Below are 115,343 nucleotides of genomic sequence, written 5' to 3'. Positions count from 1 at the left end.
CTGATGAGAAAGGGTCGCGACGGTTTCGTCGGCTCCGGCGATACGGCGTTCACGGATCCCGGTGCGTTCCACGATCCATTCGTCACTGGTTTCAACCATCTGTTCAAGATCGGCGTTGGTACGAACCGAACTCGGCAGATAACTGCCAGTACCCAGAATTTTGCTATGCATAGAGTTTTATAAATCCCTGTCGGAAAAGACAGATTCAAGGCGATCTGCAATTTGCAATGGAAGTTGATGTCTGGCTTCTTGTGCAGCCAGCAGAATCGCATGACACAGAGCGCGGCGCTCGGCCCGCCCATGGCTTTTTACCACAATGCCGCGCAATCCTAACAGACTCGCGCCATTATACTGGTCGGGGTTCAGGTAAGAGAAACGCCGTTTGAACATAAATCCGGCGAGTCGACCAAGAAAACTGCGTTTTTTGCGCGGATATCCGGCCAGTTCGGCCATCATCCGCACCACCCCCTCCGCGGTCTTGAGCGCCACGTTGCCCACGAAACCGTCGCAGACGATCACGTCGCACTCGCCGCTGAAGATCCTGTCACCCTCGATAAAACCGACAAAATTCAGGGCGGAGCATTGGCGCAGCAACTCGGCGCTGTGGCGCACCAGGTCGTTGCCCTTGATCTCCTCCTCCCCCACGTTGAGCAGTGCCACTCTGGGTGAAGGTATCCCCTCGACCTTCTCTGCAACCACGGCGCCCATCACGGCAAATTGCAGCAAGGTGTCGGCATCACAGCTCACGTTCGCACCCAGATCCAGCATCACGGTCCGTTTTCCACCCAATGTGGGCAGCGCCTTGATAAGGGCTGGCCGGTCAACACCGGGCAAGGATTTGAGCACGCACTTGGCCATGGCCATCAAGGCACCGGTGTTGCCTGCACTGACACAGGCATCGGCAGCGCCGCTCTTGACCAGATCCAGGGTCACGCGCATGGAGGAGTCTTTCAGGGTACGCAGCGCCACGATAGGCTTTTCGCCCATGCCCACGACCTGGGAGGCATGCACGAGACGAACGCGAGGGTGGTTGAGCAGGCCATGTTGCTGCAGAAGAGGGGCGGTCTGGTGTTGATCACCGACCAGAACAAGTTTTAGCTGGGGTAGAAGAGACAGTGCCTGCACGGCGGCAGGCACTGTTTCCGAGGGGCCGATATCTCCCCCCATTATGTCTAGCGCGACAGTTTGCGTAGACAAAGGCAATCCTTAAGCGATTACCTTTTTACCGCGGTAGAAACCATCGGCAGTCACGTGGTGACGACGATGAATTTCGCCACTGGTCTGATCAACAGTCAGGGCAGCGGTGGTCAGCGCATCGTGGGAACGACGCATGCCACGCTTGGCGCGGGTTTTACGGTTCTGTTGTACGGCCATGGTAGGCTAACTCCTAAAATTCACTTACGTTTGAGCGCTTCAAGAACTGCAAAGGGATTCGGCCGCTCATCAGCAGGTTCGATTTCACCCCAGGTCATCTCCATGTTTCCTCTGGGACACACATCCACCGGATGCATGGCTACCTGAGGCAACGAGAGGATGAGTTCATCCTCCAGGATTTGATGAAGATCTATCTCGCCGTTTTCGTCCAACTCAATGGGCTCATAAGCTTCCGGCAGTTCTTCCTCGTTTGTTCTTTCGAACAGCGGAGTGTAAATAAAACTAGCTTCACAAAGGTGTTCAAATGTCTCACCACAACGCTGGCAAACCAGGTCGACCTTGGCATGGGCAGTGCCTTTCATAACGGTCAACTTCTGGACATCTTTGCCAAAGTGCAGTGTGACATCCACATCACTTCGCAAGCCTTCGGTTGATTCCTCCAGCCTGGGCATCTGCGACTTTTCCACTATCCCGACATAATCGAGTAGCTTCAAGGCATTACGGACTGGATCAACCTTAACGGGCAACTTCACCTTTTGCATAGGGCGCGAATATTATAGGTCCAACAAGGGATAGTCAAAGGAAAAAGTCCTTACCGCCGATGATTTTACCTTCACAGGCCCCTGCAAGAGGAACTTGTGCTCATCGGTGGCCGATTATGCCATATCGTGCAGGATCTGGCACAGGATCCTGTTCCCCTCCCCTGTCTGTCCACCGGATGTGCTCCTTGGTGTCTCATCAGGTGGCAGAACAGCGCGGGTCGCTCCCCAGCAGGCCTGGTGTCGCAGCCACTCTGGGCTCGGCTTCCATAAGTCGGCGTATGGCTTTGAAACTGCCCACGGCAGCCTTGATGGCAATGGGATTGACCAGCCAGCCCGGCAAGTTGTTGCCCGGATTGGTATAGGTTTCGAGCCGAACGAGTGTGCTGCCATCCCGTTGGGGTAGCGCCTCCCACCGTCCGGCGCTTTCCTGGATCCGGAACAGCCCTGCATGCAATGGCAGGGCATTCGGCTCTGCCCACACCTCGAGAGTCAGGCTGCAATCAATGCGTCGACTCAGATGGGAGCGGGTGATGAGCTCCCTGTCTTGCACCGGCCAGGGAGATGCCAGGCGGGTATAGACCAGATCATCGTCGGGACCCGATCTGGCCAGCACCCTGACTTCACGGCTCTGTGGCAACCACTCTTCATGGCGCGCAGTGTTGCGCAGCACCGTGATCAGCGCGCCAGGATCGGCATTCACGCGCATCTCCAGACGTAAGGCCTGAAAAGAGGTCGGAGGATGTGGCTGGGTCCAGAGCATCACCCCCTCATCCCCCTGGCGAAGTTGCCATGTCCCTGCCCAGCTGGCGAAGGACATCAGTGCCATGACCAAGGCCGCATATCGTGTCATCACGCGCAATTCCGATCGCTTGTGTTTGTGCTGTGGTTCCATCAGCATGCATGCTTCCCGCTAATTAGGCGAGTTCCGCTGTAGACATCTCCTGTTTGCGTGGCCCCATCTGCACAGATAGAATCAACCAATTGATTTATAAATGGATATCATCAAAACATGCAGCCTTCCTTGATCCTCGCGTCCACCTCGTCCTACCGCAAGACCTTGCTGGAAAAACTCGGTCAGCCATTTCACTGTGCTGCGCCTCAAGTCGATGAGACGGCGCGACACGGGGAGACCGCGGAAGCCCTGGTCAGCAGATTGGCGTTTGCCAAGGCGAATGCCGTTGCCGCTGACCGTGATCAAGGATTGATCATCGGTTCAGATCAGGTGTGCGTCTGTGACGGGCAGATCCTCGGCAAGCCCGGCACGGTGGAGAAGGCGGTCGAGCAGTTGCTGCAGGCCCAAGGCAAGCGCGTCATCTTTTACACCGGGCTCTGTGTGATCAATGCTGCAAATGGCCATGCCGAGCAGCTCGTCGAGCCTTTCACCGTGCATTTTCGTTCGCTCGATGAAGCCGCCATCCGTCGCTATGTGGAGGCCGAACGTCCTCTGGATTGTGCCGGCAGCTTCAAGTGCGAGGGAATGGGCATCGTCTTGTTCAAGGCACTGGAGGGGCGTGATCCCAACGCCCTTGTCGGTCTTCCCCTGATAGGCTTGGTTGATCTCCTGGGTCGCCACGGCCTGGCTCTCCCATAACAAGAACTCTGCCATGAAAAACGGGAGCCAAGGCTCCCGTTTTTCATGGTTGTCAGCGTGGCAGCTTGGCGAGGAACGCCTCAAGCTCCGGTGACAATGGCGCTTCCACCTGCATCTCCCGGTCGTCCACCGGATGAGTAAAGGTGAGCTTCCAGGCGTGCAGGAACAAACGCTTTAGCCCCTGCCCTCGCATCTTTTCATCAAACCCGGCCTCACCATATTTGTCATCGCAGGCGATGGGATGGCCGGCGTGCTGGGTGTGGACACGGATCTGGTGGGTGCGGCCAGTGATGGGGCTGCACTCGACCAGGGTGGCCTCGGCAAACTGACGGGCAATCCGGAACCGGGTCTCGGAGGGCTTGCCATCGCTGCTGACCCGCACCACCCGCTCGCCGGATTGCAGGTCATTTTTGCGCAGCGGCGCATTGACCACCTTGACGTGGGGTTGCCACTGGCCACGCACCAACGCCAGGTACTGCTTGCGCATGGTCTTGACCCGCAGCTGCTCGTGCAGGCTGCGCAGAGCACTGCGCTTCTTGGCAACCAGCAGCACGCCGGAGGTGTCGCGATCCAGCCGGTGCACCAGTTCGAGGAAACGGGCTTCGGGGCGCAGGGCACGAAGCCCTTCGATGACACCAAAACTGAGGCCGCTGCCGCCGTGCACTGCCATGCCGGACGGCTTGTTGAGCACTATCATGGCGTCGTCTTCAAACAGGATCTGGCTCTCCAGACGCTGGATGCTGCCGAGATTGGCAGAAGGCAACTCATTCTTCTCGGCCACACGCACGGGGGGCACCCGCACCTCGTCACCGGCACAAAGCTTGTATTCCGGTTTGATGCGCTTCTTGTTGACCCGCACCTCCCCTTTTCGAAGGATGCGATAAATCAGGCTCTTGGGGACGCCCTTTAACTGAGTCTTGAGAAAATTGTCGATGCGCTGCCCGTCATGCTCAGCTTCGATGGTGAGCAGCTGCACTTGTTGATGTATCTGTGTCATGGCGCGGATTTTAACACCGCCGACAGCCCTTGGCTCCATGCTTTGTTAAAAAATGGCGTCTTGCTATAAAAGTGGTTTAAATGGGATAATAAACAAGGTTTTGTCATTGTGTTCAAGCCTTGTACTAAGTGGCCAAAATGTATGCCACCCAATCCCGAAACACCGTGTATACAAGAACATGACGGTTCCCGGGTGCGAGGTACAACGCATGGAGAACACAAACAAAGCCGACGTAAATTGTCTCCACATCGGTATCCTTAATTCACGCCCTCTCGAGAAGGCTGAACCAGAGTGCCCTTAGTTTGCGCCTCATGCATACCCCAACCGGGAGGTTGCCCCAGCATGCTGAAGACCCGAGGCCGGCGCCGGCAGGACCCAGTGGAGGAATCAAAATGACAAAATAATGAGAACTCAATGAAAAGAATGCTAATCAACGCGACTCAGGAAGAGGAGTTGCGCGTAGCGCTGGTTGACGGACAACAGCTCTACGATTTGGATATTGAAAGTCCGGGACACGAGCAGAAAAAAGCGAACATTTACAAGGGCAAAATCACCCGAGTAGAACCCAGTCTCGAAGCTGCTTTTGTTGACTATGGCGCCGAACGCCACGGTTTCCTGCCGTTAAAGGAAATCGCCCGCAATTACTTCCCCTCCGGTTACTCCTATCAGGGTCGTCCCAACATCAAAGAAGTGGTCCGCGAAGGCCAGGAAGTGATTGTCCAGATCGACAAGGAAGAGCGTGGTACCAAGGGTGCAGCCCTCACCACCTTCATCAGTCTGGCTGGCAGCTACCTGGTGCTGATGCCGAACAACCCCCGTGCCGGCGGCATCTCCCGTCGCATCGAGGGTGACGAGCGGACCGAGCTGAAGGAAGCCCTGAGCGGACTGACCGTACCGGACGGCATGGGCCTCATCGTGCGCACCGCCGGTGTGGGCAAGTCCCCGGAAGAGCTGGAGTGGGATCTGAACGTTCTGCTCAATCACTGGGACTCCATCCACAAGGCGTCACAACAACGTTCCGCTCCGGTGCTCATTCACCAGGAGAGCAACGTCATCGTGCGCGCCATCCGTGACTATCTGCGTCGCGATGTGGGCGAGATCCTGATCGACAACCCGGTCATCTTCGAGCGCGCCAAGTCGCATATCGAGCTGGTCCGCCCCGATTTCCTCAATCGCGTGAAGCTCTACAAGGGTGATGTCGCCCTGTTCAACCACTTCCAGATCGAGAGCCAGATCGAATCGGCCTTCCAGCGCGAAGTGCGCCTGCCCTCCGGCGGCAGCATCGTCATCGATCCGACCGAAGCACTGACCTCCATCGATATCAACTCCTCCCGCGCCACCAAGGGCGGCGATATCGAAGAGACCGCCCTGCAGACCAACCTGGAAGCGGCCGATGAGATCGCTCGCCAGCTGCGCCTGCGTGATCTGGGTGGCCTGATTGTCATCGACTTCATCGACATGACCCCGGTTCGCCATCAGCGCGAAGTGGAAAACCGTCTGCGTGAAGCGGTGCATCAGGATCGTGCCCGTATCCAGCTGGGCCGTATCTCCCGTTTCGGTCTGCTGGAGATGTCTCGCCAGCGTCTGCGTCCCTCCCTCAACGAGTCCAGCAGCCATATCTGCCCCCGTTGCCAGGGTCAGGGGGTCATCCGTGACAACGAATCCCTCGCCCTGTCCATCCTGCGTCTCATCGAAGAAGAGGCCATGAAGGACAACACCGAGCAGGTGCATGCCCAGGTGCCGGTCGATGTGGCCGCCTATCTGCTCAACGAGAAGCGTACCTCCATCGCCAATCTGGAACAGCGCAATGATGTGCGTGTCTACATCATTCCGAACCTGCATCTGGAAACCCCGCACTACGAAGTGACCCGCATCCGTCAGAACGAGATCCCAGAAGCGGCCAGCTACGAGCTCAAAACCGAGATTGCCAAGCCGGTCTACCAGCCGCGCCAAGCTCAGGTAGTCGAGCGTGAACAACCGCTGCTGCAAGGGTTTGCCCCGGCTCCCCAGCCGGTTGCGCCCACCGCCCCGGCTCCTGTTGCGGCTCCCGCTCCGGTTGCAGAACAAGTCGGCTTCTTTGGCAAGCTGGCCAAGGCTTTCTCCGGCCTGTTCGGTGCCTCCTCCGATGCGGCTCCGGCCGAGGTGAAGGCGCCTGCCGACAAACCGGCCGCTCAGCGCGAAGCTCGCAAGGATGACGGGCACCGTCACCAGCGCGATGAATCCCGCAGCCGTGGTCAACGTGGCCGTCGTGACGACAACCGCGGCAGTCGCAATGCCGAGGCCGGCGAGAAGCGTGAAGGCGCAGCCAGCCGCGAGAGCAGTGATCGCAATCGTCGCCCGCGCAAAGAGCGTGAGCCTCGTCAAGAGCGGGAACCGCGTCAGGAACGGGAACCCCGTGGTGACGTGCGCACCGAACAGCGCATGGAGCGTGAGCCTCGCGAACCCCGCCAGGAGCGCGAACCTCGTGCCCCGCGTCCTGCTCGTGAACCTCGCGCCCCCCGCGAACCCCGTGCCGAGGTGATCGTCGAGGCGGTTGATACCGTTGATACTGCGGTCGCCAGCGCTGAACCGCGTCAGGAGAAAGAGCAGAAAGTTGCTGAGCGCCGTGAACGTCGCCAACTGCGCAAGCAGATCCGTGTCGATGTCGCCGCGACCGACACCCCTGCCCTGCCGAGTGACGAGCACGTCGTCACCGATGTCGCCGACGTGCAAGCCGCCGCTGAGCAGCAAGAAGAGCAAGGCGAAGGTCAGCGTCGCTCCCGCCGTACTCCGCGCAATCAGCGTATCGAAGGGCAACGTCGCAAGCGCATCAACGAAGAGGCTCGTGGCCAGCGTGAAGACGAAGCACAAGGTGAAGTGCAGCTGACTGCCGCCGCCCAGGCCGATGCGGCTCAGGTGAAGGTGGATGAACCGGCTGTGCCTGTCATCACCATTCCGAGCGCAGAAGCGGTTGCAGCAGCCCTGCAGGCCTCCGCCGCACTGACCGAACACGTGGTGGCTGAAGCCGTTGCTGAGGAAGCGGCAGAGCAAGCACTGGCAGCCCAGGCTGTGGACGCGCCCTCCACTGACGAAGTTGAGCAGGTTGCGCAAGCAGACGCTGAACCCGTCGCCGAAGTGGCAGTTGTCGAACCCGAGATGGTCGAACCTATCGTCGACACCGCCTCTCATGACGAACCTGTAGCCGTGATCGACGCTGTCGAGCAGACCCAGCAAGTGGAGGCCATCCCAGAAGAGGTTGCACCGGTTGCTGAAGCGGCACCTGTCGTGATCGCTGAGGAGACGGCCACCGCCGAGGCGAAGGTCGTCGAGATGCCGGCTGCCGTGGTGCAAACCGAGCCAGCAACCAGCCCCGAAATGAAGGTCAGCAAGGGTGCCGGTGTATTGGCCCGTGCCCGCAAGGCTTATGCCCCCATGGCAACGCCGGCTGCGGCTCCTGCCCCGACACCCCGTGAACCCGTGGAGTACGCTCCCCTGGTACGCAGCGAAGTCGTGACCTCCGGTCGCCACGGTGGCAGCACCGCTGCCAGCAACGTGGCAACCAGCCCGGCCGGTCGCCCCTGAGCAGACTCGTTAGTCTGAATAAAGAGCCACACATTGTGTGGCTCTTTTTTTATCTCTTTTTTTGGGCTGACATCGCCTTGCTCTCCCCCCTGCCCGTTCTTCGATATCCGCCGCTTTCCCGATGTTCAGCGACCACACACAGTCCAAGCAAGACGTAAATAACACACCAGACAGGGGATTCATCTCTGTCAAAGCATCACGACATGCTCTGCTTTGTCGATAGTTGACGGCATATATGCCATTGGCAAACAGTCTGGCAGCGTTCCCCTTTGGTAGCACAGTCGGTGTGTTCAGTGGTGGCTGAGACAGCCTAGGTTGAACGGGAATGCCAGACATAGGGCAACCTGTGGCGCTCTTCACTCTCATCATTTCTGGTGAGGAACATAGGCACGTTGCACACCCTCCCTTCTGCTTTACGTGCAAGCATCGGCTTGTAACAAGGCATCACACAGACAGGTCCCCTCAATGTGCACAACGAGTGGCTCAGGGATGTAGAGAAGCCAAAGAGGTGATAGATAATGTAATTCAACTTCTTGTCTGATGGCATACAACTATCACTTATTGAACTATTGCCGTATGACGTGACATTCACCGGGCAACAAAAAAGGGCCCGAAGGCCCTTGTTTCATTTCCAATGACTGTCGCGCTTACCCGCCAAAGAGATGGTTGTTCAGCAGGAAGAGACCGCCGGAGAGCAGCATGGTGAGCGGCAATGTCAGCACCCAAGCCAGCAGAATGGTCTTGATGGTCTGGCTCTGCAGGCCGGACTTGTTGGCCACCATGGTCCCCGCCACCGCGGAGGAGAGAATGTGGGTAGTGGACACCGGCATCCCGGTTAGACTCGCAATCCCGATGGACGCGGCGGCCGTGATCTGGGCTGCAATGCCCTGGCTGTAGGTCATGCCGGAGGAACCGATCTTCTCCCCTACCGTGTAGACGATACGACGCCAGCCCACCATGGTGCCGCAACCGAGCGCCAGGGCGATGGACACGATGACCCAGGTCGGCGCATATTCGGCCGTTGCGGTCAGATCCTTGCGCCATTTGGCGAGATCGGTCAGCTCCTTGGCCGGCAGTGGCAACTTGGAGACCTTGCGGGCAGTGTCGTCGATGCACAGCAGCAAGCGACGCACCTCGCGGCGATCCACCAGGTTCATCTCCTCGTAGGTGCGCACCTGGCCCAGACGCTTGTCGAGGGTAGCCATGGCCTGCAGGGCCTCCCCTGCCGCACAGTGACTCATCAGCTCTTCCTGGGCTTTGGCAGGCACACTGAAGTTCACCAGATGGGAAACCTGTTCCTGGTTACGCTGGTAGATCTCCATGATGCGCTGGTTGGCATCCTGGGTTCTGTCCAGATCATAGGAGCGGCTGTTCATGTCCAGCGCAAAATAGGCAGGCGCCATGCAGATCAGCACCAGCATCACCAGACCGATGCCTTTCTGACCATCGTTGGAGCCGTGCACGAAGCTCACCCCCATTGCGGAACAAATCAGAGTGACACGGGCCCAGAACGGTGGATGCTTCTTGCCGTCCACCAGCAGGCGCTCTTCCGGGGTCTTGTGGATCTTGCTGCCAAGCCATACGCGCTTCATGGCGAACAGCAGCAGGGCGGCAATGATGAAGCCCACGGTGGGAGAGATGATGAGAGAGAGCATGATGTCGATGGCTTTGCCGACGTTGATACCCTCTTTCAGGGGTTGATGGCTGATCAGGGCATAGGCGCCGCCTACCCCCAGGATGGAACCGATCAGGGTGTGGGAGCTGGATGCCGGAATACCGAAGTACCAGGTTCCCAGGTTCCAGACGATGGCCGAGAACAGCAGGGAGAACACCATGATCAGACCCTGGGTAGAGTCCATACCAAGCAGCAGATCGATGGGCAGCAGGTGAACGATGGCATAGGCCACCCCCAACCCACCCAGCATGACACCGGCGAAATTGAACAGACCGGAAGCCACCACCGCCATATGAGCCGGCATCGCCTTGGTATAGATAACCGTTGCTACCGCGTTGGCGGTATCGTGAAAGCCGTTGATGAATTCATAGGCCAGCACAAAAAAAACGGCCAATACCAAACCGATTGACCACCACAAACCCAAACCACTAAACATTTCAAACATAAAAACGAACCTGTTTATGAGTTGCGGCGGATTATGCCAGAAGGCTCGATGCGCCATACCCGTTGTTGAAATATTTCAGCAAAAAAAAAAAAGGGCATTCCGTCAGAAAATGTCTTAGGGCCTGTAGGAACGGGGCTTGTCGAGGATTAATTTAAGTCCATTCCATTGCTGTGGATAGGCGCCAATCAAAGCCTAAGCATCGCTCGATGTCCCGAAAAAGGCCGCTTTTCAACCCGCTCGGCACGTCCGTTTCCTTTTGTCAGATATAAAAGAGGGTGCCCTGGCACCCTCCTCCATAGACAAGCCGCACGGTGCGCAGATCAATCCTGGTTGATCCGGCTGGCCACAGCCCCTTGCTGGCTCTTGTATTTGGCATTTTCCCGTTTGTTGTACGGGCGAGCCGCGGTACCTGACAGCATCTCGAAGTTCAGGGCACCGATCTTCATCTTGGGACGCAGGGCCAGAGGCAACTTGCCGCCGTTGTAAAACTCCAGCACGATGCGACCGGACCAGCCCGGATCGATGCGGTGGGCGGTGACGTGCACCATGAGGCCCAGGCGCGCCAGGGAGGAGCGACCATCCAGCCAGCCGACGATATCGGCGGGCAAGGTAACCGATTCATAGGTCACCGCCAGCGCCAGCTGACCCGGGTGCAGATAGAAGGCTTCACCGTCCGGCACGTGGATCTCCTCGCTCATCACCCGCTCGATGGCATCGGCCATCTCGGCACTGGTACCGCCAAGGTCGATATAAGGCGCGGTATGATCGCGAAACACCCGAAACTCGTTGCCCAGCAGCACATCGACGCTGACGCCGCTGATCCGCTCAACACCGGGCCGCGGCTCGATGACGATCTTGCCTTCATCCAGGTGCCGTTCGATATCGGTATCACAAAGACGCATTCTGCGACTCTCCTGACAAAAGATTCATTAAAAAAAGCCGGGCATCACCCGGCTTGTTTTCTCTCAACCAATCAACATATGGCGGATACGCGCCTTGAGCATGTCGATGGCGATGCGGTTCTTGCCGCCACGGGGCACGATCACGTCGGCATACTGCTTGGACGGGTCGATGAACTGCATGAACATGGGACGCACAGTCTTCTGATACTGCTTGAGTACGGAGTCCATGGTACGACCGCGCTCCTGCACATCGCGCACCAGACGGCGCAGCAAACAGATGTCGAGCGGGGTATCCATGAAGATGGAGGCGTCCATCAGTTCGCGCAGGCGGCTGTCGGTCAACAGCAGTATCCCTTCGAGGATGATGACACGGCGCGGTGCAAAGGTAGTGACCTCGGTCATGCGCGTGTGCTCGGTATAGGAGTACTGGGGGATGTTGACCGCCTCCCCTTGCGTCAGCTGGGTCAGATGCTGCACCAGCAGATCGTGATCCAGGGCATTGGGGTGGTCATAGTTGGTCTTGACCCGCTCTTCCATGGTCAGGTGGGTCTGATCACGGTAGTAGCAATCCTCGGTGATCACACCAATCTGACCCGCTCCCAGCTCGGCCACCAGCTCTTCATAGATGGTTTGGGCGATAAGACTCTTGCCGGACGCGGATGCACCAGCAATACCGATGATCACGCAGGAATGTTGAGTATCAGACATTGAAAATACCTAAAGAGAAGAGCACTGGGGATTGTTTAAACCGATCCATTATATGAAAAAGGGGTGGCCATGCCCACCCCAAATCCGTCCCCCTTGGCCGAACGCCGATTATTCGTCCAGCGCCACCGTGTAGAGCGGGGTCGCAATCGGTTTTGCGCTGAAATAGAGCTCGGCCCCTACCCGGCGAGCCAGTTTCAGGTAAGTCTGTGACAGCTCGCCATCCGGCGCACCGAACACGGTGGGGCAGCCGTCATCCATGTGCTGGCGAATGTCAATATGCAGCGGCAACTGACCAAGCAGCGCCACGTGATACTGCTCCGCCATCTTCTGGCCACCGCCGGTACCGAACAACGGCTCGTGATGCCCGCAGGCGCTGCAGACGTGGTAACTCATGTTCTCGACGATGCCAAGCACAGGCACATTGACCTTGTTGAACATGGCAATCCCCTTGCGGGCATCTGCCAGCGCCACATCCTGGGGCGTCGTAACGATCACCGCCGCCGTGGTGGGCACCTGCTGGGCCAGCGTCAGCTGGATATCGCCGGTGCCCGGGGGCATGTCCACCACCAGGTAGTCCACCTCGCCCCAGCGGGTCTCGTGCAGGATCTGCCCGAGTGCCTTGCTCGCCATGGGACCGCGCCAGATGGTGGCATCCTGCTCAGCCACCAGATAACCGATGCTGTTGCTCTTGATGCCGCAGGCCATCACCGGCTCCATCAACTTGCCATCAAAGCTGACAGGGCGCTCCTTGAGGGTCCCCGTCATGGTCGGGATGGAGGGGCCATAGATGTCCGCATCCAGCAGGGCGACCCGCGCCCCCTCTTTTTGCAGCGCCAGCGCCAGGTTGACCGCGGTAGTGGACTTGCCCACCCCTCCCTTGCCGGAGGCAACCACCAGGATATTGCGGATCCCCTGCACCGCCGCCAGTTGCTGCGCGCGGGGCATGCTGGCCACGTCTATCTCCCCCGTCCAGTCGATGCGGGTCGCGCCGGTTGCGCTGCGCAGCCGGGCATCGAACTCCTCTTTGATCTGTTCAAACAGGGACTGGCCGGCAAAGGGCAGCACCAGCGTGATGGCCAGGGTCTGTTCGTGCCGCTCGACGGTACGCACAAAACCGGCCGCGACCAGATCCTTGCCCCATCCTGCCGGCTTAAATTCGGCCAGGATCTGTTTTACTGAATCAATCACCATTAACTCCCCATTATGTTGTCGTTATGCTGAGGTGAACGGTTACCGCACATAAATCAGTGGCTTGCCGACGTCATCGTGATGCCGCCAGTCAGGGCACCGGGGGCCACAACCCTAGGCAGGCCGCCCCCAATTCGGGTAACATGCACGGCACTGTATCATCCCAACAGGCACATAAAGAACGTATTATGGCAACTGATCCTCGTAGAATGCTGGTAACCTGCGCCCTCCCCTATGCCAACGGCTCCATCCATCTCGGCCACATGCTGGAACACATCCAGGCCGATATCTGGGTTCGTTATCAGCGAATGCGTGGCCATCAGGTGCATTTCGTCTGTGCCGACGATGCCCACGGTACGCCCATCATGCTCAAGGCTCAGCAGATGGGGATCTCGCCGGAAGAGATGATTGCCGCCGTCTCCCAGGAGCACCAGGGGGATTTTGCCGGTTTCAACATCAGCTTCGACAACTACCACTCCACCCACAGCGACGAGAACCGCGAGCTGGCGGGCGTGATCTATGGCCGCCTCAAAGAGTCCGGCAAAATCAAGATCCGCACCATCTCCCAACTGTTCGATCCGGAAAAATCCATGTTCCTGCCGGATCGCTTCGTCAAGGGCACCTGTCCCAAGTGCAAGTCCCCCGATCAGTACGGTGACAACTGCGACGCTTGCGGCGCCACCTACAGCCCGACCGAGCTGATTGATCCGAAATCCGCCGTCTCCGGTGCGACCCCGGTGATGAAGGACTCAGAACACTACTTCTTCGACCTGCCCCAGTTCGAAGCCTGGCTCTCCGACTGGGTACGCGGCTCCGGCGCCATCCAGGAAGAGATGGCCAACAAGATGCAAGAGTGGTTCGAAAGCGGCCTGCAGCAGTGGGACATCACCCGTGACGCACCCTACTTCGGCTTCGAAATTCCCGGCGCCCCCGGCAAGTACTTCTATGTCTGGCTGGACGCCCCCATCGGCTACATGGCGTCGTTCAAGAACCTGTGCAACAAGCGCGGCGACATCGACTTCGACAGCTACTGGAAAGCGGACTCCGACGCCGAGCTCTATCACTTCATCGGCAAGGACATCGCCTACTTCCACTGCCTGTTCTGGCCGGCCATGCTGGAAGGCGCGAACTTCCGCAAGCCGACCAAGGTCAACGTGCACGGCTATGTGACCGTCAACGGCGCCAAGATGTCCAAGTCCAAGGGCACCTTCATCAAGGCGTCCACCTATCTCAAGCACCTGGATCCGGAGTGCCTGCGTTACTACTACGCCGCCAAGCTCAACAGCCGCATCGACGATCTGGACTTGAACCTCGAAGACTTCGTCTCCCGCGTCAACGCCGACGTGGTCAACAAGCTGGTCAACCTGGCCTCTCGCAACGCCGGCTTTATCGCCAAGCGTTTTGACGGCAAGCTGGCCGCCACCTGCGCCGAGCCCGTACTCTACGCCGAGTTTGCCAACGCCAGCGCCAGCATCGCCGAAGCCTATGAAGCGCGCGAATTCAGCCGCGCCATCCGCGAGATCATGGCCCTGGCCGACAAGGCCAACCGCTATGTGGACGACAAGGCTCCCTGGGTCATCGCCAAGCAGGAAGGGGCGGATGCCGAACTGCAAGCCGTCTGCTCCGTCGGCATCAACCTGTTCCGCGTGCTGATGGCCTACTTGAAGCCCGTCATGCCGCAACTGGCCGAGCGCGCCGAAGCCTTCCTTGGCGAGACCCTGACCTGGGACGGCATCGCCGCCCCTCTGGTCGACCACGGCGTCGCCCCCTTCAAGGCACTCTTCTCCCGCATCGAGTCCGCCAAGGTGGATGCCATGGTGGAAGCGTCCAAGGAAGATCTCGCCAAGGAGCAGAGCAAGAAGCCGGCAGGCCCCCTGGTGGACGATCCCATCAGCGAGACCATCACCTACGACGACTTTGCCAAGATTGACCTGCGGGTGGCGCTGATCAAGAAAGCCGAAGCGGTGCCGGAAGCCGAGAAGCTGCTGAAGTTGCAGCTGGATATCGGCGGCGAAACCCGTCAGGTCTTTGCCGGTATCAAGTCCGCCTACAACCCGGAAGATCTGGAAGGCAAGCTGACCGTGATGGTGGCCAACCTGGCCCCGCGCAAGATGCGCTTTGGCATGTCCGAAGGTATGGTGCTGGCGGCAGGTCCGGGCGGCAAGGATCTCTGGATCCTCGAGCCCCAGGAAGGTGCCCAGCCGGGCATGCGCGTGAAGTAATACGCCCCTTCCCGGACAGTCCCAATGAAAAGAGAGGCCAATGGCCTCTCTTTTTTTATCTTGTGGGGTGCTTACTGCCCGCTCTGCAGCAATGCCATGCGAAGGCCGACCAGCTCCGCCTGATGGCAATCCAGTTGCAGTAGTTGGCAGCGTATCTCTGTTTTCAGGGCTCGCCGTTGCTGGCCCCGCCCCGTTTCGCCCCCAAGGCGTCTGAGCCATTGGCGCCTGTCCTGCAATTGCCCAAGCCGCTCCTGCCAGCTCACCAGCATGGACAACCAGGCCGGATCCCCTCCCCCCTGTGCCGTCAGCAGCTCCATCCCGTAGCGCGCCTGTTTCAGCACCAGACGCAGCCGGTGCCAGCACCGAAGTTTCGCCCTGATGCCCACAGGAAGGGAGGTGGTCTTCGCCAGTGCATCCGACAGTGACAGCGCCAGATGCAGCTGAAACAGCGGCAAGAGATCGACACCGACGGGTATCTCTTCCAGTCGGGCCAGCCAACGGGCCAGCGGGCCGGTCAACAGGGGGACCCGTGGCAAGCGGTTCTGCCGAAGCGAGCCACCATGATGCTGCGCATAGACCTGGGCATCGCGCAGGGCGGAGAGCGTGCCGACGGCACGGGTCAATCGCCGCTCCAGCTCGGGCTCATGAATGAGGGGTCGCCACAGGGCGAGCAGCGCCAGCAGGCGGCGGGCCGCTATCCGGTAGGCATGCACCTCTTCCATCCCCTTGTGCTGGCGCAGTGCCAGGGTCGCCCCCCGATATTGCCCAACGAGCCGGTTGGCCTGCGCAATCCCGCTCTCCCCCATGAACCCTCCCGGCTAGTTGGTATGAAAACCGGTTCCGGTGGGTGGCAACGCCTGGGTGCACTCCATTCGGGTGACGGTGGCGGTTCGGGGCCCGTGCTCAAGCCAGCCCAGCATCATCTGTACCTTCTGTTCGGGACCGGCAATCAGGATCTCCACCGAGCCATCTTCCAGGTTGTAGGCATGCCCCCGCAGCCCCAGTTGCAGCGCCCGCTCCCGGGTGAAGTAGCGAAACCCCACCCCCTGAACCTGACCCCACACCCGCACGACAAACGATTGCTCTCCCATTTATCACACCTTTCCCTTAAGTAATTTTTCCCCGGGGCGATAATGAGCGCGACACTCTCTTCCCCTTGCAGGACGCAATACCATTATGAAAGAAGTAAAGTTTCGGTGGGTTGACCGTTATCTCATTCACCTCACGATCAGCGAGAAATTTCTCATCACCTTCTGGTGCCCCCTTGTGTTCATCGCCTTCCTCACCTGGTATCTGCTGGCCGACAGCCATGATCAGGCGATGCAGCTCAGAGTGGATCAGCTAAAAGGGCGGGTCGAGACCACGGCCCAGCTGGTGAGCCAGCAGCCGACCCTTACCCTGCCCGCGGATCTCGTGCTGACGCCTGGCGCCGCCACCGGCCTTAGCCAGCAGGGAGACATCTATCGCTATGGTGCCAGCGCAGGTCAGGCGGGCGTCGTCTCCGGCACCCTGGATACGAGTCACTACGCCCTCTGGGATGGCCAGGGCACTACCCTGACCATCATCGCGGTGCTGGCCGCCCTGCTGGCCCTCATCACCCACTATCTGATGACCTTTGTCTCGGGGGCCCTCTACTCCACCAACAAGGCGTTGCAGACGGTGGCGAACGGCGATCTCACCTTCCGGCTCAACTTCTTCCCGGTACGGGACGAGTTTTCCATTCTGGCGGGCAGCATCGACACCTTCACCGACCGCCAGCACAAGATAGTGCAACTGGTGGAAGAGTCCGCCGATGCCCTTACCCTGGCCGCAGACGAATTTCGCGAGCATGCCAGCGACGGCGAGCAGCTTGCCCGCGCCCAGCGACAGCACATGGACTCCCTGGCCGCCGCCATGGAGCAGATGTCCGCCGCCATCCGGGAAGTGGCCCGCAACGCCAACGACACCCTGCTGCAAACCCGCCAGTCCAGCGACGAGGCGACTCACGGGGCACAGCGGGTGGCACGTACCATTACCGCCATCCGCACCCTGGCGGACGAGATTGGCAATGCCTCGGGCGCGGTCGAGCGGCTGACTCACAACGCCAATCGCATCAACGAAGTGGTCAACGTCATCAACGCCATCTCCCAGCAAACCAACCTGCTGGCCCTCAACGCCGCCATCGAGGCCGCCCGGGCCGGAGAGCAGGGACGCGGCTTTGCGGTGGTGGCCGACGAGGTGCGCACCCTCGCCAGCCGCACCCAGCAGGCCACGGTGGAGATCCAGCAGATGATCGAGGAGCTCCAAGCAGGGACCGGGGCGCTGAACGACATCATGGAGAAGACGGTGGGGCGCGCGGCCGACAGCCAGCAGCTCATCACCGAAGTGGGCATGGACATCGAGCGGCTCAGCAACCACAGCGATGCGGTGCTGGAGATGAGCACCCAGATCGCCACCTCCAGCGAAGAGCAGAGTTCGGTGGCAGAGGAGATCACCCGCAACCTCGACAAGGTGCGCCACGAGGCAAGCCGGGTGGAGGAGTCCGCCAGCGCGGCGGTCGCCGGCACCACCGGCCTCAAGGGAACCGCCAATGAACTCGGTCAGGCGCTCACCGGCCTGCGGATCTGACCCCCTCCGGCAGGCCATCGTCCAGATGGCCTGCCATGTCTGGGCCAGGCGCTGGGGACGCGCGAAACAGCCCGTTCGACCCTGACCGCGTGAGGATGCACGGATCCCGGTAGACGCGGCTTGCGTGCCTACCCTCACAGCCCCTACTATATGCCCCCTTCTTTTCTACCATCGGCAACTACCCATGAGCGCTTCCATCTATCTCGTCAAAGGCCGCGAAAAATCCCTGCTGCGTCGCCACCCCTGGATCTTCTCCAAGGGCATTGAGCGGGTGCAGGGCAACCCCGTTGACGGCGATACCGTCGAGATCTTCACCCATGACGGCAAATGGCTCGCCCGTGGCGCCTGGTCCGGCAGCTCACAGATCCGTGCCCGGGTCTGGACCTTCGACAAGGATGAGAGCGTCGATCTCGACTTCTTCATCCGTCGCCTCAAATATGCGCAGGAGTCCCGTGACGGGCTCATCAAGCGTCAGGGCCTCACCGGCTATCGCCTCTGCGCCGCCGAATCCGACGGTCTGCCGGGCCTCACCATCGACCGCTACGCCGACTTCCTGGTGTGCCAGATCCTCTCCGCCGGTGCCGAGTTCCAGCGCGAGCTGATCACGCAAGCCCTGCGTACCCTCTACCCCGAGTGCAGCATCTATGAGCGCTCCGACGTGGCCGTGCGCAAGAAGGAAGGGCTGAAGGAGCGCACCGGCGTCATCCATGGCGAGACCCCGACCGACCCCGTGGTGATCGAGGAGAATGGCGGCGTCAAGATCCTGGTCGATATTCGTAACGGTCACAAGACGGGTTTCTATCTGGATCAGCGGGACAACCGCCTTGCCGCAGCGAAATACACTGAAGGCAAGCGGGTGCTCAACTGCTTCTGCTACACCGGCGGTTTCGGGGTCTATGCCCTCCAGGGCGGTGCCAAGGAGGTAGTCAACGTCGATCTCTCCCAGAATGCGCTGGACATCGCCCGCCAGAACGCCGAACTGAACGGTCTCGATACCAGCAACACCCAGTTCGTGCGTCACGACGTCTTCAAGCTCTTGCGCGAATATCGCGAAAAGGGCGAGAAGTTCGATGTCATCGTGCTGGATCCGCCCAAGTTTGCCGAGAGCAAGGCCCAGCTGCTGGGCGCCTGCCGCGGCTACAAGGACATCAACATGCTGGCGTTCCAGCTGCTGGCGCCGGGTGGCGTGCTCTTGACCTACTCCTGCTCCGGCCTGATGGAGCAGAGCCTGTTCCAGAAAATCGTCGCCGATGCGGCCCTCGATGCCGGTCGCGATGCCCAGATCCTGGAGCTGCTTTCCCAGGCCTCTGATCACCCCATCGGCACCGCCTATCCGGAAGGCTTCTACCTCAAGGGGCTGGTGGTGCGCGCCCGCTAAGCAGAGCAGACCAGCGCTGCCCCCCTTGTCCCCGGTTCCAGATCCGGGCCAGGACTGGGTTCTGCTAGTCATCAAAAAGCCCGCGATCGTAGCGGGCTTTTTTTATGCGGCCGCCAAAGAGACAACCTCCCCCCGACTTTGCCACCAACAGCGATTGCTGCCCCCATCCCTCCTCTTCGACTGACGACTGCCATCCTCAATCAAGAGTTGCCGCATCGTTAACCCGATTCTCATCTCTCTTTCACTACACAACCCACCAGCAGAAACATGCCCGGCATTTGCTTTATGCAAAAGCATGAAATATTACGCATCAACATTAAAAAATCCTCGGGGAAATATCAGCCATAAACGCATACCCACTCATTTGAATGAATATTGCTGTTTTCCCCTGCAATGGATCACGCCATGCCCCTGTCCGCCTCGCACATTGCCTGGGGCGACAATACTCGCCCACCACAAGTCATCCCGCTCAATCACGCGCTGGCGCGCCCAGCGGGAAGTAGTGACGAAATGGCCTCGCCTCCTCCACCACCCGCACGATGGAGGGATGATTGAGCAGACGGGCGCGATAGGCACGCAGGTGGCCATAGCCAGCCGGGATCTCGTGGGCCCAGTCGGCGTAGAAGAGCGAGGGGACGGCGGCGCAATCGGCCAGGGTGAAGTCTGCGCCGGCAATCCAGTGACGTCCTTCTAGTCGCTGATCAAGCCAGGGGTAGATCTGATTGAGCATCTCACGGGCCTCCGCTACACCATAGCGGTCGCGATCAGCGGCCGGGCGCAGCGCATCCAGCACCACTTTTTGCATCGGCGTCATCACATAGTTGTCGAAGACGCGATCCAGCATATGCACCTCCAGACCCGCATCGCCGGGCGGGATCAGGCTGACGGGACCCGGATGGTGCGCCTGCAGATGGGCGACGATGGTGCTGCTCTCGAGGATGCAGCGACCATCATCCAGCAACACCGGGAAGCGCTTGAGTGGCCAGAGGGCGGCAAGTTCGGCGCTGGCCGCTGGCTCTTCGAGATTCCGGTATTCGAACGGGGTGGCATTCTCGTAGAGAGCGATCAGCACTTTCTGGCTGTAGGATGAGAACGGATGGACATAGAGTTTCATGGGGATGTTCCTGACGCTCAGAGGGATGACTTCCCTAGTCTAGATCCCCTCTCTATTTTCGATGCGTCCCTATCCCATGCTGGTTTTGGGATGATAAACGCCCATTCATGACGGCAATCACACTCGTATGACTCTCTTTTAGGTAGGGTGATCCCGCCTGTGGCCGCCAAGCCGGGGCAGCCGACTCATCAGGGTTGATGAGCGGCACCACAACAAAAATTGATGTCAGGCCAAGCTGAACATCATCAAGGATCCCGTCATGAATCAATCATTGCCGCTGTTGACGCCGCTGCGGGGCATCGCTGCCCTGATGGTGGTGCTGTTCCACGCCCGCTTGCTGCTCTTCCCCCAGTGGATGGAGTCGATCGCCGGCCACACCCAACTCATCGAGAACGGCTACCTCTGGGTCGATCTCTTCTTTATCTTGAGCGGGCTGGTGCTGGCCCATGTCTACGGGGAGGCTTTCCCCCATTGGTTATGGCCGCTTCCTCTGGCTGCGGCTCACCCGGGTGTATCCCCTCTACCTGGTGACCCTGCTGCTGCTGGTGGGCTGGGAGCTCTACAAGGCCCACCACGGGATTGGCTTCTACGCCGGCCCCCTGTTCAAGATGTGGGAGTGGGAAGGAATGCCTCCGTTCGGCTCACCCTTTACCCCGGCCGAGGCGCTGCCAAGCGCCTTCCTGCTGCTGCAGGTGGTGACCGATCACGGATTGACCTGGAACTTCGCCGCCTGGTCGCTCAGCGTGGAGTGGATTAGCTATCTGCTGTTTCCGCTGCTCATTCCGCTCGCCGTCACCCGCAGCCGCTGGAGCAACCTCGCCCCCTTGCTGGCCTTGACGGTGCTGGCCTATATCGTGCACAGCCGGGGGACCCTGGATGTCACCAGCGGCGCGCTGGCCATCGGGCGCGGGGTGAGTGAATTCGTGCTCGGCCTCTGGCTGCTGCCCAAGGTGAAGGCTGCCCGCCAGTGGCCCATGATGCAGCAAGATCTGCCGCTGCTGCTCGCCTTTCTGCTCCCCTTCGCACTGATGCAGTTCACCATGACGCCGTTGTTGACCCTGCAACTGATCAGCGCCTACGTGTTGCTGATCTGGATTGCTGCTGCCCAGGGTGATCGCCAGAGCCCGCTGCTGCGCCTCCTGGACAACCGCTTCACCAACTGGCTGGGGGATCTCTCCTACTCCATCTACCTGCTCCACGCCCTGGTGTTGCTCACCGGCTGCGAGCTTGTCCACTCTCTGGCGCCGGGACTCACCGCGTGGTGGTACGCCCAGACCAACCCCTTGCTGGGGGTGCTGGCCACCCTGTTGATGCTCGCCGTGCTGATCGGGCTCTCGGCGCTGAGCTACACCCTGCTGGAGCGGCCGCTGCAACGGCGACTGCGCCGGCTAGGCAAGGCTCCCCAACCAGTGATGGAGCAAGCTGGCTAGTTTCCGTCGCCACATGCTGCCCCGATGCAAGACAGACACGCCGTCGGGGCGGCTCAAAGTGGGACTAGCCTGAGCAAGGCGAAGAGTACGGCTCTTTTTGAACCCGACAATCCCCTGCGCTTTGTGTGAATTCCAGTTCGAATCAAGAGGGCCGTCTGTGGCATAATGGCCCGTCCTGTGGTCCTCGGCGGGGCTTCGCCGGCGCATCCTTGCCCTCCTCCCGTCCTGCCAGGCAGCCTGACATCACTGTGTTCACAGGCCGCCAGGGCCACCCTATTTTTGCGCGCACATTTGACGGCGCCGCAGCAGTTATTGGCACACACAAGTCTGCCCACACAAGGGGAAAGCATGTCTTCCATTCGTCTGACCCAATACAGCCACGGCGCTGGCTGCGGTTGCAAAATCTCCCCCAAGGTGCTCGACACCATCTTGAAGAGCCAGATCCCGGGCTTTGACGACCCCACCCTGGTGGTCGGCAACAGCAGCAAAGATGACGCCGCCGTGGTCGACATCGGCAACGGCCAGGGCATCGTCTCCACCACCGACTTCTTCATGCCCATCGTCGACGATCCCTTCACCTTCGGTCGCATCGCCGCCACCAACGCCATCAGCGACATCTACGCCATGGGCGGCAAACCCATCGTCGCCATCGCCATCCTCGGCTGGCCCGTCAACATACTCGCACCTGAAGTGGCCCAGCAGGTGATCGACGGGGGTCGCCAGGTGTGTCACGAGGCGGGCATTTCTCTGGCAGGCGGTCATAGCATCGACGCCCCCGAGCCCATCTTCGGCCTCGCGGTGACCGGTATCGTGCCACTCGACGCCATCAAGCAGAATGACACCGCCCAGGTGGGCGACACCCTCTATCTGACCAAGCCCCTTGGCATCGGCATCCTCACCACAGCCCAGAAGAAGGGCAAGCTCAAGCCCGAGCATGAGCAACTGGCCCCGGATGCCATGTGCACCCTCAACAAGATTGGTCAGCAGTTTGCGGCCCTGCCCGGCGTGCACGCCATGACCGACGTGACCGGTTTTGGGCTGGCAGGCCACCTGCTGGAGATGTGCGAAGGTTCCGGCGTCAGTGCCCGTCTGGACTTCAAGGCGCTGCCGCTGCTGGACGAGGTGGATTACTACCTGAGTGAGGGCTGCGTACCGGGCGGTACCCTGCGCAACTTCGACTCCTATGGTGACAAGCTGGGCGCCATGGATGATCGCACCCGCAACATCCTGTGCGACCCGCAGACCAGCGGCGGCCTGCTGGTAGCCGTCGGTAAAGAAAGTGAAGCCGAGCTCCTTGCCATTGCCGCACAGGCAGGGCTGACCCTCTCTCCCATCGGCCAGTTGCAGGCCCGCACCGGCAACCAGTTCATCGAGGTTGTCCAATGAGTGCCCTGCCACTGGCCACGGATTACGCCCGGATCTTTTTGGATGAGGTTCCACTCATCGATCTGCGTGCCCCCGTCGAGTTCAAGGAAGGGGCCTTTCCCACCGCCGTCAGCCTGCCGCTGATGACTGACGAGGAGCGCGCCCGGGTCGGTACCTGTTACAAGCAGGAGGGACAGGCCGCAGCCATCACCCTGGGCCATCAACTGGTAGGTGGCGCGGTGCGCGCCGCGCGCATGGAAGGCTGGCTGGCCAGGTTGCGCCAGCAACCCGACGCCCTGCTCTACTGTTTTCGCGGTGGCCTGCGCTCGCAAACCGTACAACAGTGGCTGGCCGAGGCCGGCGTCACCCGCCCCCGGGTCGCGGGCGGCTACAAGGCGCTGCGCCACTTTCTCATCGACACCCAGGCGAAGGCCAGTGCAGAGTGCGACTGGACCGTGCTGACCGGCATGACCGGCTCCGGCAAGACCCACATGCTGGCGCACATCACCCAGGCGGTGGATCTGGAAGGGCACGCCCGTCACAGGGGGTCGTCGTTTGGCCAACTGCCGGGTGGGCAACCCGGCAACATCGACTTCGAAAATCGGCTTGCCATCGAGCTGCTTCAGCGTCGCAACCGGGGAGAGTCACAGTTTGTCCTGGAAGACGAGAGCCGTCTCATCGGTCGCTGCGCCCTGCCACTCAACCTCTATGAGGCCATGTGCCGGGCTCCTCTGGTGGTGGTGGAGGTGCCGCAGGAGGCACGGGCCGAGCAGATCCGCACCGATTACGTGCAGGATCTCTGGCTGCGCTATCTGGAGTTCCATGGGCCAGATGCAGGCTGGCCCCTCTTTGCCGGCTACCTCACCGACGCCATGGCCAGGCTCAAGCGCCGACTCGGTGACAAGGATTATCGCGAACTCGATGGGCTGTTGCAGGCCGCCCTCAGGGAACAGGCCCAGAGCGGGGACACCCGCGCCCATCTGGTCTGGATCAGACTGCTGCTGACTCGCTACTATGACCCCATGTACCGCTATCAGCTGGACAACAAGCGCGAGCGGATCCTGTTTCGTGGTGACAAGGAGGCCTGCCTCGCCTTCTTCGCCGAACGTTCCCCCCTTCAGACCCCTCAGGAGAGTCCCACATGTTGAAGTTCGAGGTGATCCCGGTCACCCAGTTCGCCCAGAATTGTTCGCTTATCTGGTGTGACGAGACCCGCCAGGCTGCCCTCGTCGATCCCGGCGGCGAGGCGGACAAGCTGCTGGCCGCCATAGCCAAACGGGGGCTGACCCTGACCCATATTCTGCTAACCCACGGCCATCTGGATCACGTGGGCGCTGCCGCCGAGCTGCGCGAGAGAACCGGTATCGCCATTACCGGCCCCCACAAGGAGGATGCCTTCTGGCTCGATATCCTGCCCCAGCAGAGCCAGATGTTCGGCTTTGCCCATACTCCGGCCTTTACACCGGATAGCTGGCTCGAACAGGGTGACAAGGTACAGGTTGGCAAATGCGAGCTGGAGGTCTATTTCTGCCCGGGCCACACTCCGGGCCACATCGTGCTGCTCTGCCAGGCAGAACGCCTCGCCTGGGTGGGGGATGTGCTCTTTGCCGGCAGCATAGGCCGCACCGATTTCCCGCGCGGGGATCACGGGACGCTGATCAAATCGATCACCGAGACCCTGCTGCCGCTCGGGGATGAGATCGTCTTTATTCCGGGCCATGGCCCGAGCTCCACCTTTGGTCACGAACGGGCCAGCAATCCCTATCTGACCCAGCCCATCTGGTAATCCCCCCGCTCCTCGCGGGCATCCCATTGCGCCTTGAGGCGCAAGATCTCCGGCATGATCTCGAGAAAACGGGAGAGCAGCCGGGGATCGAAGTGCTGGCCGGAGCCATCGCGCATGGTAGCCAGCACCCGGTCCAGGGGCCAGGGCTCCTTGTAGGGACGACGCACGCTCAGGGCGTCAAAGACGTCGGCGATGGCCACGATCCGCGACGCCTCGGGGATCCCCTCGCCGGTCTCGCCGGCGGGATAGCCGGAGCCGTCCCATTTCTCGTGGTGGTGCAGGGCAATCTCCGCCGCCATGCGAAAAATGGGGGCATCGGATCGCCTCAAGATCTCGTAACCGATGCGCGGGTGACTTCGCATGATGACCCACTCCTCCTCGGTGAGGGGGCCGGGCTTCTTGAGGATGTGATCGGGGATACCAATCTTGCCCATGTCGTGCATGGGGGCCGCCAGCTCCAGCAGATCCGACTGCTCCGGGCTCCAGCCAGCCGCATCAGCCAGGGCCCGGGCGTATGCGGCCATGCGCCAGATATGCACCCCGGTGTCGGTGTCGTTGTAGTGGCCCGCCTCGCTCAGCATGACGATGGCAGTGCGATAGCTGCACTCGAGCTGCTCGAGGCGCACCAGGGAGAGATGATTGCGCACCCGGGCACGCACCGTGCTCGGACAGACCGGCTTGTAGATATAATCCACTCCGCCCGCCTCGAACCCCTGGCTCTCGCTGTCTGCGTTGTCGCTCGCGGTGATAAAGAGCACCGGGATCCCGGCATGAGCCGGATCGGCCTTGAGCCGACGGCACACCTCGTAACCATCCATGTCGGGCATGCGCACGTCCAGCAGGATAAGTGCCGGCTCGTGACGCCCCACGGCGGCCAACCCCTCCTCTCCCCCTTTGGCAAAGAAGAGGTTGTACTCCTCCTTGAGGATTTGCCGCAGCAACCCGAGGTTGCTCGGCTCGTCGTCGATGATCAGCACGCGCGGTCGACTCATGGCGCAGGTTCCTCCCGATCCTCCAGATATTCCTCCAGCTTGCGGGTGGCGAACGGGATATCGAACAGCTCCAGGGCTGCACTTATTTCGCTCACCAGCTCGCAAGGCAAGTGACTCCTTGCCTGGCTCAGCGCCGGCTCAATCAGATCCAGATCCTCGCTCACCAGGGCCTGATGCAGGGCGTGCAGGCAGACCTCCCGCGCTTCCCCTTGGGCCAGCGGGGAGCTGACTGCGCCCGGCTCGCGCCCGGCATAGGTATCAATGGAGTGTTGCGCCCGCTCCAGGGCCTCGAGGAAGGGCGCGATAAGCTGGCTGGTGTCGCCACCCTGCTCGATGGCCTCGTTCAACTCGGCACTGATACGCGCCACATCGGTGAGCGACAGGCTGCCCGCCACCCCCTTGAGCTTGTGGGTCAGGCTCGCGGCCGCATCGGTCTCATGCTGGGCGATGTAACCCGGCAACACGGTACCGACCGTCATGTAGTCATCGCGAAAACGCCGCAGGTATTTAAGATAGACCGAGGCTTCACCCCAGTTGCGCAGTCCGGTATCGATATCGATGCCGGCCACCGGCTCGTGGGGGAGTAGTTCGTCGTTCACGGTGAGCGGCAGGACAACGTCCGGCAGATAACGCAGCAAGGTCGCGATGAGCTGCTCCACATCGAGCGGCTTGGCGATGAAGTCGTTCATGCCAGAGGCCAATGCCGCCTCCCGCTGATCCTTGAATACCCCTGCGGTGAGAGCCAGCACGGGAGTCTCCTCCCGCCCCGGCAGCAGGCGCAGGCGACGGGTCGCCTCGTAGCCATCCATCACCGGCATCTGCACATCCATGAGCACCAGATCGATGCGCCGGGCCGGATCTGCCAGGCAGGCCAGGGCTCGCTCCCCGTCGATGGCGGTGATCACCTCGGCCCCCTCCCGTTGCAGCAAGCGGGTCGCCACCTCCAGGTTGATGTCGCTGTCATCCACCAGCAGTATGTGCACGCCCGGCAGGCGCAGACGGCGCTGGCCACTCTCAAGGGGCTCCACATGCTCGCGCTTCTCGTGGATGAGACGCGCCACCGCATTGTAAAGACTGGATCCGGTGACCGGTTTGTGCAGTACCAGATCCACCTGATCCGAGCCGGGGCGGTGCATCAGTTCATCCTGGGAATAGGCGGTCGCCATGATGATGATGGGTGAACGCTCCTGCTGCTCGAAGGCGCGGCGAATGGCCAGGCAGGTCTCGAGCCCGTCCATGCCCGGCATGATCCAGTCGAGCAGGATCACGTCGAAACGCTCCCCCTGGCGCAGCAGATGATGCAGCGCCTGCTCACCGGACTCCACCACCCGCGACTGCCATCCGAGGGAACCCACCGTCATCGACAGGGCGTCGCGGGTCACCTGATTGTCGTCGGCGATGAGCAGCGAGATGTGCTGCAGACGCTCGTTCAAGGCCTCGGGCCGCTCTACCTGCTCCAGCCGGACGCGGAACCAGAATTCGCTCCCCTTGCCAAGCTCGCTGGTGACGCCGATGTCCCCACCCATCAGGTTCACCAGGCGGCGACTGATGGTCAGACCAAGCCCGGTCCCCCCGAAGCGGCGGCTGGTGGAGGAGTCTGCCTGGGAGAAGGCATTGAAAATGTTGGCCTGCTGCTCGGGGGGAATGCCGATCCCGGTGTCGCGCACCCGAAACAGCAAGGTGGCCATGCCGTCTTGCTCTGATTCCAGCACGACCTTGACCTCCACCTCGCCGCGTTCGGTAAACTTGATGGCATTGCCGGTCAGGTTGAGCAACACCTGCTCGAGGCGCAGGGCGTCCCCAATCAGATGGGAAACCGGCTCGGGGGCACTGCTCACCACCAGTTCGAGGTGCTTCTGGCCAACGCAGGTGGACATGATGGCCGCCACGTGATCGAGCACCTCTTCGAGACTGAATGGCACCCGCTCAAGCTCGAGCCGACCCGACTCAATCTTGGAGAAATCAAGGATGTCGTTGATGATCCCGAGCAGCGCCTGCCCGGCCTGGTGGATTTTGCGCACCAGGGCATGCTGACTATCGTCGAGCCCTCCCTGTTCGAGCAGGTAGGTCAGCCCCATGATGGCGTTCATGGGGGTGCGGATCTCGTGGCTCATATTGGCGATGAAATCACCTTTGACCTGTGCCAACCTGGCCGCTTCCTGCTGGGCCAGTTGCTCCTTGTGCCTGCTGCGCACCAGTGCAGCCACACCGGTACCAAACAACAGCAGCAGCACGGCGCTGGCGGCCAATATGATCCCCCAGATGTGGGTGCGAATGGCCTGCAGCTCGCTGTGCGGCACCAGGGACGCGGCTTTCCAGATCAGCTGATCATGATTCTGTGCCGGGTACAGGGTGGTCCAGCTCCAGAGCCCGTCGGCAGACTCCATCTGGCCGTTTGATGCGTCCCAGAACGCCTGCCAGGCCTGGGGGGAAGTGTGCTTCAGGGTGAGATCCGGGCGCTCGAGCATGAAGCCCCACTCCCGGGATGGGTCCGGGCTGCGCAGCCAGTATCCATCCTGGTTGAACAGCATGGTGTGATCGGCTGCCTTGCCGCTGCTGTCGGCAAACTCCTTGAGCATACGGGCGGCCTGGACGTTGATAAGCAGCAAACCAAGATCACGCCCCCCAAGGCGCAGACGCTTGGCAATGCGGATCATGGGGTTGAAGGGGCGATCGATCACCCCGTGTTCAACGTTGAGATCGAGCGGCGAGACGTAGACCCGCTCCCAGGGCAGCGCCATGGCATCACGAAAGTAGTAACGATCCCCCTTGTTCTGCAACTGGTCGTCCGCCACCCGCCACAGACGCGGGCCCTGACGATCGATGCGCACTAGCTCCATGCCATCCGGGGCAAGCCAACGCACCTGGGCATAGTCGGGATTGCGGTTCATCAGGATGGTGAACTGGACGGCCAGGGTCTCACGGTCATTGCGAGCCGCCGCTTCGAGCAGGATGGGTTCTTCCGACATGCTGCGCACATGGCGCAGTGGCACCGCCAGCTCGCCGTCAAGGCGGCCGCTGGCGAGCGCCAGGAAGGTGCTTTCATCGCTGCGAACGCGATAGAGCTCGCGCTCGATCAGTGCATTGCCCAGCAGATAACCACCTGCCAGGACCAGCAGCAGAATAGGTGAAAACAGCAGGATATATGTCCGTACGATTCCTTTCATAACGGTCAACATCGCCCCGAAAAATGGACTTGTCCGAGTACCTTTTGGACATCAGAGCACCACAACACGTGTCCTGCTGTCAATCATGCCTACAAGTAAAGACCAATAGTGCTGTTTGAGTATTTTATTTTCCCGGAAAAAATGCTGTAAAAACAAAGAGGCCACCCGATTGGGTGGCCTCTTCACAGGAAAGTTCGTTGTCGATTAGACGCGAACGAAATCCAGGTGAACCAGCTTGTAGCGAACCGGGTGACGCTGGATAGCCTTCACGTTCACTTTGACTTCTTCACCGTTGATGACCAGGGTCAGCTCGGAGGAGTAGAACTCCGGCTTCTCTTGGGCCAGGATCAGCTTTTTGTGGTCCAGGGTAACGGACACGGCTTCTTTGCCTGCACCGTAAACGATGGCAGGAACCAGGTCAGCATGACGCAGGCGGCGGCTCGCACCTTTCCCCAGGTCAGAACGGACTTCAGCTTGGAATACGAAAGACATAGTGATTATCTCTTTTAAGATGAATGTATGGTGTTGACTGCGACCGGTCAACACCTCGCAAAACGAGCGCGAATACTAGCACGGGCCCGGAGGGGATACAAGGAAAGAACCCGCGTCACTCCTCTTTGGCCAAGAGGCACTCCACCACGCCTCTCGCCATCCCCTAGCGCCCCTGCTCCAGACGGGCAAACTGCTGCTGTCGCTGGGCCGGGCTCAGGGCATCGAATTGCGCCAGGGTCTGCGCTGTGGGGCAATAGAGGCGCAGCCCGGCCTGCACCCGGATCCCTTTGACCATCCTGTCACGATTTTCCTGTACCAGCGCCAGCAGGTAGCTGTAAGTATCCGAACCGCCGGCCTCCTTTGACTGAAGCTGGCTTGCGATACGCCACAGGGTCTCTCCCGCCGCCACCTGGTGACAAACCCGCGATGCCTCCCCTGCCGCCGTGGCGGAAAGAGTCAAGGTCGCCTGCTCAGGGGCAGAATATGCGGTGGCCATGGGCTGTGCATCTCCCTGTCTTGCCAAGGCCTGGGTGGGGACCTGCCCCCCAAGCCGTGCGAGCAAGGGCTCCCCCAGGGGCATCCGCGCCTTCCTCTCCCGGGGCAGGGAGAACTCGGCGACAAAGGCGACAGCGCCCGGGACTTCGAACGAGGGGGCCGAGGAGGCGGCTTGCTGTACTGATTGGTGGGGCGCCATGCCATAGGCCATCTCATCAATGCGCTTTAGCCTGGCCAGGTACGCCTTGGAGAGCTGGGCCTCCCCTTCGAACAGATCGAAGGGGGGCACCAGCCGGGCAGGAAAGAGGATCTGCCAGCGGCCGTTCTTCTTTCTCTGTTCAAGAGGGGGAAACTGATTGCCCCGCCAGGCCGCAAAAATGGGCGGCACGGGGCGCTGCACCGGATAGTACTCCGGGTTGAGCTGCACCCAGGTTTGTTCCGCAATGGGTTGATACCCGCTGATGTTGACCAGTGCCACCCCCAACCAGATCCCCAGCATATGACGGCCTCCCTTCCCTTTGGCGTCCCGTTGCTTTCACACTATGGCTCAGAAAACAGATAGATAGCAGCTTAGCACTGGGCAATGGCGCTCTGCACCCGTTTATCCGAGATGGGGTATGGCGTCCCCAGTTGCTGGGCGAAGAAGGAGACTCGCAGCTCCTCGATCATCCAGCGAATATTGGCCACCTCGGTGGGAATAAGCTGGGATTTGGGGATCTTGGCGAGCAGCGCCTTGTACTCCGACTCCACGCTGTGCACCTTGAGCATGTAGACCCTATCCCGGTTAGGATCGATGGCGAGCTTCTCGAGACGACGCTCGATGGCCCGCAGGTAGCGCAGCAAGTCAGGCAGCCGCTGCCAGCCGGTCTCGGTGACAAAGCCCTTGTGGATGAGGTTGCCGAGCTGCTGCTGGATGTCGGACATGGCAAAGGCGGTGTCGAGCTGCATCTTGCCCTTGAGCCGTTTCTTGATCTCATGGGAGAGGGTCAGCACGGCTTCCACCTGCTTGGCCACCTCCACCACCGCATCGTTGAGCTCGGCGCGGACATACTCCTTGAGCGCCTCAAAGCCGGCTTCGTCCCACGCCATGCCGCCGTGCTGCTCGATGAGCTTGTCGCAGCCGCAGGCGATGCAGTCGTCAATCAACTCGGCCACCTTGCCAAAGGGGTTGAAATAGAGGCCCAGCTTGGCCTTGTTGGGCAGCTTCTCCTGCAGATACTTGATGGGGGACGGCACGTTGAGCAGCACCAGCCGGCGCTGGCCCGCCCACATCAGCTGCTGTTGCACCACCGGACTCTCCACCAGCTGGATGGCCACCGAATCCTTCTGATCCACCAGGGCCGGATAGGCTTTCACCTCGAAGCCGCCGCGCTTCTGGCTGTACTCCTGGGGCAACTCGCCAAAGCTCCAGAGGGTGAGGCCGGACTGCTCGATGTCGTCGTCCGCCACCTGGGACAGGGTTTCCTGCACCTTGCCACGCAGGGACTCTTTCAATGCCTCCAGGTCCTTGCCTTCCGCCACCTTCTTGTGCTTGTCGTCCACCACCCGGAAGGTGAGTTTCAGGTGATCGGGCACCGCAGCCCAGTCCCAGGATTCGCGGGGTACGGTCACGCCGGTCATGCGGCGCAGTTGGCGCTCCATCTCGTCCAAGAGCGGCCCCTGTTCGGGATTGATGCTGGCAAGCAGCGCATCGGCGTAGTTGGGGGCCGGCACGAAGTTCTTGCGCATCGGCTTGGGCATCGACTTGATGAGGGCCACCAAGAGCTCGTGACGCAGCCCCGGGATCAGCCACTCGAACCCTTTCACTTCCACCTGATTCAGGAGCGGCAGCGGAATATGCAGGGTCACGCCGTCCGCCGCCTCCCCCGGCTCGAACTGGTAGGTCAACTTGAGCTTGAGACGCCCCTGCTGCCAGAAGTTGGGGTAGTCGAGATCGCTGATGTGGGCGGCATCCCCCTTCATCAACATCTCTTTTTCGAAGTTGAGCAGCTCGGGATCCTGCTTTTGCGCCTCCTTCCACCACTTGTCGAAGTGGCGGCTTGATATCACCTCCTCCGGCAAGCGAGCATCGTAGAAGCGGAACAAGTCCTCGTCATCCACTAGGATGTCGCGACGCCGCGACTTGTGCTCCAGCACCTCTACCTCGGCCAGGAGCTTGCGGTTATCGCTGAAGAAACGGTGGCGGGTCTCGAAATCCCCCTCCACCAGCGCACGGCGGATGAAGAGCTCGCGGCACAGCGCCGGATCGATGCGGCTGAAGTTGATGGTGCGCTCGTTGACCAGAGTCAGGCCATAAAGCGTCACCTTCTCCTTGGCCATCACGGCACCATTTTTCTTCGACCAGTGGGGGTCGCTGTGGTGCAGCTTGATGAGGTGCCCCGCCAGCGGCTCCACCCACTCGGGTTCAATCTTGGCGTTGATGCGGGCATAGAGGCGCGAGGTCTCCACCAGCTCGGCGGCCATCACCCACTTGGGCGGCTTCTTGAACAGACCGGAGGCCGGGAACAGGTGGAAACGGCCGTTGCGGGCCCCGAGGAATTCGGGCTTCTCCAGATCCTTGTTGCCGATATGGCTCAAGAGGCCGGTCAGCAGGGCGCAGTGCACCGTCTTGAAATCCGCCGGCTCCTGGTTGGCTTTAAAACCCAGCTCTTTGACCGTCTGGCGCAGTTGGAAGTGAATGTCCTGCCACTCGCGCACCCGCAGGTAGGAGAGAAACTCCTTCTGGCACATGCGGCGAAACGGGTTGCTGCCAAGGGCATCCTGCTGTTCTTTCAGGTAATTCCACAAATTGACGAAGGCGAGGAAGTCGGAATCCTTGTCTTCAAAACGTCTGTGCTGCTCGTCGGCGGCCTGCTTCTTCTCCATGGGCCGCTCGCGGGGATCCTGAATGCTGAGGGCGGCGGTGATCACCATCACCTCGCTCAAACAGCCGGTCTGCGCTGCGCTGATCACCATCTTGGCCAGACGCGGATCAAGGGGGATGCGCGAGAGCTGGCGACCGATCTCTGTCAGCTGCAGTTTGGCTTCGCGATCGCCGGTGGCGGGCAGCTCGCGCACCGCCTCCAGCTCTTTCAAGAGGGTCAGACCGTCCTTGATATGGCGCGACTCAGGCGGCTCGACGAACGGGAAAGCCTCCATATTGCCAAGGCCGAGCGCCAGCATCTGCAGGATGACCGAGGCCAGATTGGTGCGCAGGATCTCGGGGTCGGTAAAGGCGGGGCGGCTATTGAAATCCTCTTCAGAGTAGAGACGGATACAGATACCATCCGCCACCCGACCGCAACGCCCTTTACGCTGGTTGGCGCTGGCCTGGGAGACCGGCTCGATGGGCAGGCGCTGCACCTTGGTGCGCCAGGAGTAGCGGCTGATGCGGGCGGTGCCCGGATCGATGACGTAGCGAATGCCCGGCACCGTCAGCGAGGTCTCCGCCACGTTGGTGGCCAGCACGATGCGCCGCCCGGCATGTTGCTGGAACACCTTGTTCTGCTCGGCATTGGAGAGGCGGGCGTAGAGCGGCAGTACCTCGGTATCGCGCAGGTTGAGCTTGCGCAGAGCATCGGCGGTATCGCGGATCTCCCGCTCGCCGTTCATGAAGATGAGGATGTCACCCAGCCCCTCGCGGGCCAGCTCTTCCACCGCATCGAAGATCCCCTGCAGTTCGTCGCGCTCCTCCAGCCCTTCGCTTTTATCACTGACGAGCGGGCGATAGCGCACCTCCACCGGGTAGGTGCGGCCAGAGACCTCGATCACCGGCGCCTTGTTGAAATGGCGGGAGAAACGTTGCGGGTCAATGGTGGCCGAGGTGATGATCACCTTGAGATCCGGGCGCTTGGGCAACAGTTGCTTGAGATAGCCCAGAATGAAGTCGATGTTGAGGCTGCGCTCGTGGGCCTCATCGATGATGATGGTGTCGTACTGGGTGAGCATCCGGTCGTTCTGGATCTCGGCTAGCAGGATACCGTCGGTCATCAGCTTGATGTGGGTCTGCTCGCTCACCTGATCGGTAAAGCGCACCTTGTAGCCCACGTAGTGGCCAAGCTCGGACTCCATCTCCTCGGCAATACGGGCCGCCACGGTACGGGCCGCCAGACGGCGTGGCTGGGTGTGGCCGATAAAGCCCTTCACCCCACGCCCGAGCGCCAGACAGATCTTGGGGATCTGGGTGGTTTTGCCCGAACCGGTTTCCCCGGCGATGATCACCACCTGATGTTCACTGATCGCTTTGGCGATCTCCGCCTGCTTCTGACTGACCGGCAGGTTCTCCGGATAGGTGACCCTGGGCACGCCCGCCAGGCGGGACTGGTAGCGCGATTCGGCCAGCGCCAGATCGGCGGCGATGGTCTCGAGCACGGCAGCCTGCTTGGCTTCCGACAGCTTCTTGACCCCGTGCAGTCGACTGGAGAGACGGCGGGCGTCGAGATTCATGCAGGCGGTAAGACGGCGGCGCAGCGCCTCGATAGAGAGAGACAAGGTACGAATTCCTTAAAAGAGTGCCCATCAAGGGCCATATCGATAGCTGGGGGAGATCCTAAAGAGCGAGGCTGGGCGGTGCAAGCCTTAAAGCGCCGCGCCAGCACATCAAGCCGGTGGTGTCATGACCGCCACGGATGGAAAGAGCAGGCCGGGGCCTGCTCTTTGAAAACAACCAGACAACACCGCTCAGACTCTGGCCTGATGCACGAAACAGGTGCCAAGCTGGGCGTGGATGGCCTGCATCACATTGTGGCGGTTGATGACCCCGAGCAGGCGCCCCTCCTCCACCACAGGATAGATCTTGGGCTTTTGACCCATCATCATCTCCGCCAGATCCAGGATGCTGGTGTCGGGGCCGACTGCCAGCACCTCCTTGCGCATCACATCCCTGACCTGGGCCACCTGTTCACAGTGGTAGGCCTCCTTGAGCATGACGGCAATGCAATCCTGCTCGGAGACCCAGCCAATCAGATGTCCCTGGCTGTCCACTACGGGGCCGCCCAACTGATGACTGTTGAGAAATTTTTCCACCGCCGCCTGTACCATCATCTCTGCGCTGAAGGTGATGGGCTTGGTCTGCATGTAGTCCTTTGCCTTGAGTGATTCCATGACGCTTTCCCCCAACGAGCCTCCCGAGGGGAGGCAAGAGCCGGGCACTATGTCCGGCTCACTCCAAGCATAGTCCGCATGGATCAGGAGATGGATTGCAGCAAGAGCAAGAGCTCGTTCTGGCTGTGGCAGTCGGTCTTCTTGAACACCCCTTTCAGGGTGGAGCGCACGGTTTCCACCTTGACACCGCGCAGCTCCGCAATGTCGTTGCTGCTGTAACCCTTGCTCATCAGCACCAGCAACTCCTTCTCGCCGATGGTGAGGGGATAGAGGCTGGCCAGCGCTTCGATGTCGGGGTTGAAGGCGTGCTCGGGGTCACGCAGCACCACTTCCACATAGCGTTCAAAGCGGCTGAGTCCGTTCATCAGGGTGCATTGGACCAGCAGCGGGCGCAGGTTAGGCTGACGAGGAATGGACATATAGGCGCTGGCGCCGGGCAGCAAATAGGCAAAGCCATTGAGGATCTCCTTGAGCTGGCGTTGCTGCTCCTTATTCTGCAAAGAGAAAATGCCATTGATGGCCCGCAATTCCACATTTTCATCGGCGATACGGTTGAAGGCCACATTGGAATAATGAATATGCCCCTTGTCGTCTATGATGGCGCTGGGCTTATTATGGTTTTTCACCAGCTGTTGCAACTGATAGTTCTGGGTTTCCAGGGCCAGCAGGTTCCAATAATGGTGGCTCCAGGCCGCCAGTCCGGAATAGATTTCCGAGAGCGAGGTGAGGTCGCGACTGCTGAAATCATCTTGCGCTGCACCACGGTAACTGCACAGGCTGCTCAGCCCACGCCCTTTGACCTGGCAGACGCCGCCGGCGGCGAATTGGGCGCCGAAACTTGCCAGCAGGCCCACCGAGCTTGAAATGCTGTTGGCGCTGACGATCCCCTTGCACCCTTTATCCAGATAATGGTTGAACCACACATCCTGGCGATGATGTTGCAGGTAAAACTGCTGCTGTGCCTCGGTCAGACCGCTGGAAAAAAGCTTTATTCCGTCGCTCTTGTCATCATCCCGCAATAAAAACAGGGATGAACTGCAGGAAACGTCGGCGCGAAATTGGTCCACGACGAGCTTAATGTCAGAATCATTAATACCGCACTCGTATAACTGGCTGATATAGGGCGATATCCTTTCTTTCTCTAATGCCTTCACACCCGAACTCCTAATTCTTATTTTTATTGAAGAGGCATCTTACTCTGCAATGGGATAGCCGAAAAGTAGTCAAATGAACAAAGGGTTTATGATTTATTCATAAATAGTCATGAATATAGGCCCATGAATGAATATGACCAGAAAGGGTAAATAGCCGCTCATGTTTTTCCTGGCGCTGGTCGCTTTCCTCCCTGTTTTGCCTCTTGATGCCTCACCACCCACTCGCCATCCCGGCCCCTCTTCCCCCCAAGATCACGCTTTTCAACCTTGGGGTCATCTGCATCCACACCGATTCACATGTTGCATTTTGGTGACTTTGGTGTTTCCATTTTGAGCGCTGGACGATATTGTATATACAAATCATCCCCTCAACGGAATTGAACCATGCGGATCACAAGGAGAGAAAATGGAACCTGAACACACGCTCACTGCACCGGCAGGATCAGGGGCCGGCATCAAGCTGCTGCTGGCCAGTCTGCTTGGCATCGCCATCTTTTTTGTTCCCTTCGAGCTTGGCGGGCGCAGCACCATAGTGGTGGATCACCTGGCCGGCTTTCTGATTGCCCAGCGCCCCCTTGCCCTGACCCTCATTCTCTTGCTCATCGCCTATGGCGCCATCACCCCCTTGCTGGATGGCCGCTGGCGCGCCCGTCCCATCGACAGGGTACTGAGCCTGTTCAAGCTGCTCGGGCTGGCCCTGGCCATTTTGTATGTCACAGACTGGGGCCCTGCCTGGTTGATGACCCCGGATCGCCTCCCCTTCCTGTTCGATAAACTGGCCATGTCTGTGGGTCTCATCGTGCCTATCGGCGCCATGGCCCTGACCTTCCTGCTCGGTTTCGGCCTGCTGGAATTCATCGGGGTGCTGATGCAACCCGTGATGCGCCCCTTGTGGCGCACGCCGGGTCACTCCGCCATCGATGCCGTCGCCTCTTTCGTCGGCAGCTACTCGGTGGGCCTGCTCATCACCAACCGGGTCTTCCTCGCGGGCAAGTACACGGTGCGAGAAGCCGTCATCATCGCCACCGGCTTCTCCACCGTCTCGGCCGCCTTCATGATCATCGTGGCCAAGACCCTCAACCTGATGGGACACTGGAACTTCTACTTCTGGTCCACCCTGGTGATCACTTTCGTCATCACCGCCATCCTGGCGCGCGTTCCTCCCATCAGCCGCCTGGCTCACCATGGGGAGACCGACGAGCCGCTACCGACTGGCATGAGCCGCTGGCAGGCGGCCCTCACCTGCGGCCTGACCCAGTCCCACCAGGCAGATCCCCTGCTGCGGCAATTGAAGGACAACCTCAGGGACGGTCTTCACATGGCCGCTGCCGTGGTGCCCACCATACTGTCCGTCGGTCTGCTGGGCCTGCTGCTGGCAAAGCACACTCCCCTGTTCGATCTGCTGGGCTGGCTGCTCTGGCCACTGACCTGGCTGCTGGATCTCGGCGAACCGCTCGCCACCGCCAAGGCCCTCTCTGCCGGTCTGGCCGAGATGTTCCTGCCCGCCATCCTGCTCAAGGATGCCGACCTGCTGGTGCGCTATGTCGCGGCCGTGGTTTCGGTCAGCTCGGTGCTCTTCTTCTCTGCCTCCATCCCCTGCATTCTGGCCACCCGGATCCCGGTGAGCGTGGGACAGCTGGTGGTGATCTGGCTGCTGCGCACCCTGCTTGGCATCCTGCTGGCTGCCTTGTGCGGCAGGCTGGCGCTGGCCCTCGGCTGGCTCGGTTGACCAGGGCTCATAAAAAAACAAAGCGCCATCAGGCGCTTTGTTTTTATCGGGATTGTCTCAGGGGGCGATGACGGCGAACCGGCCGCTGTTGAAATCATCTATCGCCTGATGGATCTCTGCCTCGCTGTTCATGACAAAGGGCCCATAACCCACGATGGGTTCATCGATGGGCTCGCCACTCAGCAGCAACAAGCTGGCCTCGCCCTCCGCCTCCAGCATGAACTCCTCCCCGTTGGGATCGAGCAGCACCAGTTGTGCTTCGCCCGCGCGCTCCTGACCGTTGATCAAGAGAGAGCCCTTGAGCACCACCAAGGCGCTGTTCCATCCCGCTACCGCCGGCAGCACCACGCTGGCCCCACCCTTGAGCCGCAGATCCCAGATGTTCATGGGCGAGAAGGTACGGGCTGGCCCCTTTACCTCGCCTTGTTGCAACCCGGCATCGTTCCCGGCGATGATGCGCACCCGCACATCGCCCTCCTTGAGGCTCAGTTGCGGGATGCTGTCGCTGGTGATGCCCTGATAACCGGGCGTCGACATCTTGTGTTTGGCGGGCAGGTTGACCCACAGCTGCACCATGTCGAGGGTGCCACCACGACGGGTGAATCCCTGGGAGTGGAATTCGTCGTGCATGATGCCGGCCGCGGCCGTCATCCACTGCACGTCTCCCGGACCGATGGTCCCCCCCTGGCCGGTCGAGTCGCGATGGGCGACCTCCCCTTCATAGACGATGGTGACCGTCTCAAAACCACGGTGCGGGTGTTCCCCCACGCCCCTGGCATGATCGGCGGGCTCGAAATGTGCCGGGCCAGCCCTGTCCAGCAGCAGGAAGGGGCTCAAGGCGCGGCCATGGGTCTGATACGAGAACAGCGAGCGAACCGGGAATCCGTCGCCGACCCAGTGTTGTCGAGGGGCGCTGTAAATACCGATGACTCTTTTCATGATGCTCTCCTGGGTGATCGTCACGGGATGTGCCGTTGCTCGCATTGTGAGTCTGGAACGCTGCACCCGGTAGACGTAAAATTTGCCATCAGCGTCCTATTTTGTGAACGATAAACCCATGCAACAGGATCTCAACGACCTCTATTTCTATGTCCAGGTGGTGGATCACAGGGGCTTTGCCCAGGCCGGCAGGGCCCTCGGCATGCCCAAATCGCGGCTCAGCCGCCGCATCGCCATGCTGGAGGAGCGACTCGGAGTGCGCCTTATCCAGCGTTCCACCCGCAGCTTCACCGTCACCGAACTCGGGCAGGCTTATTACACCCGTTGCCGGGCCATGCTGGTAGAAGCCGATGCGGCGCAGGATCTCATCGCCGCGACCCAGAGCGAGCCTTGCGGTCTGGTTCGCATCGCCTGCCCCATCGATCTGCTGCACGCCCACGTAGGGAGGATGCTGGTCTCCTTCGCCCTGGCCCATCCCAGCGTCAAGGTGCAGCTCGTCGGGGTCAACCGGGCGGTGGATTTGGTCGCGGAGGGGTTGGACATGGCGCTCAGGGTGCGACCACTGCCCCTGGAGGACAGCGATCTCGCCATGCGGGTGCTGGGTTATGCGACCCAGTGTCTGGTGGCAAGTCCGGCCCTTGTCGCGTCACTCGGCATGCCCCGGGCCCCCGCAGATCTGCTGTCATGGCCGAGCCTCGGTCATGGCACCAGCCTGGAAGGCCATCACTGGACCCTGCTGGGCCCCGATGGGGCCCGAGTCAAACAGCACCACAGCCCCCGCTTTGCCACCACCGACATGCAGACATTGCGTCAGGGGGCGATCGACGGGCTCGGGGTCGTGCAACTGCCCACCATGATGATGAATGAGCCCCTGGCCGATGGCCGGCTGGTGCGTCTGCTCCCCGACTGGGCACCGCGCCAGGAGGTGATCCACGCGGTCTTCCCCTCACGCCGCGGTCTGCTGCCTGCCATCCGCGCCCTCATCGATCATCTGGTCGAGGGCTTCTCCCCCCTGGGGCAGGCAAGTAAATCGCCCCTACTTTCCTAGACACCTCAAGAGCCTCAAACTGAGGTCAATCAGGAGGTATTATGAGCAAGCAGCAACGTTACACGGAAGAATTCAAACTGGCAGCCGTCAAGCAGGTGGCTGAGCGCAATTACCCAGTAGCAGAGGTCGCTGAACGACTTGGTATTTCCAGCCACAGTCTTTATGTCTGGATCAAACGCTACAACCAACCCGAAGCGCAGCAACAGCATGACTTCAGCCAGCAAGCCGAAATTCGGCGCCTCAAGGCTGAACTGCGTCGCGTCACCGATGAGCGAGATATCTTAAAAAAGGCTATGTCCCAATTACGTGTTGCATCGGGTGCCCTAGCGCCTCATGCAAACACATCTTGGTATTTACCTCCCTGCCGTAACGTTCCAGCATCCTGCGCCAGCCCAGATAATTCCTCAGGTAGTGGGTTGCGACTCCATGGAATCGTTCCATCCACTCCTTCAACCGCCGGTGATATCCGTTCACATGCTGGATGTGGTATGCCCCAATGACTCGCTCACCTCGACGGTTGTACACCACCTGATGTGTTATGCCCCGCGCTTGGCTGAAACTGGCATACACCCCTGCACCATCACTGCAGAGCACTGCATCGGGCGCGATGAGTGGCTGCAACACCGCTTTCACCGTCTGCGCATCCAGCCTTTCCAGCTGAAAGTCGGCTTGATGGCCCGCCCTGTCCTGCACCACCATCACCGGGATGTAATCCCGCCCGGTCCCCCGGGTACGCCCTTTCCCGCCACGATGTCTTGCCGGACGAGGCAACCCTCGCTGCCCCTTGAACGATTCGAGGAAGAAGGTTTCATCCACTTCCACAATGCCTTCTTCCCGTGTTGCCTGGTGGTTTGCAATCGCCTTCAGGAAGCGGTGACGCCACAAGAAGGCGGTGTTCTTGCAAACACCGCAGCGGACGGCGGCCTGGCGGACAGTGAGCCCGTCGATGAGAGCCTGGGCGTAGTCCTCCCAATGCTCAGCCTTACGTAATCTGGCCAAAGGCGTCTTGGTGAGGAGGGAGCTGGTTCGCCGACACTGCTTACAACGGTAACGACGCAGCCCACGGCTCCAGCCCCAGGGGGCCAGCTGGGTGGCATCCGCCTGGCAGTGGGGACAGCCGCAGCATGTGGGTAACTGGGCATGGAGGGACGTAATCGGGTGTGGAGCGACGAGCTCATGCTGAGCGACACGGCGCTGACGCAGAGTAAGTAATGGAAAGAGGGACAACAGGTGTTGGAAGGCTAGCGTATCCATGATGAAGGTCCTCGCGGTGATGACCTACTTCCAGATTAGCCTTCCAACACATAATTGGGACAGCGCCTTAAAAAAGGCCGCCGCGTACTTTGCCAAGCTGTCAGGGTAAGGTACGCCTTCATTCGGGAGCACGCGTCCGCACATCCCATCCGCAGACTGTGTCGGATGATGAATGTCCACCCGAGCGGTTATTACGCCTGGCAGCACCAGCCTTTATCTGCCCGAGCCCTGGAAGACCAACGCCTTCTTGGCCAGATCAAGCAATGTTGGCTAGAAAGCGGGGGCATCTATGGTTATCGCAAGATCCGGGATGACCTGCGAGAGATGGGCGAGACCTGTGGGAAACACCGGGTGGCGCGATTAATGCGTCATGAAGGTTTACGTTCACAAACCGGTTATCGCCGCCGTCCCGGTCATTATGGTGGCCGGCCAACGGTGGTTGCACCGAACCATCTTGAACGCCAGTTCGATGTGACTGAGCCAAATAAGGTCTGGATAACAGACATCACTTATATCCGGACCCATGAAGGTTGGCTCTATCTGGCCGCGGTATTGGATTTGTTCTCACGACAAGTCATTGGTTGGTCAATGGGGCCACGTATCGACCGAGAGCTGGCCATCAGCGCGTTACTGATGGCGGTGTGGCGACGGCGACCGGAGCAGGAAGTGCTGGTTCATTCGGACCAAGGGAGCCAGTTTAGCAGCTATGACTGGCAGGATTTTTTGCGGGATCATCGGCTCAAGGCCAACATGAGCAGACGTGGCAATATAAACCGGGCGCTTAAAAACAGGGCATAGTACTGACCCGCACTTTCCCTTCTCCCATCGACAAGCTGTTCGACCGGGGTTGGATTATCTTCACTGATGCCGGCGACCTGCTGTGTCGAGCCCAGCATCGAGCAGACGCTGCAGCAGTGGGGCGTAGAGCTGCCCCTGAACGTCGCCCCCCTTTGACCCCAAGCAAGCCCGATACCTCGCCTATCACCGTGACGAGATTTTCAGGGCTGAGCTGGTTCTCTCCGCTTAAAGCTTCCCACCCAGGAGCAGGAGATAACATCCTGCTCCGGGACATATGACCAATCACGTCCCATGCCATTTGGTCATTGGTCATTGGTCATTGGTCATTGGTCATAAGCAAGTCACATTACTCTGCCACAGCATCTTAGATCAGAGAAAAACCTATAGCTTGATTGACTGAGTCCTTTACTACATCAAGCGCAGCATTTATTGCGGCCTCAACAGCTAAGGAAGGTGCGAACAAGTCCCTGATATGAGATCATGTTTGTCATCTGGAGCCATGGAACAGGGTTCATCATGAGTCATCAACTTACCTTCGCCGACAGTGAATTCAGCAGTAAGCGCCGTCAGACCAGAAAAGAGATTTTCTTGTCCCGCATGGAGCAGATTCTGCCATGGCAAAACATGGTGGAAGTCATCGAGCCGTTTTACCCCAAGGCTGGTAATGGCCGGCGACCTTATCCGCTGGAAACCATGCTACGCATTCACTGCATGCAGCATTGGTACAACCTGAGCGATGGCGCGATGGAAGATGCTCTGTACGAAATCGCCTCCATGCGTCTGTTTGCCCGGTTATCCCTGGATAGCGCCTTGCCGGACCGCACCACCATCATGAATTTCCGCCACCTGCTGGAGCAGCATCAACTGGCCCGCCAATTGTTCAAGACCATCAATCGCTGGCTGGCCGAAGCAGGCGTCATGATGACTCAAGGCACCTTGGTCGATGCCACCATCATTGAGGCTCCCAGCTCGACCAAGAACAAAGAGCAGCAACGCGATCCGGAGATGCATCAGACCAAGAAAGGCAATCAGTGGCACTTTGGCATGAAGGCCCACATTGGTGTCGATGCCAAGAGTGGCCTGACCCACAGCCTAGTCACCACCGCGGCCAACGAGCATGACCTCAATCAGCTGGGTAATCTGCTGCATGGAGAGGAGCAATTTGTCTCAGCCGATGCCGGCTACCAAGGGGCGCCACAGCGCGAGGAGCTGGCCGAGGTGGATGTGGACTGGCTGATCGCCGAGCGCCCCGGCAAGGTAAGAACCTTGAAACAGCATCCACGCAAGAACAAAACGGCCATCAACATCGAATACATGAAAGCCAGCATCCGGGCCAAGGTGGAGCACCCATTTCGCATCATCAAGCGACAGTTCGGCTTCGTGAAAGCCAGATACAAGGGGTTGCTGAAAAACGATAACCAACTGGCGATGTTATTCACGCTGGCCAACCTGTTTCGGGCGGACCAAATGATACGTCAGTGGGAGAGATCTCACTAAAAACTGGGGATAACGCCTTAAATGGCGAAGAAACGGTCTAAATAGGCTGATTCAAGGCATTTACGGGAGAAAAAATCGGCTCAAACATGAAGAAATGAAATGACTGAGTCAGCCGAGAAGAATTTCCCCGCTTATTCGCACCTTCCCTAAGAAAAGCGCAGCTGACACATCGAGAACCGTATCAGCTGCGCCACAGCTACGCCTCATTACTCCTGATGGCGGGAGCACACCCAGCCTATCTGGCCAAGCAACTTGGACACAAAGACTGGGGGATGATCCGTACCATCTATGCCCAGTGGGTCAGCAACGACAACCCGGATTACCGGAAAGAGTTGGCGGAGAAACTGGGGCAAGATGACCCATATACGACCCACAGGCAAAGCAACAAAGCATAAACTCTTGAATTAAAAGGGATAAAACCCTTAGAAAGGCATCTTGAAGCCCGGGGGCAGTTGCATGCCGCCGGTCAGCTCGCCCATCTTGGCCTTGTTCTGCTCTTCCACGCGGCGCACGGCGTCATTGACGGCGGCGGCGACCAGATCTTCCAGCATCTCCTTGTCATCTTCCATCAGGCTGGGATCGATCTCGATACGACGCACGCTGTGGCTGCCGGCCATGGTCACCTTGACCATGCCTGCGCCCGCCTCGCCGACCACTTCCATCTGGGCCAGCTGCTCTTGCATCTTCTGCATGCGCTCTTGCATCTGTTGGGCCTGTTTCATCAGGTTACCCATTCCACCTTTACCAAACATAGATCGTCTCTCGTCTTGAAATCCGGCATCCAGCGCCGGGCTGTGGGTTCATCTGCCCTAAGTGGGGGCAGCCAAAGGTCTTTTCAACCGGGGACAAACCCCGGCACGGTTTTTTCACCGCAATTCAGCGACTCAGGGGTTCGATGCTCTCGGGATGGAGCACGGCGCCGAAACGCTGCTGCAAGAATTGTACGTTGGGATCCGCCGCCAGATCCCGGCTCACCTGTTCACGCACCCCGAGATAGAGACGATGCTCTATCTCGAGCGGCGTCTCCCGCGCGGGATCCGAGCCCAGGGTCACATCGATGTGAACCGGGCCGCCCAGCTCGGGACCGATGATCTCGGCCAGATCGGCGCGGGCCTTGTCGCTCACCAGATGGCGCTGCTCGGGTTTGAGCAGCAGGGAGACCCGATTGCCTTCCCGGGTCATCACCGCGTTGATGGCCAGTTGACGCAGCCGACCACCCACCCCGGTGCGGGCGATGAGTTCGGCCCAGGCGTCCCCGCAATTGACCAACAAGGACGAGGGGATCAGACGGGCGACCTCCCCCTCCTCCTCGGGCTGGGCGTCGCTCTCCAGGGCATCCCAGTCGATGGTCTCCATCAATGCAATGGCGGGCTGAGGCTCGCTGGCGGCCACTGGAGGCGCGGCAGGCACCATAGCGACAATCGCAGGTGCCGCCGCATCCGCGCTGCCGACGTCAGCACCCAGATCCCAGGGCGGCAGATCTTCCTGCGAAGGAGGAGCCATGGTGGCGGGAGCTGGCTGGGCGGAAGTCACTGCCCGCGTGGGCAACGGGGCACTGGCAAACCCCTCGTCAAACCCCTGATTCAGATACTCTTCGTAGTCACTGGCCCCCTCTTCATAGGCATCCAGAGGGGGCAGGTCGTCATACCCCGTTTGCATGGCAGAACCCTGCCCCGGCATCTCGGGCCGCGCCGCTGGTTGCACCTCGGCCTGGGGCGAAGTCGCGACGGCAGGCATCGCAGGGGCCGGTTTGGTCGCGGCCACGGGTTTGACGGGGGTGACCCGGGGGGGCGCGCCGTTTGCACTCTGCTCGCCACGCAGGCGGCTTCGCAGCAGATTGCGCTTGCCAAGCAGGCTCTGCATGCTGGAGGTCGAAGAGATGGTGACGTCTTCCCCTTGAACCTCAACCTGCTGCGTCTGCCCGGCGTCATCCGCCGCCAACGGCGCAGAGGCTGGCTCTGCTGCAGGCGGACTGGCGGGCACCACGGCCTCGTAGCCCATCCGTTCGGCCTCACGCAGCAGCTCATCCTGCTCGGCAAAGAGCGGATCCAGCACTGCGCCCTCCTCCGCCTTGGGTGCGGGGGCGACGTGCTCGGCCGCAAGGACCGATGCTGGCGCGGCGGGAGCCTGTGGTGCTGCGCTGGCAGCCGGGGCCGGCTCAGCCCCCTGGGGCTTTCCCGGCAGGAGCGACGCACTTTCCCTCGCAGCCGCCATCACGCCGGAGTGCCCTGTCATGAGAGGTTGGGCCGCCAGGTTGGCGGGATGGACCACCTCGCGCCGGGGAGAGAAGGCCAGCATCCGCAGACAGGTCATCTCCAGTGCGGTGCGCCCGTCAGGGGCCCAGGGCAGATCCTTGCGCCCCCCCAGCACGATTTGATAGCAGAGCTGCACCTCTTCCGGGCTCATGGCTCCGGCGAGCTGCAGCAAGGCATCGGCATCCGCCCCCTGCTCCTGCACGCTCGCAGGCAGCAGTTGCGCCATGGCCACCCGGTGGAGCAAGGCTTCCAGCTCGGCGTGAAGCTGGTCGAAATCCGGCCCCAGGGTCGCAATCTCGGTGATCTTGGCCATGGTGGCGGGTGCATCCTGGCGCAGCACTGCCTCCAGCAACTGGTGCAGGTGGTGATGATCGAGGGTCCCCAGCATGGTGAGCACGCTCTCCAGGCGCACGCTACCGTTGCCGTGGGCCAACGCCTGATCGGTGAGGCTCAGGGCATCGCGCATGCTGCCGTCGGCCGCCTTGGCCAGGGCCAGCAGGGCGCGAGGCTCGAAGGGTTGGCCCTCCTGGTCCAGCACCCATTCGAGCTGCCTGGCAATCTGGGTCTGATCCAGACTCTTGAGATGAAACTGCAGGCAGCGCGAGAGGATGGTGATGGGGAGCTTCTGCGGATCCGTGGTGGCCAGCAGGAATTTCACATAAGGGGGCGGCTCTTCCAGGGTTTTGAGCAGCGCATTGAAGCTGTGGCGCGACAGCATGTGCACTTCATCGATGAGGTACACCTTGAAACGACCACGGGCCGGACGGTACTGCACGTTGTCGAGCAGTTCGCGGGTGTCTTCCACCTTGGTGCGGGACGCCGCATCGATTTCCAGCAGATCGACGAAATTGCCCTGATCGATCTCGCGGCAGGTATCGCACACACCGCATGGATGGCTGCTTATCCCCTGCTCGCAGTTGAGGCTCTTGGCCAGGATGCGGGCGATGGTGGTCTTGCCCACCCCGCGGGTCCCGCTCAGCAGATAGGCGTGATGAAGCCGCCCCTGATCCAGGGCATTGGTCAGGGCCGTCAGCACATGTTGCTGGCCGACCACTTGTTCAAACGTATGGGGGCGCCATTTGCGCGCCAAAACCTGATAGCTCATAGATCTCGATGCTGGGAAACGAGGCATTGAGGCTGGATGCTAACACAAATGGAGGGCTGGCTGTATGGGGGATGCGCCGCCTTGGGAGGGATCGCTTGAATTTCAAACCGGTGCCCGTTCAGGCACCGGTTTGCGGCAGAAAGCAGGGTGACGAGGCCTGCCGCGCGAAGGGGCGATTTACGCCCCCGCGAGTTCCACCAGAGAGACCACCTTGACGCCGGCGGCGGTCAGGCGGGCATCACCGCCCAGGGACGGCAGGGAGATGATGAAGGCGGCATCCGCTACCTCACCGCCGGCGCGGCGGATGAGCTTGACGGTGGCATCGACGGTGCCGCCGGTGGCCAGCAGATCGTCCACCACCAGCACCTTGTCACCGGGCACGATGGCATCGGTGTGCAGTTGCAGGGTGTCGGTGCCGTACTCCAGGGCGTAGGACTCCTCGATGACGGCGCGGGGCAGCTTGCCCGGCTTGCGCACCGGCACGAACCCCAGCCCCATGGCGTAGGCAACCGGGGCGCCGAAGATGAAGCCACGGGCCTCGGTGCCGACAATCTTGGTGATGCCTTGATCACGGTAATGATCGGCCAGCAGATCGATGGTGGCCTTGAAGGCCTCGGCATTCTCGATCAGGCTGGTGATGTCGCGAAACAGAATGCCCGGCTTCGGATAGTCGGGAATGGTCTTGATGCTCGCTTCGATAAACTTCAGGGTTTCCGGATTCATTATTTGACCGCTTATTTTTTGAGCCCTGCCATGGCGGCGCACGGGGTCTCCGCCTGGGGGCAATAAAAAGGCCCGTCACGCAAAAATGACGAGCCGACTCCATAGCATTATTGCCGCGATAGCTTAGGGATTTCACTTCTTCATTGCAACCGGCTCCAGCACCGGCAGACGCATCAACCAGGTGAGCAGGATCACCATTATGACAACCAGCAGCCACCTCACCCAGGGCAACGGCACCACCAGCAGCGATACCGAGAACGAGATCAGGATGAAGATGATGGCGCGGCGTCTGGCGTGACGGCGAATGCCGCGATACTGCTGCCAGTCGAGGATGGGGGGGCCAAACCAGGGATGCGCCAGCAACCAGCCATGAAAGCGGGGGGAGGAGCGCGCAAACAGCGCCGCCGCCAGCAACATGAAGGGGGTGGTCGGCAGCAGGGGCAGGACTATCCCGACTATCCCGGTGGCGAAGGCAAGCCAGCCCAGGGCCATCAGACACCAGCGTTTCATGGGTACTCCTCTGCATGTATCTCTGCCTTTAGCCTAACAGAGTTGGCCCGGAAGCTGACAGCCTGGCCCAGTCGGCGGCCGTCGATGGGGGCCATCGAGTGGGCAGACGGCTGACAATCCCGGCCATTGCCACTACAATCTGCGCTCTTTTTTCTCCCCTTGTCTTCGGAAGCAGCTATGCGCGTTATTTTGGCCCCCATGCAGGGGGTGCTGGATCACCTGATGCGGGAGGTCCTCACCTCCGTCAATGATTACGACCTCTGCGTCAGTGAATTCATCCGGGTGGTCGATCAACTGCTGCCCGCCAAGGTCTTCCATCGCCTCTGCCCCGAGCTGAAACAGGATGGCAAGACCCGTGCAGGGACCCCGGTACGGGTGCAACTGCTGGGGCAACATCCGGAGTGGCTGGCAGAAAATGCCATCCGGGCCATCGAGCTCGGCTCTCCCGGGGTCGATCTCAACTTCGGCTGCCCTGCCCCCACGGTCAACAAGAGCAAGGGGGGCGCCGTGCTGCTCAAGGAACCCGAGACCGTCTATCGCATCGTCAAGGCGGTGCGGGAGGCCGTGCCTGCCCACCTGCCGGTGAGCGCCAAGATCCGCCTGGGATACGATGACAAGGATCTCTATCTGGACAACGCCCAGGCCGTCTATCAGGGGGGCGCCAACGAGCTGGCGGTGCATGCCCGCACCAAGCGCGAAGGCTACAAGGCGCCGGCACACTGGGAGTACGTGGACGCCATCCGCCGCGCCCTGCCCATCCCCGTCACCGCCAACGGCGAGATCTGGAACCATGCCGATGCCCTGACCTGTGCCCGGGTGTCCGGTTGCGATGCCCTCATGGTTGGCCGGGGCGCCATCTCCCTCCCCAACCTGGCCAACGTGATGAAGACGGGGTGTGCCCACATGAGCTGGGCCGAGGTACTGCAACTGATGGTGACCTACACCGAGCAGGATCTGGCGAGCGACAAGGCCGACTACTACCCGAGTCGCATCAAACAGTGGTTCTCCTACATAGTGCGGGAATACCCCCAGGCCGACGAGCTGTTTCGTCGCATCCGCACCATCAAGACCGCAGAGGAGATCCGCTCCGCCCTTGAGCGCGAGTGCGCCTCACAGGCCTAGACTTGGCCGCCGCCCCGCGGCGCCCTATGATGAAGGCTCATTGACAGGAGGTCAGGATGCAGGGAGTACCGGTCAACTTTACCCATCAGCACGACAGGGCCGATTTTCGCGCCCTGCCGGGGCAGCCTGCGACCGAGCTCTATCGCGCCCACATCCAGCACCACATCTTCGATCCCCATAGTCACGAGGGGTTTGGCCTCGGTGTCATCGAGTGCGGTGCCGAGCGCTTTCGCTATCGCGGCAGCCAGCTCCTGGCCGGTCCCGGCAGCCTGGTGCTGATGAACCCCGATGAGCTGCACACGGGCGAGTCAGCCTGCGAGCAAGGGTGGCGCTATCGCATGCTCTACCTGCCCGCCGATCGGCTCGAGGCCATCAGCGGCGAGCGCGACTGGCATTTCACCGATGCCGTGCGAAGCGATCCGCGCACTGCCCCCGTCCTGCAGGCGGCCCTGGATGCCCTCTGGCACTGTGACAGCGAGCTCGCCGCCGACGGCCTGCTGCTAAGGGTGTGCGAGACCCTGCGCCCCCATGCCCGGGCCCTGGCGGCCCCGCGCGAAGCGGCCCACCCTCTGGGCCGCGCCATCGACTATATGCAGGCCTATTTCGCCCGCCCCATGACCCTGGCCGAGCTGGCCGGCTCGGTGAACCTCAGCCCCTACCACTTCCAGCGCAGCTTCAAGGCCCGCTTTCACGTCACCCCCCAGCAGATGTTGATGGCCATCCGCCTGCAGCGCGCCAAGGGGTGGCTGGCCTCCGGCCTGCCCGCTGCCGAGGTGGCCGCCGCCTGTGGTCTGGCCGATCAGTCCCACCTCAACCGTGCCTTCCTGCGCCGCTATGGCACCACCCCGGTCCGCTACCAGAAACAGGTGCAGGCTGGCCGCTAAAGCGCAATCTGGTTCAATACGCCCCCCTTCCCCCCTGCTAGGCTGGCCTCCTTCTTCTTTACCGGATATGAAACATGTTGATCGGAGTCCTGTTTGCCCTGCTGGCCGGCCTGATGTGGGGGCTCATCTTCGTCGCCCCCCTCTTGGTGGACGGCTACCCCCCCGCCCTGCTCGCGAGCGGCCGCTACCTCGCCTTCGGCCTCATCGTACTGCCGCTCGCCTGGCAGGCACGCAAACACCTGGCGGCCCTCTCGGCCAGCGACTGGCGAGAGGCCCTCGCCCTCACTCTGGTGGGGAACCTCCTCTACTACTTCTGCCTGTCGGGGGCCATCTTGCGCATCGGCTCGCCCCTGGCGGCCATGTTTATCGGCACCCTGCCGGTGGTGACGGCCCTGGCCGCCAACCGCCTCTATGGCGCACGGGACGGTCGCCTCTCCCGCACCCGGCTCTACCCGTCCCTGGTGCTGATGGGGGCCGGCCTCTGTCTGGTCAACAGCGCCGAGCTGATCTGGCACACCGAGGCGCGCACCGAACAACTGATCGGTATAGCCCTGGCGGTAGGCGCCGTGCTGTGCTGGACCTGGTATCCCCTGCGCAACGCCCGCTGGCTGCGCGAGCACCCGGGCCGCAGTCCGGCCGTCTGGGCCACCGCCCAGGGGCTGGTGACCCTGCCGGTGGCGCTCATTGCCTATCTCGGCAGCCTCGGCCATCTTGCCCTGAGCGCACCGGACTTTCCCCTGCCCTTCGGGCCGACGCCCCTGCGCTTCGTGCTGCTGATGGGGGCGGTGGGGCTCTTCTGCTCCTGGCTCGGCACCCTGTGCTGGAACGAGGCGAGCCAGCGCCTGCCGACCGTGCTGGTCGGGCCGCTCATCGTGTTCGAGACTCTTGCGGGACTCTTATACGCCTTTATGCTGCGCGGGATCATGCCCCCCATGAGTACCCTGGTAGGTGTCGTCTGTCTGGTAGCGGGAGTGCTCTATGTCATCACCGGCAAGCCGCAGCACCTGCCGGAAAAACCCGTCAAAGCACGGTTAACTTGACTCATGTCATCTTGATAAACCGCGGGTTTCCCTATACTGGCCGAGTTTTATCACTCGTTTTTGGGGGCTGCTGTGTGTGAAGTGACGCAAGCCCGGTTGGCCGAATGGCATCAGCGCCTTCTGACCGACTGGGCGCAAACAAGAGAGGAGCTGATCCGTCAGCTCAAGGCCTGTCGACAAGATGACTGGGCACAGAAGGTGGAGCGCTGCGAGCGAGATCAACTGGTTGATCTGACCAGCCGTCTCGATCTGCCCGGGGTGGAACACAGCGTGGCACGCCTCAAGCGGCTCGACGCGGCGCTCTGCCAGATGGATCTGGGGCTCTATGGCTTCTGCTCCGATTGTGAGGAGCCGCTACTCCCTGAACAGCTGGAACAGGATCCGACCCTGCAACGCTGCCCGCGCTGTGAGGCCCGCTACCGCAAGGGATTCCACGCTCACGAACTCTGATGGGGGCACCCTTTGTGCCCGCCATTTTCCTCCTCCACCCCTTCTCGCTTCCCATCATGACCAACCCCCTGGTGCGACGATCCCGGCAACCCCTGGGGGCAGCCGCACAGGCATGAAAAAGGGGAGTCATGGACTCCCCTTCTCGTACTGCGTACTCGTCACTGGGCCAGCAGGTAGCCTACCAGCTCATGACGCCACCCTTGTAGCAACATGGGCTTGTCCGCCCTGGCCCGCTCCTCGGCACTCATGCGCCAGCTCCAGGTGAAGTACTGGTGGATGATCTTCTTGCTCGCCACCAGCTCCGGCGGAATGTTGCTGGCCTTGGCCTTCTCCTCCACTATGGCCTTGATGCGCTTGAGCTCGGCCTTGTACTGGGGGAAGTCCACCAGACGGCGGATGGGATCGGGCCAGCTAGCAGGGTCGCTCTGCTGGGCGGCGGCGACGATGTCCAGCATCCGCTTGCCGTGGATCTTGATCTCGATGGGCGAGAGGCCCAGCTCGTTGAGATCCCGAAGGGAAGCGGGACGACGCTCCGCCACCTTGAACAGGTGCAGCTCTTTCACCACGAAGTTGAGGGCGAGATCCCGGCGTACCGCTTCCTGCTGGCGCCAGGCGGCCAGCTCGCGCAGGATGGCCAGCTCGCGGCGACCCAGTTGCCAGGCGTTGACTATCTCGAGGTAGGCCTGACGGGGATCGCTGCCCTGGGTCTTGCGGGCGGAGTGGTTCTGGCACTCCTGTTCGAACCAGGGGAACTTGCCGCTCTCGCGCAGTCTGGCCATCACCTTCTCGTAGAGGGGCATGAGGTAGAAGACATCCGCCGCGGCATATTCCAGCTGACGAGGGGTAAGGGGGCGCGCCAGCCAGTCGGTACGGGCCTGATCCTTCTCAAGCTCGACCCCGAGGAATTCGTTGACCAGGGCGCCAAACCCCACCGACACGCCATGGCCCAGGAAGGCTGCCGCCAGCTGGGTATCGTGCATCTGGTTGGGCAGGTGACCCGCCTGATGCTGGATGAGTTCCAGATCCTCACCGGAGGCGTGCAGGATGGCAATCTGTCCGGCCCGACCGAGACGCTGCCACAAACCGGAGAGATCCAGGGTCAGGGGATCGAGCAGGGCAAGCTGCTTGCCATCGTAGATCTGGAACAGACCGAGCTGGGGATAGTAGGTACGGGTGCGAACGAATTCGGTATCGATGGCCAGGGGAACGTCGGCCAGAGAAGCGAGATACTGATCCAGTTCGGCTTGCTGTGAAATGAGTTGATATTGCATCGTTGCCTGCACGTTGGTCGGATCCAGAAAGAAAAAACCGTGGATGTCCCACGGTTTTGCATAACGACAGCGCTGGACTGCAAAGCAGTGCATGCCGGTTACTGCTTGGCAATCTCCTCGTCGCGCAGCACGCGGCGCAGGATCTTGCCCACGTTGGTCTTGGGAAGTTCGTCGCGAAATTCTACCAGTTTCGGCACCTTATAGGCAGTCAGATGTTTGCGGCAGTGGGCAATTATCTCCTCTTCCGCCAGCTTTGCATCTTTCTTGACCACGAAGATCTTCACCTGCTCGCCGGACACCGGGTTGGGTACGCCGACGGCGGCCACCTCCAGCACCTTGGGATGCAGGGCCACCACGTCTTCTATCTCGTTCGGGTAGACGTTGAAGCCGGAGACCAGGATCATGTCCTTCTTGCGATCGACGATCTTGAAGAAACCCTGCTCGTCGCATACCGCGATGTCGCCGGTGCAGAGCCAGCCATCCTGCATCACCTCGGCGGTCGCCTCCGGGCGCTGCCAGTAGCCGGTCATCACCTGAGGACCGCGCACCTGCATCTCGCCGGGGGCACCCCGTTCGGTGACCTGGTTCCCCTCGTCATCCACCAGACGGATCTCGGTGGAGCAGACCGGCAGACCGATGGAGCCGTTGTAATCCACCAGATCATAGGGGCAGACGCTCACCAGGGGCGAGCACTCAGTCAGGCCATAGCCCTCCAGCAGCGGGGTGCCAGTCAGCCCCTTCCACTGCTCGGCCACCGCCCGTTGCACCGCCATGCCGCCACCGATGGTGAGCTTGAGCTTGGCAAAATCCATGCCCTTGAACTCGTCGTTGTTGACCAGGGCGTTGAACAGGGTGTTCACCCCGGTGATGCAGGTGAAAGGATACTTCTTGATCTCTTTGACAAAACCCGGGATGTCGCGGGGGTTGCTGATGAGCAGGTTGTAGCCCCCCAGACGCATGAACAGCAGGCAGTTCACCGTCAGGGCGAAGACGTGATAGAGCGGCAGCGCCGTGACCACAAACTCCTTGCCGCGCTCCAGCACGGGGCCATAGACACCGAGGCACTGCTCGACGTTGGCGATCATGTTGCGATGAGTCAGCATGGCCCCCTTGGAGAGGCCGGTGGTCCCGCCGGTGTATTGCAGGAAGGCGATGTCCTGGTTGCTGATCTCGGGTTTGATGTACTGCAGGTAGCGCCCCTTGGCGAGGGCCTGGCGCATGGTGCTGGCATGGGGCAGGTTGTACTTGGGCACCAGCTTCTTGACGTATTTGACCACGAAGTTGACCAGGGTCCCCTTGGCCAGCCCCAGGTTGTCCCCCATCCGGGTCAGGATCACGTGCTTGACCGGGGTGTCATACACCACTTTTTCCAGGGTGTGGGCGAAGTTGGAAACGATGACGATGGCCTTGGCGCCGGAGTCTTTCAACTGATGCTCCAGCTCGCGCGGGGTATAGAGGGGGTTGACGTTCACCACCGTCATGCCGGCCCGCAGGATGCCGAATACCGCGATGGGGTATTGCAGCAGGTTAGGCATCATCACGGCCACCCTGTCCCCCTTGCCGAGCTTCAGCTCGTTTTGCAGGTAGGCGGCGAAGGCTCGGGACTGCTCCTCCAACCGGCGGTAGGTAATGGTCTGCCCCATGTTGACGAAGGCGGGCTGATCGGCGAACTGGTTCACCGACTCTTCAAACATCTCGACCAGAGAGCCGTATTGGTCTGGATTGATCTCGGCGGGCACCCCTTCTGGATAACGCTTCAGCCAGACTCTTTCCACGAACTTCTCCTGCATAACTCGCACCTGTGCGCTCACTGTGTTGCCTCCGTCCCTGTCACATCCATTTCAATCAATTGTTTTAAGTTCATGCTCTAATGCCGCACATATTTACATAAGGCAACATCAATTAACAGTGAATTAACAACGGGAAATGTGAGGGAGAAAGCAAACCTGACATGATTCAAAGCCGCCGATCCTACCGGATTTGAGCGAAGTTTTCGATATAAACGGCGGTTTCTGATGAATTTTCCATATGAAAATGATGGCCTCCTGCCACTGTCACCCGTTCAATGTGGCCAAAGGCCGCCTCCCGCAACTGCCACTGTGCCAGGAACCCGGGGAAGCCCTGCTCTCCCCGGATAAAGAGCACCGGACAGACGATGGCCCGGATCAGGGCCTGGGCCTGCCCCTCGCTCATGCGCAGGGGCGAGAGATCGCGAAGACGGGGATCACTGCGCCAATACCAGCGCCCTGTCCGCGCCTCCAGTTGTCGCTCGCAGATAAGGCGTGCCGCACTCGGGGGGATGTCTGCCACCTTGCAGCGGGCAGCCACCGCCTCCTCGAGGGTGGCAAATCCACTGGTTGCACGCTCACGGGTACGAGTGCGGTTGAGGATGGCGCGGCGCAGCTGCCCCGGTACCTCCTCGTCGGGCTGGCTCAAGGGGCCGAGCCCCTCCAGCAGAATGAGCCGCTCGATTTGTTCGGGAAAAACGCCGGCATAGGCAGAGGCAATCAGCGCCCCCAGGGAGTGACCAAGCAGGATGAAACGCTGCCAGCCCGCGGCCTGGGTGATCTGGTAGAGATCATCCAGCCAGTCCACGAAGACATAGGGAGTCGACTTGTGATCGGAGTGACCATGGCCCGGCAGATCGACGCAGACCAGATGAAACGCTCCCAGCCAGGGGGCCAGAGGCAAAAAGCTGGCACCGTTGTCGAGCCAGCCATGGAGGGCCACCAGCAGCGGTCTGCCCTCCTGACCATTGTCCAGCAGGGCGATGTGCCGCCCGTCCGCCAGGCGCAGCCTGCGCTCCTGCAATGTCGCCGTCATCCGGGCTCCTCAGCGGCGCAGGGGCCGTCTGGGCCAGAAGGGATCATAGAAAGGATCGTAAAAGTAGGGATCCATGTAGCGGATCTCCACCTCCTTCACCGGTGGCCACAGCTTGCTCCCCGTCACCTTGAGTACCGAGAAGCGATACTTGTGCTCGCCAATCTGGCTGTCCACCGGCTTGTCGAGGGTGCCGAGCACCGTCAGGCTGCGACCCTTGGCATAGAGGGTCGGGTCGACAAACCCCTGCATGATGGCGAGAAAACGACCGGGGCTCTGCTCGGTCTGCTCCGGCACCCCATTGGACTTGAGGGGCAGATAGACCACCTCGATGACACTCTGATCCGCCTTGTTGTGGACCGCCGAGATGACACCGCTCCAGCGGGCCGGCTTGCCTTCCATCCCCTGCAGAGCGGGTTGATAGGCCACCAGCTGATCCGCAGGCTCATAGGCAAGCTCTTTGGGCACCGTGCTGCAACCGCCCAGCAGCAGCCCCACCAATCCCAGCATGATCACGGATTTTCTCATTCGTCTCTCCTTCATCGTCCGACAAAGCAGCCCGGGGCAGCCGCTGCCGTTTATTCGCGACCCGGCAGTTTCTTCCAGGTCACCTTGTCACGCAGATAGACAGGGGTGGCTTGCTCAACCGGCACCGCCTCACCCGCAAACCAGGCCTGGCGTGCCAGAGGCAGCATGTCGGCGGCCGCCGGGAAACGCACCTGGCTTGGCATCAGCACATCTGCCAGGCCGCCCAGAGTCTCGCCATAGGTTTCAAAACCGGTGCCAACGCAGCTCACCGCGCCAGTCAGCTTGTCACGGGCCTGCACCAGTGCGGCTGGCTCGCTCACCACCTCCTCGCCCACCAGCGTCATCACTCCGTCCACCAGGGCGTAGTGGCCGAAATAGACCTCGTCCATGCGCGCATCGATGGCGGCAAGCACCTGCTCGGCCCCTTCCAGCTTATGGGCCCCCTGGGCCATGGCCGCCAGGGTGGAGACACCGATCATCGGCACGCCGGCACCAAAGGCGAGCCCCTGGGCCACGCTGATCCCGATCCGTACCCCGGTGAAGGAGCCAGGCCCACGACCGAAGGCGATGGCGTCGAGCTCATCCAACGATAGACCGGCTTCATCCAACAGAGCCTGAACCATGGGCAGGATCTTGCGGGTATGGTCACGGGGCGCCTCTTCCCAGCGGGAAAAGAGGGTATCGCCCACCAAGAGGGCTGCGGAGCAGGCTTCGGTGGCGGTATCCACGGCCAGGATCTTCAACTCATCCATTCTTTTTATTCTCTTCACATCAGTCAGTTAAATCGTCAGCATGGCCAAGGCCTGCCGTCATGCATGGCCGGGTGCAATCAGCCCCGGCGCGGCGGACTCACTCCCGTGGTCCGAAAAAATCTCCCAGGGTCGCCAGCTCCCGGGTCCGTGGAATGGCAGGCAGGCTCTTGATGAAGCTGGCGCCATAGGGCTTGTTGACCACCCGGGGATCACAAATAACCAGTACGCCGTGATCACTGCGATCACGGATGAGCCGCCCCACCCCCTGCTTGAGGGCAATCACCGCCTTGGGCAACTGCAGCTCGGCAAAGGGATCTCCCCCCTTGAGCTTGCAATCCTCCACCCGTGCCTTGAGCTGGGGATCGTCCGGGCTCGCAAAGGGCAGCTTGTCGATGATAACACAGGACAATGCCGCCCCCCGCACGTCTATCCCCTCCCAGAAACTGCTAGTGGCCACCAGCACGGCCCGACCGTTTTCCACGAAGGTCTTGAGGAGCCGCTGCTTGTTGTCTTCCCCTTGCAGCAGGACGGTGCGGCCGATTTCCCGGCGTAGCACCTCAGCCACCTGGCGCATCACCTGATGGCTGGTGCAGAGGAAAAAACATCCCCCCGGCGTCTTGTTGATGAGGGGGATCATCAGGGTCGCCAGCTGCTCCCCGCGCCCGAAGGCATTGGGCTCTGGCAGGAAACGGGGTACGCACAGGCGCGCCTGCTCAGCGTAATCGAACGGACTGTCGAGAATGAGTTCGGCGCTGCCGGCCAGCCCCATCTCGGCGACGAAGTGGGCGAAGCGATTGTCCACCGTCAAGGTGGCCGAGGTGAAGACCCAGGCCACCTCGGGGCGCTGCACCTCGGCACCGAAGCGCTCGGCGACCGACAGCGGCGTCAGATTGAGGGTAAAGTGCAGACGCGAACAGTCATACCAGTACGAGAAACCGGTCTGGTTGATCGCCAGCACCTCCCCAAGGCGGGTGCGCAGCTCGCTGATGCGCTCGAAACAGTGATCCAGCTGCTCCCCTCGCCCGAGCGCCAGTTTCAGCACTTCATAACAGAGCCCGATGGCATCGTTGAGGCGGGCCAGCGCCTGGGCCCAGAGGGATTGTCTCAGCAGATCCCGGGTGTTGCCGCGCCCCCCCTCCACGCCGAAGGCAAGGCGCAGATCCTGACTGGCAATGGCAAGCCTGTCCGCCGCCTTGCCAAGCTGGGCCATGTCATGAGCCTCTGCCCGGTAGGCGAGCTGGATATCCTGCGCCAAATCCTGGATGGTGCGGCTGCCCACGGACTTGCCGAAGTAGTGGCTGGCGATCTCGGGCAGCTGGTGCGCCTCGTCGAATACATAGACCTGCGCCTCGGGCACCAGCTCGCCAAAGCCGGTGTCTTTGACCGCCATGTCAGCGAAAAAGAGGTGGTGGTTGATCACCACCACCTGGGCGTCCATGGCACGGCGCCGGGCGATGACCAGGTGACAATCATCGTAATAGGGGCAGTCGCGACCCAGGCAGTTGTCGTTGGTGCTGGTGACGTGGGCAAGGATCTCGGCGTTCTCCTGTAGCCCCGGGATATCCCCCACATCGCCGTTGTCGGTGGCAGTCGACCAGGATTTGACCTTCACGAGATCGCTCAGGATCTCGGGCTTTTGCAGATGGGATTCACTCAACAGCCGGTTCATCCGCTCGATGCAGAGGTAATTGCTGCGCCCCTTGAGCAGTGCCACCGGCGGGGTGTAGTGAAGCGCCCCCGTGATGGTGGGCAGATCCCGATAGAAGAGCTGCTCTTGCAGGTTCTTGGACCCGGTGCTGATCACCACCCGCTTGCCGGATTCCAGCGCAGGCACCAGATAGGCATAGGTTTTGCCAGTGCCCGTTCCAGCCTCCACCAGCAAGCGGCCACCTTGCTTGATGGCGCGCGACACCGCCTCGGCCATCTCCAGTTGCGGGGCACGGGCCTTGAAGCCGTCGATATGGCGGGCCAGGGGGCCGTCTGGCTTGAACAGGGTCTGGATGATGGTCAAAGGCATGTCCCGCTGCAAAAGCGGGCATTATGCCAAAAGCGCGGAAAAAGCGGGACTGATAATGCGTTCAGACGAAGAGATCAATCCGGTGGTCCGGATCCGGTTTGTGATCATCATCCTGCACCGCTGGTTGATCAGGCTTTGGCGGCTGCTCTCTCTGCTGGTGATGCTGGCCACCGCCGCCATTGTCGGTGCCTATCTTGCGCAGCTGATGTTTCTGGCTGATCTGGGTCACCTCCCGCTTGATGTCATCCGGGCTCGGTGTCGAGGGTGCGCGGGGCAGGATGGGAAATAACAGGTCCTGGCTGGGCATGATGTCGCCTCCTTTGGCATCTCATTGTCTAGTTATCGACCAGAAAACCGTTTTCTCAACTTTAATCGTCCTGATCACATTTTTCGGTTGCATTTTCTGTCAAGGCAGGTAGTTTAAATCGGGCGTCAACAACGGCATCTGATTTGTAAAGGATTGATTACATCATGAAGTTCACCACCCTGAAGACTCATCATCACCATCATCATCCCGAATAGTCTTTCAGGAGGTTGACTGCTGGAAGACACTTAACTGGTGACTTCCAAAAGGACCGCAAGATTCATGAACCCTCGGAAGCACATACTTCCGAGGGTTTTTTCGTTTTTGACTAGAAGGAAATCGAGCAATGGAAACACAACGTCTGCGCATCGCCATGCAAAAATCCGGTCGTCTGAGCCAGGATTCCCAGGCCCTCTTCAAGAGCTGCGGCCTCAAGATCAACCTGCGGGAACAGCGCCTCATCGCCCATGTCGAGAACATGCCCATCGACATTCTGCGAGTGCGTGATGACGACATCCCGGGTCTGGTGATGGAAGGGGTGGTCGATCTTGGCATCATCGGCGAGAACGTTCTCGAAGAGGTGCAGCTCATCCGCGCAGCCCAGGGGCAGCCCTTTGCGGTGAAGACCCTCAAGCAGCTCGACTTCGGCGGCTGCCGCCTCTCTCTGGCGGTGCCGGACGATGTCAACTACACAGGACCCGAGAGCCTGGCCGGCAAACGCATCGCCACCTCCTACCCCGGTCTGCTCAAGCGCTTCTTCGACGAGAAGGGCCTGGGCTTCAAGAGCGTGATGCTGGGCGGATCGGTGGAAGTGGCCCCCCGCGCGGGTCTGGCCGATGCCATCTGCGATCTGGTCTCCACCGGCGCAACCCTGGAAGCCAACGGCCTGAAAGAGGTCGAGGTGATCTACCGCTCCAAGGCCGTCCTGGTGCAGGCTCCCAACCCCCTGAACGATGCCAAGCAGAAACTCATCGACAAGCTGCTGCCCCGCATCCAGGGGATGCAACAGGCGCGCGAAAGCAAATACATCATGCTGCACGCCCCCAAAGAAAAGCTCGATGCCATCACCGATCTGCTGCCGGGGGCGGAGCGTCCCACCATCATGCAGCTCGCCGGTGACACCAACCAGGTGGCCCTGCACGTCGTCTCCAGCGAAACCCTGTTCTGGGAGACCATGGAACAGCTCAAGGCCCTGGGTGCCAGCTCCATCCTGGTGCTGCCCATTGAAAAGATGATGGAATAAGCCGAGATGATGGAATAAGGAAGACACATCATGCAGACCCTGATCTGGAAGACCCTCTCCCCCGCCCGGCAAGCCGAGGTCCTGACCCGGCCCGCCCTTGGCGACGAAGCCGACATCGGTACTGTGGTGCGAGACATCATTGCCGCGGTACGCAGCCGGGGCGATGAGGCCCTGCGCGAGCTGAGCCAGCGTTTCGAACGCGCGCCCCGGGAACAGCTTCGGGTGAGCGACGCGGAAGTGGATGCCGCCTGCGCTCGACTCGGTGATGACATCAAGGGTGCCATCGAGGCCGCCATCGCCAATATCCGTACCTTCCACGCCGCCCAGGTGCAGCCCGTCGTCCGAGTCGAGACCCAGCCCGGGGTGCTGTGCGAGCTGCGCACCCAACCCATCAGCCGGGTCGGTCTCTATGTCCCGGGAGGCAGTGCGCCGCTCCCCTCCACCGTGATGATGCTGGCCATTCCGGCCGCCATAGCCGGTTGTCGTGAAGTGGTGCTCTGCACCCCGTCTCCGGCGAGCGACGAGATCCTGTTTGCCGCCCGCGCCTGTGGCGTTCGCCAGGTGTTCGCCATCGGCGGCGCTCAGGCCATCGCGGCCATGGCCTATGGCACGCAGACCATCCCCAAGGTGGACAAGATCTTCGGCCCGGGCAACGCCTATGTGACCGAAGCCAAGGGCCAGGTTTCCCGTGACTGGCGGGGCGCCGCCATCGACATGCCAGCCGGCCCCTCCGAGGTGCTGGTGATCGCAGACGAGAGCGCCAACCCGGCCTTCGTGGCATCGGATCTGCTCTCCCAGGCCGAGCACGGCCCCGACAGCCAGGTGGTGCTGGTGACCACCTCCGCTTCCCTGGCCGATGCCATCGGCAGCGAGCTCCAGGCGCAGCTCGCCGACCTCAGCCGCCGCGACATCGCCGAGCAAGCCCTGAAGGCAAGCCTGGTGATCCTCTGCGACAACCTGGAGGAGGCCTGCGCCATCTCCAACGCCTATGCCCCGGAACACCTCATCGTGCAGACCCGGGCACCCCGGGATCTGCTGGACAAGCTCGAGAACGCGGGCTCCATCTTCCTCGGGGCATGGACACCGGAGTCGGTCGGTGATTACGCCAGCGGCACCAACCACACCCTGCCCACCTACGGCTATGCCCGCACCTGCTCGAGCCTGGGGCTTGCCGACTATCAGCGCCGCTACACGGTTCAAGAGCTCACTGCAGACGGCATTCGCGGCCTTGGCCCCATCGTCCAGCGCATCGCCCAGGCCGAGGGACTCGATGCCCACAAGCATGCCGTCACCCTCAGGTTGAACGCCCTGGCCGCCGAGCCCCAACAAACAGCACAGCAGAAGGATTTGTCATGAGCATCGTCAATCTGGCCCGTCGCGTCGTGCGGGCTCTCACTCCCTACCAGTCCGCGCGCCGCATCGGCGGCCAGGGCCACGTCTGGCTCAATGCCAACGAGGCCCCCCTGGCCTATCCCTTCACCGTCGAGGGGAGCCGCCTCAACCGCTATCCCGAGTGCCAGCCGGCCGAGGTGGTGAACGGCTATGCCGCCTACGCCGGGATCAATCCGGATCAGGTGCTGGTGAGCCGTGGTGCCGACGAGGCCATCGAGCTGCTGATCCGCACCTTCTGCGAGGCAGGGGAAGATCAGATCCTCATCTGCCCCCCCACCTACGGCATGTACGCCATCAGCGCCGAGACCTGTGGCGTGGGGATTGTCGAGCAGCCATTGACCGCCAGCCGTCAGCCGGACTGGCCCGCCATCGCCGATCGCCTCTCTGACGTGAAGCTGGTGTTCCTCTGCTCCCCCAACAATCCCACCGGGGATCTGGTGGGCCGCAAGGGACTCGTCGCCCTGCTGGAGAAGGCCCGGGACCGCGCCATCATCGTCGTGGACGAGGCCTACATCGAGTTCTGCCCGGAGGCCTCCGTGGTGGACCTGCTCGCCCAATACCCGAACCTGGTGGTGACCCGTACCCTCTCCAAGGCCTTCGCCCTGGCGGGGATCCGCTGCGGCTTTACTTTGGGGGATCCCGAGGTGATTGCCATGCTGGCCAAGGTGATCGCGCCTTACCCCATTCCCGACCCCATCGCCCAGATTGCCGCCCAGGCGCTCTCTCCCATGGGGCTGGAATTGATGCAGGAGCGGGTGCTGGAACTCAACAAGCAAAAGGCGCTCATCAAGGCGGAGCTGCTTCGTCTGTCCTGCGTCAAGGAAGTGTTCGAGGACAAGGGCAACTTCGTGCTGGTGCGCTTCAAAGATGGCGCCGCCGTGTTCGCCGCCATGAAGGCCGCCGGCATCATCTTGCGTGATTTCTCCAGCAAGCCTGGCCTTGACAACAGCATCCGCATCACCATCGGCTATCAGGGCGAAATGGACGCCGTGCTCGCCGTGCTGCGTGACCTGCCCCCACCCTCTCTGTAAGACAAGCAAGGATGTAGCGATGAAAACCCCGTTTTTGTTTATCGACCGTGACGGCACCCTGATCGAGGAGCCGGTCACCGACAAGCAGGTGGACAGCCTTGCGAAGCTGCGCTTCGAGCCCATGGTGATACCTGTGCTGCGTGAGCTCCAGGCCGCCGGCTACGTGCTGGTGATGGTGACCAACCAGGATGGGCTCGGCACCGCCAGCCTGCCCCTTGAACACTTCCAGCCGCCTCACGACCTGATGATGCACCTCTTCGAATCCCAGGGCGTCACCTGGGAGCAAGTGCTGATCTGTCCCCACTTCCCCACCGACGGTTGCAGCTGCCGCAAGCCTCACCTTGGGCTGGTGAAGGAGTATCTCGCCTCGGGCCGCATCGACTTTGCCAACTCCTTCGTGATTGGCGACAGACAGACCGACATCCAGCTTGCCGAGAACATGGGCATCCGCGGCATACGCTACCACCCGCAAGATCACGGCTGGACTGCCATTCGTGATCAGCAGCTCTCCAAGGGGCGCGTGGCCGAGGTGGAGCGCTACACCAAGGAGACCCGCATCCAGGTGGCGGTGGATCTCGACAAGAGCGGTGGCAACCAGATCGCCACCGGCATCGGCTTCTTCGATCACATGCTGGATCAGATAGCGACCCACGCGGGCTTTCGCCTCAAGCTCAAAGTGAGCGGCGATCTGCACATCGACGATCACCACACGGTGGAAGATGTGGGATTGGCGCTGGGTCAAGCCCTGCGCCAGGCCCTTGGCAACAAGCGCGGCATCGGCCGCTTCGGCTTCGTGCTGGCGATGGACGAGGTGCAGGCGGTGATCGACGGGCGTCCCCGCCAGGAGGCTGACAACACCTCGCTGACCGAGCTGGACGTGGCCACGGCGCTGGATCTGAGCGGCCGCCCCTACTTCGTGTTCGACTGCCCGAGCGGCTTTGGTCGCGACAGCGTGGGAGAGATGGCCACCGAGATGGTGCCCCACTTCTTCCGCTCCCTCTCTGACGCCATGGCCATCACCTTGCAGATGAAGGTGGGCAGCGGCAACACCCACCACCAGGTGGAGGCGCTGTTCAAAGGCTTTGGCCGCGCCCTGCGCCAGGCCATTCGCGTGGAAGGGAGCGAGCTTCCCTCCAGCAAGGGGGTGCTGTGATGGGGAAACAGAACCTGGTCATCATCGACACCGGCTGCGCGAACCTCGCCTCGGTGCGCATGGCGTTCGAGCGCCTCGGCGTGCAACCCAGGGTGAGCTGCAAGGCCGCCGACATCGAGCAGGCGGACAAGCTGATCCTGCCCGGCGTCGGCACCGCCATCGCCGCCATGAAGAACCTCAATGAGCGGGAACTGGTGCCCCTCATTCGCGCCGCCAAGCAGCCGTTGCTCGGTTTTTGCCTCGGCATGCAGATGCTGGCACAGGCCTCGGAAGAGAACATGAGCGCCGATGGCAGCGAAGGAGCACTCATCGACTGCCTCGGCATCGTGCCTGGCAGGATCCGCCTGATGGAGGTAGGCAACCTGCGCCTGCCCCACATGGGCTGGAACCAGATTGAGCACGACGAGACCCACCCGCTACTCAAAGGCATTCCCAGCGGCAGCTACTTCTACTTTGTCCACTCCTATGCGCTGGAGGTGACCGACGCGACCCTGGCGACCTGCGACTACGGCCTGCCCTTTACCGCCATCGTCGGGCGGGACAACTTCTTTGGCGCCCAATTCCACCCGGAGCGATCCGGCCCGGCCGGTGCCCGCCTACTGCAAAACTTTCTGGAGCTATGACAGGCATGATTATTCCCGCAATCGACCTTATCAACGGTCAGGTCGTGCGCCTCTACCAGGGCGACTACGGCCAGAAAACCGCCTACAGCGACAATCCGCAGGCCCGCTTCGATGACTATGTCAGCCAGGGGGCGGCGCAGTTGCACCTGGTGGATCTGGACGGCGCCAAAGATGCCAAGGCCCGCCAGTTGGCCCTCATCGCCCAGCTGCTGTCCGCCACCGAGGCACCGGTGCAGGTCGGCGGCGGCGTGCGCAGCGAACAGGACGTGGCCGACTTGCTGGCGGCCGGCGCCAGCCGGGTGGTGATCGGTTCCACCGCCGTCAAATCCCCGGATCTGGTGGCCAGCTGGATGGAGAAATATGGCCCCGAGCGCATCGTGCTGGCCCTGGATGTCAACATCGATGAACAGGGTAACCGCCACATCGCGGTGGCTGGCTGGCAGGAGAACAGCGGCATCTCCATCGAGGCGCTGATCGAGCGCTTCCTCCCCGCCGGGCTCAGACACGTGCTCTGCACCGACATCAGCCGGGACGGTACCCTGGCGGGCACCAACGTCGAACTCTACCGGGATCTCTGTGCCCGCTACCCGAGCGTCGGCTTCCAGGCCTCCGGCGGTATCGGCGGTCTGGCGGATATCGAGGCGCTCAAGGGAACCGGCGTCAAGGGGATCATCCTCGGCCGTGCCCTGCTGGAGGGCAAGTTTGACGTGGCAGAAGCCATTCGCTGCTGGGGTGACGGCCGCGCTGCGTGACGCGCCCCTTTCCGGCATCAGACAGCCTGCCCATCCGGGCAGGCCTCTTTCTCCCCGATGGGGGCGAACCTTATGATTTGGCAGCAATTGGCTCTATACTCGACCTCACAGGGATAGCGTCATGGAAGACATATGTTGACACCTCACAACGCCACCATCCTGATCGTCGACGACTCACCCGAAAATCTGATGGTACTGACCGAATTGCTTTCGCCTCATTACCGCGTGCTGGCTGCGCAGAGCGGGGAAAAATGCCTGCGCATCGTCAGCGCGGATCCAAAGCCTGACCTCATCCTGCTGGATGTGATGATGCCCGGCATGGATGGTTATGAAGTGCTCAGGCAATTGCGTCAGTCCCCGATCAGCAGCCGTATTCCCGTCGTTCTGCTCACCGCCCTCGCCGACCCCCAGAGCGAGGAGTTCGGCCTCTCCCTCGGCGCCGCCGATTACATCACCAAGCCCATCAAGCCGGTGGTCGTTCAGGCCCGGGTGCGTACCCAGCTGGAGGCCAAGCAGGCCCGTGACGGTCTGCAAAACCAGAATGCGGCGCTGGAAGCCGAGGTCGCGCGGCGAATGGCGGAAAACGACCTGATCCAGCAGGTCTCCATCCGCGCTCTCGCTCATCTGGCGGAGATCCGCGACCCCGAAACCGGCAACCATATCCTGCGCACCCAGGGCTATGTGCGTCTGCTGGCAAGCGCTCTGGCTGATCACCCCCGTTTCGCCGATACCCTGACCCCGGGTTACATCGACCTGCTGAGCCGCTCCGCACCGTTTCATGATATTGGCAAGGTGGGCATTCCCGACCACATCCTGCTCAAGCCGGGCAAGCTGACCCCGGAGGAGTGGCAGATCATGCGCACCCACGCCAAGCTCGGCAGCGATGCCATCGAGGAGGCCGAACAGGACATGGAGCAGCCCCTGGCCTTCCTCACCCTGGCCAAGGAGATCGCCCACTGGCACCACGAGAAGTGGGATGGCAGCGGCTACCCGGACGGCTTGCAAGGGGACGCCATCCCCCTCTCGGCCCGCCTGATGGCGCTGGCAGACGTGTTTGACGCCCTCATCTGCGCCAGGGTCTACAAGCCGGCCATGAGCTACGACGAGGCTCGCGCCCTCATCCTCTCCGGCAGTGGCCACCATTTCGATCCCGATGTCGTGACCGCCTTCGATCGCCATTTCGACGCGTTCGTCACCATTGCCGAACGCTACCAGGATGGCAGCGAGGCCGTGGATGGCTGAGGCTCCCCTGACCCGGGCACATGTGCTCAACGTCGTGCTCACCTATGCCGCCGTGGCAAGCCTGTGGATCCTGCTCTCCGACAAGGCGGTGGAGTGGCTGTTCAGCACCCCTGCCCAGTTCGCCATGGCAAGCACCATCAAGGGCTGGCTCTTCATCCTCATCACGGCCCTCATGCTCTATGCCATGCTGCGTCGTCGCATTGACACCACCGGCAGCACACCTGTCTTTACGCGGCGTCAATGGATCCCCTTCCTGTTGCTCAACGGGCTCATTCTGGCCCTGACCGCCATGGCCATCGCCCGCAACATCGAACTGGCACGCAACAAGGAGGTGGCTCGTCTCGAAGCCATCGCCGATCTCAAGAGCCAGCGCGTCACCGAGTGGCTCGGTACCCACGAGGAGGATATTCACCAGCTCATAAAGGGTCTGGGCAGTACTGATTTCTATCGTCCCGGACAAGCACCATCCTCACCCGAAGCGATCACCCCACCACTGGCAAGGCTGCTCGAATTCATCTCGGTACGCGGATTTCACGGTGCGGCCGTGTTCAATCCTGCCGGACAGCCCCTGTGGCATACCCCGGGTGGCGACACCATGAATGCCACGTTGCGTGACGCCCTGCCACGGCTCGAGCAGGGCAACGTCATGCGTCTTGGTCCCTATCTCGATGATCGCGGTCACGCCAGGCTGGACTTTCTGGTCAATCTGGAGGTCGTTGCAGGACCTGCCCCCGTGCTGGTGATGCAGATAAGCGCAAATCGCTGGCTCGATCAGATCCTGGGGTCCTGGCCCGTCCCAGACAGCAGCGGAGAAGCCATTCTGTTTCGCCAGCAAGGGGATCAGGTGCACTATCTGAGTAGCCTGCGCTATCGCCCGGAACCGGCTCTCACCCTGCACTATCCCGTCACCCACCCCACCCTGCTGGCAGCCCAGTATTTGCGGCTCGCCGAACGCGGCACGCCCCAGGTACTCTATGGCCAGGATTACCGGGGCAGCGAGGTCTTCGGGGTTGTCTATCCGGTCATGAACACGGACTGGTACCTGCTGGCCAAGATCGACAAGGCGGAACTCTACCAGGCCACCTTCAAGGAGAGCGTCTGGATCGGTCTCATCGGCCTGCTGGTGCTCTTTGTCACCAACGCCGGCATCATCCTGCTGCGCCAGCACACCCGGCTGCAGATGGCCGAGCAGCTCCAGCACTCCCAGTCCCAGCGGCTGGAGGCGTTGCAACTGCTCTCCGCCATCGCCGACAGCTCGGAAGACGCCATCTTCGCCAAGAACAAGGAGGGCAGATACATCCTCTTCAACCGGGCCGCCAGCCAGTTTGTCGGCAAGCCGGTTGACGAGGTGCTGGACCAGGATGATCTGACGCTCTTCCCGCCGCAGCAGGCGCAGATGCTGATGGCATCCGGGCGCCAGGTCATAGAGCGCAACCGGGTGCAGACCGAGGAGGAGTACCTGACCCTGCCCGATGGCGAGCATGTGTTTCTCGCAACCAAGGGTCCCTTGCAAGACAGCGAGGGGCAGGTGATCGGGATCTTCGGCATCTCTCGGGACATCACGGACTTCAAACGGGCCGAGGCCGACTTGCGAGAGCGCGAGGGACTGTTCCGTGCACTGGTGGAGCAATCCCTTGCCGGGATCTACATCATCCAGCAGGGTCGGCTCTGCTACATCAACCCCTGTTTTGCCCGACTGTTTGGCTATGACACCCCGGGGGCGCTGATCGCCGTTGGCCAGTTGCACGCCCTGGCCGCTCCCAAGGACAGCACCAGGGTCGCCGAGCTGGTGCGCGCGTGCGAGCAGGACGCGCGCGATATCCACACCCGCTTCAGTGCCCTGCATCAGCACGGGGAGTCCCTGGAGGTCGAGCTGTACGGGCGGCGCGTCGACTACCTCGGCCAGCCCGCCATCATCGGCATTCTGCTCGATGTCACCGAACGGGAGCAGGTTGAACAGGCCCTGACCCGCCAGGCCAGCGAGCTGCGCCAGCAGAACCATGAGCTGGAGCGGTTCAACAAGGTGATGGTGGACAGGGAGCTCGCCATGCTGGCCCTCAAGCACCAGATCAACGGGCTCTCCCGTCAGCTCGGAGTGCCGCCCCCCTATCCCCAGGCCCCCATGCCACCGGAGGATCTCCCATGATGAGCTGGTCACCCCTGTGGCATGTGCGTCCCTCCACCCAGCGCTGGGGGATCTCCCTGCTGGCCGTGCTGCTGCCCGTTCTGATGTTGCAAATCCGGGTCCAGCTGCCCATTGCCTTTGGCGAGCGACCGCTGCTGGTTCTCTTCATGTTGCCCATCATCGTTTGCGCCCTGTTGGGGGGCTTGTTGCCAGGTCTGCTCTGCACCCTGATCACTGCCCTGGTCACCAGCTATTTCATGCTCCCCCCCATTTATTCACTGAGTGTCGAGGCTGGCCAGGATCTGGTGCAATGGTGCCTGCTCATCGCCAACGGTCTGCTCATCAGCGTGCTCAGTGCCGCCTTTCATCGCGCCCGGGCCAGAGAGGTCCTGCGCTGGCAGGAGCTGATGAACACCCAGAACCAGTTGCAGCAGAGCGAGAACCGCTTCCAGGTCACCTTCGAACAGGCGGCGGTCGGCATCGCCCTGGTCTCACCCGATGGACACTGGCTGCGTGTCAATCAGCGACTGTGCCACATCCTGGGCTACCGGGCCGACGAGCTCACCGGGATGACGTTCCAGCAGTTGACCCACCCGGACGATCTCTACCTCGATGAGGCCCACGTGGCCCGGGTGCTGGCGGGGACCATCCCCCACTACACCCTGGAGAAGCGCTACCTGCACAAGGGAGGCGAGATCATCTGGACCACCCTGACGGTGGCCCTGGTGCGCGACGCCGAAGGCAATCCCGACTACTTCATCTCCATCATCGAGGACAACCGGCAGAACAAGGAGACCGAGGAGGCGCTGCGCCGCAACGAAGCCATACTGCGCGAGTCCCAGCGTCTCGCCAAGATAGGGAACTGGCGCTGGCGCGTGGCCGATGACAGCCACTTCTGGTCACCGGAGATCTATCGCATCTATGGCCGGGATCCCGCCCTCCCCCCCGCCGTCTATCCCGAGGTCAGAAAATACTTCACCCAGGAGGGGTGGCACACGGTGGCCCAGGCCGTCGAGCGCTGCAGGCTGGACGGGCAGCCCTACGAGTGCGATGCCGAAGTGATCACGGAGCAGGGGGAGACCGCCTGGGTCATTGCCCGCGGGGCGGCGCTCAGGGACAGGGATGGCACCATACTCGAGCTCTACGGCACCGTGCAGGACATCACGGAGCGCAAGCTCGCGGAGCAGCGCCTGCAACACAATCAGCAGATGGCGCTCGATACCCAGCGTCGTGCTCGCCTCGCAGCCCTGAACCTGATGGACGACGCCATCAGTGCACGGGTACGCGCCGAAACCGTCAGCAGCGCCCTGCGCGAGAGCGAACAGCGCCTGCTGATGGCCCAGGAAGGGGCCCATGTCGGCATCTGGGAATGGGACATGGTCAGCAACCGTCTCTTCTTCTCGCCGGAATGCGCCCGCCTCTATGGCCGCAGTGCCGAGGCGCTCGGCGAGCTGGCCGCCTGGCATGCCTGCCTGCATCCGGATGACAGGCCCCGCATCGAGCAGTTGCTGGCGGAGCGGGCGGTCAGCGGCGCCCCCGTCGAGCTGGAGTTCAGGATCCTGCTGCCAGATGGCGGCATCCGCTGGCTGGTGAGCAAAGGGAGCGTCTACCGGGACGCCCAGCAGCAGCCCGTGCGCCTCCTTGGCATCCATCTGGACATCACCCAGAGCAAGCTGGCCGAGCAGCAGTTGCGCCAGTTGTCCCTGGCCCTCGAACAGAGCCCTGACGGCGTCTTCATCACCGACACCCTGGCGCGCATCGAGTACGTCAACCCCGCCTTCCTCGCCGCCAGCGGTTACCAGCAGCATGAGGTGATAGGCCGGACCCCGTCCCTGCTGCGCTCTGGCCTCACCCCGGATGCCAGCTATGTCGCCCTGTGGGATGCCATCAACCACGGCCAGCGCTGGCATGGCGAATTCATCAACCAGCGCAAGGATGGCTCCCACTACCAGGTGCTGGCCACGGTGTCGCCGATCCGCCAGGAGAGCGGCGAAATCACCCACTACGTCACGGTCCAGGCCGACATCACCGAGAAGAAGCAGCTCGGCGAGGAGCTGGACCAGTATCGCTACCACCTGGAGGAGATGGTCAACGAGCGCACCCGGCAGCTGGCCCAGGCCCACCAGCGGGCCGAAAGTGCCAACCACGCCAAGAGCGCCTTCCTTGCCAACATGAGCCACGAGATCCGCACCCCCATGAATGCCATCCTGGGGCTCACCTATCTGCTCAAGCGCGACACCCGGGATCCCACCGACCTCGAACGGCTGACCAAGATAGACACTGCCGCCCAGCACCTGCTCAGCATCCTCAACGACATCCTGGATCTCTCCAAGATAGATGCGGGCAAGATGACGCTGGATCTGACCGATTTCTCCCTCACCGCCATGCTGGACAACGTCCGCACCCTGATGAGCGACCAGGCCAGGGCCAAGGGGCTCACCATAGTGACGGACATCGGCGATACCCCCGCCTGGGTGCACGGCGACATCACCCGCCTGCGCCAGGCCCTGCTCAACTATGCGACCAACGCCATCAAGTTCACCGAGCAGGGAACCGTCACCCTGCGCGTCAGGCTGGCCCGCCCCCTCACCACCGGCTACCTGCTGCGCTTCGAGGTGGAAGACACCGGCATCGGCATCACCCCTGCGCAGCGCGAGAAGCTGTTCCAGGCGTTCGAACAGGCGGATGTCTCCACCACTCGCAGATATGGCGGCACTGGCCTTGGCCTTGCAATCACCAGCCGGATCGCCGCCCTGATGGGGGGTGAGGTTGGAGTCACCAGCGAGCCAGGCCAGGGAAGCTGCTTCTGGTTTACCGCCAGGCTGTTCAAGGCAAAGGAGGACGCCCCTTCCCGGACCCCGTCCGAGCAAGGGAACCAACAGGCCTTCAGCTTCCCTCGCCACGCCCGAGTCCTGCTGGTGGAAGACAACGCCATCAACCGGGAAGTGGTGCTCGAGCTCCTGTGCCACAGCGGCCTCGTCATCGAGACGGCCGTCAACGGCCAGGAGGCCCTGGCCCTCGTCAGCCAGCACCCCTTCGACCTCATCCTGATGGACATACAGATGCCGGTGATGGATGGCTACAGCGCCACCCGCGCCATCCGGGCCCTGCCCGGCATGGACAGGTTGCCCATCCTGGCGCTCACCGCCAGCGCCTTCGAGGAGGACAGAAAGGCGAGCGCATCGGCCGGCATGAACGATTTCATTGCCAAGCCCGTCACCCCCGCCAAGCTGTTTGACGCCCTGCAGCGCTGGTTGCCCCAGGGCAAGGTCCCCGAGCTTGCCCCGGACGACAACACTCGCCATCCCGTGACAGGCCCCCTTGCCCGCCTGCAGGCACACCCGGGTCTGGATCTCGACCAGGGGCTGGCGGCCCTCAACGGCAATCAGGAGAAATACCTGGCCCTGCTTCGCTACTTCATCCATGAGCATGGCCAGGACATGGCCCGGCTGCACCGCCACTTGCAAGCCGGGGAGCACAGCGGTGCGACCCGCATGGTCCACAGCCTGCGCGGCGTGGCGAGCACCCTGGGGGCGCGTGAGCTGTCGCGCCACTGCCTGGCCCTGGAGCAGGCCATCGCGGGCGGCGACACTGAGCCCACCGGACTCATGTCATCCATCGATGAAGAGATCGCCGCCCTTTGCGCTCTGCTCGGGGACGATCTCGCCGCCCCGACCACCGATCTGGTGCCCCTGGGAGATCAGTGGCGCCAGCAACTGCTGGCCCAGATGGAAGCCCTGCTGGTGCAAAGCGACACCGCCGTGATCCCCCTCTACGAGCAGTATGCCGGCCCCCTTCGCCTCATGCTGGGGTCTCGCAGCGACACCCTGACCAGGCAACTGAAGGCGTTTGATTTTGATGCCGCCCTGCTCACCCTGCGCCAGCATATGGCAACGGACGAGACCCACCCGGACGATCGGGCTCCCCTCCCCGAGGCGCCAGCCTGCCATCCGGGGCAGGTGAAGGGCGACAAAGGGTTGAATCACTGAATAAAGTCATGCATATAGTGGGGTGCCCAGAGGCGACGAGACGGCCTGCCGGGCCTGTCGTTTCCCCCGTCAGGGGCCCCCGTTCAAGGCATGCCAACCGTGTTCACGTCCGCCGCCCGGGCCAACGCCGGCGGCAGAACGACGTTTCTTTAACCGTGCTTTACATGGAGCAATGAGCATGTTGTCAAAGCGTATTATCCCCTGTCTCGACGTCAAAGATGGCGTGGTGGTCAAGGGCGTGCAGTTTCGCAACCACGAGGTGATGGGCGGCATTGTCGACCTCGCCCGCCGCTACGCCGCCGAGGGCGCCGATGAGCTGGTCTTCTACGACATCACCGCCTCGAGCGACGAACGGGTAGTGGACAAGAGCTGGGTAAGCCGGGTGGCGGAAGTCATCGACATCCCCTTCTGCGTCGCCGGCGGCATCAAAAGCGTGGAGGATGCCCGCCAGATCCTGGAGTTCGGTGCCGACAAGGTCTCCATCAACTCCCCCGCCCTGGCCGATCCCACCCTGATCACCCGGCTCGCCGAGCGCTTCGGCGTGCAGTGCGTGGTGGTGGGTATCGACTCCTACTTCGATGCCGCCCTCGGTCAATATCAGGTCAAACAGTTTACCGGCGACGAGAGCCGCACCCGCACCACCACCTGGACCACCCTGGAGTGGGTACAGGAAGTGCAGCGCCGGGGCGCGGGGGAGATAGTGCTCAACGTGATGAACCAGGACGGCATGCGTCAGGGGTACGACCTTGAGCAGCTCAAGCTGGTGCGCGCCGCGTGCAAGGTGCCCCTCATCGCCTCCGGCGGCGCCGGGGCCATGGCGCACTTTCGCGATGCCTTTACCCTGGCCGACGTGGACGGGGCGCTGGCCGCCTCCGTGTTCCACAAGGGCCTCATTCCCATTCCCGAATTGAAACGCTGGCTGAAAAACGAAGGAGTCGCCATCCGTGAATAATCAAGCAGTAGACAATGCATTGCCGCTGGCCGAGCGCCTGGACTGGGCCAAGTGTGAGGGCATGATCCCCGCCATCGTCCAGCATTCCCTCAGCGGCGAAGTGCTGATGCAGGGCTTCATGACCCGCGAGGCGCTGGAAAAGACCCAGACCACCGGCCAGGTCACCTTCTTCAGCCGCAGCAAGCAGCGCCTGTGGACCAAGGGCGAGAGCTCGGGCCATGTGCTCAAGCTCGTCGCCATCACCACCGACTGTGATCAGGACTCCCTGCTCATTGCCGCCGACCCGGTCGGCCCCACCTGCCATCTGGGCAACCCCTCCTGCTTCGACGGCCACCCCGTGCCGCCGCTCGGCTTCCTGGCCGAGCTCGAACAGATCCTGGCATCACGCAAAGGGGCAGATCCCGCCACCAGCTACACCGCCAGCCTCTATGGCAAAGGCACCAAGCGCATCGCCCAGAAGGTGGGCGAAGAGGGGGTGGAAGTGGCCCTGGCCGCCATGGCGAAAGACAGAGAAGAGCTCATCAACGAATCCGCTGACCTGCTCTACCACCTGACCGTGCTGCTGCAAAACGAAGGCTTGGGTTTGAAGGATGTGGTGCAGCGCCTGCATGAGCGCCACACCAAGTAATTATTGAATTCTGTTCAACAAAACGGGCCCTATGGGCCCGTTTCATTTCATGATTGCCCCCTCGCCGGGGGATGGCAGGCCCCGCGCCGCCCTCAGCCGATACGGGTCCAGAAGCTCATGTTGACCGAGTCATGGTCAAGCAGGGTCAGGTACTCCCCTGCCACGTCGTTGTGCAGCCACTGCTGGCAGTAGGCTTCCACCAGCGACTGGCTGGGGGCCATCACCACGTCCGCATAGAGGCCGTCGGCGCCGCGCAGCAGGCAGTGCATGATGAGCCCGGATTGCTGGACAAGAAACTCGGACTCGACCCGCCGTGACAGGGCGAGCAAATCCGCCTCCGTCACCCCTTCCCTGAGCCTGAAGGTGGCAAATTCGACGCCCCCTGCCTGTTGCATGTCACCCTTGATGATCATCTCGTTTTCTCCGTTGTGGATGGTCTGGAGAACCCAGCATAACGAAGGGCTACTGACAGCCTTGTGTCAGTCCTGAATGACTTTTTCGGCGCCACGGCGCCCAGGGGGAAACGCATCCGACTGGCGCAGGGCAAGGTAATCGGCCAGGGTCGCGCCTGGTGGTGCCCCTTCTCCCGGTCGGCACGACGCCAGGGTGTCGATGCGATCCACCCTGAAATCCCGGTAGGCCCGGCGCAGCGCACACCAGGCGCCGAGCGTCCAGCATCCGCCCCAGTAGAAGAGCCCGAGGGGAAAGAGCTGGCGTTCCGTCCTGCTGGCGCTGGCATCCCGGTAGCCAATGTACAGCCAGTGACCGGCCGTGATGGCGTCGTGCAACCTGTCCCAGCGAGCGTATGCCGGCTGCGCCGTGGGATAGTCCGGCACCCGCACCACGGGGACGCGAGGTGCCCGAGCCTCCTTGGCGGGCAGGGCCGCCTCAATCTTGGCGAGCAGGGCGCGGGCCGGATCGGCCATCCCCTTGCCCGTCAGCACCGCCACCAGGTTTACCCCGGTGATGAGGGCCTCCAGCTCGGCAGCGCTCAACTGCAGGGGGGCCATCTCGAACCCCTCGCTCAGCCGATAGCCCAGCCCGGCTTCCCCGTAAACGGGAATGCCCGCCAAAGAGAGATCGTCGATATAGCGGTAGATGGTGCGCTCCGACACGCACAGGCGCATCGCCAGATCCCGGGCGGTCAGGGGTTGATGCGCCCGCAGCAGGTTGGTCAGTTGAAACAGTCGGTCCGATTTTCTCACAGGCATCCTCAGGCTGGCGGGACATGGCGGCCATGGTAAGCCGGGACGGGCTCGAAAGGCACGTCTTGTTGGCTGGCGACCGCTACCGGCGAGGCCCTGCTTCTTTGCATCGCGCAACACAAAACGGGCCCGCAGGCCCGTTGATGGCGCGGCGCCTTTGTCGTCACGCCAACTGCTTGCGCAGCATGAATTTTTGCACCTTGCCGGTAGAGGTCTTGGGCAGCGGGGTGAAGATGATGCGCTTGGGGGCCTTGAAGTGGGCCATCTGCTCGCGGCAGAACGCAATGAGCTCGGCCTGGGTGAGCTCGCGCCCCTCCTTGAGCTTGACGAAGGCGCAGGGCACCTCCCCCCAGGTCTCGTCCGGCATGGCGATCACCGCGGCTTCTTCCACATCGGGGTGGCGATAGAGCACGTCTTCCACCTCCAGGCTAGAGATGTTCTCCCCGCCGGAAATGATGATGTCCTTGGATCTGTCCTTGATCTCCACATAGCCGTCCGGGTGCCAGACCGCGAGATCCCCGCTTCGAAACCATCCCTGTGCCATCGCCTCCTCGCTCGCCGCCGGGTTCTTGAGGTAGCCCTTCATGACGATGTTGCCCCGCAGCACTATCTCTCCCAGGGTCTTGCCATCCATGGGGACCGGCTCGCCGCTGACGGGGTTGATGACCCGCATCTCTCCTTGCAGGGGGGAGGCCACCCCCTGGCGCGCCTTGAGACGGGAGAGGGTGGTGGCATCCTGCCCCTGCCAGTGTCTTTGCGGCTCGCACACCACGCAGGGGCCATAGGTTTCGGTGAGGCCATAGACATGGGTCACGGCGATCCCCATCGCCTCCATGCCGGCGATCACGGTGGCGGGTGGCGCTGCCCCCGCCGTCATCGCCTTGACGGGGTGGTCGAGCCCCTGCTTGAGGACCGGATCGGCATTGTTCAGCATATTGAGCACGATGGGAGCGGCGCAGAAATGGCTCACCTTGTGCTCGCGCAGCGCCCCGTAGATGGCCGCCGCCTGCACGTGGCGCAGGCAGACGCTCACCCCGGCGGTGGCCGCCAGGGTCCAGGGGAAGCACCAGCCGTTGCAGTGGAACATCGGCAGGGTCCAGAGGTAGACGGGGTGCTTGGGCAGCTCCCAGGAGAGGGCATTGTTGACCGCATTGAGGTGGGCGCCGCGATGGTGATAGACCACCCCCTTGGGGTTCCCCGTGGTGCCGGAGGTGTAGTTGAGGGAAATGGCCTGCCACTCGTCCGCCGGCAGCCAGCCGGGTTCGTCCCCGTCCCCCAGGGCGATGAACCCCTCGTAGTCGAGCTCGCCGACCAGCTCCCCTTCCCGGTAGAGGGGATCGTCGATGGCGATCACCAGGGGCTGGCTATCAATGAGAGAGAGCGCCTTTCGCACCACGGCGCCGAACTCCCGGTCCACCAGCACCACCTTGATCTGGGCGTGCTGGAAGATGAAGGCCATGGCGTCCGCATCGAGCCGGGTGTTGATGGTGTTGAGCACGGCGCCGCTCATGGGTACCCCGAAGTGCGCCTCGAACATGGCCGGCACATTGGGGGCGACGATGGAGACGGTGTCCCCCTCGCCAATGCCGCGACGGCGCAGGGCCGAGGCGAGCTGGCGGCAACGGCGTTCGGTCTGGGCCCAGCTCTGGCGCAGGGGCCCGTGGATCAGCGCCGGATAGTCGGGATAGACCCGGGCGGCCCGCCCCAGAAAGCTCAAGGGGGTCAGCGCCTCGAAATTGGCGGGCGTCTTGCCAAGGCCGGCGTCGTACATGTTCTGCTCTGTCATCGGATCCTTCCTCACAGGGACACAAAACGGGGTGGCTCTCGCGGTTCACCACGACCGGCATTGCGCCCTGATGCGGGGCCAGGATGCCGGCTGGAACCGGATGAAAGGGTATCAAGGGGGCCAGATCCCAGGTATTAGCGAAACGTCTTAGGGGCCCTCGACCCTGCTCTCCCTGTCGCCAATCGCCGACGCTATTTTTGTGCGGTCACTTTTTGCGCAGTCAGCCCCTGTCGCGATCCCGTGGCCCTTGCCTTGAGCCTGCGGCGCAAAATGCCAAGAATGATCCCAAGCCCTCAACGGGTATGAATACGAGGAGAAGAGTGATGAACAAATCCATGTTGGCAGGTGTCGGGATCGGTGTGGCCTCTGCGCTGGCATTGTCGGCGGTCGCCAGCGGATCCCTGTTTTCATCAGAGCCCCAGTTTGCCGAGGTGCTGGCCAGCAAGCCGGTGACCGAGACCATCAAGACGCCGCGTCAGGAGTGCCGCAACGTCACCCTGACCCACCGCAAGCCGGTGCAGGACGAGCACAAGATCCTGGGTACCGTGGTTGGCGCGGCCCTGGGCGGCGTGGTCGGCCACCAGTTTGGTGGTGGCAGCGGCAAGAAGGTGGCCACCGCCGCCGGTGCCGTGGCAGGGGGTTATGCCGGGAATCAGGTGCAGGGCAACATGCAGGCGGGTGATACCTACACCACCACGGAGCAGCGCTGCAAGACGGTGCAGGAGAGCAGCACCCGCACCATCGGCTATGACGTCACCTACCGCCTCGCCGGCCAGGAAGGGGTGGTACGCATGGAGAAGCAACCCGGCCCCACCATTCCGGTCAAGGATGGCAAGCTGGTACTGAGCAACGCGCAGGGTTGATACTCCGTTAGGAGCGCCCTGCCATGAGGAAGGCCCACCACGACGGTGGGCCTTTTTCATCTTCGCAACCCAACCTGCCTGCAACAGGTCTTCCCAACAAAAGTGTTCTCAACAGAAAGGGGCCCGCAGGCCCCTTTCTTGTTGCTCAATCATCCTCAGTGGCGACCGAAGGGCCACCAGGATTTGTCGTTGTCCTGGATGTCGACCCGGGTCTGCTGCAGGGCGCCGGGCTGGCCCCCTTCCACCCGATCGAGGCTCACCCTGAACTGCTCGGTGGGCTCGACAAACCAGTCATCGATGATAAGCACCTTGACCGACTTGCTGCCCCCCTCGCCCGCGGCCCAGCTCACCGACTGACCGAACCAGGGCAGGAAATCCAGCCCCCAGCGCGCCGTGACCCCGTCAAGGGCCACCCGGGCCCGGGCCGGCTTGCTGAGATCGCCGCTGCGCACCAGGGGGATCTCGGCAAACCACTGCCCCTCGTTCACCGTGATACTGGCCTGAGCCAGCGAGATGGTGGACGGTGCCAGCTTGTCCTTGATGGTCACCAGGGTCTGGTGCTGATCCCCCAGGGTCGCGCCACTCGGGTCAAACAGCTCCAGGGTAAAGGTCTCGTCCCCCTCGTGCAGGGTGTCGCTCTTCACCGGGATGCTGATGGTCTGGGGCTCGCTCTGGCCAGCTGCCCAGTGCAGGGTGCCGGTGAGGGGCGCCACGTCGCTTGCGTCCGCGCTGCCATGGACGATGCGATAACTCACGCTGGCCTCACCATGGCTGCCGTCGCTGCGACTGACACTCAGGGACAAGGTATTCCCCTCCTCCACGCTGGCGGCTGCGCTCTCGAGGCTCAATACCCCGGCTGGCGGCAGCGGATACTGGATGGCTACCAGCACCGGATCGTGATCCGAGGCGCTGAAGGGGCCCTCGGATTTCGCCAGCTGGCCGCTGTACTTGCTGCCGTACTCGAAGAAGTTGCTCTCGGCGGAGTTGATGTGCCAATCCTCGATGCCGATCACCTTGGCTGCGAGGCTCGGGTTTGCCAGGGCGTGATCCAGGTTGCCGAGCTCCCCTTCGTAGCTGTAGGAGTAGGTGTCGGTGCCGTGGAAGCGGGTGTTGAGGTTCACAAACCCATACCCCTTGCCAAGGGCGCTGCCGCTCTCCTCGAAGGGCTGGCCCGCCAGGGTGGTGAAGGAGGCGCTCATGATCTGGCGCGATTGGGCGGCCGGATCATAGTCAGTCAGCACCCGGATGGGATCTTCCATGCCATAGGCGTTCATGTCACCGATGAGCAGCAGATCCCCGGCCAGATCCTTGAGGTGCTCCCCCAGCACCTTGGCGGCGGAGACCCGCAGCGCGTTGCAGTGGCCCTGGCCATCCAGCGGATCGGCAGTGGCGTAGTCGGGGTAATCCTCGAAACAGGCGGAGCCCTTGGACTTGAGGTGGTTGACCACCAGGGTCAGCGGCGCATCCCCCTTGGGCGAGCTGAAACGCTGCACCAGCGACTCGCGCATCCCCTGATTGATGGTCACCGGCTTGCCGCTGGTGTCCTGCGCCTCGGCCTGCTGCACCGGCAGCGCGATAAGGCTGGCGGCCCCTTGCGGGCTCACGCTGGCGGGTCGGTAGATGAGCCCCACCGTGATGGCGTCGGTGCCGATGGGCTTGCCATCCGGCGAGGCAATCCAGCGGTAGTGATCCGCCTCGTCCGGCAGGGCGGCGTTGAGGGCCGCCACCAGGTTGGCGATGGCGGAGTTGTCGCCGTAGCCGTTGTTCTCTATCTCCATCAGCCCCACCACGTCGGCATTGAGGCGGGTGATGGCGCTGACGATCTTGGTACGCTGCAGCTCGAACTCCGCCACCGTGAGGGCGCCCCGGTTACTGCCGGTGGGGTTGGCATCCCCCCCCACCACAGTGGTGAAGAAGTTGAGCACGTTGAAGCTCGCGACCCGCAGATCCCCTGCCTCGGCGAGCTCGGGGGTTTCCACCCGATCCCAGCCGCTGTGATCGATCTGGCTCGCGTCGATGCGGTTGCTGGCCACCAGCCTGAACAGGTTGTAGGAGTAACCGAGGGCCCCCTCCAGCCCGTTGAGCTTGTCGCCGATGCGCAGGTAACCGTCCTCGGCGTTGAAGCCGGGGAACCAGGGCAGCACACCGTCCGGCGCCTTGGCGTCGGTCTCCACCACCAGCTGGTTCTGCTGGTTGCGAAGGGCCCAGTCGCTCGCCTCCTGGCTCATGGCGGCAAATTTCTGGGTCGACTTGATGAGCGGCGCGCCATAAGAGAGCACCAGGTTGTTGCGCTTGCCGTCGTAATCGAAGCTGAAGTTGCGGGTCACCACCAGGCTGGAGCCGGGCACCAGCCGTACCTGCATCCCCTCGTGACGCTCCAGCAGCTGGCTCAGGCTCTCGCCCGCCACCGGCAGCAGATCCACCGCCGCCGGCACTGCCCCAGCGGGCCGAGTCACCACCAGCTCGTCTGCGTTGATCTGGGTCTGGTTGAAATACTCCTTCACCTTGCCCGAGACGCACACCTCGGCCCCCGGCACGACGGCAGCGTTGGCCTTGGTGGTGTAGACGAAGAGGCCGTCGGAGGTAGCCGCATCCCCGTCCCCCTGCTCGTCCTGAATGAAGAAGCCCTTGTAGAGGCCGCTCACTACCTGGGTCACCACGCCGCGGGTGGCGTAAGCCTGTTCCGATTCGAACTTGCCGGCCGGCACCAGGGGGCTGCTGGTGCCGGGGCCCTGAATGGCGGGCACCGGCACCAACTGATCCACCGGGCAGACGAAGGCGGGCGGCTGGGTGCCATCGCAGGGACCATCGCCACTGCACCCCAGGCCACTGGCGTCATCTTTCGGGGCGGCCACGTATTCCTGCGCCGGATCAAAAGGCGACGTCGCATCAGTGCGGCCCATGGTGACGGTGGCCTTGCGGCGCAGTGTCATGTCCAGGGTCGAGACGCTCCCCGACACCCAGGCCGTGCCGGGATCCACCCCTACCTGGCCGACGCTGTCGATTATCTCGCTGCCGCGATAGAGCACCAGGGCGTCGTCACCGTTGAACACCAGGTTGCCGCTGGTCTGGGTCGTCTTGGCCAGGATCTCGGCATTTGCGGAGGGGTTGGCCAGCACCAAGGTGGCGCCCGGGGCGAGGGTGCCTTGCAGCGCCAGGCTGTTGGTGGGGGATTCGCTGATGGGTTTGCCGTTGGCGTAGAGGGCCAGCCGGTATTGGGAGAGATCGACGGGGTCGCTGCCGAGGTTGCTCAGCTCCACCGCCTTGTTGTTGCCGGACCCTTCCAGGTATTCGGTGATAAGCAGTTGTGCCTGTGCCGGTCCCGCCAGCGCCAGCCCGACGGCCAGCGCCACCAGAGAGTGTCTTCCTGACATGGTCAGTTTCCTTTTTTATTTGCAGATCATGTTATTGGCGCCCCGCACAAGGCGGGCCGCAGCACCTTGGATGCAGCCATCAGCGGGAGGCATGTCAGCCCCCGGCCGAAACTGCGCGCCCACTCTGCCCCGTCGACGCTGGGGCTGCTGCGAGCTGGCTAACAATGACAACAAAATGTTGCGCCAAGGTGACGGGCAATACCCGAATGGGCAGTGTCTGCCATCGCTGCGCAGGAAGTTGTCGCCCCCCAACCCCTGCTGGCTGCCTCCGTCAGGGAGCGACATCGGCGCCGGGGCAGACGGGTGAGCATTACGCAGGCCTCTGCCCGGTACCATTTCGTGAACAGCGCCACTCACAAACTCCGAATCATGGGCAAATCCATGGGCGCCATACCGGGCGCCACTCCCTGCGTGGCCCGAGAAGGCAGAAAACCGGGGGATGGGACTCTCTCCTGGTGCTCTTGTGGAACCGGTTCCAGTAATGACAGAAATAACAAGAGAGGGGATGACACAAACGTTTGTTGCTTTTGCGCTCACGAATGGCAATAGTTCTCACTTTCTTTTTTGACCGTCTCTATTCTCGAGGTGCTACAAGATGTTTCGTCACCCCCTGGCAAAGTTGCTGCTGCTCGGCCAGCTCGTCCTGGTGAGCTGGATGGCGCAGGCCGCCCCCCCCGTTGAAGTGGAAGATGTGATGGGCCGCAAGGTCTCCCTCAGCCTTCCGGCAAACCGCATCGTGCTCGGTTTCTATCCCGAAGATTACCTGGCGGTGGCCGGTGAAGGCGGGGCCGAACGCCTGGTGGGCATGTCCCTGGGCTGGTTCATGAAGTCCCGTCCCGCCATCTGGTCGCTCTATGTGGCCAGCCAGCCACAACTGGCCAAGGTCCCCGACCTTGGCAACGTGCAGGATCAGAGCTTCTCCATCGAGAAGACCCTGGCGGTCAAGCCCGACCTGGTGATCCTGGCGAAGTGGCAATATGAGGCCCTGGCCGCCGACCTGCCACGCCTTGAGCAGGCAGGGATCCCGGTGGTGGTCATCGACTACAACGCCCAGACCCTGGCACAGCACATGGCGAGCACCCTGCTGCTTGGCAAGCTGACCGGCCAGGAAGCCCGCGCCCGGAAGATGGCCGACGAGTACAAGGCCAAGATTGACACCATCACCTCCCGCATCGCCGCCGCGAAGCGCACGCCGCCCCGGGTCTACATCGAGCTGGGTGACAAGGGTCCGGCCGAGTACAGCTACACCTATGGCAAGGACATGTGGGGCGCCATGGCCCTGCTGGCCGGTGGCGACAACGTGGCCGCCCCCTTCGTCGATCGCTGGGGCCCCATCCACCCGGAACAACTGCTGGCGAGCAAGCCCGAGGTGATCCTGATGGCGGGCTACGAGAGCGTGAGCAGTGCTGTCGCCATGCAGGTGGGCCAGGATGTGTCGGCAGAGACCGTGCGCCAGCGTCTGCAAGGCTTTGCCGCCCGTCCGGGCTGGAGCGAGATGCCTGCGGTGAAGCAGGGTCGCCTCTACGCGGTCTATCACGGCGCCACCCGCAGCATCATGGATGCCGCCCTCATCGAGTTCATGGCCAAGGCCCTCTATCCGGATCTCTTCCAGGATCTCGATCCCCTGGCCACCTATCAGGCGTTCTATCAGCACTACCTGCCCATCCGTCCCCAGGGCACCTTCATGCTGGGCATCAAGCAGGATGACGCAAGCTAACCCCGGCAATTCGGGTGTGGCCCACCTCGGCCACGCCCTCTTCAGCAACCCTCTTGGATTGTGTGGGCGCCTCTTGCGGCGCCCGTTTCAGGATTGACATCATGAATGATTTGGCTGCCCTGCAGCAGACCCTCGCCCGGCAGCGGCAACGGGAGCGCCGTCGCTGGCACTGGCTCCTGCTGCTCGCCCTGGTCCTGTGCATTACCCTGGTGCTCGACATCGCCACCGGCCCCTCCCTGCTGGCCCTGCACGACGTGATCGATGCCCTGGTTTCCCCCGCCCAGGCCGATCCCATGACCCGCACCATCGTCCACGACATGCGCCTGCCCATCGCCCTCATGGCTCTGGTGGTCGGCGCCTCTCTCGGCCTTGGTGGCGTGCAGATGCAGACCCTGCTGGACAACCCCCTCGCCAGCCCCTACACCCTCGGGCTCGCGGCGGCGGCGGGCCTGGGCGCGGCGCTGGCCCTCTACACCGGCGGCCTCGGACTTCCTCCCCTGGTGGCCATCCCGGCCGGTGCCTTCATTGTGTGCATGTTTGCCGCCTGCCTGCTGTTTGGTCTGGCCATGATGCGCCATGTCAGCAGCCAGACCCTGATCCTGGCGGGCATCGCCCTGCTGTTCCTGTTCCAGTCCCTGCTCTCCCTGCTGCAGTTCCTCTCCTCCCCCGAGCTCAACCAGCAGATCCTGTTCTGGCTGTTTGGCAGCCTGATGCGCACCACCTGGGACTCCCTGATCATCACCGCCGTCGTCACCCTGATCTGCACCCTGCTCATCTACCGGGATGCCTGGGCCCTCACCAGCCTGCGCCTCGGGGAAGCCCGCGCCCGCAGCCTCGGGGTCAATGTCGACAGACTGCGCATGAAAACCCTGGTGCTGGTCGCCCTGCTCACCGCCACCGCCACCAGCTTCGTCGGCGTGATCGGCTTCGTCGGCCTGGTGGCCCCCCATATCGCCCGCATGCTGGTGGGGGAAGATCAGCGCTTTTTGATCCCCCTCTCCGCCCTGTGCGGCGCCTGCATGCTCTCGGCGGCCTCGGTGCTCTCCAAGTCCATCATTCCGGGGGCCCTGTTCCCCATCGGCATCGTCACCGCGCTCATTGGCGTGCCCTTCTTCATCTGGTTGATCCTCGGCAGGGGGCGTAAACGTGCTTGAAATATCCCGACTCTCCCTCTCCCTCGGCCAGCAGACCTTGCTGCGGGATCTCAGCCTCACTCTGCATCCGGGTCAGGTCCATGTGATCATCGGCCCGAACGGGACCGGCAAGACCTCCTTGATGCGCACCCTCTTTGGTGAACTGACCCCGGACAGTGGCGACATTCGCCTCGGGGACCAGAGTGCCCGCCAGATGACGCAGGCCAGGTGGCGCCAGCAGTTTGGCTACATGCCCCAGAACATCCAGTTGGAGCTGGACCTCAGCGTCATCGAAGTGGTGGTGCTGGGGCGCCTCGACAGCCTCTCCATGCGCCTCGCGGACGAGGACATCCTGGCTGCCGGCCGGGCCCTGCAGGCGCTCGGCATCGCCCATCTGGCGGATCGCCCCCTCTACTCCTTGAGCGGCGGCCAGCGGCAGATGGTGCTCTTCGCCCAGGTGCTGCTGCGCGACCCCCGCATCATGATGCTGGACGAGCCGGTCAGCGCCCTGGACCTGCACCACCAGATGCAGCTGATGGAGCACCTGTGCCAGCAGACCCGGGAGCAGCAGTGGATCACCCTGGTGGTGCTGCACGACCTCAACCTGGCCGCCCAGTTTGCCGATCAGCTGATCGTGCTGGCAGGGGGCGACTTGCAGGCCTTCGGCCCCCCCGCCCAAGTGCTCGACGCGGCCCTAATCGAGCGCCTCTACCAGGTGCCGGTGGAGATAAGCCACGATCAGCACGGCATCCCCTTCCTCAGAACCCTGCGAAAGACACCATGACACAGTGCTGCGCCACCCCGGCGACCACCGCCCCACGCGCTGGCGGGAGGCGACCATGAACGGCGCCTCCTACTGGCGGGACTGGCAGGGCATGAGCCCGGCCGCCCGCCTGCTCATCACCAATGGGCTCGCCTTCAACCTCGGCTTCTACATGATGATGCCCTTCCTCGCCCAGCACATGGGCAGCGGGCTCGGCTTGGCCGGCTGGGCCTGCGGCCTCGTCATGGGGATGCGGGTCTTCAGCCAGCAGGGGCTCTTCCTGCTGGGCGGCACCCTTGGGGATCGCATCGGCTACCATCCCGCCATCGTCTGGGGCTGCCTGGTACGATCCTTGGGCTTCGTGCTGCTGGGCTGGGCCGAGTCCCTCCCCATCCTGCTGCTGGCCGCCGCCCTCACCGGCTTTGCGGGGGCTCTGTTCACCCCCTGCGCCCAGGCCTACCTTGCCAGCGAATGCCACAACCCGAGCCAGCGTCAGCGCGCCTTCGCCCTGCACAATCTGGCCAGCGAGGCGGGCATGCTGCTCGGCCCCCTGGTCGGCCTCACCTTGACCCAGCAGAGCTATACCCTGACGGGGATCCTGGCGGCGAGCCTCTTCGCTCTGCTCGGAGTGCTGCAATACCGGGTGCTGCCCAAACGCCCGGTGAGCAACCAGAGCCCCCGTGGCGCCATCTTGCGCCAATGGGGGGAGATAGTGCGCCAGCGCCCCTTCATGGGGTTCACCCTGCTGGCAGGCAGCTACCAGATCCTGTTCCACCAGCTCTATCTCGCCCTCCCCGCCCATATCCAGAGCCTGCCGGACGCAACCCACCTGCTCGGCGGCGTCTTCACCCTCTCGGCGGTGATCGGCGTTCTGCTCCAGCTCCCGGCCTCCCGCCTGGTGGAGCGCCGCCTGGGGGTGCCGCTCGCCATGGGGCTGGGGATAGGCATGATGGGCCTGAGCTATCTCGCCCTGCCCCTGCTGGCCCCCTGGCCGACGGCAGGCGTGTTGACGCAGGTGGCCCTGCTCTCCCTGGGCTCCATCCTCTGCTTCCCGCTCTTCGCCGCCCAACTGCCCCGCTACGCCCCCCCTGAGCAGCTCGGCAGCTACTACGGCTTCTATGCCAGCGCCGGGGGCTGCATGGCGCTCTTTGGCAACCTGCTCATCGGCTTTATGCTGGGGGATGCAGGCAGTCGCCCCACCACCGCCATCTGGCTGCTGCTGGCCCTCGCCGGCCTGCTGGCCGGGTTTGGTCTCTATACACAACTGCGCAAGGATGGCCAGGTTCAACCTGCTCCCCATCAATAAACAGGGCGGCCAAGGCCGCCCTGTTTTATTCCCTTTCTCCCCCTTCCACTCTCTGCCTTATCCGGCTAAACCGGCTTCAAGACCTTGTCAGATACGCGAGCAAGCTCGGCTGTACTCGATAAGCAAAGCAACATCGGACATGCACGATGGCAATAAAAAGGACGCCATCGGGCGTCCTTGAAGAGGAAGACAGAGCAGGGTCAACTCCCCAGATGCAGCGCCAACCAGACCGCCAGCGGGATCACCACCACCGAGAGCGCATTGCCGCCGAGCACAATACTGGCCACCTTGTCGGGCTGACACTGGTACTGCTCGCACAGGATGTAATTCAATACCGCCGGGGGCAGCGCCACCGACAGCATCAGGAGTGGTATCCAGTCAGGTTCGAGGGGCAGCAGCCAGACGGCGAGCCCCAGGGAGAGGCCCCCCGCCAACAGGTAGAGCAGGTTGCACTTGATGGCCAGCCCCAGATGATCCAGCTCCCCTTCCATCAGCCGGATGCCTAAGGCAAACAGCATCAGGGGCACCGCTATCTGGCCGAGCAGGGCGGCGCTGGTCACCAGGTATTCCGGCAGCGGGATATGCAGGTTGGCCACCAGCAGCCCGGCGAAGGCGGCCCAGAGCACGGGGCTTCTCAGCCAGAGCCAGCGGGAGCTGCTGGCAGAGAGGATGAACATGCCCACCGAGAAGTGGAGCAGGTTGGAGAGCACAAAGAGGATGACGATGGCGCCGAGCTGCTGCTCGCCAAAGGCGAGCACCATCAGCGGAATGCCGAGGTTGCCGGTGTTGCGAAACATGGCGGGCAGGATCAGCGCGGCCCGCTCTATCTCCTTGAGTTTGAGCAGGGAGAGCAGCAAACCGGGCAGCAGGATCACCAGGGCACCGGCCCCCACAAGGGGCAAGTGCGCCGCGAGATCCAGGGGGTATTTCACCAGGGCCGAGAAGACCAGCGCCGGAGTAAAGAGTTCGATATTGGCCCGGTTGACATAACCCAGGGCCCCGCCCGGTCGCAACCGTCCATAGAGGGCGCCAAGGCCCACCACCGCAAACACGGGAATGACGATATTGAGCAGGGCGCTGAACATGGGTATCCCGTTTACAGTTCGCGGGCCGGGCGTCCCATCAGCACCACGGGGTCCAGCGTCACCTCCTGGCTGCCGTTGCTGACCCAGAGCTGGCCGTCGGAGATGGTACAGGTGAGCTGCATGGTGCGCTCCACCATGGCCGCCAGGGGCAGGGTCTGGCTGTCGGAGAGTTCGATGACGCTCAGGTTGTCGTGCAGACCGAGCTTGCCCTGGTTCTGCTTCCACCAGACGCTGGTGCCACGGCCGCCATAGAGGTAGAGCACCACCTGGCGAGAGCGGTTGCATGCCTTCTTGAGACGGCGCTCGTCCGGCTGACCCAGCTCAATCCAGAGTTCAATCTCATCGGAATAGTTCTTGCACCAGAGCTCGGGCTCGTCGTCGGCGGAGAGGCCCTTGGTGAACTCCAGCCGCTCGGCGGCATGCCAGGCGAAGGCCGCGAGGCGGATCATCATGCGCTCGTCGGTCTCGGAGGGGTGACGGGCCAGGGTGAGGGAGAAGTCCTGATAGAGATTGCGATCCATGTCAGACAAGCTGATCTGGGCCTTGAAGATGGTTGCCTTGAGCGCCATAGAAGTCGTGAATACCTGATAAAAGAGAAGGGGGCGGACATGCCGGGCGTCAGTGTAATCAAAATGGCCGCCGGGTTCGACCGTCTTGCGCTCCCTTTACCCCATCAGGGGCGGGACAAGTGATTCAGAAGACACAAAAAACAAATGCCAGTCGTGAGACTGGCATTTGGCGGCATGAACGAGAGTGACTCACTTCTCGGCGGACTTGACCCCGAAGGCATTGAGCAGCAGGCAGCAGGTCACTGCCACTGCCACGAACCCGCTCAGGAAGATAAAGGGCATGGCCCCATACCCCAATACAGTCCAGATGGTGTGTTCAAGCAGACTCATAGTGTGTCCTTCATCCAGTGAAATGGGTGTCCCTTTCGTGACGGGGTCGCCCCCGTTCCTGATGAGACTATTTGACCTCAACCCGCGCCTGAGTCCTATGCCACCAAAGTAATAAATGGGGCACCAGTTTGCGCCAGATCAAGGTTTTACCCCTCCCCGCCCCGTTTTTCTTCGCGCCCCCGCCCCAAACCGGAAAGGTACGCCCAACAAAAAGCGAGGCGACCTTGGGGTCGCCTCGCTCGATGCATGCCGTCGAGAGCCATCAGTAGAAGGTCTGCTGCTCCGCCGCCATCGCTTTCAGCCGCGCACAGGGGGCGAAGCGGTCGCCAAAGCGCTTCTGATGGTGCTCAAGACGCCCCACCAGATAGTCGATGCCGAGGCTGTCCATGTAGCGGAACGGACCGCCCAGGAAGGGAGGGAAGCCGATGCCGAAAATGGCGCCGATGTCGCCGTCCCGGGCCGAGGCCACCACGCCGCCATCCAGGGCCATGGCCGCTTCGTTGAGCATCAACAGCACGCAGCGCTCGGCGATCTCCTGCCTGGCAAGCTTGGCCTGGGGCTTGACGCCAAGCACGTCGTAGACGCTCGCGTCCACCGTCTTCTTGCCCTCCTTGCCGGTGAGCTTGTTGCGCGGAGCCGCCTTGCCATAGAGATAGAAGCCCTTGCCGTTCTTGCGCCCCTTGCGATCGTCCTCCAGCAGCTTGTCAAAGGCCTTGGGCGCCTGGAACTGCTCGCCACCCAGCTCTTTTTCGAGGATGGGGGAAATCTTGGCTCCCACGTCGATCCCCACCTCGTCCAGCAGGGTGATGGGGCCGACCGGGAAACCGAAGTCGAGCAGAGCGCCGTCCAGTACCTCCACCGGCTCCCCTTCCAGCACCAGGCGCGCCGCCTCGTTCATGTAGGGCGCCAGGATGCGGTTGACGTAGAAGCCCGCCTCGTCCTTCACCACGATGGGGGTCTTGCCCTGGGCCCGGGCGAAGGCCAGGGTGGTGGCCACCGTCTCGGCGCTGGTGCCCGCGTGGGGAATGATCTCGGCCAGCGGCATCTTGTCCACCGGGCTGAAGTAGTGCAGCCCCACCACCCGCTCCGGATGCGTCGCCGCCGAGGCGATCTGGTGGATGGGCAGGGAGGAGGTGTTGGAGGCAAACACGGTGTGCTCGCCGCACTCGCGCTCCACGTCCTGCACCATCTGGTGCTTGAGGTTGATGTCCTCGAACACCGCTTCCACCACCATGTCCACCCGGTGGAAGCCGGAATAGTCCAGGGTGCCGGTGAGCAGGCTCATCTGTTTTTCCAGCTCGCTGCGCAGCAGTTGGCGACGCTTGAGCTTCCTGGCGAGGAGGTCGTAGCTGTAACGCATGGCATTGCCGATGCCGGCGCTCGCCACATCCTTGATCCGCACCGGTACCCCCGCCTTGGTGGCGGTGACGAAGGCAATGCCGCCCCCCATCAGGCCGCCCCCCAGCACGGCGGCATGACCCACCTTGCGCGGCTCGGCCCCCTGATAGCTCACCTCTTTCTTCATCTCCGTGGTGGCGAAGAAGAGGGAGCGCAGGGCGGCGGATTCCGGCGTCATCACCAGCTCGCCGAAGTGGCGGGCCTCGGCCAGCAGGCCGGCCTGCATCCCCTCCTCCACGCCGATGCGCACCACCTCGATGATGCGCTCCGGCGCCGGGTAGTTGCCCCGAGTCTTGGCCTTGACCCCCTTGCGGGCCTGATCGAACAGCACCTTGCGACCAAATTTATTGGTCTCCAGCACCTTGCCCTGCAGATCCCGTTTCAGGTGGTGGCGCGGCTTGCCCTTCTTGGCAAGCTTGATGGCGGCCTCCAGCAAAATGGACGGGGGCACCGTGTCATCCACCAGCCCGAGCTTCCTGGCCTGTTTGGCCCGCACCTGCTTGCCGGTCAGCATCAGATCCAGTGCCTTGGCCACCCCGATGAGGCGCGGCAGGCGCTGGGTACCACCGGAGCCCGGCAGCAGGCCGAGCTGCACTTCCGGCAGGCCCAGCACGGTTTTACCGTGATCGGTCACCACCCGGCCATGACAGGCGAGCGCCAGCTCCAGCCCGCCGCCAAGGCAGGGGCCGTGAATGGCGGCGATCACCGGGATCCCCAGGGCTTCGATCTCGGCGAACACCTCCTGTCCGGCCCGGGACAGCGCTTCGGCATCCTGGGCGCTGGTGCAGGCCGCCAGCATGGCGATGTCGGCCCCGGCGATGAAGGAGTCCTTCTTGCCGGAGGCGATCACCAGGCCGATCAGATCCCCGTTCGCTTTCACCTCGGCCAGCAGAGTGCGGATCTCGTCCGCAAAGGAGGCCTTCAGGGTGTTCATGCTCTCACCGGGCACATCCATGGTGAGGATGCCGATGCCGTCTTTGCGAATATCCAGAGAAAAAGTCTTGGCACTCATCATTCCACCTCCAGCACCATGGCCACACCCAGCCCACCCGCCGCACAGGCGGTGTTGAGCCCCAATCCCCCACCCCGACGCCGCAGCTCGTGCAGGGTCTGGGTGATCATGCGCGCCCCCGTGGCGGCAAAAGGATGGCCATAGGCCAGGGAGCCACCGAGCACGTTGAACTTCTCCATGTCCACCTCGCCGATGGCCTGATCCCGGCCCAGCTTGTCACGGGCAAATTCGGCGCTTGCAAACATCTTGAGGTTGGCCAGCGTCTGGGCGGCAAAGGCTTCGTGCATGTCGATGAGGGTCAGATCCCCAAAGGTGATGCCGGCACGGTCCAGCGCCAGCGGCGTGGCATAGGAGGGGCCCATCAGCATGTCCTGCCAGACATCGATGGCGGAAAACGCGAAGCTGCGGATGTAACCCAGCGGCTCCAGACCCAGCTCACGGGCCCGCCCTTCACGCATCATCAGCACGGCGGCGGCGCCGTCGGTAAGCGGAGTGGCGTTGGCGGCGGTCACCGAGCCATGAGCCCGGTCAAAGACCGGTTTGAGCTTGGCGTAACTCGCCAGATCGGAGCTTTCACGGATGTTGTTGTCCCGCTCCAGCGGCGACTTGTAGGGGGGCACGTGGGCGGTGAACACCTCGCCACTCAATTTGCCCTGCGCCCAGGCTTCGGCCGCCAGGGTGTGGGAGCGGTGGGCCAGCGCATCTTGCGCCTCGCGGCTGATCTGGTGGGTCTTGGCCATCTGCTCGGCGGTCTGCCCCATGGAGAGACCGGTGGAGTACTCGGCCACGGCCGGGGGCACCGGCAGCAGGTCCTTCAGGCGCAGACGGCGCAGAATATTGAAACGCTGCTGGAGGTTGCGCGCCTTGTTGAGATCCACCAGGGCGCGGGCCAGAGACTTGCTGACCCCGATGGGCAGCACGGAAGAGGAGTCGGCACCGCCGGCGATGGCGATGTCCACCGTGCCGGCCATGATGGATTCGGTGACATTGGCCACAGCCTGGAAACTGGTGGCGCAGGCGCGCGACACGCTATAGGCATCGGTGCTGACGCTCATGCCGGTGCCGAGCACGATCTCCCGGGCGATGTTTGGCGCTTCCGGCATCTGCACCACCTGGCCGAACACCAGCTGGTCGATGAGCTTGGGGTCGAGATCGGTGCGGGCGAGCATCTCGCTCACCACCAGTTTGCCCAGATCCACCGCAGGCACGCCGTGAAAAGCGGTGGCCTGCTTGGCAAAGGGGGTGCGCAGACCCGCCACGACGGCTATCCGTTCGCCCTGGCGAGTCGTCAGTTTCAATGGCTGTTTCATCCTGGCTCCTTGGGTTAAAAAGGCAGAGGTCTGACCTCATTGCGCCACATCTTAACAATCCAATCACAACTTTCATACGGCTGATTGAAACTAAATTGTCCCCATCTTGCCACCCTCCCTCGCCCTTGTGAGCCAACTGGGGTATAAAAAGATCAACTTCCATAAAAACAACGGGTTTATCGCATGGCAGCGGCCGAGTTCAGAGCACTTGGAGACTATCTGGGCAGCCAGATACTGGGACAGGGCCCCCTCATCGAGGGGCTGCTGATCGCCCTGTTATGTGAAGGACATGTGCTGATCGAGGGGGCCCCCGGTCTTGCCAAGACCCGGGCGGTCAAGGCGCTGGCCGGCGCCGTGGAGGGGCGCTTTGCCCGTATCCAGTTCACCCCGGATCTGCTCCCTGCCGATCTCACCGGCAGCGAGGTCTTCCATCCCCAGGATGCGAGTTTCGTGTTTCAACCCGGCCCCCTGTTCAATCACCTGGTGCTGGCGGACGAGATCAACCGGGCGCCGGCCAAGGTGCAGTCCGCCCTGCTGGAGGCCATGGCCGAGCACCAGATCACCGTGGGCAAGAAGAGCTGGCGCCTGCCCTCCCTCTTCATGGTCGCCGCCACCCAGAACCCTATCGAGCAGGAAGGGACCTATCCCCTGCCAGAGGCCCAGCTCGATCGCTTCTTGCTCAAGCTGCTGGTGGATTACCCAAGCCCCGCCATGGAGCTGGCCATCCTTCAACTCAACGCCCGTGGCGACGCCCTGCCGACGCCGCCGGTCACCCTGAGCCAGTCCGACCTGATGGAAGCCCGCACCGCCGTTCAGGGGGTACAGATGCAGGGGCGCCTCGAGCACTATCTGGTGCAACTGGTGTGCGCCACCCGCCCCGGCAGCGGCCTGTGCCCCGAGCTAGACCCCCTGGTCGCGGTGGGGGCCAGTCCCAGAGCCAGCATCGGCCTCGCAAGATCCGCACGGGCCCGGGCCTGGCTCGCCGGGCGCGACTTCGTGCTGCCCGAAGACATCCAGCAACTGGCGCCAGCCGTGCTGCGCCACCGCCTCATCCCGAGTTATCAGGCGCTGGCGGACAACCTCGATAGCGAGGCGCTCATCACCCTGCTGCTGGATGCCATTCCATGTCCCTGAGCCGGCCCCCACAGGCAGCCCTATCGCCATGACCCCCGTCGCCGAGCCCCGGGATCACCCCGACATCACCCTCACCCTCGAGCGGCTGCTGGCGGTGCGCCTCTGGACGCGCCAGGGCGAGCGTGCTCGCATTCATCAGGCGGCCCAGGGGCGTATCGGGCGCCAGCCCGGGCTCCATTTCAGGGAGCTTCGCCTCTATCAGGCCGGTGACGAGGTGCGTCACATCGACTGGCGGGTCACCGCCCGCCTCGGCCGCCCCCACACCCGCCTCTACGGGGAAGAGCAGGATCAGGCCCACTGGTTGCTGCTGGATCTCTCACCCGCCATGTACTTTGGCTCCCGCGCCCAGCTCAAGGCCCGCCTTGGCTGCGAGCTGGCCGCCGCCCTGCTCTGGCAGGGGGAGAAACAGGCCAATACCTTGATCTGCCAGGGCGAAGCCCCCCGCACAGAGCACCAGCGCGGCTCTCTCATGCCTCTGCTGGAAGCGCTCTGCCGCCATTACGAAGCAGGGCTGGATCGCGCCCCCCCACCCTGGACGCTGGCCCAGACCCTGGCACGACTCACCCTGCCCCACGGGGCCAGATTGACCCTGATAAGCCATCACCAGGTACCGGACCAGGCCCTCTGCCAGCAGTTGCAACGCCTTCGCCTGCGCCACGATATCCACTACTGGCAGATCCGCGATCCCCTGGAAGCCGCCCTGCCCGAACAGGGGCAACTGGCAGTGCAGGCAGGCAGACACAGCGGTTGGCTCGCGGGAGAAGATCCCCGCTTTCGCGCCCGCTACCAGAGGGCGGCCGACGAACAGGCCGAGGCCTGTCGCCAGCAGTTACTGCCCCTGGTGACGCGCCTCTATCGCCTCGACAACGGCGCCACCCTGCAACGCCAGTGGCAGGAGGGCGGATGCCGTCTGTTTTGAGGGGGGAGCAGGGCGTGCCCGCACCGGATGCATATCGCCAGCCCTCGTCCAGTGAGGCCTTGCAAGCCATCCGTGCCGAGCTGCGCGACATCCACCAAGGCCCCGCTCTCGAGCCTGCACAAGATCCTCGCCTGATGGCTCTCGGGGGGCTGCTGATCGCGGCGATCGCCGCTTGCCTGATCGCCACGACGGCCCTCACCCTGTTGCGCCAGCGCCGCTGGGCGCACCGGATAGACTGGCAGGCAGACGATCTCGTCCCCAAGCTGCAGGATGTCCTGCGAGAAGCGGCCATGGCCCGCTGGCCCGAGGCGGCCCCCCTGCAAGGGGAGGCCTGGCTCGCCTGGCTGGACAGCAAGGGGGGGAGCGATTTTTCCCGGTTTGCCGCCCAGTGGCCGCTCTGGCTCTATGGGGGCAGAGTGCCCGATGAGGCGCAGCGCAAAAGATTGCGCCTCGCCTATCTCGCCTGGGGGCGACGCTGCGTCAGCGCGCCGCGATTCCCTGCAAGCAAGCGAGGGGCCCCTCCCCCGGAGGGTACGCGATGATCCTCGCCTGGCCCTGGTTTTCCCTCGCCCTCGCCCTGCCGCTGCTGGTGCGCTTCGGCCTGCCTCCCATGAAGGGGCGCAAGGGAGGAAACCGGCTCGTTCATGGAGGTTTTCCCCTGCTCCAGCCCCAGGCGGGGCAGCCCTTGTGGCGCATGATGATCTGCTGGTGTGCCCTGGTACTGGCCCTGTGCCGCCCCCAGTGGCAGGAGCCCCCGATCATTCACTACCAGAGCAGCCGGGACCTCATCCTGGCGGTGGATCTCTCCGACAGCATGCGCACCCAGGACATGCTGGATGACGGAGAGCAAACGGACAGGCTTGCCGCGGTGCGCCAGCAGATAAGCAACCTTGTCGCCTCCCGCCCGGGGGATCGCATCGCCCTCGTCGTCTTTGCCGATCACGCCTATCTGCTCTCCCCCCTCACCCAGGAGACCGGGGCCCTGCTCACCCTGGCCAGGGAGCTCGACTTCGATCTGGTGGGGCGCACCACGGCCCTGGGGGAAGCCATCCTGCTGGCACGCCAGCACGCCGACCCCACCCGCCCCACCGCCCTGCTGCTGGTGACGGACGGGCGCAATACCTCGGGCAATGCGGATCCCCTGACCGAGGCCCGGCTCGCCGCCAAAGCCGGCATCCGTCTCTATACCCTGGGGGTGGGCGCCGACCCCGACACCTTCGCCGGGCCCGCAGGGGACGCCGATCCCAGTGCCGAACTGGATGAAGCCCTGTTGCAGCAGTTGGCGACACTGGGAGGAGGCCGCTATTTTCGCGCCCGCAACCGGGGCGATCTCGCCGCCATCAACCAGGCCATCGACACCCTGGAGCCCCTCGCCCGGCCCCAGACCCTCTCCCGGCCCCACCAGGAGCTCTACCCCTGGCCACTGGCCCTGGCCTGGCTGCTGCTCTGCTGGCCAGCCCGCTGGCGCATCTCCCTGTCACGGAGGACATCCCATGAGTAGGCAGGCCATGATGGTGGCACCATGGAGCTGACCTTGCTGCGCCCCCTCTGGTTGCTGGCCCTGCTCCCCTGGCTGTGGCAGGGGTGGCGCCGGCGCGATCCCGGCTTGCTCTCCCCGGCCATGCAGGCCTATCTGCTGCCGAGCCGCCATCGGGCCATCCCCTGGCGCTGGCTTGCCTGTCTGCCGGTGATCCTGGCGCTCTCGGGCCCCGCCCTGCGCCAGCAGAGTCTCTCCATGCCGAGCCCGGCCCTCGATATCTGGCTGCTGGATCTCTCCGACTCCATGCTGGCACAGGATCTGGCGCCGGACCGGGCAACCCGGGTGAGACTGGGATTGCAGGAGATGCTGGCCGACATAGCGCGGCAGGACGCGGCCCATCCCATCGCCCTCATCCTGTTTGCCGGGGATGCCTACCTCGCCATGCCTCCCACCCGGGATCATCAGGCCATCGCCCTGCTGCTGCCGGACCTGCGCCCGGCCATCATGCCTGTCCAGGGCAGCGCCCCCGAGCGCGCCGTTGCCCTGGCCCTCACCCTGATCCCGCCGGGCCAGTCCGCCCGTCTGCTGCTCGTGACCGACGGCCTCTCCGGGACAGCGCGCGATCGCATCGCCGCCTTCTGGCCCTGCCTCAACGACCTGTTCTGCAAGGCAGGCTCGGCCCCGCGGCTCGACATCCTGCTGGCCAGCGGGGGCAAGGAGACCCGGCTGCCCGGCGTGGCTGCCGAGCGCTGGCAGCTCGGCAGCCCGATCGGCCACACCTTGCCTGCGCCCGACGAGGAGGCCATGGCCACCCTTGCCGCCAGCACTGGAGGCAGGCTGGCCTGGCTTGATTCCGGCCAGCCCCGCTTTGCCCCCCTGCCCATGGGCCAGGCCCTGACGCAGGGGCAATCCCGGGATCTCGGCCCCTGGCTGCTCATCACCTTGCTCCCCCTGGCGCTGCTGGCGCGGATCGGCGCCCACTGGCTGCTGGTGATCCTCGTCATTGGCTTCGCGCCCCCTTCCCTGCAGGCGGCCTCCCGACAAGATGAAGCAGGCTGGCAGGCTTATCGCCAGGGACACTATCGGGAAGCGGCCAACACCTTCCAGGATCCGGTCTGGCAAGGCAACGCCTGGTATAGAGCCGGGGATTACGCCAGGGCCGTCGCCGCCTATGGCAGGGCAAACAGCGCCACCGCCCACTACAACAGGGGCAATGCCCTGGTCTGGCTCGGGGATCTTGCCGCCGCGGAGCAGGCCTATCTGAGCGCCCTTCGCCTTGAACCTGGGCACAGGGATGCCTTGCACAACCTGGCCCTGCTGCGGGCCAACCCGCCGCAGTCGGCGCCCTCGGCAAATGCCCCGGCGCAGGCCGACACTCCCGACCCCGCCCGCGCCTCAGAGGCTCCCCGCCCCCCGGCGCCCCCCGTGCTGCTGCTGGAGCAGCGTCTTCGCAAGGAGGCCCTGCGCCGCCCCCTGATCAAGGTGGAGGAGCCCTGGTGATCCTCGTGCTGCGCTTGCTCTCCCCCCGGATCGGCTGCTGGCTGCTGCTCGCCCTGTGCGCCATGCGGGTGCAGGCCGTCCCTGTCGAGGCCGAGCTGTTGCCGGGGGCGAGCGAGCGCGACTGGCTGCTCATCATCGAGGCCGACGGGATGTACCGCGATGAGGATCTCAACCTGCAACCGCTGCTGCGCCAGTTTGCGGTCGGGCGGGTCAGCATCCAGCGGGTCAGTGCCCAGAGCCGCAGCCTGACCCGCTGGCAGATCCCCCTGCACCTGCTCGATACCAGCCCGCGCCAGGTGCCCTCCCTGCCCCTTGGCGCCGATCTCACCCCCTCCCTGGCGGTACCGACACGTTCCCTGGACGGCACCCTGATGCCTACACAAGACCCGGTATTCTCTCCGGTCGAGCTGCAGGCCCGGGTGCTCCATGAGGGGAATCTCTACCCCGGCCAGCCCTTCATCTATGAGCTGACCCTCTGGCTGCCAGCCAACCTGGAGGCCCCCAACCTCGGCGAGCCCATCACCCCGGCCTTTACCATTCGCCGCCTTGGCGAGGATCGCTGGGACTCTCCCGCCAGCCCCGGCCTGCCCGGGCGTCTCACGAGAAAATGGCTGCTGCAGGCCAAAGGGCCCGGACTCCATCCCGTCGAATCCCCCCGCTTTCAGGGGCGGTTGCCGCCCCAGGACGCGGCCGGTGCGACCGCGCCGGGCAACGCGGGGGATCTGCTGTCCGCCAGGGCGGCGACCCTCTTCATCAAGGTGGACAAGGCCCCCCTGGAGCCGGTGGCGAGCAGCCTGGTGCTGCGCCAGCAGTTCAGCCCGGCCCAGGCCAGGGTGGGTGAGCCGGTGATCCGCATCCTCACCTTGGTGATGGAAGGGGGGGATGGCAACCGCCTGCCCCTCTTGCCGGCCCCGCCCCTGCCCGCCGGCCTCTCCATGAAGCCGGACGGCGAGCAGCAACAGGAGCGATTCGTGGCCGAGGGGGCGCTTCGCTTCGAGCGCCAGTGGCGCCAGGCCCTGACCGCCGACGAGGTGGGGCGCTATGTGCTGCCCCCCCAGACCCTGCGCTGGTTCAACACCCAGAGCGGCCGCATCGAGGAGGCGCGCCTGCCCGCACATTCTCTGGTGTTCACGGCAAGGGAGAGCGCCACTCCCGCCTCCCCCGCACCAGGGGTCCAGTATCTCTATTGGGTGCTCCTGGCCATCCTGCTGCGGGCATTCATGCGCCGCTGGCCGCGCTGGCGCGCCTTCTATTGCCTGCAACGGGCCCTCGCCACGGGCTCTCCTGACGAGGCCAGGGAAACCCTGCTGACCTGGGCCGTCCTGCGCTGGGACACCCCCTGTCTGCATCTGGCCAGGCTGCCCTGTCACCGCGACCCCGCCATGGGAGCGCTGCTGGACGACCTGGATCGGGCCTGTTTTGCCCCCGTACTCGCCCCTGGCGAACACCTGCCCAGACAGGCGCTCGCCAGGGAGTTGTGCACCTGGGAGAGCTTTGCGATAGCCTATGGTCTTCGAATACTGGCGTGGATGCTTGCATGATGCGCCCCTCATGAAACAGGACACCCCTTTATGGCGTTAGGTTTTTTCAGAAGAAAAAGGGCCGACACGGGAAAGGATCCCTGCGCTTCTCCGGTCTATGGGGAGATGGCAGACAAACAAACCAAGTACGAAGCCCTGGTGCACGCCCTGCACGGGGACATCTACCGCTACGCCTACTGGCTGTGCCGGGATCCGCAAATCGCCGAGGATCTGGTGCAGGAGACTTTCCTGCGCGCCTGGAAGGCGATAGATACCCTGCTGGACGACAAGGCTGCCAAGGCGTGGCTCATCACCATATTGCGGCGGGAGAATGCCCGCCGCTTTGAGCGAAAGCAGTTCGATCTCGTCGACCTCGACGAGCACCCCCTACGGGATCAGGGTGTCCTGCCAAGCGAGCAGGAGATGGAGCACGAATGGCTCAGGCGCCACATCGCGCGCCTGCCTGCCGAGTATCAGGAGCCGCTGCTGCTGCAGGTTCTGGGGGGATTCAGCGGGGAGGAGATCGCCGAGCAACTCGGCCTGAAGAAGAACACCGTCATGACAAGGCTGTTTCGCGCTCGCAACCAGATAAAAGAGGCCATGGAGTCTGCGAAACAACAGAGAGGACACACCAATGGATGAGCTTGAATTTCGCCGCCGGGCCATCACTCACCCCTCGGACAGGGATCCCGCCTTCTTGAAAGCCGCCGAGGCGTCACCGGCCAATCGCAAGCATCTGGACGAGATGCAGCAGCTCGAGCGCCAGGTGCGCAGCACTCTGGAAGTGGACGTACCGGCCGGTCTTGCGGAGCGGATCCTGCTCAGGCAGGCGATGGCAGCCGAAGAGGAGCAGGTGGTCCCGCTGCCCGTCACTCCTGCACGCACGCAATGGCGCGCTCTGGCCATCGCAGCCTCGGTCGCCTTCCTGCTCGGCATGAGCACCCGCTGGATCAGCTGGCCTGTGGCACCGGACACCCTGTCGCTGGCTCAGGTCGCCATGTCCCACGTTTATGGGGAAGAGCCCTTCATTCATGCGGTGGATGAGCGGGTCAGCCTGCACACCATCAACGCAAAAATGGAGAAATATGGTGCCACCCTGAGCGAGATGCCGGGCATGAAGGTAACCTATGTCAACCACTGCGCCTTCTACCAGGGACCGGCCCTGCACATGGTGCTCCAGGGCAAGATGGGACCGGTCACCCTGTTCCTCGTCCCCAAGCATCTGCCACTGACGATCCAGTCCGATTTTGCAGACGGGACCCTCAAGGGGGAGATACTGCCGCTCAAGGGGGCCAACATGGTGCTCATCGGAGACATGCAGGAGCCCCTCGCCCCGGTTGCCCGCCAGCTTGAGTCACGCCTGCACTGGTCCATTTAACAGACCTTGACCCAGGCTGACTCGTCCTCCGCCTCAGCCACATCACAGGCAGACATCCTCATTGTCTGCCTGTTCATCCCCACATCCCCGCATGTTCCCGCCCATTGCCCGCGCGAAGTCACATTTTTACTATTTATTTTAAATGACGCAAACGGCACCATTTGTGCTTTATTTATCCAATAATAGATAAATCAGCCTAATAAAACGGCAAGTTAAAACAAATGATTAACACAATGGAAACTTTTATGTATTCTGCTGTCACTGGTCTGATTTCTTACCTCCTACCAGATCCATAGAATCACGCCAGCAATGAATGGGAAGAAGCTGACATAACAACAGATCATGTCGTCAATAGCCGCCAAAGAGCCGTGATGTCGACAGAAAATCTGCTTACAAAGAGAGAACACTATGACAACTGCCTTTTTCAAGAAAAGCCTGATCGCTGCGGCCGTGACCCTGGCCAGCACCCAGACCTTCGCCGCCGCGTTCCAGCTGAACGAGCACTCGGCCTCCGGTCTGGGTCGCGCCTACGCAGGTGAAGCAGCCATCGCCGACAACGCGGCCGTGCTGTCCCGCAACCCGGCGGCCATGACCACCTTCGACAAGATGGCACTGTCTGTATCCGGCACCTATATCAAGCCCGACGTGGATGTGGCTGGCGACATCTATGCCGGCCCCACCAAGCTGGCTCCGTCCAGCGAGAGCGACATCGCCCCCGATGCCTTCGTGCCGGCCACCTACTTCATCCAGCCCCTGAATGATCAGTGGGCCTGGGGGATCGGCCTCTTCTCCAACTACGGCCTCTCCACCGAATATTCCAAGACCTTCGCGGCCGGTGCCGGCGCCGGTGACACCGAGCTGCTGACCTTCAACATCAACCCCAACATCGCCTATCGCATCAACTCCAGCTTCAGCGTCGGTGCCGGCATCAATGCCGTCTACGCCGCCGCCGAGCTGAACCGTTATGCCGGTGCGCTTTCCGCCGCCATTCCGGGCGCCAACTCCGATACCCGTCTGGCTCACCTGAAGGGCGACACCTGGGGCTTTGGCTGGAACGTCGGCACCCTGTACGAGATCAACGACAACAACCGTCTTGCCCTGACCTACCGCTCCCAGGTGGACTTGAGCTTTGACGGCGACTTCCAGGGCGCCACCTCCGGCAATCGCGTCGTCGATGGCAACCTGAAGCTGGATCTGCCGGCCCAGGCCGAGTTCGCAGGCTACCACCGCCTGAACCAGCAATTCGCTGTCCACTACTCCGTGAACTGGACCGACTGGAGCGCCTTCCAGGAGCTCAAGGCCACCAGCAGCAACTGCGCCGGCGGCGTGTGCCTGCAAAAAGACGAGAAGTTCAAGGACTCTGCCCGTTACGCCCTGGGTGGTACCTGGTACGTCAACCCGTCCTGGGAAGCCCGTATCGGCTTCGCCTACGACAACAGCCCCATCGAGCCGGAATACCGCAGCCTGAGCATTCCTGACTCCGACCGTATCTGGTACAGCGCCGGTGCCACCTACCACATCAACCCGGACATGAGCCTCGACTTCGGCATGGCTTATCTGGACGGCAAGGAAGTGGACGTGAACGAAGGCCTGCGCAACCACAGCGATGCGCTGCGCTGGAAGGGCACCTCCCATGGCAACGCCCTGCTGGCTTCCGCCCAGTTCAACATGAAATTCTGATTTTCATGTCATCATCGAGAGCGCCTCTGGGCGCTCTTTTTTTATCCAACTTCGCCATCTGAGCGCACAGCTGTAGTAAACAACTGTACTCTTTTCTTTTTTTATCAACCTGTTATGGGTATTCCTTTCAGCATTTAATCCCGTTTTGCACCACGTTCCCCTCTCCCCGTTGCCTTGCTGGTCATACCATATAAAATCCCGGCCCCAACCGAATAACAGAATGAACACCCAGTTCATCCCGAGGAAAGACCATGCATCCGACGTTCAAACCCTCCCTTATAGCCCTCTTGCTGCTGTCGAGCCAGGTACAGGCTGCCGGCTTCCAGCTCGCGGAGCAATCCGCCACCGGCATGGGGCGTGCCTTCGCGGGTGAAGCCGCCATCGCCGACAATGCCAGCGTGCTCTCCCGCAATGCCGCCGCCATGACCCGATTCGATACCCTGGCCTTCTCCGGCGGCGTCATCCATGTGCACCCCGACGTCAACATAGAGGGCACCACCCGGGTGCCTACCACTCAGGGGCCGGTCAGTCTGGATGCCGGAGCCCACGACATTGCGGGTGACGCCTGGGTACCCAACGCCTATCTCATCGTGCCCCTCAACGAGCAATGGCGCCTCGGGCTTGCCGCCACCTCCTATTACGGACTCGGGGTCAAGATGCCGGACAACTACAACGCCGGTCACTTCGGCAACGTCTCCGACATCAAGACCATGGATCTGGGGGCCTCCCTGGCCTATCGCATCAACAACATCTGGTCCGTCGGGGCAGGTCTTTCCGCCATTCAGGGGGAAGGGGAAGTGGGTGGCACCTTCCCCTCCAACAACCAGATAGCCAAGCACCTGAAAGGGGATGGCTGGGCCATGGGCTGGAACCTGGGCACCCTGCTTGAGTTGTCGCAGGCAACCCGCATCGGTCTCTCCTATCGCCACGACATCACCCTGACCCTCTCCGGTGACGCCATCGGCATCGATCAGAAGGGCCAGCCCTTCACCGATACTGGCAGCCTGGATCTGCCCCTGCCCGCCACCGCCGAGCTGGCTCTGTTCCATCAGCTCACCCCGGCCCTGGCGCTGCATTCGAGCATCAACTGGACCAACTGGAGCAAGTTCGTGCAGCTCGAATCCGAGCTCGACCACCACGGCACCATGCACATCAAGGAGGAGCACTGGGAAGACAGCTGGCGCTATGCGCTGGGGATGACCTACCAGCTGGCCCCCCAGTGGCAACTGCGCTCCGGTATCGCCTACGACCGCAGCCCGGTCCCGGCAGATCGCCGCACCATCTCCATCCCCGACTCGGATCGGGTCTGGTACAGCGCCGGTGTGGGCTACCAGATTGACCGCCACCTCTCGCTGGATCTGGGGCTGACCCTGATCGACGGCAAGAAGGTGGACGTGAGCGAAACCATGCAACTCAGGCCCGGCATCCCCCAGACCACCTCCACCTTCAATGGCACCTCGGAAGGGGATGCCTGGCTCGCCGGCCTGCAGCTCAACTACCTGTTCTGACACCCCGGGTTTCCTGACAAATAGTATGCCAGTTGTTGACCTTCCCGACCGGTCGGCACTGGCATAGTGATCCGCTTCACCATAGAATCAAGCCTGTAACCATGGTGGAGAGATGCATGTATTCCTATGTAGCAAGGCAGCCCATTCTGGATCGGGAGTTGAACACCCAAGCCTATGAGCTGCTGTTTCGCGACAGCCTGGACAATGTATTTCCCTCCGTCTCCGCACAGCAGGCCACTTCCAGGCTGGTTGCCGAGCAGTTCTTGCAGCAGAACATCGATCAGCTCATCGGAGATCACCCCTGCTACATCAATTTCCCCCACTCCCTGTTGCTGGATGGATTGGCCGAGTGCCTCCCCCGTGACAAGGTGGTGATCGAGATCCTGGAAGATGCCGAGCCCGACGATGCGTTGCTGGAGAAAGTGATCCAGCTCTATGGGCTGGGCTATCGGTTGGCGCTGGATGACTTCACCATGGTCTCAGACTGGGACAGGTTCCTCCCCTACATCCATATCATCAAGTTCGACCTGCGCAGCACGCCGCAACCCTGCATCGAGCACTTCATGGCGAATCATCGCCACCTGCCCCTCACCTATCTGGCCGAGAAAGTCGAGGATCAGGCCGAGTTCGAGCGGATGAAGCAGCTCGGCGTTACCCTGTTCCAGGGATTTTTCTTCAGCCGCCCCCAGATGGTCCAACAGCCCACCATACCGCCGGCCCAACTGGTGGTGATGCAGTTGCTCGAGGTGGTCAATCAGACCGAACCGGATCTGGACAAGATTGAGCAACTGCTCAATCAGGATCTCACCCTCTCTCTCAAGCTGCTGCGCTACATCAACCACCTCAAGCGCTTCCCCCAGCCCATCGCCTCGTTTCGCCAGGCCGCAAGCTCCCTGGGGCACGCCCAGCTCAAGCGCTTCGTCGCCCTGATCGCCGCCACCAGTGCGGGAAGTGAAAAGAGCGCCGAACTCCACCAGATGTCCCTCATCAGAGCCCGGTTCTGCGAACTGCTGGCCCAGACCCATGCGCCCGCAGAGCAGGCACAGCAAGCCTTTGTCACCGGCCTCTTCTCCCTGCTGGACGTGCTCATGGGAGAACCGCTGGATCAGCTGCTCGGCTCCATTCCCCTGACCGATGACATTCGTGCCGCCCTGCTCACCCGCAAGGGCAAGCTCGGGTTCTACCTCGCGTTCTGTGAAGATTTCGAGAAAGCCGACTGGCAGCGGGTCGCCGCCAACACCGTCCGGCTCGGCCTCAACGAAGAGAAGGTCAGCCACCTCTATCTGAGCGCCACCGCCTGGGTCAACCAGCAGCTTCAGGCCATGGAAGAGCAACCGGTCCACTCCCGCCAGACATGACAACGTCCCTCTTGAAGGGACGTTGTCATGTCATCAACCCGCAGCAATCTCACCCACGCATTCAGCCTGCCTCGATGGCGATGGCCGTTGCCTCCCCTCCCCCGATGCACAAGCTCGCCACCCCTCGTCTGAGCCCGCGGGCACGCAGGGCATGGATCAGGGTCACCAGGATGCGGGCGCCACTGGCGCCAAGAGGGTGCCCCAGCGCACAGGCCCCGCCGTTCACGTTCAACTTGTGATGGGGGATGCCGCACCCTGCCATGGCCAGCATGCTCACCATGGCGAATGCCTCATTGACCTCGAACAGGTCCACCTCCTCCACCGACCAGCCCACCCGTGCCAGCAACTTGTCGATGGCGCCGACGGGGGCACTGGTAAACTCCGCCGGCAAGGCCGCGTGACTCTGGTAACCCACTACCCTGGCCAGCACCGGCAATCCGAGCCGGGCAGCGCTCTCGCCCCGCATCAGCACCAGAGCTGCCGCCCCGTCCGAGATGGAACTTGCATTGGCCGCCGTGATGGTGCCGTGCTTGCTGAAGGCCGGCTTGAGGCCGGGGATCTTGTCGGGCCTGGCCTTGCCCGGTTGCTCATCCTCGGCCAGCAGCAGGGTGTGGTCAGCGGTCATGACGGGAGCCAGTTCCGCGGCAAAGGCACCGCTGCGCTGCGCCGTCAGCGCCCGCTCCAGGGAGGCGATGGCAAAGGCATCCATGTCGGCCCGGGTCAGTCCGCTGCGATCGGCACTCAACTGGGCGTAATGACCCATCAGATGGCCTTCGTAGGCATCCTGCAAACCGTCCAGGAACATGTGATCGAGCACGCTCTGGTGCCCCATGCGAAAACCGCTGCGCGCCTTGTCCAGCAGATAGGGTGCGCGGCTCATGCTCTCCATGCCCCCCGCCACCACGACCTCGGCCTCCCCCAGGCGCAGGCTGTCCGCCGCCAGCATCACCGCCTTCATGCCGGAGCCGCACACCTTGTTGATGGTGGTGCAGGGCACGCTGTCCGGCAGCCCCCCCTTGAGCGCCGCCTGGCGGGCTGGCGCCTGGCCGACCCCTGCGCTCAGCACGTTGCCCATATAGACCTCATTCACCTGCTCCCCCGTCATCCCGGCCTGCGCCAGCGCGGCGCGGATGGCGCAGGCGCCAAGCTCGGGGACACCGAGCCCGCTCAGGGCCCCCTGGAAGGCCCCCATGGGGGTACGTTTGGCCGCCACAATCACGATATCCATCGATAGCACTCTCCTTGTTACATCGGGATAACATATGCCGCGACCGCGACAGGAACAAGACTTGCGGGGAAGTTGACGTTTGGGTAAGGTGCCAGCCTGCATTGACAACCAGATGGCAGCCAAGACAGCCCCATGACCAAATCCAGGGACGACACCCGCACCTTCAGCATCAGCGAACTGGCTCGCGAGTTCGATGTGACCACCCGCAGCATCCGCTTCTACGAGGATCAGGGCCTGCTCAACCCGACCCGCCAGGGACAGCACAGGATCTACAGCCGTCAGGACAGGGTGCGGCTCAAGCTGACCCTGCGTGGCAAGCGTCTGGGCTTCAGCCTCGCAGAGATCCGGGAGCTGTTCGATCTCTACGATGCGGACAAGAGCAGCCGCTCCCAGTTGCAGACCATGCTGGGGCTGGTGGCCGACAAGCGGGAGACCCTACAGCAACAGCTGGAAGATATCCAGATGGTCCTGCTGGAGCTGGAGGCGGCCGAACAGCGCTGCCGCCAGGCCCTGGCACACCTCTCTCCCTGAGGCACGCAGACGGGCGAGGCGAGCGGGGAACACCGCCAGCAAATAGACACAAATGAAAGAGGGAGGCTTGAAGCCTCCCTCTTGTCATGCACGGTGGATGACCCGATATCAGGCCTCCTTGCTCCAGCGGTTCGGATCGTAATCCGGGCTGTAGCGATCGACGATGATGGCGCAGGCCGCATCACCGGTGATGTTCAGCGCGGTCCGGATCATGTCGAACAGACGATCCAGCGCGAACAGCAGCGGCAGACCCTCGATGGGGATCCCGGCCGCCAGCAGCACGGCAACCACCAGGAAGCTCGGGCCCGGCACACCGGCCTGACCGATGGCACCCAGGGTGGAGGTGACGATGATCGCCGCCCAGGCACCCATGGAAAGATCGATGTTATAGACCTGGGCGAAGAAGATGGCGACCAGGCCGTAATAAATGGCGTTGCCGCTCATGTTGATGGTGGCGCCCAGCGGCAGCACGAAGGACGCGGTGGCGTTGGTCACCTTCAGATCGCGCTCGCAGGTCTCCATGTTGACCGGCAGGGTCGCCATGGAAGAGGCGGTGGAGAAGGCCACGATCTGCGGTTTCTTCATCGCGGAGAAGTACTTGCGTACCGGCGTGTTGGAGAAGAACGCGATCAGCAGCGGATAGACCACGAAGCCGAAGATGAGGATGGCGGCGACATAGACGACGAACAGCTTGAGCACCAGGGTCAGCACGTCGAAGCCGTAGGTGCCGATGGCGTCGGCCATCAGGCCGAAGACGCCGATGGGGGCGATCAGCATCACCTTGTTGATCATCCAGACGAAGGCGTCCACCAGGGTGTTGAGCCCATCCACCAGCGGCTTGGCGCGCTCGCGGGGCTGCTTGGCCAGGGCGATGCCGAGGAACATGCAGAACACCAGGATCTGCAGGATGTTGGCCTCGTTCAAGGCGCTGAACACGTTGGTCGGGATCATGCCGAGCAGGGTGGCCACTGCATCGGGCAGTGCCCCCTTGTCGGCGTAGTCGCCGGAGAACATGGCCGCGGTGGCGCCAAAGTCAACACCCACACCGGGTTTGAACACCTGACCCATCACCAACGCCAGGAACACCGCCAGTGCGGAGGTGACGAGGAAGAAGGCGAGCGTGGTGACGCCAATCTTGCCAGCAGCGGGGCTGGCCCCCAGGTTGGCGGCCCCGGACAGGATGGCCACCGCTACCAGCGGGATCACTAGCATCTTGATCAGCTGGATAAACAGGGTGCCGAGCGGCGCAAACACCGTGGCTTGCTCTCCCATGAGCGCCCCGACCAGCGCGCCCAGCACCATGGCCACCACTACCTGGAAGCCGATGTTTTTGATTAATCCTTTTGTTAACACAGAATGTTCCTTTATTTAGCAATTACTCACACTTTTACAGCGTAAATGACCACCCAGAGCGTCAAATCCTCTCCATTGCTCTGGCGGTGCGCTTTATCTCATATTTGCGCCCCGTTTTACATCAGAATCCGTTAACGAAATGCATTGATAACTTTATGAGAAAGTAAAGCCTCAAAAGAGACACGGCTGTTTTTGCTCCTTTTACCATGACAACATCCAAAACAGTGTGCTACGTTGGCTCTGCAAACGTGCATACAGGGAAGAAAAGATGCTGAAAGTTAACGAGTATTTTGACGGAAATGTTAAATCCATCGGTTTCGAGCAAAAAGGCGAGAAAGCTACCGTTGGTGTGATGGAAGCGGGCGAGTACCTGTTCAATACCGCCGCCCCGGAGCGCATGACGGTGATCAAGGGCGCCCTCACCATCCAGCTGGCCGACGAAGATGAGTGGCACACCTACCAGCAGGGGGAATCCTTCGACGTGGCGGGCCACTCCTCCTTCAAGCTGGAAGTGAAGATCGCCTCCGCCTATCTGTGCGAGTTCCTCGACTGATGTATCACGGGCGCCATGGGATGCCGAGCGGCTCCCCCATGGCGCGTCTCTCCCGCGCCCATTTCCCTACCGCCATCACACCCCGCTATCTCCCCCCTTTTCAACGACTACAAAAAATTTACAATGTTTAGACGAAATCCATAATTGGAGTACGTCATGATCAGTGTCTTCGACATGTTTTCCATCGGGATAGGCCCCTCCTCCTCCCATACCGTGGGACCGATGCGGGCCGCCTGCGCCTTCATCCAGACCCTCAAAGCGAACGCACTCCTCTCCCGTACCGGACGCGTCGTCGTCGAGTGCTACGGCTCACTGGGCCAGACCGGCAAGGGGCACGGCACCGGCAAGGCCATCATCCTGGGACTGGCCGGATTTGAACCCGAATCCGTGGACATCGAGGCCATTCCCGCCTTCCTCGCCCAGGTAGAGCAGACCCAGACCCTCTGCCTGGGCGGCGAGCAACCCAGCGAATTTCCCCGCATCGGCGCCATCCTCTTCAACCGACGCAAGACCCTTCCCGCCCACTCCAACGGCATGACATTGCGCGCCTATGAGGGTGACACCCTTGTGTTCGAGCAGACCTACTACTCCATCGGGGGCGGTTTCATCATCGAGGAGAGTCACTTCGCCAACGCCCGGGAAGAGGCGGCCCGCTTCGATGCCGCCCACCCCATCCCCTATCCCTTCGAGAGCGGCGCCGAACTGCTGGCCCAGTGCCAGGAGAGCGGCCTCTCCATCTCGGGGCTGATGCTGGCCAACGAGAAGGTGTTTCGCTCGGAAGCGGAGATCAAGGCCGGGCTTCGCAAGATCTGGCAGGCGATGCAGGGGTGTGTGGAGCGTGGCTGCAAGAGCGAGGGGGTGCTACCAGGCGGTCTCAAGGTCAAGCGCCGGGCTCCCGCCCTCTATCGCCAGCTCTGTGGCGAGACCAATTTCAACAAGGATCCGCTGATGGTGATGGAGTGGGTGGATCTCTTTGCGCTGGCCGTCAACGAGGAGAACGCCGCCGGGGGCCGCGTGGTGACGGCGCCGACCAACGGCGCAGCGGGCATCATCCCCGCGGTGTTGCACTATTACGATCGCTTCGTGCGCAAGGTGGATGACGAGCTGCTGATGCAGTACTTCCTCACTGCCGCCGCCATCGGCATCCTCTACAAGAAGAATGCCTCCCTCTCGGGGGCCGAGGTCGGCTGTCAGGGCGAGGTCGGCGTAGCCTGCTCCATGGCCGCTGGTGCCCTGGCCGAGCTGCTGGGTGCCAGCCCCGCCATCGTCGAGAACGCCGCCGAGATCGGCATGGAGCACAATCTCGGGCTGACCTGCGATCCCGTCGGTGGCCTGGTGCAGGTGCCCTGCATCGAGCGCAACGCCATGGGCGCGGTCAAGGCGATCAATGCCGCCCGCCTCGCCCTGCGCGGCACCGGTGAGCACAAGGTGTCGCTGGACAAGGTGATCAGAACCATGTGGGAAACCGGCAACGACATGAAGACCAAGTACAAGGAGACCGCCCGGGGCGGCCTTGCCGTCAACATCACCGAGTGTTAAGCCTCTGTGATAAAGCCGCATATGGCACTCGAATACCCGGCATCGCCGGGTATTTTTTTGCAAAACGTTTGTCTGGCGCTTAACAAAATGGATAACCATCAAAATAAATTTTATACTCGCGCCACGAATTCAACAAAAATAGATCTGTTTCAACTTTTTTTAGGCATTGAACCGTTACACTGTGGTTATCCGGTTCCCTGGCCTTTGTGACGACAGACCCGTCCCATGGATCCCTTTTCTGCGAGTGGGCATGGCGCCCCCTTCTACCCTGAGGTAATTGTTACATGATCAGCGTTTTTGATATCTTCAAAATCGGTGTTGGCCCCTCCTCTTCCCACACTGTCGGCCCCATGAAGGCAGCCAAACAGTTCGTGGATGAACTGCGTGCTGGCGGCAAGATCCGTGACATCACCCGGATCCAGGTCGATGTCTATGGCTCACTCTCCTGGACCGGCAAAGGCCACCACACGGATACCGCCATCATCATGGGTCTGGCGGGCAACCTGCCGGAGAACGTCGACATCGACGCCATCCCCGAATTCATCTCCCGCGTGGAGCAGACCGGTCGTCTGCCCATCGGCCTGCACTGCCACACCGTCAGCTTCCCCAAGGGCGCCATGATCTTCCATGACGAGGCCTTGCCCCTGCACGAAAACGGCATGAGGCTGACTGCCTTCATCGAAGATGACGCCGTCTACAGCAAGACCTACTACTCCATCGGCGGTGGCTTCATCGTCGACGAAGAGAACTTTGGCAAGGGTGACAGCGGCGACATGTCCGTCAGCTATCCCTTCAAGAGTGCCGCCGAGCTCATCGCCCACTGCAGCCAGAGCGGTCTCTCCATCTCCGCCCTGATGATGGAAAACGAGAAGTGCTTCAACACCCCGGAAGAGATCTACAAGAAGCTCGGCAAGATCTGGACCACCATGCGGGAAGGGATCGAGCGCGGCTGCCGCACCGAGGGCGTCCTCTCCGGCCCGCTGCGCGTACCGCGCCGCGCCGCCCCGCTCTACCGCCAGCTGACTACCAACGAGAACCTCTCCAATGATCCCATGAACATCGTGGACTGGGTCAACATGTTCGCCCTGGCGGTGAGTGAAGAGAACGCCGCCGGTGGCCGCGTCGTCACCGCACCGACCAACGGCGCCGCCGGCATCATCCCCGCCGTGCTGGCCTACTACGACAAGTTCATCCAGCCGGTGGGCCGCGACGAGTACACCCGCTTCTATCTGGCCGCTGCCGCCGTCGGCATGCTCTACAAGATGAACGCGTCCATCTCCGGCGCCGAAGTGGGCTGCCAGGGTGAAGTGGGCGTCTCCTGCTCCATGGCCGCCGCCGGCCTGACCGAGCTGATGGGCGGCAGCCCCGAGCATGTCTGTGAAGCCGCCGAGATCGGCATGGAACACAACCTGGGTCTGACCTGCGACCCGGTGGCCGGCCAGGTACAGGTGCCCTGCATCGAGCGCAATGCCATCGCCGCCATGAAGGCGGTCAACGCCTCCCGCATGGCCCTGCGTCGCACCTCCAAGCCGCGTGTGTCGCTGGACAAGGTGATCGAGACCATGTACATCACCGGCAAGGACATGGACTCCAAGTACCGCGAGACCTCCCGCGGTGGCCTGGCCATCAAGGTGATGCAGGTTGCCTGCGACTAACGCCGAGTCGCGATGACATGAAAAAAGCGGGATATATTCCCGCTTTTTTTTTTAGTCGCGATTTAAAGGGCAGCGTTCGTGGATAAAGGGAGGCCGACAAGGGATAAAAAGAGACGGGCATATCACCTCCACCCGTTCGCCGTGACAGGAGAACGGGGGAGAGCTATTTCACGATGCGATCGGCCAGGGTACCGACGGCCACCACGAAATAGGGGGAGCGATTCCAGTGACGCAGTACCCGGTAATTGTCATAGGCCAGGTAGCTTCGCCCGTGAATATCGTCGGGGCGGATGAGGGAGGCCTGCATGTCGACCGCAGGCAGGGGGGAGCCGTCCAGTTGCCGCACCCCGAGCGCCTGCCAGGCCGACAGCGGCTTGCGGATCTCAAGCCCCAGCAGCGCCGGATCGAGCGCCTCGGGCACCCTCACCCGCCGTCCCCAGGTCTGGTCTTCACGCCAGCCGTTCTGGCTCAGATAATTGGCAGCCGATCCAAATACATCCGCCAGATTGCCCCAGAGATCCTTCTTGCCGTCCCCGTCCTGATCCACCGCGTATTGCAGGAATGACGAGGGCATGAACTGCACCTGTCCCATGGCCCCCGCCCAGGATCCCTTGAAGTTGGCGGGGTTCACATGTCCCTGCTCCAGAATGCGCAGGGCATCGAACAACTCGCCTTTGAAGAAGGCTTCACGGCGACCGTCCCAGGCCAGGGTCGAGAGAGAAGAGATAAGGGGATAATGGCCGGTTATTTTGCCGAAATTGGTTTCAATTCCCCACAAGGCAACAATAAAGCGGGGTTGAACCCCATATTCCCTGCCTATTTTTGTGAGCAGCGGCAAATGCTGGCGATATAAGGTTTGGGCTTGCTTGACTTTCCATTCCGGCACCGCCCGGGGAATATATGTGTCCAGGGTCAGTTTGAATTCCGGCTGATTTTTGTCGTGCCTGATGGCAGCATCAACAAGATGTACATCCGCAAAGGCCGCACTCACCGTCTCGGGCAACATGCCCGCCGCCAGCGCCTGCTCTTTGAGGCTCGCCACGTACTGGTCAAAATTGGGGCCGGCCTGCACCGGCGATCCCGACAGGGCGCCTGACAACAGCAGTGCCAGCCGCCCCGCCCTCATCGTGCGTCCTTTAATTGCGCCTTGTGCTGCTCCAGCAGGTTTTCCGGTGGCGGTGGCACCTGCAGATAAAAGCCCTGGCTCTTCAGGGCGGCCATCACCCGCTCCGTGGAGGCCAGCCCCAGGGGCTTGGCCGGGTCCAGTTTGGTCATCAGGACCAGTTCGGGACGCCCGAAGGTACTCATCAGCACCTCGGGAACGCGGGAAAAGTCCTCTCTTCGTTCAATAAAGAGATAGGTCTCGGCTTTTTTGCGACTTTTATAGACTGCACACAACATGGAAATTGATATAATCCGACGGGTTTATTGCCTCTGGTGGTGGCAAACTATAACATCAGGAATTGAATAACAATAACGTATTACCGTCTCGGTTCGGGGAAGATTCATGGTTGAACGCGATAACGAATTGAAAGGGACCACCTTCACTATTTCTGTGTTGCATCTCAGCGATGGCAATCCGGCCCGGATCCGACAACTGCTGGAGGCCAAGGTCGCGCAGGCCCCCCAGTTTTTTAATTGTGCCCCCCTCGTCCTCAATGTGGAACGCCTCGAGGCGATCCCCGATTTCGAACAGCTCAGGGAGCTGGTCGAGTCGGAAGACTTCGTGCTGGTCGGGATCACGGGGGCGCGGGACGAGGCGATGAAGACGGCCGCCAAGGCGGCAGGCCTCGCCGTCATGGTGTCAGGCAAGAGCCGCAAGGCAGAACCTGAGCCGACGCCGCCAGTGCCTGAGCCCAAGCCAGTGGAAGCCGCACCGGTTCCTCCGGTGCCAGCGCCCGTGGAGGCAAGCAAGGTCCACGTGGGCCCGGTGCGCTCCGGTCAGCAGATCTATGCAGCCGGCACCTCGCTGGTGGTGCTGGGCTCGGTGAGCCCTGGCGCCGAAGTCATCGCCGATGACAGCATCCATGTTTATGGTGCCCTGCGTGGCCGAGCCATCGCAGGGGCCAAGGGCAATCCCAAGGCCCGCATTTATTGCCAGCAATTGCAGGCCGAGCTGCTCTCCATCGCGGGCACCTTCCAGCTCAGCGATGCATTGCCTGCAGGCGTGATACAAGAGCCGGTCCATATCCGGCTCGACAATGAACAACTTCGTATAGACCGAATCAAATAGAGTTACAAGGAAGCGAGAATGGCGCGAATCATAGTCGTTACATCGGGCAAGGGTGGCGTTGGCAAGACGACAACCAGCGCGGCACTGAGCACCGGTCTGGCCCAGCGTGGCCACAAGACCGTGGTCATCGATTTTGACATTGGTCTGAGAAACCTGGACCTCATCATGGGTTGCGAGCGGCGCGTGGTCTATGACTTCGTCAACGTCATCAACGGGGAAGCCAACCTCAACCAGGCCCTCATCAAGGACAAGCGTTGCGAAAACCTGTTCATCCTGCCCGCCTCCCAGACCCGGGACAAGGATGCCCTGACCCGTGAAGGGGTGGAGAAGATCCTGGATCAGCTGGCGGAGATGCAGTTTGACTACATCGTCTGCGACTCCCCCGCCGGTATCGAATCCGGCGCCCTGATGGCGCTCTATTTCGCCGACGAGGCCATCGTCACCACCAACCCGGAAGTCTCTTCCGTGCGTGACTCGGATCGCATCCTCGGTATCCTGGCCTCCAAGTCCCGCCGTGCCGAGCGCGGTGAGGATCCCATCAAGGAGCACCTGCTGCTGACCCGCTACTGCCCGACCCGCGTCAACCGCGGCGACATGCTGAGCGTGCAGGACGTGCAGGAGATCCTGGCCATCAAACTGCTCGGGGTGATCCCGGAGTCCCAGGCGGTGCTGCGCGCCTCCAACTCCGGCGAGCCGGTCATTCTGGACAAGGAGTCCGATGCCGGTCAGGCCTACGAGGACGCCGTCGCCCGTCTGCTGGGTGACACCAAGGATTTCCGTTTTCTGGAAGAAGAGAAGAAGGGCTTCTTTAGCCGACTGTTCGGGAGTTAAGCATGTCATTATTGGATTATTTTCGTTCCAACAAGAAACAGAACACCGCACAACTGGCCAAAGAGCGGTTGCAGATCATCGTGGCTCACGAGCGTTCATCCAGAGGGGGGCCGGATTACCTGCCCCAGCTCAAGCAGGACATCCTCGACGTGATCCGCAAATACGTGCAGATCGACCCGGACAAGATCACCGTCCAGCTTGATCAGAAGAGTGACGAGTTGTCGGTGCTGGAGCTCAACATCACCTTTGCCGACGACCAGAAGAAGGGATGAGCTGACGCACCATGCGCGACCCCTTCCCCCAATGAAGACCGGATCCTTTCCCAGGATCCGGTTTTTTAATGCCTGGCGTCCCGGCATCTCGCCAAGGGCATCAGGGCCAGCTAGAATACCGCGCACCCCGAGGCGCTGCCGACGGACTTTCCCTCCCCCCTTATCTGGAACACGGCTCTTATGTCTTTGAATGACGAAATGCACAGCGTCGAGGAACTGCTCGACACCGCCCTCGAACTCTTCATGGAGCTGGCCTCCGACAACCTGCCCGAGCAGGAGATCGTCCGCTTCAATCAGGAGTTCAACGACCGCGGCCTGCTGGCGGAGACCGATCCCGCCGACGACTGGGCGGCCGACGTGGGATTTGAGGTGAGCGA

At 62.2% G+C, this 115,343-nt stretch carries 96 protein-coding genes, 4 pseudogenes and 1 other annotated feature (2 of these 101 only partly in view); of the genes and pseudogenes, 54 read left to right on the top strand and 46 right to left on the bottom strand.

The features are described 5' to 3' along the window. The 5 genes from H7R73_RS11900 to H7R73_RS11880 form a co-directional block, all read right to left on the bottom strand. A protein-coding gene (locus tag H7R73_RS11900; RefSeq protein WP_010674740.1) for a beta-ketoacyl-ACP synthase III crosses the window boundary here: on the bottom strand, positions 1–171 show its 5' end (the start). It extends 789 nt beyond the left edge of the window; only the first 171 of its 960 coding nucleotides appear in the window; the start codon lies at positions 169–171; its stop codon lies off the left edge, out of view. Between the two features lie 6 nt (positions 172–177). Continuing rightward, positions 178–1,197: a phosphate acyltransferase PlsX gene (plsX, locus tag H7R73_RS11895; protein ID WP_041215168.1), complete on the bottom strand. Its 1,020-nt coding sequence runs from the start codon at positions 1,195–1,197 to the stop codon at positions 178–180. 9 nt (positions 1,198–1,206) lie between these two features. Next, the gene (gene rpmF / locus H7R73_RS11890) at positions 1,207–1,374 is read right to left on the bottom strand and encodes a 50S ribosomal protein L32 (RefSeq protein WP_005300935.1); all 168 of its coding nucleotides are present in this window, start codon (positions 1,372–1,374) and stop codon (positions 1,207–1,209) included. Positions 1,375–1,394: 20 nt separating this feature from the next. Then, positions 1,395–1,916 carry a 23S rRNA accumulation protein YceD gene (gene yceD / locus H7R73_RS11885; protein ID WP_029314532.1) on the bottom strand — a complete coding sequence of 174 codons (522 nt, stop codon included), beginning with the start codon at positions 1,914–1,916 and terminating at the stop codon, positions 1,395–1,397. Positions 1,917–2,112: 196 nt separating this feature from the next. Then, complete coding sequence (locus H7R73_RS11880) at positions 2,113–2,814, bottom strand: START domain-containing protein (protein ID WP_442778436.1); 702 nt, start codon at positions 2,812–2,814, stop codon at positions 2,113–2,115. Positions 2,815–2,925: 111 nt separating this feature from the next. Here H7R73_RS11880 and H7R73_RS11875 point away from each other — a divergent pair, with 111 nt between their 5' ends. After that, complete coding sequence (locus H7R73_RS11875; protein WP_103260124.1) at positions 2,926–3,507, top strand: Maf family protein; 582 nt, start codon at positions 2,926–2,928, stop codon at positions 3,505–3,507. Between the two features lie 52 nt (positions 3,508–3,559). Here the strand turns inward: H7R73_RS11875 and rluC are convergent, their stop codons facing one another. Further along, positions 3,560–4,504 carry a 23S rRNA pseudouridine(955/2504/2580) synthase RluC gene (rluC, locus tag H7R73_RS11870; protein ID WP_201893979.1) on the bottom strand — a complete coding sequence of 315 codons (945 nt, stop codon included), beginning with the start codon at positions 4,502–4,504 and terminating at the stop codon, positions 3,560–3,562. Positions 4,505–4,918: 414 nt separating this feature from the next. Here rluC and rne point away from each other — a divergent pair, with 414 nt between their 5' ends. Continuing rightward, on the top strand, positions 4,919–8,065 hold the full coding sequence (gene rne / locus H7R73_RS11865; protein WP_182951131.1) for a ribonuclease E: 3,147 nt from the start codon (positions 4,919–4,921) through the stop codon (positions 8,063–8,065). 647 nt (positions 8,066–8,712) lie between these two features. Here the strand turns inward: rne and H7R73_RS11860 are convergent. From H7R73_RS11860 to apbC, 4 genes are all read right to left on the bottom strand, one after another. Then, the gene (locus H7R73_RS11860; RefSeq protein WP_041211421.1) at positions 8,713–10,185 is read right to left on the bottom strand and encodes an inorganic phosphate transporter; all 1,473 of its coding nucleotides are present in this window, start codon (positions 10,183–10,185) and stop codon (positions 8,713–8,715) included. 320 nt (positions 10,186–10,505) lie between these two features. After that, positions 10,506–11,087 (bottom strand): dCTP deaminase, encoded by a 582-nt coding sequence (dcd, locus tag H7R73_RS11855; RefSeq protein ID WP_010674732.1) that lies wholly within the window; start codon positions 11,085–11,087, stop codon positions 10,506–10,508. A 63-nt stretch (positions 11,088–11,150) separates the two neighbouring features. Next, entirely contained in the window at positions 11,151–11,795 is a 645-nt protein-coding gene (gene udk, locus H7R73_RS11850; protein ID WP_010674731.1) for a uridine kinase, read from the bottom strand. 108 nt (positions 11,796–11,903) lie between these two features. After that, positions 11,904–12,986 (bottom strand): iron-sulfur cluster carrier protein ApbC, encoded by a 1,083-nt coding sequence (gene apbC / locus H7R73_RS11845; RefSeq protein WP_010674730.1) that lies wholly within the window; start codon positions 12,984–12,986, stop codon positions 11,904–11,906. Between the two features lie 185 nt (positions 12,987–13,171). On the opposite strand from apbC, the gene metG reads away from it, so the two are divergent. Further along, on the top strand, positions 13,172–15,205 hold the full coding sequence (gene metG, locus H7R73_RS11840; protein WP_103260120.1) for a methionine--tRNA ligase: 2,034 nt from the start codon (positions 13,172–13,174) through the stop codon (positions 15,203–15,205). A gap of 71 nt (positions 15,206–15,276) precedes the next feature. On the opposite strand, the gene H7R73_RS11835 is transcribed toward metG, so the two are convergent. Both H7R73_RS11835 and H7R73_RS11830 read right to left on the bottom strand, forming a co-directional pair. Continuing rightward, complete coding sequence (locus tag H7R73_RS11835; RefSeq protein WP_103260119.1) at positions 15,277–16,011, bottom strand: CHAD domain-containing protein; 735 nt, start codon at positions 16,009–16,011, stop codon at positions 15,277–15,279. Between the two features lie 12 nt (positions 16,012–16,023). Next, positions 16,024–16,296 (bottom strand): acylphosphatase, encoded by a 273-nt coding sequence (locus tag H7R73_RS11830; RefSeq protein WP_010674727.1) that lies wholly within the window; start codon positions 16,294–16,296, stop codon positions 16,024–16,026. A gap of 85 nt (positions 16,297–16,381) precedes the next feature. Here H7R73_RS11830 and H7R73_RS11825 point away from each other — a divergent pair, with 85 nt between their 5' ends. Next, positions 16,382–17,812 (top strand): methyl-accepting chemotaxis protein, encoded by a 1,431-nt coding sequence (locus H7R73_RS11825; RefSeq protein ID WP_103260118.1) that lies wholly within the window; start codon positions 16,382–16,384, stop codon positions 17,810–17,812. 184 nt (positions 17,813–17,996) lie between these two features. After that, on the top strand, positions 17,997–19,190 hold the full coding sequence (locus H7R73_RS11820) for a class I SAM-dependent methyltransferase (protein WP_039039155.1): 1,194 nt from the start codon (positions 17,997–17,999) through the stop codon (positions 19,188–19,190). 469 nt (positions 19,191–19,659) lie between these two features. On the opposite strand, the gene H7R73_RS11815 is transcribed toward H7R73_RS11820, so the two are convergent. Then, on the bottom strand, positions 19,660–20,304 hold the full coding sequence (locus H7R73_RS11815; RefSeq protein ID WP_103260117.1) for a glutathione S-transferase family protein: 645 nt from the start codon (positions 20,302–20,304) through the stop codon (positions 19,660–19,662). A 259-nt stretch (positions 20,305–20,563) separates the two neighbouring features. Between H7R73_RS11815 and H7R73_RS11810 the strand changes: the two are divergent. The 4 genes and pseudogenes from H7R73_RS11810 to H7R73_RS11795 all read left to right on the top strand — a co-directional run bounded on the left by H7R73_RS11810 (position 20,564) and on the right by H7R73_RS11795 (position 24,885). Continuing rightward, positions 20,564–21,734 (top strand): annotated as a pseudogene (locus H7R73_RS11810) (acyltransferase family protein). A 348-nt stretch (positions 21,735–22,082) separates the two neighbouring features. Beyond that, positions 22,083–23,120 carry a selenide, water dikinase SelD gene (gene selD / locus H7R73_RS11805; RefSeq protein ID WP_103260116.1) on the top strand — a complete coding sequence of 346 codons (1,038 nt, stop codon included), beginning with the start codon at positions 22,083–22,085 and terminating at the stop codon, positions 23,118–23,120. After that, positions 23,117–24,247 (top strand): tRNA 2-selenouridine(34) synthase MnmH, encoded by a 1,131-nt coding sequence (gene mnmH / locus H7R73_RS11800; RefSeq protein ID WP_103254890.1) that lies wholly within the window; start codon positions 23,117–23,119, stop codon positions 24,245–24,247. The genes selD and mnmH overlap by 4 nt, the downstream gene beginning before the upstream one ends. Beyond that, the gene (locus H7R73_RS11795; RefSeq protein WP_041215178.1) at positions 24,241–24,885 is read left to right on the top strand and encodes an MBL fold metallo-hydrolase; all 645 of its coding nucleotides are present in this window, start codon (positions 24,241–24,243) and stop codon (positions 24,883–24,885) included. The genes mnmH and H7R73_RS11795 overlap by 7 nt, the downstream gene beginning before the upstream one ends. Here H7R73_RS11795 and H7R73_RS11790 read toward each other — a convergent pair. The 7 genes from H7R73_RS11790 to H7R73_RS11760 all read right to left on the bottom strand — a co-directional run bounded on the left by H7R73_RS11790 (position 24,861) and on the right by H7R73_RS11760 (position 36,267). Further along, positions 24,861–25,877, bottom strand: a complete 1,017-nt coding sequence (locus H7R73_RS11790) for a response regulator (RefSeq protein WP_103260115.1) — start codon at positions 25,875–25,877, stop codon at positions 24,861–24,863. The two genes, H7R73_RS11795 and H7R73_RS11790, sit on opposite strands and share 25 nt — an antisense overlap. Further along, on the bottom strand, positions 25,874–29,044 hold the full coding sequence (locus tag H7R73_RS11785) for a hybrid sensor histidine kinase/response regulator (protein ID WP_182951129.1): 3,171 nt from the start codon (positions 29,042–29,044) through the stop codon (positions 25,874–25,876). Before H7R73_RS11785 ends, H7R73_RS11790 begins: the two co-directional genes overlap by 4 nt. A gap of 204 nt (positions 29,045–29,248) precedes the next feature. After that, positions 29,249–29,536 (bottom strand): 50S ribosomal protein L25, encoded by a 288-nt coding sequence (gene rplY / locus H7R73_RS11780; RefSeq protein WP_010674717.1) that lies wholly within the window; start codon positions 29,534–29,536, stop codon positions 29,249–29,251. Between the two features lie 163 nt (positions 29,537–29,699). Beyond that, the gene (locus tag H7R73_RS11775; RefSeq protein ID WP_103260113.1) at positions 29,700–30,530 is read right to left on the bottom strand and encodes a hypothetical protein; all 831 of its coding nucleotides are present in this window, start codon (positions 30,528–30,530) and stop codon (positions 29,700–29,702) included. A 71-nt stretch (positions 30,531–30,601) separates the two neighbouring features. Next, entirely contained in the window at positions 30,602–34,501 is a 3,900-nt protein-coding gene (gene hrpA, locus H7R73_RS11770) for an ATP-dependent RNA helicase HrpA (protein WP_103260112.1), read from the bottom strand. A gap of 189 nt (positions 34,502–34,690) precedes the next feature. Beyond that, positions 34,691–35,113, bottom strand: a complete 423-nt coding sequence (locus H7R73_RS11765; protein WP_010674714.1) for a CBS domain-containing protein — start codon at positions 35,111–35,113, stop codon at positions 34,691–34,693. 83 nt (positions 35,114–35,196) lie between these two features. Further along, the gene (locus H7R73_RS11760) at positions 35,197–36,267 is read right to left on the bottom strand and encodes a helix-turn-helix transcriptional regulator (RefSeq protein WP_103260111.1); all 1,071 of its coding nucleotides are present in this window, start codon (positions 36,265–36,267) and stop codon (positions 35,197–35,199) included. A gap of 406 nt (positions 36,268–36,673) precedes the next feature. On the opposite strand from H7R73_RS11760, the gene H7R73_RS11755 reads away from it, so the two are divergent. Then, complete coding sequence (locus H7R73_RS11755; protein ID WP_103260110.1) at positions 36,674–37,996, top strand: YjiH family protein; 1,323 nt, start codon at positions 36,674–36,676, stop codon at positions 37,994–37,996. 57 nt (positions 37,997–38,053) lie between these two features. Here the strand turns inward: H7R73_RS11755 and H7R73_RS11750 are convergent, their stop codons facing one another. Further along, positions 38,054–38,935, bottom strand: coding sequence for a pirin family protein (locus H7R73_RS11750; RefSeq protein WP_103260109.1), 882 nt, complete (start codon positions 38,933–38,935; stop codon positions 38,054–38,056). Between the two features lie 118 nt (positions 38,936–39,053). On the opposite strand from H7R73_RS11750, the gene H7R73_RS11745 reads away from it, so the two are divergent. Then, positions 39,054–39,983, top strand: coding sequence for a LysR family transcriptional regulator (locus tag H7R73_RS11745; protein WP_103260108.1), 930 nt, complete (start codon positions 39,054–39,056; stop codon positions 39,981–39,983). A 41-nt stretch (positions 39,984–40,024) separates the two neighbouring features. Further along, a pseudogene (locus H7R73_RS11740) lies at positions 40,025–40,273 on the top strand (transposase); the annotation flags it as partial. A 1-nt stretch (position 40,274) separates the two neighbouring features. On the opposite strand, the gene H7R73_RS11735 reads toward H7R73_RS11740, so the two are convergent. Then, the gene (locus H7R73_RS11735; RefSeq protein ID WP_103259823.1) at positions 40,275–41,237 is read right to left on the bottom strand and encodes an IS1595 family transposase; all 963 of its coding nucleotides are present in this window, start codon (positions 41,235–41,237) and stop codon (positions 40,275–40,277) included. A gap of 66 nt (positions 41,238–41,303) precedes the next feature. On the opposite strand from H7R73_RS11735, the pseudogene H7R73_RS11730 reads away from it, so the two are divergent. From H7R73_RS11730 to H7R73_RS24555, 3 genes and pseudogenes are all read left to right on the top strand, one after another. Then, a pseudogene (locus H7R73_RS11730) lies at positions 41,304–42,005 on the top strand (IS3 family transposase); the annotation flags it as partial. A gap of 546 nt (positions 42,006–42,551) precedes the next feature. Then, complete coding sequence (locus H7R73_RS11725) at positions 42,552–43,532, top strand: IS5-like element IS5 family transposase (protein WP_000019402.1); 981 nt, start codon at positions 42,552–42,554, stop codon at positions 43,530–43,532. A gap of 122 nt (positions 43,533–43,654) precedes the next feature. Beyond that, positions 43,655–43,927 (top strand): annotated as a pseudogene (locus H7R73_RS24555) (hypothetical protein); the annotation flags it as partial. Positions 43,928–43,954: 27 nt separating this feature from the next. On the opposite strand, the gene H7R73_RS11715 reads toward H7R73_RS24555, so the two are convergent. From H7R73_RS11715 to H7R73_RS11700, 4 genes are all read right to left on the bottom strand, one after another. Next, a complete protein-coding gene (locus H7R73_RS11715) occupies positions 43,955–44,284 on the bottom strand; it encodes a YbaB/EbfC family nucleoid-associated protein (protein ID WP_005301028.1) in 330 nt (109 codons plus the stop codon). A 124-nt stretch (positions 44,285–44,408) separates the two neighbouring features. Further along, complete coding sequence (gene dnaX / locus H7R73_RS11710; RefSeq protein ID WP_103260106.1) at positions 44,409–46,892, bottom strand: DNA polymerase III subunit gamma/tau; 2,484 nt, start codon at positions 46,890–46,892, stop codon at positions 44,409–44,411. Positions 46,893–47,069: 177 nt separating this feature from the next. Then, complete coding sequence (apt, locus tag H7R73_RS11705) at positions 47,070–47,615, bottom strand: adenine phosphoribosyltransferase (RefSeq protein ID WP_010674707.1); 546 nt, start codon at positions 47,613–47,615, stop codon at positions 47,070–47,072. 132 nt (positions 47,616–47,747) lie between these two features. Continuing rightward, positions 47,748–48,125: a YbaN family protein gene (locus tag H7R73_RS11700; protein ID WP_039039141.1), complete on the bottom strand. Its 378-nt coding sequence runs from the start codon at positions 48,123–48,125 to the stop codon at positions 47,748–47,750. 177 nt (positions 48,126–48,302) lie between these two features. Between H7R73_RS11700 and dusC the strand changes: the two genes are divergently transcribed. The 4 genes from dusC to H7R73_RS11680 all read left to right on the top strand — a co-directional run bounded on the left by dusC (position 48,303) and on the right by H7R73_RS11680 (position 51,621). Then, positions 48,303–49,247 (top strand): tRNA dihydrouridine(16) synthase DusC, encoded by a 945-nt coding sequence (dusC, locus tag H7R73_RS11695; protein WP_042881408.1) that lies wholly within the window; start codon positions 48,303–48,305, stop codon positions 49,245–49,247. Positions 49,248–49,303: 56 nt separating this feature from the next. Beyond that, positions 49,304–50,131 (top strand): AraC family transcriptional regulator, encoded by an 828-nt coding sequence (locus H7R73_RS11690; RefSeq protein ID WP_103260105.1) that lies wholly within the window; start codon positions 49,304–49,306, stop codon positions 50,129–50,131. Between the two features lie 74 nt (positions 50,132–50,205). After that, positions 50,206–51,171 (top strand): DMT family transporter, encoded by a 966-nt coding sequence (locus H7R73_RS11685; protein WP_103260104.1) that lies wholly within the window; start codon positions 50,206–50,208, stop codon positions 51,169–51,171. Positions 51,172–51,252: 81 nt separating this feature from the next. Next, entirely contained in the window at positions 51,253–51,621 is a 369-nt protein-coding gene (locus H7R73_RS11680) for a TraR/DksA family transcriptional regulator (protein ID WP_039039175.1), read from the top strand. A 158-nt stretch (positions 51,622–51,779) separates the two neighbouring features. Here H7R73_RS11680 and rnd read toward each other — a convergent pair whose 3' ends face one another. The 7 genes from rnd to H7R73_RS11645 form a co-directional block, all read right to left on the bottom strand. Then, positions 51,780–52,892, bottom strand: coding sequence for a ribonuclease D (rnd, locus tag H7R73_RS11675; protein ID WP_103261130.1), 1,113 nt, complete (start codon positions 52,890–52,892; stop codon positions 51,780–51,782). 98 nt (positions 52,893–52,990) lie between these two features. Beyond that, on the bottom strand, positions 52,991–54,667 hold the full coding sequence (gene fadD / locus H7R73_RS11670; protein WP_010674700.1) for a long-chain-fatty-acid--CoA ligase FadD: 1,677 nt from the start codon (positions 54,665–54,667) through the stop codon (positions 52,991–52,993). A 196-nt stretch (positions 54,668–54,863) separates the two neighbouring features. Continuing rightward, positions 54,864–55,715 (bottom strand): alpha/beta fold hydrolase, encoded by an 852-nt coding sequence (locus H7R73_RS11665; protein ID WP_103260103.1) that lies wholly within the window; start codon positions 55,713–55,715, stop codon positions 54,864–54,866. Positions 55,716–55,724: 9 nt separating this feature from the next. Next, positions 55,725–56,240, bottom strand: a complete 516-nt coding sequence (locus tag H7R73_RS11660; protein ID WP_039039136.1) for a Slp family lipoprotein — start codon at positions 56,238–56,240, stop codon at positions 55,725–55,727. Positions 56,241–56,290: 50 nt separating this feature from the next. After that, complete coding sequence (tsaB, locus tag H7R73_RS11655; protein ID WP_010674697.1) at positions 56,291–56,992, bottom strand: tRNA (adenosine(37)-N6)-threonylcarbamoyltransferase complex dimerization subunit type 1 TsaB; 702 nt, start codon at positions 56,990–56,992, stop codon at positions 56,291–56,293. 97 nt (positions 56,993–57,089) lie between these two features. Next, a complete protein-coding gene (locus tag H7R73_RS11650; protein ID WP_103260102.1) occupies positions 57,090–59,009 on the bottom strand; it encodes an ATP-dependent DNA helicase in 1,920 nt (639 codons plus the stop codon). A 61-nt stretch (positions 59,010–59,070) separates the two neighbouring features. Continuing rightward, on the bottom strand, positions 59,071–59,316 hold the full coding sequence (locus H7R73_RS11645; RefSeq protein WP_010674695.1) for a hypothetical protein: 246 nt from the start codon (positions 59,314–59,316) through the stop codon (positions 59,071–59,073). Positions 59,317–59,506: 190 nt separating this feature from the next. Then, positions 59,507–59,635: a sequence feature (His leader region), on the top strand. A gap of 24 nt (positions 59,636–59,659) precedes the next feature. On the opposite strand from H7R73_RS11645, the gene hisG reads away from it, so the two are divergent. The 11 genes from hisG (at position 59,660) to hisIE (ending at position 74,443) form a co-directional block, all read left to right on the top strand. Continuing rightward, the gene (hisG, locus tag H7R73_RS11640) at positions 59,660–60,556 is read left to right on the top strand and encodes an ATP phosphoribosyltransferase (RefSeq protein WP_103260101.1); all 897 of its coding nucleotides are present in this window, start codon (positions 59,660–59,662) and stop codon (positions 60,554–60,556) included. Between the two features lie 30 nt (positions 60,557–60,586). Beyond that, positions 60,587–61,912, top strand: coding sequence for a histidinol dehydrogenase (hisD, locus tag H7R73_RS11635; protein ID WP_039039132.1), 1,326 nt, complete (start codon positions 60,587–60,589; stop codon positions 61,910–61,912). Continuing rightward, positions 61,909–62,979, top strand: a complete 1,071-nt coding sequence (gene hisC / locus H7R73_RS11630; protein ID WP_103260100.1) for a histidinol-phosphate transaminase — start codon at positions 61,909–61,911, stop codon at positions 62,977–62,979. Before hisD ends, hisC begins: the two co-directional genes overlap by 4 nt. 19 nt (positions 62,980–62,998) lie before the next feature. Then, entirely contained in the window at positions 62,999–64,132 is a 1,134-nt protein-coding gene (gene hisB / locus H7R73_RS11625; protein WP_182951128.1) for a bifunctional histidinol-phosphatase/imidazoleglycerol-phosphate dehydratase HisB, read from the top strand. Then, positions 64,132–64,755, top strand: a complete 624-nt coding sequence (gene hisH, locus H7R73_RS11620) for an imidazole glycerol phosphate synthase subunit HisH (RefSeq protein WP_039039129.1) — start codon at positions 64,132–64,134, stop codon at positions 64,753–64,755. The genes hisB and hisH overlap by 1 nt, the downstream gene beginning before the upstream one ends. A gap of 5 nt (positions 64,756–64,760) precedes the next feature. After that, entirely contained in the window at positions 64,761–65,507 is a 747-nt protein-coding gene (gene hisA, locus H7R73_RS11615) for a 1-(5-phosphoribosyl)-5-[(5-phosphoribosylamino)methylideneamino]imidazole-4-carboxamide isomerase (RefSeq protein WP_010674689.1), read from the top strand. 132 nt (positions 65,508–65,639) lie between these two features. Then, a complete protein-coding gene (locus H7R73_RS11610) occupies positions 65,640–66,749 on the top strand; it encodes a response regulator (RefSeq protein ID WP_103260099.1) in 1,110 nt (369 codons plus the stop codon). Continuing rightward, a complete protein-coding gene (locus H7R73_RS11605; protein WP_182951127.1) occupies positions 66,742–68,895 on the top strand; it encodes a PAS domain S-box protein in 2,154 nt (717 codons plus the stop codon). The genes H7R73_RS11610 and H7R73_RS11605 overlap by 8 nt, the downstream gene beginning before the upstream one ends. Next, entirely contained in the window at positions 68,892–72,863 is a 3,972-nt protein-coding gene (locus H7R73_RS11600) for a PAS domain S-box protein (RefSeq protein WP_103260097.1), read from the top strand. The genes H7R73_RS11605 and H7R73_RS11600 overlap by 4 nt, the downstream gene beginning before the upstream one ends. 178 nt (positions 72,864–73,041) lie before the next feature. Continuing rightward, positions 73,042–73,815 carry an imidazole glycerol phosphate synthase subunit HisF gene (gene hisF / locus H7R73_RS11595; RefSeq protein ID WP_042017601.1) on the top strand — a complete coding sequence of 258 codons (774 nt, stop codon included), beginning with the start codon at positions 73,042–73,044 and terminating at the stop codon, positions 73,813–73,815. Beyond that, positions 73,808–74,443, top strand: coding sequence for a bifunctional phosphoribosyl-AMP cyclohydrolase/phosphoribosyl-ATP diphosphatase HisIE (hisIE, locus tag H7R73_RS11590; protein WP_029314506.1), 636 nt, complete (start codon positions 73,808–73,810; stop codon positions 74,441–74,443). Before hisF ends, hisIE begins: the two co-directional genes overlap by 8 nt. Before the next feature lie 92 nt (positions 74,444–74,535). On the opposite strand, the gene H7R73_RS11585 is transcribed toward hisIE, so the two are convergent. From H7R73_RS11585 to H7R73_RS11575, 3 genes are all read right to left on the bottom strand, one after another. Then, entirely contained in the window at positions 74,536–74,856 is a 321-nt protein-coding gene (locus H7R73_RS11585; protein WP_039039125.1) for a hypothetical protein, read from the bottom strand. Positions 74,857–74,922: 66 nt separating this feature from the next. Beyond that, positions 74,923–75,621 (bottom strand): helix-turn-helix transcriptional regulator, encoded by a 699-nt coding sequence (locus tag H7R73_RS11580; RefSeq protein ID WP_182951738.1) that lies wholly within the window; start codon positions 75,619–75,621, stop codon positions 74,923–74,925. Positions 75,622–75,811: 190 nt separating this feature from the next. Beyond that, positions 75,812–77,434, bottom strand: a complete 1,623-nt coding sequence (locus tag H7R73_RS11575) for an acyl-CoA synthetase (protein ID WP_103260095.1) — start codon at positions 77,432–77,434, stop codon at positions 75,812–75,814. A 323-nt stretch (positions 77,435–77,757) separates the two neighbouring features. Between H7R73_RS11575 and H7R73_RS11570 the strand changes: the two genes are divergently transcribed. Then, positions 77,758–78,297 (top strand): glycine zipper 2TM domain-containing protein, encoded by a 540-nt coding sequence (locus H7R73_RS11570; protein ID WP_010674678.1) that lies wholly within the window; start codon positions 77,758–77,760, stop codon positions 78,295–78,297. A gap of 155 nt (positions 78,298–78,452) precedes the next feature. Here H7R73_RS11570 and H7R73_RS11565 read toward each other — a convergent pair whose 3' ends face one another. After that, complete coding sequence (locus H7R73_RS11565) at positions 78,453–81,671, bottom strand: ExeM/NucH family extracellular endonuclease (protein ID WP_103260094.1); 3,219 nt, start codon at positions 81,669–81,671, stop codon at positions 78,453–78,455. Positions 81,672–82,266: 595 nt separating this feature from the next. Between H7R73_RS11565 and H7R73_RS11560 the strand changes: the two genes are divergently transcribed. From H7R73_RS11560 to H7R73_RS11545, 4 genes are all read left to right on the top strand, one after another. Then, a complete protein-coding gene (locus H7R73_RS11560) occupies positions 82,267–83,388 on the top strand; it encodes an ABC transporter substrate-binding protein (RefSeq protein ID WP_103260093.1) in 1,122 nt (373 codons plus the stop codon). A 101-nt stretch (positions 83,389–83,489) separates the two neighbouring features. Then, on the top strand, positions 83,490–84,542 hold the full coding sequence (locus tag H7R73_RS11555; RefSeq protein ID WP_010674675.1) for a FecCD family ABC transporter permease: 1,053 nt from the start codon (positions 83,490–83,492) through the stop codon (positions 84,540–84,542). Continuing rightward, positions 84,535–85,305 (top strand): ABC transporter ATP-binding protein, encoded by a 771-nt coding sequence (locus H7R73_RS11550; RefSeq protein ID WP_103260092.1) that lies wholly within the window; start codon positions 84,535–84,537, stop codon positions 85,303–85,305. Before H7R73_RS11555 ends, H7R73_RS11550 begins: the two co-directional genes overlap by 8 nt. A 55-nt stretch (positions 85,306–85,360) precedes the next feature. Continuing rightward, on the top strand, positions 85,361–86,590 hold the full coding sequence (locus tag H7R73_RS11545) for an MFS transporter (RefSeq protein WP_128318341.1): 1,230 nt from the start codon (positions 85,361–85,363) through the stop codon (positions 86,588–86,590). A gap of 200 nt (positions 86,591–86,790) precedes the next feature. Here the strand turns inward: H7R73_RS11545 and H7R73_RS11540 are convergent, their stop codons facing one another. The 5 genes from H7R73_RS11540 to fadI form a co-directional block, all read right to left on the bottom strand. Next, positions 86,791–87,675, bottom strand: a complete 885-nt coding sequence (locus H7R73_RS11540) for an AEC family transporter (RefSeq protein WP_103260090.1) — start codon at positions 87,673–87,675, stop codon at positions 86,791–86,793. An 11-nt stretch (positions 87,676–87,686) separates the two neighbouring features. Beyond that, positions 87,687–88,244 carry a YaeQ family protein gene (locus H7R73_RS11535; RefSeq protein WP_010674671.1) on the bottom strand — a complete coding sequence of 186 codons (558 nt, stop codon included), beginning with the start codon at positions 88,242–88,244 and terminating at the stop codon, positions 87,687–87,689. 189 nt (positions 88,245–88,433) lie between these two features. Continuing rightward, on the bottom strand, positions 88,434–88,574 hold the full coding sequence (locus tag H7R73_RS11530) for a TIGR02808 family protein (RefSeq protein ID WP_010674670.1): 141 nt from the start codon (positions 88,572–88,574) through the stop codon (positions 88,434–88,436). A 262-nt stretch (positions 88,575–88,836) separates the two neighbouring features. After that, positions 88,837–90,984 carry a fatty acid oxidation complex subunit alpha FadJ gene (gene fadJ, locus H7R73_RS11525; RefSeq protein ID WP_103261129.1) on the bottom strand — a complete coding sequence of 716 codons (2,148 nt, stop codon included), beginning with the start codon at positions 90,982–90,984 and terminating at the stop codon, positions 88,837–88,839. Next, positions 90,984–92,294 (bottom strand): acetyl-CoA C-acyltransferase FadI, encoded by a 1,311-nt coding sequence (gene fadI / locus H7R73_RS11520; protein WP_103260089.1) that lies wholly within the window; start codon positions 92,292–92,294, stop codon positions 90,984–90,986. Before fadI ends, fadJ begins: the two co-directional genes overlap by 1 nt. Positions 92,295–92,477: 183 nt before the next feature. On the opposite strand from fadI, the gene H7R73_RS11515 reads away from it, so the two are divergent. From H7R73_RS11515 to H7R73_RS11465, 11 genes are all read left to right on the top strand, one after another. After that, on the top strand, positions 92,478–93,428 hold the full coding sequence (locus H7R73_RS11515) for an AAA family ATPase (RefSeq protein ID WP_103260088.1): 951 nt from the start codon (positions 92,478–92,480) through the stop codon (positions 93,426–93,428). 28 nt (positions 93,429–93,456) lie between these two features. Beyond that, positions 93,457–94,347, top strand: coding sequence for a DUF58 domain-containing protein (locus H7R73_RS11510; protein ID WP_103260087.1), 891 nt, complete (start codon positions 93,457–93,459; stop codon positions 94,345–94,347). Beyond that, positions 94,332–94,889, top strand: coding sequence for a DUF4381 family protein (locus tag H7R73_RS11505; protein WP_232092681.1), 558 nt, complete (start codon positions 94,332–94,334; stop codon positions 94,887–94,889). The genes H7R73_RS11510 and H7R73_RS11505 overlap by 16 nt, the downstream gene beginning before the upstream one ends. After that, positions 94,886–95,848 carry a VWA domain-containing protein gene (locus tag H7R73_RS11500; protein ID WP_103260085.1) on the top strand — a complete coding sequence of 321 codons (963 nt, stop codon included), beginning with the start codon at positions 94,886–94,888 and terminating at the stop codon, positions 95,846–95,848. Before H7R73_RS11505 ends, H7R73_RS11500 begins: the two co-directional genes overlap by 4 nt. 21 nt (positions 95,849–95,869) lie before the next feature. Next, entirely contained in the window at positions 95,870–97,327 is a 1,458-nt protein-coding gene (locus tag H7R73_RS11495) for a vWA domain-containing protein (protein WP_103260084.1), read from the top strand. 5 nt (positions 97,328–97,332) lie between these two features. Further along, complete coding sequence (locus tag H7R73_RS11490; RefSeq protein ID WP_442778440.1) at positions 97,333–98,868, top strand: hypothetical protein; 1,536 nt, start codon at positions 97,333–97,335, stop codon at positions 98,866–98,868. Between the two features lie 30 nt (positions 98,869–98,898). Further along, the gene (locus tag H7R73_RS11485; RefSeq protein ID WP_103260082.1) at positions 98,899–99,489 is read left to right on the top strand and encodes a sigma-70 family RNA polymerase sigma factor; all 591 of its coding nucleotides are present in this window, start codon (positions 98,899–98,901) and stop codon (positions 99,487–99,489) included. Further along, entirely contained in the window at positions 99,482–100,225 is a 744-nt protein-coding gene (locus H7R73_RS11480; RefSeq protein ID WP_041215209.1) for a DUF3379 domain-containing protein, read from the top strand. The genes H7R73_RS11485 and H7R73_RS11480 overlap by 8 nt, the downstream gene beginning before the upstream one ends. A 408-nt stretch (positions 100,226–100,633) precedes the next feature. Then, positions 100,634–101,905, top strand: coding sequence for an outer membrane protein transport protein (locus tag H7R73_RS11475; protein WP_041211385.1), 1,272 nt, complete (start codon positions 100,634–100,636; stop codon positions 101,903–101,905). Positions 101,906–102,156: 251 nt separating this feature from the next. After that, positions 102,157–103,413, top strand: coding sequence for an outer membrane protein transport protein (locus H7R73_RS11470; protein WP_103260081.1), 1,257 nt, complete (start codon positions 102,157–102,159; stop codon positions 103,411–103,413). A 116-nt stretch (positions 103,414–103,529) separates the two neighbouring features. Next, positions 103,530–104,771 carry an EAL and HDOD domain-containing protein gene (locus H7R73_RS11465; RefSeq protein WP_042878931.1) on the top strand — a complete coding sequence of 414 codons (1,242 nt, stop codon included), beginning with the start codon at positions 103,530–103,532 and terminating at the stop codon, positions 104,769–104,771. A gap of 61 nt (positions 104,772–104,832) precedes the next feature. Here the strand turns inward: H7R73_RS11465 and H7R73_RS11460 are convergent, their stop codons facing one another. Then, positions 104,833–105,999 carry a thiolase family protein gene (locus H7R73_RS11460; RefSeq protein WP_103260080.1) on the bottom strand — a complete coding sequence of 389 codons (1,167 nt, stop codon included), beginning with the start codon at positions 105,997–105,999 and terminating at the stop codon, positions 104,833–104,835. Between the two features lie 132 nt (positions 106,000–106,131). Here H7R73_RS11460 and H7R73_RS11455 point away from each other — a divergent pair, with 132 nt between their 5' ends. Continuing rightward, positions 106,132–106,530, top strand: a complete 399-nt coding sequence (locus H7R73_RS11455) for a MerR family transcriptional regulator (protein ID WP_010674655.1) — start codon at positions 106,132–106,134, stop codon at positions 106,528–106,530. Positions 106,531–106,638: 108 nt separating this feature from the next. Here the strand turns inward: H7R73_RS11455 and H7R73_RS11450 are convergent, their stop codons facing one another. After that, entirely contained in the window at positions 106,639–107,883 is a 1,245-nt protein-coding gene (locus H7R73_RS11450; protein ID WP_039039105.1) for a dicarboxylate/amino acid:cation symporter, read from the bottom strand. Between the two features lie 268 nt (positions 107,884–108,151). Between H7R73_RS11450 and ppnP the strand changes: the two genes are divergently transcribed. The 3 genes from ppnP (at position 108,152) to H7R73_RS11435 (ending at position 111,630) form a co-directional block, all read left to right on the top strand. Beyond that, positions 108,152–108,436 (top strand): pyrimidine/purine nucleoside phosphorylase, encoded by a 285-nt coding sequence (gene ppnP, locus H7R73_RS11445; RefSeq protein WP_010674653.1) that lies wholly within the window; start codon positions 108,152–108,154, stop codon positions 108,434–108,436. Positions 108,437–108,592: 156 nt separating this feature from the next. Then, a complete protein-coding gene (locus H7R73_RS11440; protein ID WP_010674652.1) occupies positions 108,593–109,975 on the top strand; it encodes an L-serine ammonia-lyase in 1,383 nt (460 codons plus the stop codon). Positions 109,976–110,259: 284 nt separating this feature from the next. Continuing rightward, positions 110,260–111,630: an L-serine ammonia-lyase gene (locus H7R73_RS11435; protein WP_039039104.1), complete on the top strand. Its 1,371-nt coding sequence runs from the start codon at positions 110,260–110,262 to the stop codon at positions 111,628–111,630. A 163-nt stretch (positions 111,631–111,793) separates the two neighbouring features. On the opposite strand, the gene H7R73_RS11430 is transcribed toward H7R73_RS11435, so the two are convergent. Continuing rightward, on the bottom strand, positions 111,794–112,756 hold the full coding sequence (locus tag H7R73_RS11430; RefSeq protein WP_103260079.1) for a lytic murein transglycosylase: 963 nt from the start codon (positions 112,754–112,756) through the stop codon (positions 111,794–111,796). Further along, entirely contained in the window at positions 112,753–113,031 is a 279-nt protein-coding gene (locus tag H7R73_RS11425; protein WP_039039102.1) for a YcgL domain-containing protein, read from the bottom strand. The genes H7R73_RS11430 and H7R73_RS11425 overlap by 4 nt, the downstream gene beginning before the upstream one ends. Positions 113,032–113,137: 106 nt before the next feature. Here H7R73_RS11425 and minC point away from each other — a divergent pair, with 106 nt between their 5' ends. The 4 genes from minC to H7R73_RS11405 all read left to right on the top strand — a co-directional run. Further along, positions 113,138–113,863, top strand: a complete 726-nt coding sequence (gene minC / locus H7R73_RS11420) for a septum site-determining protein MinC (protein ID WP_039039101.1) — start codon at positions 113,138–113,140, stop codon at positions 113,861–113,863. An 18-nt stretch (positions 113,864–113,881) separates the two neighbouring features. Beyond that, a complete protein-coding gene (minD, locus tag H7R73_RS11415) occupies positions 113,882–114,694 on the top strand; it encodes a septum site-determining protein MinD (protein ID WP_010674647.1) in 813 nt (270 codons plus the stop codon). A 2-nt stretch (positions 114,695–114,696) separates the two neighbouring features. Then, positions 114,697–114,966 (top strand): cell division topological specificity factor MinE, encoded by a 270-nt coding sequence (gene minE, locus H7R73_RS11410; protein WP_010674646.1) that lies wholly within the window; start codon positions 114,697–114,699, stop codon positions 114,964–114,966. A gap of 180 nt (positions 114,967–115,146) precedes the next feature. Continuing rightward, on the top strand, positions 115,147–115,343 hold the 5' portion of the coding sequence (locus H7R73_RS11405; RefSeq protein ID WP_029314491.1) for an HI1450 family dsDNA-mimic protein. Its footprint extends 130 nt past the window's final position; the window shows 197 of its 327 coding nt (coding positions 1–197); the start codon lies at positions 115,147–115,149; the stop codon falls past the right edge of the window.

Origin of the sequence: Aeromonas sp. WP2-W18-CRE-05 (assembly GCF_014168615.1) — a bacterium.
Classification (GTDB): Bacteria; Pseudomonadota; Gammaproteobacteria; order Enterobacterales; family Aeromonadaceae; genus Aeromonas; species Aeromonas caviae.
The sequence above is the reverse complement of the archived record's forward strand: the minus strand, read 5'-3'. Positions and strand labels throughout refer to the sequence as shown.

Excerpts from the sequence above, each read along its gene's own strand:
- mnmH (WP_103254890.1), top strand. The coding sequence starts at position 23,117 with ATGAGTGCCCTGCCACTGGCCACGGATTACGCCCGGATCTTTTTGGAT.
- yceD (WP_029314532.1), bottom strand. The coding sequence starts at position 1,916 with ATGCAAAAGGTGAAGTTGCCCGTTAAGGTTGATCCAGTCCGTAATGCC.
- H7R73_RS11495 (WP_103260084.1), top strand. The coding sequence starts at position 95,870 with ATGGAGCTGACCTTGCTGCGCCCCCTCTGGTTGCTGGCCCTGCTCCCC.
- hisF (WP_042017601.1), top strand. The coding sequence starts at position 73,042 with ATGTTGTCAAAGCGTATTATCCCCTGTCTCGACGTCAAAGATGGCGTG.
- H7R73_RS11830 (WP_010674727.1), bottom strand. The coding sequence starts at position 16,296 with ATGGGAGAGCAATCGTTTGTCGTGCGGGTGTGGGGTCAGGTTCAGGGG.
- hisG (WP_103260101.1), top strand. The coding sequence starts at position 59,660 with ATGGAAACACAACGTCTGCGCATCGCCATGCAAAAATCCGGTCGTCTG.
- H7R73_RS11725 (WP_000019402.1), top strand. The coding sequence starts at position 42,552 with ATGAGTCATCAACTTACCTTCGCCGACAGTGAATTCAGCAGTAAGCGC.
- H7R73_RS11540 (WP_103260090.1), bottom strand. The coding sequence starts at position 87,675 with ATGTTCAGCGCCCTGCTCAATATCGTCATTCCCGTGTTTGCGGTGGTG.
- H7R73_RS11455 (WP_010674655.1), top strand. The coding sequence starts at position 106,132 with ATGACCAAATCCAGGGACGACACCCGCACCTTCAGCATCAGCGAACTG.
- rne (WP_182951131.1), top strand. The coding sequence starts at position 4,919 with ATGAAAAGAATGCTAATCAACGCGACTCAGGAAGAGGAGTTGCGCGTA.
- H7R73_RS11875 (WP_103260124.1), top strand. The coding sequence starts at position 2,926 with ATGCAGCCTTCCTTGATCCTCGCGTCCACCTCGTCCTACCGCAAGACC.
- H7R73_RS11660 (WP_039039136.1), bottom strand. The coding sequence starts at position 56,240 with ATGAGAAAATCCGTGATCATGCTGGGATTGGTGGGGCTGCTGCTGGGC.
- H7R73_RS11765 (WP_010674714.1), bottom strand. The coding sequence starts at position 35,113 with ATGGAATCACTCAAGGCAAAGGACTACATGCAGACCAAGCCCATCACC.
- H7R73_RS11835 (WP_103260119.1), bottom strand. The coding sequence starts at position 16,011 with ATGGGGGAGAGCGGGATTGCGCAGGCCAACCGGCTCGTTGGGCAATAT.
- tsaB (WP_010674697.1), bottom strand. The coding sequence starts at position 56,992 with ATGGATGAGTTGAAGATCCTGGCCGTGGATACCGCCACCGAAGCCTGC.
- metG (WP_103260120.1), top strand. The coding sequence starts at position 13,172 with ATGGCAACTGATCCTCGTAGAATGCTGGTAACCTGCGCCCTCCCCTAT.
- H7R73_RS11650 (WP_103260102.1), bottom strand. The coding sequence starts at position 59,009 with ATGCCTTTGACCATCATCCAGACCCTGTTCAAGCCAGACGGCCCCCTG.
- H7R73_RS11880 (WP_442778436.1), bottom strand. The coding sequence starts at position 2,814 with ATGCTGATGGAACCACAGCACAAACACAAGCGATCGGAATTGCGCGTG.
- H7R73_RS11570 (WP_010674678.1), top strand. The coding sequence starts at position 77,758 with ATGAACAAATCCATGTTGGCAGGTGTCGGGATCGGTGTGGCCTCTGCG.
- H7R73_RS11700 (WP_039039141.1), bottom strand. The coding sequence starts at position 48,125 with ATGAAACGCTGGTGTCTGATGGCCCTGGGCTGGCTTGCCTTCGCCACC.
- H7R73_RS11790 (WP_103260115.1), bottom strand. The coding sequence starts at position 25,877 with ATGAGTCGACCGCGCGTGCTGATCATCGACGACGAGCCGAGCAACCTC.
- H7R73_RS11605 (WP_182951127.1), top strand. The coding sequence starts at position 66,742 with ATGGCTGAGGCTCCCCTGACCCGGGCACATGTGCTCAACGTCGTGCTC.
- H7R73_RS11535 (WP_010674671.1), bottom strand. The coding sequence starts at position 88,244 with ATGGCGCTCAAGGCAACCATCTTCAAGGCCCAGATCAGCTTGTCTGAC.
- hisH (WP_039039129.1), top strand. The coding sequence starts at position 64,132 with ATGGGGAAACAGAACCTGGTCATCATCGACACCGGCTGCGCGAACCTC.
- dnaX (WP_103260106.1), bottom strand. The coding sequence starts at position 46,892 with ATGAGCTATCAGGTTTTGGCGCGCAAATGGCGCCCCCATACGTTTGAA.
- H7R73_RS11750 (WP_103260109.1), bottom strand. The coding sequence starts at position 38,935 with ATGAAAAGAGTCATCGGTATTTACAGCGCCCCTCGACAACACTGGGTC.
- H7R73_RS11560 (WP_103260093.1), top strand. The coding sequence starts at position 82,267 with ATGTTTCGTCACCCCCTGGCAAAGTTGCTGCTGCTCGGCCAGCTCGTC.
- H7R73_RS11755 (WP_103260110.1), top strand. The coding sequence starts at position 36,674 with ATGGAACCTGAACACACGCTCACTGCACCGGCAGGATCAGGGGCCGGC.
- hisC (WP_103260100.1), top strand. The coding sequence starts at position 61,909 with ATGAGCATCGTCAATCTGGCCCGTCGCGTCGTGCGGGCTCTCACTCCC.
- H7R73_RS11510 (WP_103260087.1), top strand. The coding sequence starts at position 93,457 with ATGACCCCCGTCGCCGAGCCCCGGGATCACCCCGACATCACCCTCACC.
- dcd (WP_010674732.1), bottom strand. The coding sequence starts at position 11,087 with ATGCGTCTTTGTGATACCGATATCGAACGGCACCTGGATGAAGGCAAG.
- H7R73_RS11795 (WP_041215178.1), top strand. The coding sequence starts at position 24,241 with ATGTTGAAGTTCGAGGTGATCCCGGTCACCCAGTTCGCCCAGAATTGT.
- udk (WP_010674731.1), bottom strand. The coding sequence starts at position 11,795 with ATGTCTGATACTCAACATTCCTGCGTGATCATCGGTATTGCTGGTGCA.
- H7R73_RS11685 (WP_103260104.1), top strand. The coding sequence starts at position 50,206 with ATGTTGATCGGAGTCCTGTTTGCCCTGCTGGCCGGCCTGATGTGGGGG.
- H7R73_RS11515 (WP_103260088.1), top strand. The coding sequence starts at position 92,478 with ATGGCAGCGGCCGAGTTCAGAGCACTTGGAGACTATCTGGGCAGCCAG.
- hisB (WP_182951128.1), top strand. The coding sequence starts at position 62,999 with ATGAAAACCCCGTTTTTGTTTATCGACCGTGACGGCACCCTGATCGAG.
- hisD (WP_039039132.1), top strand. The coding sequence starts at position 60,587 with ATGCAGACCCTGATCTGGAAGACCCTCTCCCCCGCCCGGCAAGCCGAG.
- H7R73_RS11565 (WP_103260094.1), bottom strand. The coding sequence starts at position 81,671 with ATGTCAGGAAGACACTCTCTGGTGGCGCTGGCCGTCGGGCTGGCGCTG.
- H7R73_RS11470 (WP_103260081.1), top strand. The coding sequence starts at position 102,157 with ATGCATCCGACGTTCAAACCCTCCCTTATAGCCCTCTTGCTGCTGTCG.
- H7R73_RS11485 (WP_103260082.1), top strand. The coding sequence starts at position 98,899 with ATGGCGTTAGGTTTTTTCAGAAGAAAAAGGGCCGACACGGGAAAGGAT.
- H7R73_RS11610 (WP_103260099.1), top strand. The coding sequence starts at position 65,640 with ATGTTGACACCTCACAACGCCACCATCCTGATCGTCGACGACTCACCC.
- H7R73_RS11440 (WP_010674652.1), top strand. The coding sequence starts at position 108,593 with ATGATCAGTGTCTTCGACATGTTTTCCATCGGGATAGGCCCCTCCTCC.
- H7R73_RS11645 (WP_010674695.1), bottom strand. The coding sequence starts at position 59,316 with ATGCCCAGCCAGGACCTGTTATTTCCCATCCTGCCCCGCGCACCCTCG.
- H7R73_RS11785 (WP_182951129.1), bottom strand. The coding sequence starts at position 29,044 with ATGAAAGGAATCGTACGGACATATATCCTGCTGTTTTCACCTATTCTG.
- fadJ (WP_103261129.1), bottom strand. The coding sequence starts at position 90,984 with ATGAGTGCCAAGACTTTTTCTCTGGATATTCGCAAAGACGGCATCGGC.
- H7R73_RS11815 (WP_103260117.1), bottom strand. The coding sequence starts at position 20,304 with ATGAAACTCTATGTCCATCCGTTCTCATCCTACAGCCAGAAAGTGCTG.
- hisA (WP_010674689.1), top strand. The coding sequence starts at position 64,761 with ATGATTATTCCCGCAATCGACCTTATCAACGGTCAGGTCGTGCGCCTC.
- H7R73_RS11425 (WP_039039102.1), bottom strand. The coding sequence starts at position 113,031 with ATGTTGTGTGCAGTCTATAAAAGTCGCAAAAAAGCCGAGACCTATCTC.
- H7R73_RS11575 (WP_103260095.1), bottom strand. The coding sequence starts at position 77,434 with ATGACAGAGCAGAACATGTACGACGCCGGCCTTGGCAAGACGCCCGCC.
- H7R73_RS11820 (WP_039039155.1), top strand. The coding sequence starts at position 17,997 with ATGAGCGCTTCCATCTATCTCGTCAAAGGCCGCGAAAAATCCCTGCTG.
- H7R73_RS11775 (WP_103260113.1), bottom strand. The coding sequence starts at position 30,530 with ATGCTGGGGATCTGGTTGGGGGTGGCACTGGTCAACATCAGCGGGTAT.
- H7R73_RS11465 (WP_042878931.1), top strand. The coding sequence starts at position 103,530 with ATGTATTCCTATGTAGCAAGGCAGCCCATTCTGGATCGGGAGTTGAAC.
- H7R73_RS11460 (WP_103260080.1), bottom strand. The coding sequence starts at position 105,999 with ATGGATATCGTGATTGTGGCGGCCAAACGTACCCCCATGGGGGCCTTC.
- minD (WP_010674647.1), top strand. The coding sequence starts at position 113,882 with ATGGCGCGAATCATAGTCGTTACATCGGGCAAGGGTGGCGTTGGCAAG.
- H7R73_RS11545 (WP_128318341.1), top strand. The coding sequence starts at position 85,361 with ATGAACGGCGCCTCCTACTGGCGGGACTGGCAGGGCATGAGCCCGGCC.
- H7R73_RS11500 (WP_103260085.1), top strand. The coding sequence starts at position 94,886 with ATGATCCTCGCCTGGCCCTGGTTTTCCCTCGCCCTCGCCCTGCCGCTG.
- H7R73_RS11860 (WP_041211421.1), bottom strand. The coding sequence starts at position 10,185 with ATGTTTGAAATGTTTAGTGGTTTGGGTTTGTGGTGGTCAATCGGTTTG.
- selD (WP_103260116.1), top strand. The coding sequence starts at position 22,083 with ATGTCTTCCATTCGTCTGACCCAATACAGCCACGGCGCTGGCTGCGGT.
- rpmF (WP_005300935.1), bottom strand. The coding sequence starts at position 1,374 with ATGGCCGTACAACAGAACCGTAAAACCCGCGCCAAGCGTGGCATGCGT.
- rluC (WP_201893979.1), bottom strand. The coding sequence starts at position 4,504 with ATGACACAGATACATCAACAAGTGCAGCTGCTCACCATCGAAGCTGAG.
- H7R73_RS11690 (WP_103260105.1), top strand. The coding sequence starts at position 49,304 with ATGCAGGGAGTACCGGTCAACTTTACCCATCAGCACGACAGGGCCGAT.
- H7R73_RS11530 (WP_010674670.1), bottom strand. The coding sequence starts at position 88,574 with ATGAGTCTGCTTGAACACACCATCTGGACTGTATTGGGGTATGGGGCC.
- fadI (WP_103260089.1), bottom strand. The coding sequence starts at position 92,294 with ATGAAACAGCCATTGAAACTGACGACTCGCCAGGGCGAACGGATAGCC.
- H7R73_RS11600 (WP_103260097.1), top strand. The coding sequence starts at position 68,892 with ATGATGAGCTGGTCACCCCTGTGGCATGTGCGTCCCTCCACCCAGCGC.
- H7R73_RS11480 (WP_041215209.1), top strand. The coding sequence starts at position 99,482 with ATGGATGAGCTTGAATTTCGCCGCCGGGCCATCACTCACCCCTCGGAC.
- H7R73_RS11735 (WP_103259823.1), bottom strand. The coding sequence starts at position 41,237 with ATGGATACGCTAGCCTTCCAACACCTGTTGTCCCTCTTTCCATTACTT.
- rnd (WP_103261130.1), bottom strand. The coding sequence starts at position 52,892 with ATGCAATATCAACTCATTTCACAGCAAGCCGAACTGGATCAGTATCTC.
- H7R73_RS11475 (WP_041211385.1), top strand. The coding sequence starts at position 100,634 with ATGACAACTGCCTTTTTCAAGAAAAGCCTGATCGCTGCGGCCGTGACC.
- H7R73_RS11430 (WP_103260079.1), bottom strand. The coding sequence starts at position 112,756 with ATGAGGGCGGGGCGGCTGGCACTGCTGTTGTCAGGCGCCCTGTCGGGA.
- H7R73_RS11585 (WP_039039125.1), bottom strand. The coding sequence starts at position 74,856 with ATGATCATCAAGGGTGACATGCAACAGGCAGGGGGCGTCGAATTTGCC.
- H7R73_RS11555 (WP_010674675.1), top strand. The coding sequence starts at position 83,490 with ATGAATGATTTGGCTGCCCTGCAGCAGACCCTCGCCCGGCAGCGGCAA.
- H7R73_RS11665 (WP_103260103.1), bottom strand. The coding sequence starts at position 55,715 with ATGACGGCGACATTGCAGGAGCGCAGGCTGCGCCTGGCGGACGGGCGG.
- ppnP (WP_010674653.1), top strand. The coding sequence starts at position 108,152 with ATGCTGAAAGTTAACGAGTATTTTGACGGAAATGTTAAATCCATCGGT.
- apbC (WP_010674730.1), bottom strand. The coding sequence starts at position 12,986 with ATGGTGATTGATTCAGTAAAACAGATCCTGGCCGAATTTAAGCCGGCA.
- H7R73_RS11825 (WP_103260118.1), top strand. The coding sequence starts at position 16,382 with ATGAAAGAAGTAAAGTTTCGGTGGGTTGACCGTTATCTCATTCACCTC.
- H7R73_RS11435 (WP_039039104.1), top strand. The coding sequence starts at position 110,260 with ATGATCAGCGTTTTTGATATCTTCAAAATCGGTGTTGGCCCCTCCTCT.
- minE (WP_010674646.1), top strand. The coding sequence starts at position 114,697 with ATGTCATTATTGGATTATTTTCGTTCCAACAAGAAACAGAACACCGCA.
- H7R73_RS11715 (WP_005301028.1), bottom strand. The coding sequence starts at position 44,284 with ATGTTTGGTAAAGGTGGAATGGGTAACCTGATGAAACAGGCCCAACAG.
- H7R73_RS11505 (WP_232092681.1), top strand. The coding sequence starts at position 94,332 with ATGCCGTCTGTTTTGAGGGGGGAGCAGGGCGTGCCCGCACCGGATGCA.
- dusC (WP_042881408.1), top strand. The coding sequence starts at position 48,303 with ATGCGCGTTATTTTGGCCCCCATGCAGGGGGTGCTGGATCACCTGATG.
- minC (WP_039039101.1), top strand. The coding sequence starts at position 113,138 with ATGGTTGAACGCGATAACGAATTGAAAGGGACCACCTTCACTATTTCT.
- apt (WP_010674707.1), bottom strand. The coding sequence starts at position 47,615 with ATGAATCCGGAAACCCTGAAGTTTATCGAAGCGAGCATCAAGACCATT.
- H7R73_RS11745 (WP_103260108.1), top strand. The coding sequence starts at position 39,054 with ATGCAACAGGATCTCAACGACCTCTATTTCTATGTCCAGGTGGTGGAT.
- rplY (WP_010674717.1), bottom strand. The coding sequence starts at position 29,536 with ATGTCTTTCGTATTCCAAGCTGAAGTCCGTTCTGACCTGGGGAAAGGT.